Genomic DNA, 114,222 nt, shown 5'->3' with positions numbered 1-114,222 from the left:
CGAGCCGTACCTCGCGGGCACCGCCCGCGCCGCCGAGGCACTGGTCTCCGAGAGCACGGCAGCCGAGCTCGGCGTCGCCGACGGCGACAAGCTCGTCGTCGGCGGCTCAGGAGCCGACACTGTGACGCTGCCCGTGCGCGTCGCGGACCTGCCGGACCGCGTGGTCTGGGTGCCGACGAACTCCGGCGGCTGCTCGGTCACGCGCGACCTGCGCGCGGTGGCCGGCGACATCGTCACCATCGGGAGCGCCTCATGACCCACGTTCTCGCGGCCGATCCCACCCTTGCCGACTTCGGCAAGGACCCGCTGTGGATCACGATCATCAAGGCCGTGATGATCTTCGCCTTCCTGATGCTGGGCATTCTGTTCGGCGTCTGGTTCGAGCGGAAGCTCATCTCCAGGATGCAGAACCGCTACGGCCCCAACCGGGCCGGCAAGTTCGGTCTGCTGCAGTCGGTCGCCGACGGTCTGAAGATGGGCCTGAAGGAGGACCTCTTCCCGCGGACCGTGGACAAGGTGCTCTACCTGCTGGCTCCGGTCATCATGGTGGTGCCGGCGTTCCTGGCCTTCTCGATCGTGCCGTTCGCGCCGATGGTCAACCTGTTCGGCGTGCGCACGCCGCTGCAGCTGGTGGACCTGCCGGTGGCGGTGCTGTTCATGCTGGCCATGGGTGCCGTGTCGGTCTACGGCGTGGTGCTGGCCGGATGGTCGTCGCGCTCGCCGTACGCGCTGCTCGGCGGTCTGCGGTCGGCGGCGCAGGTGGTCTCGTACGAGATCGCCATGGGCCTGTCGTTCGTGGCCATCTTCCTGTTCGCCGGGACGCTGTCCACCTCGGAGATCGTCAAGGCGCAGGAGCAGACCTGGTTCGTGGTGCTGCTCATCCCGTCCTTCCTGGTCTACGTGATCTGCATGTTCGGTGAGGCCGCGCGTATCCCGTTCGACCTGCCGGAGGGCGAGGGCGAGCTGGTCGGTGGTTTCCAGACCGAGTACTCCTCGTCGCTGAAGTTCGCTCTGATCATGATGGGCGAGTACCTGCACACCTTCACCGCCTCCGGCATCGCCGTGACGCTGTTCCTGGGCGGCTGGCGGGCGCCGTTCCCGATCTCGCTGTGGGACGGGGCCAACCAGGGCTACTGGCCGGTGCTGTGGTTCCTGATCAAGTTCGTGCTGACCTTCAGCTTCATCATCTGGGTCCGCGCCTCGCTGCCGCGTGTGCGTTACGACCAGCTCATGTCGCTGGGCTGGAAGGTGCTGATCCCGGTCAACCTGGCGTGGATCATGCTGGTGGCCGCCGTGCGCAACGTGGTCGTCAACGACGGCAACAAGACGCTCGGCATCGGGCTCGGCGCGGTCGTGGTGATCGGGGCGCTGGCCATCTGGATGCGGTTCGACACCGTCAACCAGCGGCGCAAGGAAGCCAGAAAGGCCCAGGTCGAGGCCGAGTTCCAGGAACTGTCCGAAGAGCCTACGGCCGGCGGCTTCCCGGTGCCGCCGCTCGATCTGCCGCACTACCACGGGGTGCAGCACAAGGAGATTCCCAGTGGGACTAACTGATTGGCTGAACCCCGTCAAGGGCTTCGGGGTCACCTTCCACACCATGTTCAAGAAGCCCGTCACGGTGAACTACCCGGAGGTGAAGAGGCCGACGGCCCCTCGCTTCCACGGGCGTCACCAGCTCAACCGCTGGCCTGACGGGCTGGAGAAGTGCGTCGGGTGCGAGCTGTGCGCCTGGGCGTGTCCGGCCGACGCGATCTACGTCGAGGGCGCGGACAACACCGAGGAGGAGCGCTTCTCGCCGGGCGAGCGTTACGGGCGCACGTACCAGATCAACTATCTGCGGTGCATCCTGTGCGGCCTGTGCATCGAGGCCTGCCCGACCCGCGCGCTCACCATGACGAACGAGTACGAGCTCGCCGACACCACGCGTGAGAGCCTCATCTACACCAAGGAGATGCTCCTCGCGCCCCTGACCCCGGGCATGGAGCAGCCGCCGCACCCCATGCGGCTCGGTGAGACCGAAGAGGACTACTACCGGCTGGGGCGGACCAATGGGTGAGACCGTCACGTTCTGGGTCCTCGCCGTCGTATCCGTCGGCGCGGCACTCGGCATGGTCTTCAACAGGAAGGCCGTGTACTCCGCGCTGATGCTCGGCACGGTGATGCTCTGCCTCGCGGTCCTGTACGCCGTGCAGGACGCGCCCTTCCTGGCCGCGGTGCAGATCATCGTCTACACCGGCGCGATCATGATGCTGTTCCTGTTCGTGCTCATGCTGGTGGGCGTCGACTCCTCCGACTCCCTCGTCGAGACACTGAAGGGCCAGCGCTTCTGGGCGGCCATCGCGTCCCTCGGCTTCGTGGTCCTGATCGTCCTGGCCATCGGCAACGCGATGTTCGCCGACCAGGCCGGGCTGGCGCAGGCCACGGCGCAGGGCGGCTACATCCGCTCGATCGCGCTGCTGCTGTTCACCAAGTACGTGTTCGCGTTCGAGATCACCTCGGCGCTGCTGATCACGGCGGCGCTGGGCGCGATGGTGCTGGCGCACCGCGAGAAGCTCACCGACAAGCCCACGCAGAAGGACCTGGCCCGCGCCCGGTTCCTCGGCGACCGCCCGTCGCCGCTGCCGGGCCCCGGCACCTACGCCAGGAGCAACGCCATCGACATGCCGGCGCTGCTCCCCGACGGGACGGCCGCCGAGTCCTCGGTCAACCGCTACATCGCGCGCTACGACGTCGAGCACGGCCACCTGCCCGAGGACCCGAGGCTCGCCGAGGCCATCCAGCACACGGCCGAGGAGGACGCCGAGGAGCGGGGCATCGAGCCGCACGGCGTCGAGCAGAACAATGAGGTGACCAAGTGACGACGCACTACCTCGTACTGTCCGGCCTGCTCTTCGGCATCGGCGCCCTGGGTGTGCTGATCAGGCGTAACGCGATCGTGGTGTTCATGTGCGTGGAGCTCATGCTCAACGCCTGCAACCTCGCGTTCGTCACCTTCTCCAGGCAGGTCGGCAACCTGGAAGGCCAGATCATCGCGTTCTTCGTGATGGTGGTGGCCGCGGCCGAGGTCGTGGTCGGCCTGGCCATCATCGTGACGATCTTCCGAACCCGCAGGTCCGCGTCGGTCGACGACGCCAACCTGCTGAAGTACTAAGAGGTGACTGGTGGAATCTCATGTTGCTGAGATCGTCCAGCACACCGGCGGGGTGATCGGCAACGCCTGGCTGATGATCGCTTTCCCCTTGGTGGGGGCGTTCATCCTGCTGGTGTTCGGCCGGTTCACGAACCGCTGGGGCCATCTGCTGGGCGTGGCCATGTCCCTCGCCTCGTTCGTCGTGGCGGTGCTGGCGTTCTTCCAACTCATCGGGTTCGGGGAAGAGGAGCGTCGGCGGGCCGTCGAGCTTTATGACTTCATCCCCGGTCTGGTGAAGATGGGGCTGCTGATCGACCCGCTGTCGATCAGCTTCGCGCTGCTGATCACGGGTGTGGGCTCGCTGATCCACATCTACTCGATCGGCTACATGGCCCATGACGAGCACCGGCGCAGGTTCTTCTCCTACCTGAACCTGTTCGTGGCCGCGATGCTCCTGCTGGTGCTGGCCGACAACTACGTCGGCCTGTTCATCGGCTGGGAGGGCGTCGGTCTGGCCTCGTACCTGCTGATCGGGTTCTGGCAGTTCAAGCCGTCGGCGGCGGTCGCGGCGAAGAAGGCGTTCATCGTCAACCGCGTCGGTGACTTCGGCCTGCTGGTCGGCATGTTCGTCATCTGGACGACGTTCGGCACACTCGCCTTCAAGGACCTCGCGGCCAAGACGACCGGCGTCGAGAACGGCACCACGCTGGCCATCGGCCTGCTGCTGCTCCTCGGCGCGTGCGGCAAGTCCGCGCAGCTCCCGCTGCAGTCCTGGCTCCTCGACGCCATGGAGGGCCCGACCCCCGTGTCGGCCCTGATCCACGCCGCGACCATGGTGACCGCCGGCGTCTACCTGGTGGTCCGCTCCGGGGCGTTCTTCTTCCACCCCGGTTCGGGCGCCGCGCTCGCGGTCTCCATCGTCGGCGCGGCCACGCTGCTCGCCGGTGCGATCATCGGTTGCGCCAAGGACGACATCAAGAAGGGCCTGGCCGGTTCGACGATGTCGCAGATCGGCTACATGATGCTCGGCGCCGGCCTCGGCCCCGCCGGGTACGCGTTCGCGATCGGCCACCTGATCACGCACGGCTTCTTCAAGGCCGACATGTTCCTCGGCGCCGGTTCGGTCATGCACGGCATGAACGATGAAGTGAACATGCGGAAGTACGGCGGGCTGCGCAAGGTCATGCCGGTCACCTTCGTCACGTTCTTCATCGGCTACCTGGCGATCATCGGCTTCCCGCTGCTGTCCGGTTACTTCACCAAGGACGGCATCATCGAGACGGCCGTCGAGCACAACCAGGTCCTGGGCTGGCTGGCCGTGCTGGGCGCGGGCATCACCGGCTTCTACATGTCGCGGATGGTCTTCATGACCTTCTTCGGCGAGAAGCGCTGGGCCGAGGACGCCCACCCGCACGAGTCGCCGGCCGTCATGACCTGGCCGCTGATCATCCTGTCGATCGGCTCGATCTTCCTGGGTGGCTACCTCATCCTGAGCAACCGGCTCATGGACTTCCTCGCCCCGGCAGTCGGGGCGCCGGAGGAGAAGCCGGTGTTCCACTTCGCCAGCACGCCCGGTCTCGCCACGCTCGCGCTCGTCGCGGTCGGCGCGGCCTTCGCCTGGATGAAGTACGGCCGGGCCGAGGTGCCGGTCGTGCAGCCGCGCGGCTCGTTCCTCACCACGTTCGCCCGGCGCGACCTGTACGGTGACGCGCTCAACGAGTCGCTCTTCATGCGCCCCGGCCAGTGGCTGACCCGGATCGCGGTGTTCTTCGACAACCGCGGCATCGACGGTCTCGTCAACGGCCTGGCCGCGGGCATCGGCGGCAGCTCCGGGCGCCTGCGGAGACTCCAGACGGGCTTCGCCAGAACGTACGCGCTGTCCATCTTCATCGGTGCCGCCCTGCTGACCGGCGCCCTGCTCCTCGTTGGGAACATCTGATGTCACCCTGGCTTCCGATACTCATGGCGGTGCCCGTGGTGGGCGCCATCGTGGTGGCCCTGCTTCCCAAGGGCAGTGACAAGCTGGCCAAGCAGGTAACGCTGCTGGTCTCGCTGCTGACGCTGGTGCTCACGGGCGTCATGGCCGCCGGGTACAAGCCGTCGGGCCCTCGGTTCCAGTTCGCGGCCGAGTACAACTGGATCCCGAGCTTCGGTGTGAAGTTCGGGGTCGGCGTCGACGGCGTCGCGCTCGTGCTGATCGCCCTGTCGGTGGTGCTGGTGCCGCTCGTGGTGCTGGCCTCCTGGCACGACGCCGACGGCGTCAAGACCGCCGACGGCACGCTCATCACGCCCAAGCGATCGGTGAAGACCTACTTCTCGCTGCTGCTCGTGCTCGAGACGATGATGATCGGCGTCTTCGCGGCGACCGACATCTTCCTCTTCTACGTCTTCTTCGAAGCCATGCTGATCCCGATGTACTTCATGATCGGGTCGTACGGCGGCGCCCAGCGGTCCTACGCGGCCGTCAAGTTCCTGCTGTACTCGCTGTTCGGCGGCCTGCTCATGCTGGTCGCGGTCATCGGGCTGTACTTCGTGGCCGGCAAGTCCACGTTCATGTTCCCCGAGCTGATCGGGGCCATCAAGGACCCGGCCATGCAGAAGTGGCTGTTCGGCGGCTTCTTCATCGCCTTCGCGATCAAGGCCCCGCTCTGGCCGGTGCACACCTGGCTGCCCGACGCGGCCGCGCAGGCTCCCGCCGGTGCCGCCGTGCTGCTGGTGGGCGTGCTGGACAAGGTCGGCACGTTCGGGATGCTCCGCTTCTGCCTGGAGCTGTTCCCCGACGCGTCCAAGGCGTTCACGATGCCGATCGTCGTCCTGGCGGTCATCAGCATCATCTACGGCGCCATCGTGGCCATCGGGCAGACCGACATGAAGCGGCTCATCGCGTACACGTCGATCTCGCACTTCGGCTTCATCGTGCTCGGCGTGTTCGCCATGTCGTCCGTGGCCCAGTCCGGCGCCACCCTCTACATGGTCAACCACGGCTTCGCCACCGGCGCGCTGTTCCTGGCCGCGGGCTTCCTCATCGCCAGGCGCGGCTCGCCGTTCATCGGGGACTACGGAGGCGTCCAGAAGGTCGCACCGCTGCTCGCCGGCTTCTTCCTGGTCGCCAGTCTGGCCGGTCTCTCGCTGCCCGGACTCTCGTCGTTCGTCAGCGAGTTCATGGTCATGATCGGCACGTACTCCAGCCAGGCCCACGGCTCGGGTGCTCTGACGGTGGCCGCGGTGGTCTCCGCGGTGGCCGTGATCCTCGCCGCCGTCTACATCCTGTGGATGGTCCAGCGCACCCTGAACGGGCCCACCGCCGAGCCGGTCAAGGCGTTCAAGGACCTGAACGCCCGCGAGGTCTGGGTCCTGGCTCCGCTGGTCGCACTGATCATCGGGTTCGGCTTCTTCCCCAAGCCGCTGCTCGACGTGATCAACCCGTCGGTGCAGCAGACGCTGACCAACGTGCACGTGCCGACCTCCACCATCGCTGAGAAGGGGACAGGTCAGTGAACTCCATCCCAGCGCCGACGATCGAGTACGGCACGCTGGCGCCGCTGCTGGTGGTCTTCGGCGCGGCCATCATCGGCGTGCTGGTCGAGGCGTTCGCGCCGCGATACCTGCGTAAGTCGATCCACGTACCGCTCACCCTGCTGAGCCTGTTCGGCGCGTTCGCGCTGGTGCTCGTGCAGGTCCTGCGCGGCAACGTGCCGACCGCGCCGGTCGCCATGGGCGCGGTCGCGGTGGACGGGCCCGCGCTGTTCATCTGGGGCGTCATCCTCGTCCTGTCGTTCGTGTGCGTGCTGCTGATCAACGACGAGGGCCACTTCGTCGCCTCGGCCGCGGCCGTGCCCGGCAGCGCCGACGAGGAGGAGGCCGAGGCAGAGGGCAGCGGGCACACCGAGGTGTACCCGCTGGTGCTGTTCGCCGTCGGCGGCATGCTGCTCTTCCCGGCCGCCCACGACCTGCTGACGATGTTCGTCGGCCTCGAGGTCATGTCGCTGCCGCTCTACCTGCTGTGCGGCCTGGCCCGCCGGCGCCGCCTGCTGTCGCAGGAGGCGTCCATGAAGTACTTCCTGCTGGGCGCGTTCTCCTCGGCCTTCTTCCTGTACGGCACCGCGATGGTGTACGGCTTCGCGGGCACCGTCTCGCTGCCCGGCATCAACGCGGCCATGGCCAAGAGCGCCTCGCTCGACCCGATCCTGATGCTCGGGCTGGCGCTGCTCGGCGTGGGCCTGCTGTTCAAGATCGGCGCAGCGCCGTTCCAGGCCTGGAAGCCGGACGTCTACCAGGGCGCTCCGACCCCGATCACCGCTCTGATGGCCTCCGGCACGCTGGTCGCGGCCGTGGGCGCCGTGCTGCGGGTGTTCTGGGTGGGTCTGGGCAACCTCGACTGGAACTGGCGGCCGATCATCTGGGGCGTCGCCGCGCTCACGATGATCGTCGGCTCGATCCTGGCGATCACACAGACCGAGATCAAGCGGATGCTGGCGTACTCGTCGATCGCGCACGCGGGCTTCCTGCTCGTCGGCGTGATGGCCACGTACGGCTCCGCGGACCAGAACGTCGTGTCCCTGAAGGCGATCCTGTTCTACCTCGCGGTCTACGGCGTCACCACGGTGGGCGCGTTCGCGGTGGTCACGCTCGTACGTGACCCGGGCGGCGAGGCCGGGCACCTGTCACGCTGGGCCGGGCTCGGCAAGCGCGCGCCGCTGCTGGCCGGGGTCTTCGCCTTCTTCCTGCTGGCCTTCGCGGGCATCCCGATGACGAGCGGCTTCTTCGGCAAGTACGCCGTCTTCGCGGCCGCCCTGAACAGCGGGACGCAGCCCGGCGACTCGATGGGCGGCTGGATGGCCGGCCTGGTCGTGGTGGGTGTGGTGGCCTCGGCCATCGCCGCGTTCTTCTACGTCCGCGTCATCGTGTTGATGTTCTTCAGCGAGCCGGCGGCCGACGGACCGGCGATCGCGGTGCCCAGTATGGGGACCGTGGCCGTCATCGCCGTCTCCCTGCTGGTTACCGTAGGGGTGGGGCTCTACCCGGAGTCCGTGCTCGGTGTTGCCAACGACGCTGCTCGCAGCCTGTTCATCAGATAAGGGGTTTTGTATGTCTGCGCCTCCCGTGGTTGACCTTCCCATCGAGGACGAGCGGTTGGCGCAGGACCTGGCCACCGGAATGGCCGCGGTCGAGAAACTCCTGCGCTCGTCGGTGGAGAGCGAGGACGCCTTCGTCACGGAGGCGTCCAAGCACCTCATCGAGGCCGGCGGCAAGCGGTTCCGCACGCTGCTGCTGCTGCTCGCCGCGCAGTTCGGCGACCCGTCCGCGCCGGGTGTCGTGCCCGGCGCGGTGGTGATCGAGCTGACCCATCTGGGCTCGCTCTACCACGACGACGTCATGGACGAGGCCCCGGTACGCCGGGGCTCTCCGTCCGCCAACGCCCGGTGGGACAACACCGTGGCGATCCTCACCGGCGACTTCCTGTTCGCCCAGGCGTCCGACCTCCTCGCGGATCTCGGCCCCGAGTTGATCCGCATTCAGGCGCAGACGTTCTCCCGCCTCGTGCAGGGGCAGATCCGCGAGACCGTGGGCCCGCGTGACGGCGAAGACCCGATCGCCCACCACCTGGGCGTGCTGACCGACAAGACCGGCTCCCTGATCGCCGCCTCCGGCCGCTTCGGCGCGCTGCTGTCCGGCGCCCCCGCCGATGTCGAGGAGCGGCTCAGCCGGGCGTGCGAGGCCATCGGCGTGGCCTGGCAGCTCGGCGACGACCTGCTGGACGTGGCCTCCACCGGCGTGCAGTCGGGCAAGACGCCGGGGACCGACCTGCGGGAGGGCGTCAAGACCCTGCCGGTCCTGTACGCGCTGGCGTCGGACGAGTCCTCCCGGCTGGGCGAGCTGCTGTCGGGGCCGGTGGCGGAAGAGGACGTGGACGAGGCGTTGACCTTGCTCCGCGCCCACCCCGCGATGGGGCAGGCGCGGGCGGAGCTGGAATCGTGGGTGGACCGGGCTCGTACCGACATCTCCGGCCTTCCCGACATCCCCGCCAGGTCCGCATTTTTGGCGCTATGTGACTACGTGGTCGAGCGTTCTGGCTGACAGCCGGACGCGCCGGGCGGCCCGGGCCGTTCGGATGCTGTCGTACGTGAAGATCGCCAAGGCCAGCCAGACGATCGAGAACCCGATCCACCGGCTGGACGGCATCGTCTCCTTGGCGATCAGCACGCCGCAGGCGAACTGCAGGACCGGCGCGATGTACTGCAGGAGCCCCATGGTGCTGAGCGGCACCCGGATGGCCGCCGCCCCGAACCAGATCAGCGGCACAGCGGTGGCCACCCCGCCTCCGAACAGCAGCAGAGCGTGCCCGAGTCCGTGCCCGGCGAACGTTCCCTGCCCGCCCGTCTGCAGGAAGAGGATGTAGCCGAGCGCGGGAAGGAACAGCACCAGGGCCTCGATGGCGAGACCCTCGGTGGCCGCCACGTTGGCCCGCTTCTTGACCAGCCCGTACACGCCGAAGCTGACGGCCAGCGTGAGCGCGATCCACGGCGGCCGCCCGTAGTCGACCGTCAGCACCACCACCGCGAGCGCCCCGAACCCGACGGCCGCCCACTGCAGCGGCCGCATCCGCTCCCGCAGCAGCACCACGCCGAACAGCACGTTGACGAGCGGGTTGATGAAGTAGCCTAGAGCGCTCTCGACGACGTGCCCGCTGTTGACCGAGTAGATGTAGACGCCCCAGTTCACGGTGACGAGCGCGGCGGCCAGCGCGAGGAGTCCCAGCTTCGCGGGCTGTCTGACGAGGGGGCGGATCCAGGACCAGTGCCGGCGGACGGCCAGCACGGCGGCGACCACGACGAGCGACCACACCATGCGGTGCGCCAGGATCTCGACGGCGCCGGACGGCTTGAGGAGCGGCCAGTAGAGGGGGAACAGGCCCCACAAGGTGTAGGCGGCGATCCCGAACAAGACACCGCGCCGAAGATCAGGCATGAAGCCCATTTTCGGCCATTACCACCTTTAAACACAAATTTTGTCCGCTATGCGGGATTGTGTAGCCGCTCTAAAGCGTTGGGGGCTATGTACTCTGGGACGAGACCTAGTGGAGGTAGTGCCATGGGCTGGCTTTTCGGCGGCAACAAGACATCGATGGTCCGACCCGAGGACGCCCTCCCGGGCCGCCAGGACCCGATGCCGATCCCCTCCCGCCACGCGGTCCTCGACGCCCCGCTCACCCCGCCCCCGGGCCGGGAGGTCGCCGACTTCGGCCTCGGCTGCTTCTGGGGCGCCGAGCGCAAGTTCTGGCAGACGCCCGGGGTCGTCACGACGGCGGTGGGCTACCAGGGCGGCTACACGCCCAACCCGACGTACGAGGAGGTCTGCAGCGGCCTCACGGGCCATGCTGAGGTCGTCCGGGTGGCGTTCGACCCGGCTCAGGTGTCGTACGAGGAGCTCCTGAGGGTCTTCTGGGAGGCCCACGACCCGACGCAGGGCATGCGCCAGGGCAACGACGTGGGGACGCAGTACCGTTCGGCCATCTATTACCACTCGCCGGAGCAGCAGAAGGCGGCGGAGGCGTCTCGGGACGCGTACCAGGGGGTGCTGAAGGCGGCCGGCTACGGTGAGATCACCACGGAGGTCGCCGCGGCGGGCCCGTTCTACTATGCCGAGGACTATCACCAGCAGTACCTCCACCGCAACAAAAACGGCTACTGCGGAATCGGCGGGACGGGCGTCGTCTGTCCGGTGGGCCTGACCTCCGGCGAGGCGTAGACCTGCGGAGATAGCTAGTTCCTGGCCTATGGTCGCCCGGTCCGTCCGGCGTCGATCATGGGCCAGAGCCGTCTTCGGCGACAACCTTCCTTACAGGTTCAAGCCGCCCGCCTGCGGCGGTCGACGGCGCGTCCGGGCGCCAGCTGGCCGCGCTGCAGCTCTTCGGCCGGTCGCGGCCAGCACGCCCACGCGCCCAACCACCGCAATAGACAGCCTGAATCGGCGCGCTCATCACGGAGTACAGCTCAGAGACCGACGTACAGTCCGCAGCCTCCGATCGTCAGATCATGCCTCTGGCAGGGAATCTCTGGCCCCGAGCTGATCATCTCGATGGGGTCCAGCTCGTGGGGTTGTTGAGATGGAACCTGATTACCTTGCACACCGTCGACCCAGGCGAGCCCAGCAGACCAGTTCCTCCGCATCAAGCCCGGCTGTGACCGCAGGCCAACACATGACCGAGGAACGGTGACGGTGGAGGTGCACACGAAGCCGGGCTTGACACTCCGGAGCCGGCCCGCTGCCGCTCCGCGGTTGGTCGACGGCGTACGAGGTGATCAGATCAGGTTACCGCTGGAGTGGCGATACCCAGCCCACTGATATCAAATAATTTGGGATGAGCATAAAACTCATTATGTAGCGTATCCTCAAAGGGTCCTTGCTGTAATCATCGCCGTATTCAGCAAGTCCCCGAGGTAAGTGCCACTTCAATGCGCTTACAATCACTGATATGAGCTGGATACCCTTATTTAGCACTGCACTCGGTGCCGTGATTGGCATTGCTGCGACGCTGCTCGCCGACTGGACTCGAGCGAATCGCAACCAGCGGGAGGAAAGCCGAACTGTCAGGCGACAGCTATATGGCGACTACCTTGCCGCACTTTCACTAACGCGCCACCATCTTAGGGTTGCAGCCCGGAATGCTGGCTCGCCCATCGAAGACAAGGCCCGTCTAGCTCTCGAAGCCTTTGAGGCGGGAGGAGCATACCAGGCACGGTATCAAGTGGCACTTGTTGCTCCAGGCCATGTCACCGATGCCTCTACAGCCGCATTCAATGCTCTACGAAGCCTGCGCGACCTTATAGAAGGCGGGGGAGGGGCAAACAGCGACCCTGCCTTTCGTGAAGCGCAACAGCAGTGGGCTGCTCGATTTGCTGCGCTACGAAATTGCATGCGCGTAGACCTCGGTCTCGATCAGGGTGAGAAGCAACCCTAGTCGCATCACTGCACATACTGGCAATGGTTCTGGACGATCACGGACGTTGGCGGATGACGCCGAACAGCGAGGTCACCTTGAGCAGGCTTACCCGCCTCACCTGAACGGCATGAGTGATTTTGTTCTCACTCGCAATGAGGTGTTCGGCTGAGGCCATGACGATCGCTGACTTCGGCACGCGCCATACGGGCCAGGGCGATCGGCTCAGGGAACTGCCGCGGCCCTCCTTCGTCGGGCCTTGCCACCGGGTTTCTCTGGTCGAGGTGACAGCAGGGCTGCCAGCAACGTCCCCACACATCGACGCATCCAAGCGACCTTCCACACGCGTCTGACCGGGGTTGCGATCAGCCGAGCATGGCGATCGGTTCGCCTGAAAAGCGGAAGTTCGGATTGCCGCAACGCATCCGTCGCCGGGGATAGAGAGCCTCGCCCCTGGTTAGCTTGCCATCGAGTTACCTGCTACCGATGCCCGTGACTTCTGCTGCCTGATCTCAGCGTGTAGATTCCCGGCCAGTTCCTCCAATGTCTCTCCGCAACGCACGTTGGAGAGACCGCTGTTCTTGGGCATGAAGTTGATTCGCATGGCGACCCAGCCTCCGGACATGTCGGTGATCTGCCAGCCGGGGAATCTGTTGAGCACTTGCTGCACGGTCAGGGGCACGGCTGTGCTCCGGCGATCAGTGACGAGAGCGGATGCGACATGCGCAGTTGCGTGTAGCGAAGGGCGACGCGGTGGGCGGCGCGGGCCGGCTGAGTGAAGGGGTGGCCTGCGTAGATCGGTCGGTGTCTGCGTGGGTTCCAGCCGGTGCGCCACCAGTACGTGCCGTCCGCACACCAAACGATCAGCCCGACCCAGACCGACACCATGGGCGTGCCGTAGTCGTGATGGACGTCGGCAGTGATTCCCTCGTCCGCAAGGGCGGCGGCCAGTTGTTGTGCGGCGGCCAAAGGGTGAGGCGGTAGTTCGTTCATGTACTGAGCGTTGCCGTCATGAAACCGCAGGTGAACGGCCTAGTGCTGCTGGTGGTACGGGTATTCCCGTCACGAATATCGGTTCGGCCGAGGTCAGCGGCTTAACCTAGCGTTGTGACCCAGATACCGCCGCAGTTCTGGTCCGGGCCAGTCGTGGCCGCCGCTCTCGCCGAGTGCGATCTACCAACCATCCTCGAAGAGGTGCGGCGGGCGCACGGTTGGACGCAGGGCCAGCTCGCTGAGGCGGTCGGCTACTCCCAGAGTTGGGTGTCCAAGGTGTTGCGTGGTCGTCAGCCGCTCACTGTGGACCAGGTCCGGGAGATATCCATCCAGATCGGGGTGCCGCTTCATTTGCTCCGATTCGGAACCCGAGGGGATGACGATCCGACGAAGCGCAGAGATTTCGGCAAGGCGCTGGCGTTGACCGCGCTGGCGGGGGTGGCCCTGCCCAAGCGGCCCGATGTGGACGAGACGACGGCCGCCACGCTGACCAGCATCACGGGCGCCCAGCGTCGGTTGGAGGCGGTCACGCCTGCGCGCGAACTCGCCAGGCCGGCTGTGGCGCAGGTCGATCTTGCGAGCCGCGTTCTCGGCCGCGCGTCGCGGTCTCCGCATGCTGACGAGATCCGGGCCGGTCTGAGCGAGGCGGCGGGCTTCGCGGCCTGGGTGCATGCCGACATGCAGGACACCGGTTCGGCGCGTTTCTACTACCGGCGCGCCATCGACAGCGCGCGACGGGCCAACCATGCGCTGCTGGCGGCGTACATGATCGGTAGTCTGGCCGCGTTCGAGATCGACGCCGACGATCCGCTGATTGGACTGAATCTCCTGGTGCGGGCGCGGTGGGAGATCGGTGAGCGGCCACCGGCCATCGCTCGTGCGTGGCTGTCGAGTCTCGAAGCGCTCGGCCATGCGACCGCGCGAGACGAGGCGGCAGCGCTTCAGGCGTTGGGCGCGGCTGAGGAGGCGGTACGGGCTGGTGAACGGGCCGCCGCGCCGCCTTGGCCATGGGTGTTCCCGTTCGATCACGCCAAGCTGGCGGGGTATCGGGCTCTGGTGATGGTACGGCTCAAGCGGCCGGTTGAAGCCGTTGCCGCGTTCAATGAGTCGCTTTCGTCGGCCCAGCCCGGCGCGAAGCAGCGGGGTGTGCTCATGACGGAGGTGGCGACGGCTGAGGCCATGTCGGGGCGCTATGACGAGGCGCTGTATCTGGCTTCCAACGCGCTTACGGTGGCGACGACGTATGGCTCCGAGCGTGTCCTGCACCGGGTCAAGAACTTCCGACGATCGTATGCCGGGCCGTCGTCCGGCGCTTTGCGCTCGTTCGACGAGCGTCTTCACGCCACTCTGATCTAGGGGAATCATGGTTCGCATCGCTGTGTCCGGCCACCGGGGCTTGCCGGAGGAGACCGCCGTACTGATCGACGGGGCGGTACGCCAGGCGCTCGCGGAGTACGGTCCTGAAGTCGCCGGGTTGTCCTGCCTGGCGGACGGGGCTGATCAGATCTTCGCTCGCGCGGTACTCGACCTCGGCGGCGTGCTGGAAGCCGTGATCCCTGCCAAGGAGTATCGGGATGGGTTGCCGGGCGAGTGCCAGGCTGCGTACGACGAGTTGCTGGGCCGGGCGGTCCGGACTCACAGGCTGGACTTTGTGGAGTCCACCGCGGAGTCGCACATGGCGGCCAGTGCGCGGATGCTGGACGACGTCGAGGTGTTGTTCGCCGTCTGGGACGGGCAGCCGGCCCGAGGTTATGGCGGGACTGCTGACGTGGTGGCCGAGGCGCAGCGGCTGGAGGTGCCCGTGCGGGTGATCTGGCCTGATGGGGCCCGGCGAGATTAGGAGCCTCTAGACCTAGAGGTGATCTCTCTAGGTCTAGAGGCGCGGGCCCTACCGGTCCTCGTCTGCTTGCTGTCGTGCGATCTTGCGAGCGGTGGCGATCCGTTGGCGTGCTACCTCAGCCCAAAAGCCTCTCCGTGGCGGTGGCCGCTTCCGGCATAGCGCCATTCGCCTACCGTCACGGTCTTCTCCGGATCGGGAGGCGCAGTGCCCATGATCAGCCGGGCTTGCTCGGCACGGAAGCCGGCGCGGGCCTGTCGAATGTCCCCGAGTCTGATCGAGTAGTGGCGGGACTTGGTGGAGAAGTGTCCCCGGTAGCCGAGCATGTGCGCCCACCGCCGCAGGAGCAGGGTTCGGTAGGGCTGGAGCTCGGCGAGACTGAAACAGGTGTAGATCATGCGGCGGGCGTGCTCGGTGACCTCCAACCTGGCGATCTCCCCGGCATGTCGAATCGGACGGTCAACGGTGCCTGCAGACTCGGCTCCCTTGGTGGCGTACTTGGCCACGTACGCGGCGACTCGCTGATCGCTCAACCCGCCCAGCTCGGCCGAGACGTAGACCGGCCGTATGTCGAGCTGATCGCCCCACCGGACGGGCGAGGGCGGTCCGTCCTCTATTCGGACCGCGACCTGATCGGCGGTCCGGCGTATGGCCCGGTCGAGCAGGTCGATAGTGATGTGGTCCGGAGGGTGGTCGGCGGGTCCGTCCGGTCCGTCGAGTCTGACGACGGCATGGAAGTGGACCATGCCGCGCGCTTGGTGCTCGGCGACCTTGGCGTACGAGAGGCGGACCGTCCGGCGTAGCTTCATTCGGGTGATGCCGAGCAGGCGGGCCAGGACGCTCGGCATCGTCTTGGCGAACTCCCGCCAGAGGACGCCCGCGTGAGCGTTCCACAGGACGGCTCCGATGTAGTCGTAGCAGTCCACGCACAGGGGCTGTCCGACCTGGACGTCATCGCGCTCATGACGCAAACCGCAACCCTTCGACCGGCCATGCTCGCAGACGGGACGGTTCGGGCGCGGACGACATGGGAGTGTCCGGCCGGACTGCTCGCGGTGGGCGTGGACGACTCCGAAGGAGGGGGCGGTGAAGGTGACGAACGCCCGGGGATGCTGGCTGACCTCCTCCGGAACGCCCTTGCCGCCGCGTAGGCCAGTGATGATCAGGTGGTACGTGTCGTCCTTGTAGACCGCCGAGCAGGCCGGGCATCTGGACGCGCGCCGGTTGCCGCATGCTGTGAGTAGGAAGCCGGTTGGCTCGTCGGCGGTCCGGTACATGTCGAGGACTTCGCCCGTCCGGCTGTCCAGCGTGTACCTCTCGCCGTGCAGCCGGACCGGTTGGGCGCAGCCGCCCGTGGCGTGGACCATCTGTTGCCAGCGGGCGAAGTCGGGCATGGCCGCTCGCTGCATCACGGCCAGCATCTCGGGTGACAGGTGAGGAACCTCGCTCATGCGGCGTCCTTCCCGGAGGAGCCGTCGGGCGGTGTCAACGACGGCCGAATTCTGACCCCCTGACGACGGTTGAATCTTGACCCCCTGGTCTTGTCGTTGGTTACTGCTCGTGCTCAGAGCGGACCGGTGGGACCCGGCCCAGGTCGCGGTTCTTCAGCCGGTAGCTGTCTCCCTTCAGTGAGATGACTTCGGCGTGGTGGACGAGACGGTCGATCATGGCGGCGGCGACCACGTCGTCGCCGAACACCTCGCCCCAGCGGCCGAAGGGCTTGTTGGACGTGACGATCAGCGAGGCGCGTTCGTAGCGGCTGGAGACCAGCTGGAAGAACAAGTTGGCAGCCTCGGACTCGAACGGGATGTAGCCCACCTCGTCGACGATCAGGACCGGGATGCGGGCCAGCTTGATCAACTCGTCCTGCAAGCGGCCGGCGGCGTGCGCGTCTGCCAGACGGGCCACCCACTCTGCAGCGGTGGCGAAAGCGACCCGATGGCCGGCTTGGCAGGCGCGGATGCCCAGGCCGATCGACAGGTGCGTTTTGCCGGTGCCGGGCGGGCCGAGGAAGACTACGTTGTCTTTGGCGGTGACGAAGTCCAGCGTGCTCAGATGCGCGATGGCCTCGCGTTTGAGAGAGCGCTGGTGGTCGTAGTCGAAATCCTCCAGGGCCTTGCGGGCCGGGAAGCGCGCGGCGCGGATGCGGGCCTCGCCGCCGTGGGAGTCGCGGGCGGCCACTTCACGTTGCAGGCAGGCGGCCAGGAACTCCTCATGACTCCAGGACTCGGCGCGGGCCCGTTCGGCTAGCCGCTCGATGGCCGCTGCCAGTGAAGGTGCCTTCAGCACGCGGGTCAGGTAGGCCAGCTCGGCGCCGATGTTGCGGCCGCTGGCTGCCGCCGTTGACGCGGTGGCGGCGCTGGTTCGTGCGGCCATCACGCCACCGTCTCGATGCCGAGCAGGGCGTCGTAGTCGCTGAGCTGGCGTTGTTCCACCTCGGTGTCGATCGGCGTGGCCACGGCCTGCAGCCGGGCCGCGCGCAGCGTCGCCGCGGCCCTGGCGTGAGCGGGGTCGGTGAGCGTCTGGTGGACATCCCAGCAGCGCTCGTGCCGGGCCACCACCTGCCCCGCGCAGGTCACCGTGACCTGCTCCAGGTCGGCGACGACCTCGACCAGGCGGCCGATCGCCGACGGGTGGACGGAGTAGTCGTTGGAGGCGACGCGCACGTAGTGATCGCGCGCCAGCCGGGTCGCGCTGCGCCAGCCCACGGTCGGCGGCACGGGCGGCAACGCGACCATCGCTGCCCGATCCGCGCTGATCCGGTCCGCCGGGCGGCAGTCCAGGCGCCGGTGATGGCGCTGGTTAGCCCGCTGCAGCCAACCCTCCAGCTGGGTGTTGAAGTCGTGCGGGCCGGTGAAGGCCCGGCCCGGCAGGAACGAGGTTTCCAGATAGCCGTTGGCTCGCTCCACCAGGCCTTTGGCCTCCGGATCGGCTGGCCGGCACTGCAGGATGCGGGCGCCGAGAGTGCCGCGGAAGGCTTCGGCGTCCTGGGTGAGCTGCGGGCGTCCGCCCTTCCATGCCCCGATGGCGCCCTCGTTGTCCCACACCAGCGTCTTGGGGGTGGCTCCGAGCAGGGACAGCAACGTCCACATCCCGGCGAACAGGTCCCCGGCCGCCCGGGAGGGGATCATCCGGGCCAGCAGCCAGCGCGAGTAGCCGCAGACCAGGACCAACACCGGCAGACTCATCCCTCGGTCGGGGCCAACCGGGATACGTGCCGGCGGGAACCAGAGATCGCATTGGGCTAGCTCGCCCGGCTGGTAGCTGGTGCGCGAGGCAGGATCGAGCGGCCGGTACTCCGGCCGGATCTGCCGGATGCGGTCCTTGAGCACGGTCATCGATCGCTGCCAGCCGATCCGCTCGGCGATCACTGTCGCGGGCATGTCCGGCCACTGCCGCAGCAGCGCCCGGATCTGCGGTTCTACCGCGTCCACGATCGACTTCTTACCCGGCCGTTGATACTTCGGCGGCTCCTCGGCCGCCAGCGCCCGCCGCACCGTGTTCCTGGCGATGCCCAGATGCCGCGCGATCGCTTTGATGGGCATGCCCTCGGCCCGGTGCAACCGGCGGATCTCCGCCCAGTCCTCCACCTTGATCACCCTCCAGAGTGAACTGCAAGGGGGGTCAGATTTCGGCCGTCGCCTGGGGGTCAGTATTCACGCGTCGTCGACAGGGCGGGGTTTGGCGGGCGACGCATACGCCGAGCACGGTGGCGATGCGCTGCCACTTCTCTTCTGACCAGCGAGGGGATCGTGCGGCTTGCTGCTTGCCCCACTCCTGGGCAGACAGCTCGTTCGGTTGGTTCAGGTGGCCTCCTCAGCTCGTGGGCGGGAGCCACCGCCGTACCTGACGAGCACGGCCAGATACCGGCGCCTAGGCAGCCCGAAGACAGCCTTTGGCGGTGGTACCAGCAGCGAGAGAACAGGAATGGAGTGCGGCGAGAAGGTGAATGGCGCGCTCGGTGTTGACACCTACCGTCGGGCCGGGAAGTCCGACGGGTCATTAGTGGTCGTGGATGTGCTTTCCCGGAATCGTCTATGCGCCTTGAGGTGATTCGCCGAGATGTTCGCTGCGGTCGTGCTGTAGAGGGACGGTGGCTCTTGGTGTGAGTACGTTGTACCACTCTGAGAACGCGTTTACGCAGGTCGGAGTTCCTATGGCGACGGGAGTGCAGACGTCCGGCACGTACCGTGGGCGTCCGGTTGTGTCCGTAGAAGTCCGGCTGTCGCCGATAGTTCGGAGGTAAAGTAAGAAGGCTGTCGCCCTTGGGTAAGGGAGACAGCCTTCTGGGGACGTCCTGGGCGTCCTGTGCTCAGCCTTCTCGCCAGATCGGCTCAAGCAGATCCGGGTTGAACTTCCTGCGCCCCTTGCCAGAGGGATAGATGATCACTGCCAGGAGGGCCTCGCGGATGTAGGACCGCTTGATGGTGAGGGGCAGCCCGCCGTCCTCCTCTGCCAGGTACCAGCGCCGTCGGATCTCGGTGATGTCGGTGTCGGAGCGGGCTTGGCGGCGTTGGGCGGCAGCGGTGAAGTTCTGCGCCTCGGTACGGAGGCGGGCGATCCGCTTCTCCAAGTCCGGGGCCACCGAGAAGAACAGTTCGTTGGTGATGTTCCCTGCGGTCCACTGGACCCGAAGCTCCTCCAGGCGGGACTTCGCATCCTCGTACTCCGCCTTTCCAGACCATTCGACGGGATCAGCGGAGGCGGCGAGTTGGACTTCTTCCAGCTTGGCGAGGACCGCCTCCGAGATGTAGAGATCGACCATGTCACCGCGCCGGCCGACGCCGCCACAGCCGCCGGCTGTCTTGGTCGGGCAGAGGTAGATGTGCTGAATGCAGTCCTTGCTGTGGGTGACGCGGAGGGACGCGTTGCAGAGGGAGCCGTCGGGCTTGGAACGGCCGCAGCGCAGGAAGCCTGTGAGGAGGTAGTTCGGCTCGCGGAAGTCCGGCGTGAGGATGTGGCCGACTCGCCCGTCTCGGTAGATGAAATGGCCCTTTCGGGCGTCGAAGATGTTCTTAACCGCCATCCACTGCTCAGGCGAGACGATCGGCTCCCACTGCCCGACCACGGGATTTCCTGTCGAGTCGCGGACGAGTTCGCCGTTGATCTCCCGCCAGCCGCAGACCCGAGGGTTCTGTACCGTCAGCTTGAGCGAACTGGGCAGCCATTCATTGCCGAGCGAGGTCTTTACACCCTCCTGGCGCCACTGGTTGGTGATGGAGTACAGCGAGCGTCCAGCGATCAGGTCGAGGATCGCCTGCCGTACGAGCGGTGCTTCTTGGGGGTCGAGGGCGAGCCGGTCGGGCTTCCAGCCGAACGGGCGTGTGCCGCCGACGGGTAGACCCTGCTCAGCGCGCATACGGTGCGAGCGGCGCATGCGGCGCTGCATCTTGCGGACCTCCATCTTGGAGATCACGGCGCCGAAGAGCCCCATGCTCTCTGTGTCCTCGCTGTAGAGATCCTTCGTGCCGCGAGCATCGGCGAACACGCGGCCGTCCTGGTAAGTGATTGCTTCGACGAAGCGCTCGTAGTCGCCGGGACGCCGAGCGAGCCGGTCTTCGGCGACGATGACGACGCCTTGCACCGCCGTACCGTTCGGCAGTTCGCCCGCCCGCAGAGCCCGTAGCATTGCCTCGAAGTCGTCGCGTACGACGTCGGCTTTCGCCGCTGATTTGTCGTTGTCCGTGTACTCATGGACGACCGTCCACCCCTGCCGCGCTGCCGTCTCCCGGTTGAGCCTGTGCTGGTCCTGCACACCGTGCTCGTCTCGCCTGATGTCGGCGGATATGCGAGCGTAGGAGACGACTGGGACATTGGTCATGTAACTCTCCTCGCATGAATTGTTGCGGAGAGTTAAGTTCTACCACCAGCAATATCTTTTTAAAGTGCCGAACGGATATTGCGGGATCGGCGGCACCGGTGTCACCTGTCCGGTGGGCATCGCACCCGCCGGCGAGTGAGCAAAGCGGACTTCGCCGGGTTCCATGCTGCGGAACGCCTGGGCCTGCCTTCCCTGATGACCTGCGCGGCATGGAAACCTACGATCAGCCGGTCGCTTGCCTGGATTCTTCGTGGCCGTCGGCTGCGCTGCCGGATTGACGTCAACCGATGAGGCGTCTGCGCCAGTCGATCTGCGTGACGGTGATGGCCTGGTCCGGATCGCCGTTCCATTCGGCGGGGAGGCCGGCCAGTTCGAGCGCGGCCACGACCTCACGGCCGATGGTCGATGTGGTGGCCGGCGAGCCGTCGAAGCCGCCGTACAGGAGCGTCAGGCCATGTCCGGCTGCGGCGGCGTCCGTGCACTGGCTGTGGAAGAAGACGTAACCTCGGGCGTCCGGTGAGCCCGCGCCGCCGATCTCCGTTCGGCCGCACGAACCGCAGCAGGTGAAGTTCTCTTTCGCCGTGATGCCGGCGGCCGCCAAGGCTGTGAAGGCGCGGGTGAGTCGATCGGGGTCGGTTTCGCCCTCCCAGGCAGCCTGCTCCTGGACGCGCTCCAGCCATAGCCGGTCGGCTAGTTCGCGGGCCTGTTCAGGGGAGACAGGCCGGCGATCGCCTGACACCAGGTACTCCTCCGCGACCTCGGCCAGTTCCGCTCTGGTCGCATATCCGCCGGTGGCCACCTCGCGGATGCGCGCCTCGAGGCTCGCACGATCGTCCTCTTCCAGGTCGAGCGGCGGAGTCGGTTCGGGCGTACCCAGGTCCAACGGGGTCCAGGCAAGCACGGATCGCCAGCTGTCCTCTTGGCGTGCCCACGCGGTCATGGCTGCGATCACCGGCTCGGGCCTGTCGAGGATGAGCTGGAAGTGCCGGTCGGCCCCGCCTTCACGATGCTCGAGCGTATAGTCGCCTCCGTCGTGCCACACCTGCATGAAGACGTCTGGCAGGTCGGGGATCCGCTGAAGGATCAGGAACCTGTAGTTCCGCGGCCCCAGCCCACCGACCAGTCCGGCGATGTCCTCCTCGCCCGCACGCACGAACCGGCGACCGTCCTCGGTCACCATAGTGATCGCCAGCATGCCGCCCATCCTGGCACCACCCTCCGAAGTCGTCATCCAATGAGGACCGCCGGGCTGGGCTGATCTTCGTATTTGGCCAACCTGACCTCCCAATTCCGCCGCCTGGACGGCAGGACGGCAGCGGGACGCTACATGCCGTCATTCGAGCGCGTCTGGGCGGCTGGATCGTGGGCAGGAGCGGAGATCTGAAAGGCAGCTCACCGCCCCGGGATCGCGGTTCTGTGCAGAAAGATGTACAGTTTATGCATGACTGTTCTGCACGACGCGACTGAGCTGAGCGTCACGGAGGCGGCCCAGCGAGGGGTTGCCCGCCTGGTGGCTGATGCGGAGCAGGGGACTGATCTGGTCGTTACCCGTCGGCATCAGCCAGTGGCGGCTGTGGTAAGCATTCGCCGACTCAATGAGTTGGAGGAAGCGGCGGCTGATCTGCGTGATCTGGCGCTTGTGCTCGCTCGGTCGGTCACGGACACGGGGGAGCGGGTCTCGCTCGATGAGGTGCTTGCCGCCTTCGGCCATACTCGCGAGTCACTGGCCGCCATCCCGGACGACGAGTGAGCCGTGTCCGACGTCGTCTTCACGGCGCCGGCGGTCGACGACCTCCGACGCATCGGCCCGGACGCGGCGCCCAAGGTACTCAAAAAGATTCTTCTCCTGCTGGACAACCCTGAGGCGGGTTACCCGCTCGGCGGTGAACTGACCGGTTTCCGGAAGCTGGTGGTCGGCCGCAACACCTGGCGTGTCGTTTACCGCATCACCGAGGACAAGTCGGTGGAGATCTGCGAGGTCTGGGCTGTCGGTGAGCGGGCCGACGCGGAAGTGTACGTGGAGGCGACGGCGAGGGTTCGTGAGGCGGGTGCTGACCGTCCCGAGATCATCCAGCTTGGCCAGGTGATCGAGCGTCTTGGCGCGCTGGCCGATCATATTCGGGTGGAGAAAGCACCCCCTAGAGAACCGGTTCCGGATTGGCTCGCTGACCGGTTGATACACACGGTGGGGATGGCCCGCGAGGACGTTGCTGCTCTTGACCTCCAAGAGGCCGTCGACTTGTGGGCTGAGTACCGGTCCAAGCCCCGTTAGGTTGCTGCCCATCTATTGCCCGAGGCGAAGTGCTACCACCAGCAGTACCTTTTTAAGGTGCCGAACGGGTATTGCGGGATCGGCGGCACGGGCGTGGCCTGCCCCGTCGGCCTGACGACCGGCGAGGACGAACGGCGAGGACGAACGGTCGTCGCAGGGACGACCTAGAGAAGCCCGCGGTCTCTGGCCCAGCCCGGAAGCTCAGGTCCTGTGCAGGGAAGGCGCATCCCGGAGGCTCGTAGAGCGTCCACGTGGTTGCAAATCTCGACCAGAGTCATTTTGCCGAGCCCCTGCAGTCGGGTCAGCAGCCATATGGTGCCGTGGATCTTGAGTCCATTCGCCCGGCCCACCTTCGTCGCGTCTCGGTCATCCGTGAGTGCAACCAAGCCATGTACCTGAGCCGCGGCGAAGACACTGGCTTCTCCCTTGTCGTAATCGTCGCTGGTGCCGAGCAGCTGGCTCCATGTGTCGAAGGCGATGAGCTCTTCGACCGAATCCTGCGGTTGGACTCGCAACCACTCAAGTTCCGTGAGGCGCTGCAGCGAGGGACACTCATCGGAGTATTTGCCCAGCTCGTCGACAACTACAAGAGTCGTGGACATCTCCGTGACACTTGCTCCTAGAACGTCGAGCCGGTCGGCCTTGGCAAAGTGAAGGAGCACCATGGTGTCAGTCACGAGCGGAGGCAAAGGGCCGATTGGCTTCGATTCGGTCACGGGCGCTCTTCCGTCTCAGCTATCGGAGGCAGATCCGTCTCGCTCTTGAGCTGTCCGTGCATAAGCTCCAGAGCTCGGTGACTGGTGATCCGACCGTTCTTGTACGCCGTCATCACCGCGTGGGCGAAGTTTGGAGATACGCGGATCTCGTCCAAATCCGGCTGAGGTGTCCAGCCCAGTGAATCCCTGAACTCCGCGAAGGTCGGTGGACAGGTCCGCAGGTCCTTCTCTTCGTTCTGGCTGATTGCATCGGCGACTCTTGCCTGCCGCAGCGCGAGACTCCAGGACGTCCGGTACTCCGCCGCGAGACGAACCAACTCCGCTCTGGTGAGGGCAGTCGATGGCGCAGTACGCCGGATCGCCTCAACTGGCAGGAGAAGCTCAGCGGCGAAGGTGTCTATCACGGCTTCACGAGCTTCGCGGGAGGTGCCTACTCCCAGGTCGGTGGAGTATTCATCGCCCAGAATCAGGTGGCCGAGTTCATGGGCGGCAGTGGTTCGCCGCCGTCCGGGATCACCGCTGATGGAGACGACGGCGGCAGCCACGTCACCGTCTATAGCCGAAGCACCTTCTCCAGAAAGATCGGTCACCAGGACGAACTGGCCACACCGTTCACACAGGCCGGCGAGCGATTCGATGGGGGCGAGCCCCAAATCCAGTTCGGCTCTCAGCCACCGGGCCGCATCTGCAGCCGCCGCTGGCCCATCGACCTTGCCGTTGTATCGCTTGATGGGGATGAGTTTTAGCGCCTCGAGAGAAACCAGGAGTCGGATCTCCCGAATCCAGGCCGCGAGAGCCACATCCATGCGATAGGAAGCCTGTGCGGCAGGCGACGCCGTGTCCTCGGCCAGAGGCGGGCGGTGGGACATAACGGCTGGAGGCGCGTTGAGGAAATGGCCCATTGGAAGATCGAGTGCTCGGGCCAGTCGTACGAGTTCCAGAGCGTCGAGACGCCTTGTGCCCGCCTCGATCTTACTGACCATGGTTCTGTCGAGGCCGGTCAGCTCGGCCAGCTGCTCCTGGGAGAGCCGCATGGCCAGCCGTGACTCGCGGACTCGCGCGCCGATGTCGGTCCAATCGAGCGTGCTCATGGTGCGATAATCGCACACTCGTCGGCGAGGTGGCCACTGGCACACACCTTGAGTGCGACTTCTTTACCTAAGGCTGTCGCCAAGTTGTGCCATAGCCACTCATGTCACGTCTTGCCTATTGGTGCGCGAGGTGAACTGCTACCACCAGCAATACCTTTTTAAAGTGCCGAACGGGTACTGCGGAATCGGCGGCACCGGGGTGGCCTGTCCGGTCGGGTTGACGTCTGGTGAGGCCTGACAAGCTCTTCTGGGCACTAAGCCTTGGCCGCGGGGGTGAGCACCTCCACGCCGCTCGCCTTAAGGGCAGCCCGCAGGTCGGGTGGCGGTGTGGTGTCGGTGATCAGGTAGTCGGCAGCGCCTAGTTCCGACACTTGGGCGAACAGTCGGCGGCCGAATTTGGACGAGTCGGCGAGGATCGCCACGCGGGCCGCACGGGAGATCATCTCCTGCATCATCGCGGCCTCGGCGAGGTTGCTCGTCGTGTAGCCGGCGTCGGCGGCGACCGCGCCGACGCCGATCAGCGCCAGATCGCAGCTGATGTCCAGCTCGGCGCCGGTGTTGGCGCGGAAGCTGACCGGGCCGATCGTGGCGAGGGTGAGCGCGCGCACCGCGCCGCCGAAGACGTAGATGTCGCGGATGGCCGTAGGCGGGAGCGCGCTCGGCACCAGCAGATTGTTCGTCGCCACCGTGAGGTCGCGGTGCTGGCCCAGACTGCGGGCGAGCGCAAGAGTGGTCGTCCCGCCGTTGATCATGATGGTCGAGCCGTCCTCGACCAGTGTCGCGGCCAGTGCCCCGATCTTCTCCTTCTCCTGCTCCTGCACGGCAAGCCGCTGGTCGACGGCGCGGTCGGTGCGGGAGACCGTGGACAGGCTGACAGCGCCGCCGTATGTACGCACGAGGATGCCCTCGGCGGCCAGCTGATCGAGATCGCGTCGCACGGTGTCGATGGAGACGCCGAAGCGCTCGGCGAGCTCGCCCACCGTGACTTGGCCGGTGTCGGCCACGTACGCGGCCAGCTGAGCCTTGCGCCCTGCGGGTAGGTGGCGCTGCCGCTCGTCCCTGTCAACGCTCACTGATTCCCCCTTGTCAGTGCGGCAGTATGCCACAAGTCAGCGCCTACTGAGCATATTGCCGCATAGATCTGCTGAGAGCTGCAAGCGTGGGCAGGGTCGACCGAAGGCCGGTAGGGGCGGAGATCTTTACAGATCAGAGGGTGACAATAGCGTGCCGGATCCTGCTTCATGGCACCACATTATGCCGTAGTTCGCAGTTTTTTGCGGTTCTTCTCTTGTAGGTGTTCGTAACACGCTGCTAACGTGACGGCCAACTCGGCAGAGGACGGAAAGATCTCGTTATAGAAGGAGCCCGTCATGGCGGTTGGTGCAACCCGGGTGAAGCGAGTGATAGGGGCGGCGACAGCGGCTGCGACGGTCGCGTTCGTGGCGGCGTGCGGCTCGGGTGCCTCGGGCGACACCGCCGCGGACGGCAGTGTGACGCTGGAGTTCGCCCAGTGGTGGGGGTCCGAGCTCCCTGCCGGGGAGTTCGACAAGATCGTTAACGATTTCACCGCTCAGAACCCGAAGATCAAGATCAAGCTGCTGAGCGCGCCGTACGCGTCGACGAAGCAGCAGCTGATCACCGGCGCCGCGTCGAAGACCCTGCCCGACGTGGTGGGTCTCGACGGCGCCTGGGTCAACGACTTCGCCAAGCAGGGCGCGATCACCGATCTGTCCAAGCTGATGGCCGACGCGAAGTACGACGCCGGCGAGCTCGCCAGTCAGGTGCAGGTCAAGGGCAAGACCTACATGATCCCGGTGGTCAACTTCGTCTACCCGCTCTTCGTCAACAAGGACCTGCTCACCAAGGCCGGCGTCGCCGAGGTGCCCACCACGCGCACCCAGTTCCTCGACGCGGCCAAGAAGATCAGCGCAACCGGCGGTGACGTGAAGGGCTGGGCGCTCCCGCTCGACAGCGCCGTCCCCAACGGCATCCAGAACGACGTCATGTCCTGGCTCTGGGCGTCCGGTGGCAGCATGCTGACCGACGGCAAGCCAAACCTGACCGGCGCGCCGGTCAAGAGCGTGGTCGAGTACGTGAAGAGCCTGAACGACGCGGGCGTCATCGCCCCCGGCTCGCTCACCATGAAAGAGCAGGACAAGGTCGAGAAGTTCACCAACGGCCAGGTCGGCATGATGATCGACTCGCTCGCGCACATCAACCTGATCAAGAAGAACAAGCCGGATCTGAAGTTCGAGGTGGCGGCCCTTCCGGCTGAGGACGGCTACACCGGCAAGCGCGGCATCCCGTACGCGTCGTGGGGTATCGGCATCTCCAACTCCACCGAGCACAAGGCCGAGGCGTTCAAGTTCGTGTCCTACCTGCTCAGCCAGGAGACCAACGCGAAGCTGAGCACGATCGCGAACGGCTTCCCGGGTAACAAGAACGCCAAGCCGGACTTCAGCAACAGTGACCCGCTGTTCAAGACCGCTTTCGACATCTACCAGCAGGGCTACCCCGCCAACGAGTTCGTCGGCCTGCCCAAGTCCGAGGACCTGATGCGCAGCTTCGACGAGCAGCTCCAGCTCGTGCTGACCGGCAAGACCAGTGTCGACGCCGCCCTCGCCAAGTCGCAGGAGTCCTGGTCCTCGGTGATCGGGTAGCCCGCCCGGGCGCCGTGCCGGTCCCCCGGCGCGGCGCGCGATCAAGGAGAAAGCGATGACATCCATGACGGCACCGAAGATGGCGCCGCCCACCGAGGAACGGGTCACACCCGGCCGGACCCGCTCCACCCTGGCCAGGCGCCTGATCCCGTACGGCTATCTGTCCCCCACGGTGCTTTTGATCGTGGTCCTGATGGTGGTCCCCATCGTCATGGTGATCAGCTACTCGTTCCAGGACAACGTGATCGTCCAGGAGAACCCGGTGTTCGCCGGGTTCGCCAACTACACCACGGTGCTCACCGACCCGGACTTCCTGGCGGCGCTGGAGAACACCGCCATCTTCATCTCGGTCAGCACCGTGGCCCACCTGGTCCTCGGCCTGGCCTTCGCGATGATGCTCAACACCCAGTTGCTGGGCGGGGTCGCCAAGGCCGTTTTCCGAATCGTCTACATCCTGCCCTGGCTGTTCACGATCGCGGTGATCGCCGTCATCTGGCGGCTGCTGCTCGACCCGTCCGGTGTGGTCAACTACGTGCTGCACGCGCTGGGTCTCATTCAGGAGGGCGTGAACTGGCTCGGCGACCCGGGCAAGGCGCTCTGGGCGGTCACGTTCGTCAACATCTGGTCCGGCTACCCGTTCTTCATGATCAGCCTGCTCGCCGGGCTGCAGGGCATCCCCAACGACCTGTACGAAGCGGCCGCGATGGACGGGTCGAACTGGTTCCAGCGGTTCATGCACGTGACGCTGCCCCAACTAAGACCGGTGATCGTCAGCATGGGAGTGCTCGACCTGATCTGGACGTCCCAGCAGTTCGCACTGATCTGGATGACGACCGGCGGCGGGCCGCTGAACGCCACCGAGATGCTCAGCACCTACACCTACAAGCAAGCCTTCAGCGAGTACGAGTTCGCGACCGCGTCCGCCGCCGCCGTGATCGTGCTGCTGCTGACGATGATCCTGGCCTTCTTCTACGTACGCCAGCAAAGGGAGCGGTGAGAGAAGCATGGCCACCACCATCAAGACCCGTCGCACCCTCGCCAAGGCCGGCGTCATCACCGGCCTCGTCATCGGCGGGCTGTTCGCCGGCCTGCCGGTCCTGTGGCTGCTGTCCACCTCGTTCAAGAGCAACGGAGAAGTCTTCCAGAATCCGCCGAAGCTCGTCACCAACAGCTTCTCGTTCGACGCCTACGCGGAGATTCTGGGCAACGGTACCCAGCTGCGGTACTTCCTCAACAGCTACATCGTCGCCTTCGCGGTGACCATCCTGACGCTGCTGGTGGCCGTCCTGGCCGGGTTCGCCTTCAGCCGCTTCACGTTCCCGTTCCAGAAGAGCATCAACGCCGTGATCGTCGGTGTCCAGGCCGTGCCGCCGATCACGCTGGTCATTCCGTACTTCGGGCTCGTCGTCGGGCTCGGGCTGTACAACACCTATCCCGGCCTGATCCTCACGCACATGGTGTTCACGCTCCCGTACGCGATCATCATGATCACCGCGTACCTGAACACGCTGCCACGAGAGCTGGACGAGTCCGTCAAGGTCGACGGCGGCACCAGCTGGACCGCGCTGTGGCGGATCCTGGTGCCGATCTCGGTGCCCGGTCTGATCGCGGTCGGCGTGTACACGTTCATGATCTCGTGGAACGAGTACCTGTTCGCGCTCACTCTGACCCGTACCGACGACATGCGCACCGTGCCGATCGGCATCCAACTGCTCATGGGCCAGCACTCGTACGAGTGGAACCAGATGATGGCGATGAGCATCCTCGGGTCCATTCCGGTCCTCCTCCTCTTCCTCCTGTTCCAGCGACGGTTCATCGGTGGGCTCACCGCCGGCGCCGTCAAGGCCTGACACACCCAGCACGCAAAAGGAGAGAACGCACAAAATGCTGACGACCGGCAAGGCGATCCTGGACGTCGCCAACGAACACAGCTTCGCCGTGCCCGCCTTCAACATCAGCGACTGGGCGATGTTCAAGGGGATCGTGGAGATCAGCGAGGAGATGAACGCCCCCCTGATCGTCGGGATCCACCCGGACGAGGTTCGGCACATCGGCCGCGAGATGATCACCGGCATCGTCGAGCGGTCGCACAACTCGAGCGTCCCGATCGCGATCCACTGGGACCACGGCGCCACCTATGAGCAGATCCTGCAGGCGATCCAGTACGGCTTCACCTCCGTGATGATCGACGGGTCGCTGAAGCCGTTCGAGGAGAACATCGCGATCACCAAGAAGGTCACCGACTCCGCGCACGTTCTCGGCGTGTCGGTGGAGGGCGAGCTCGGCACGATCGGCGGGAACGACAGCTACGCCGAGGCGGGCGCCGCCGAGATCATCTACACCGACCCTGATGACGCGGTCACGTTCGTCGAGCAGACCGGCGTGGACAGCCTCGCCGTCGCGATCGGGACGTTCCACGGCCTCTACCCGGCCCACCTCAAGCCAGAGCTGAAGCTCGACCTGCTCAAGGAGATCAAGAGCCGGGTGCAGATCCCCCTGGTGCTGCACGGCGGCTCAGGCAACCCGGACGACGAGATTCGCGAGGCGGCGCGAATCGGTATCAACAAGATCAACATCTCCACCGATATCAAGGTCGCCTACCACGACAAGATGCGCGAGGTGCTGGGCAACGATCGGAAGGTGCGCGAGCCGAACGCCATCCAGCCCGCCTGCATCGAGGCCATGAAGGTGGTCGCCGCCCAGAAGATCGAGCTGTTCGGCGCCGCCGGCAAGGGCTCGCTCTACTGACATGGCAGACGCGTCCCGGATAATCCTGGGCCTCGGCGGTTGCGTCGACTACGAGTTGAAGCTGACCACCAGTGTCCTGGAACAGCTTGTCGCCGAGTACGGCATCGTGGCCGCGGAACTGACGTCGCCGGCCACGGTGACCACTGAGCGGGACCTCGTGGTGTCGATCCTCGGGTACGTTGCCCGGGGCGGAGGCGGCGAACACTTCGTCGCCTCCGCCCCGGCGCTGTCGACCTTCGCGAACCGGTTCCCGCATCGGGAGACTCTGGGCGGCACCTCGGTGCGGGGCGGGATCGTGATGAGCCGGCTCGGCGTGCCGTCCACGCTGCACCTGGTCAGCGTCAACGACACCTTCCGCCGGCTGCTGCCGGCGGACTGCGAGTACATCAACAGCGGTGTCGAGGACACCTTCTACCCACACCTGATCGTCCAGTACGACAAGGGCCTGCGGGTCCGGGCGAGCGACATCGACATCGTCGCGCCGTTCCCGAACCGCCTGATCTACGTCAACGACCCGGCGAACGCTGCCCTGCTGCTCACCGACGATCTCGGCGACCGGTTGGGCAAGGCGGACATCTTTCTGATCTCCGGATTCAACGCCATGCGCGACAAGGCGGAGCTCGACGAAAGGCTCGCCTCCCTGAAAGAGCACATGCGGCACTTGCCGTACGGGGCGGTGGCCTACTTCGAGGACGCGGCATACCACGAGCCCGCCTTCAGCCGCCGGGTCCGGGATGCGCTGCTCGACGAGATCAACGTGTACGGACTGAACGAGGACGAGCTGCAGTCGCACATCGGGCGCCCGGTCGACCTGCTCTCGGCCGAGGATGTCGCAGAGGCGCTCACGGCGGTGCACGCGCTCATCCCGGTGCCGACGCTGGTGCTGCACACGAAGTACTGGGCTGTGGCGCTCGGCGCAGGCGGTTACGCCGACGCCCTCGACACCGGCACGGTCATGGCGGCCACCCGCTACTGCCACGGCGACGAATTCAGCAAGGAGGACATCGAGCGTCTGCGCCGACTGGCCCGGCGGCCCGAGTCCGTCGCCTTCGCGGCGGCGCTGCGCTCGCGCATGGGGGCGACTGTCGATTGTGTCCCCGGCTTCGCACTCGACGTCCAGAACCCCACCACCGTCGGGCTCGGCGACACGTTCGTCGGCGGCTTCCTCGCGGAGCTGGCCCTGAAGGGACACCGATGACGGTCGAGGTGCTGCCTGCCAACCAGCCCGAGACGTTCTATCGCGGCGCCGGCCGGATCGCCGAGTTCCGCAACATGCCGCGGCTGCCCGACCGCCCGGAGGACTGGGTGGGCTCGGTGACCTCCAGGTTCGGGCTCGCCCCATCCGGACTGTCCACCCTGGCCGACGGCCGCGTGCTGGCGGAGGCGATCGCCGCGGACCCGCGCTGGTGGCTCGGCCCGGAACGCGCCGACACCGGCGTGCTGGTGAAGCTGCTCGACGCCGGCCAGCGGCTGCCATTGCATGTGCACCCTGACCGCCGCTTCGCCACCGCGCACCTCGCCTCGCCGTACGGGAAGACCGAGGCATGGGTGATCGTCTCCGCGCGGCCCGGCGCGTACGTCCATCTGGGCTTTGCGCGTGACGTGGAGGCCGCCGAGCTGGCCGGCTGGGTGGACGGGCAGAAGACTGAGGCCATGCTCGCCGCCACCAACAAAATCCCGGTTGCGGCCGGCGACGCGATCCTCTGCCCGGCCGGCCTGCCGCACGCGATCGGCGACGGCATCCTGCTGGTCGAGGTGCAGGAGCCGACCGACTTCTCGGTGCTGCTGGAGTACGAAGGCTTCGGCCTCGCCGGCGGCCACCTCGGCCTCGGCTATGACCTGGCCCTGCAGTGCGTCGACCGCGGCGCCTGGACGCCATCACGCCTCGACGAACTCCGCGGTACTCCGGCGCGACTGCTGCCCGAGGCCGCGGACGAGTTCTTCGCCGTTCGCCGCCTGTATGGCGGCGAACGCCTGGAACGTGGCTTCAGCGTGCTGGTCGTGGTGGCCGGAGAGGGCAGGCTGATCGGCGACAAGGACGACCTGTCGCTCCGGCGGGGAGACACGCTGCTGGTTCCGTACGCCGCCGGCCCGGTCCTGCTGGACGGCCAGGTGGAGGTCATCCGCCTCTCGGCGTCCGCCTGACTGCCACAGCGCGACCCCTATGTGTTGATGTGATCCCGTGCGCCAGCTTGACGGAGAAGGCGGAGGACCACACGGTCTACTGATCTACGCTGTGGTCGCGGCCACTGCCCTGCGCTCGGTGCGGCCGGCCATCGTTTGCGGCCAAGGCATCGAGAAGCGCGGACCGAGATCGGACGAGCGCGGTCTTCCAGGACCGCGCCACGGATCATGGTCGGCTCCTCGGTCTGCAATGTACAGACCGGGCTGAGAGACGTTCAGGGTGATGTTCCCTGTCGCGTCGATGTAGGAGAGGCCCGCGTCCGAGAGCCGCTTACGCACGGGTGGCGACAGATAGCGAGAGACGACAACCCCGCGGCTGCCTGGATGCTCGTCCGCCGCAGCATTCAACTGATGGAGCAGCGTAGCGGTGTCACGTCTCTCCACCACCCGCTTGGCCTCCACGACCAGCACGACCGAGGTTCCGTCCGGTGCTGTCACCTTCCAGAGAGCGTCGAAGCGAGCATCGAGCAGTCTGTGGCTCAGCGGTTGGATGTCCCACCCAGCTGGCAGGCGGTCAGCTAGCACAGTCATTCCGGCTCGCAGAACTTCAGCCTCGTTCTGAGGCTGTGACCTGGCCTCCATTGGTGCTGCCCAGTCCCTCGGTGTTCGGGAAAAAGCCGAACTCCGTTGGAGGCGGAGAGCGGGGATTTCCTGAACAGTCGGACGGAGTCGCTTGCTGCATGCGTCTCGAAGCCTGGTTGTCTGCGGGGGCAAGTTGTTGCCTGGAGATGAGTGCTATCACCAGCAGTACTGGGACGGTGAGTGCGTCGGCCGAGTACAGGCAGAAATGACTGCGGCGCGGACCCGTCGGCATCAGAGTGCCGAACGGGTGCTGCGGCACCGGCGTGGCCTGCCCGGTGGGGCTGACGTCGGGGAGTCGTGACCGGCCCTCGAAGTGCACTGCTGCTCTGTCCCGACACGCCCGGTCACGTGCGGACGGCCGTCGGCCTTTGATCGGTTGCTACAACTGGAGCGGCAGAGCATGCGATGTCTCCTACATGGCGCTTCCGGCCGGTAGACGGAAAGGTGGACAGTGCCGGGAGTCTCTGTGGCCCGGCGTGTGAAGCATCGTTCGTCTGCAGGAAGGCTTGGTCGCGTGTTCCGTCGTGTCGCCATCGTCAACCGTGGTGAGGCCGCTATGCGGCTCATCCACGCCGTACGGGATATCGCCGCGGAGATCGGGACACGGATCGAGACCGTCGCCCTGTACACCGACGTCGACCGCACGGCCACCTTCGTCCGTGAAGCCGATCTGTCCTACGAGCTCGGCCCCGCGTCCGCGCGCCCGTACCTCGATCTGAAGGTGCTGGAGCGCGCGCTGGTGGAGACCGGGGCCGACGCCGCATGGGTCGGCTGGGGCTTCGTCGCGGAGGACCCGGCCTTCGCGGAGTTGTGCGAGAAGGTCGGAGTCACCTTCGTCGGACCGAGTGCGGAAGCCATGCGCAAGCTCGGCGACAAGATCGGCGCGAAGCTGATCGCCGAGGAGGTCGGCGTGCCGGTCGCGCCGTGGAGCCGCGGTGCCGTGGAGACCCTGGACGCAGCTCTGGCGGCGGCGGCCGAGATCGGCTATCCGCTGATGCTGAAGGCGACCGCGGGCGGCGGCGGGCGTGGCATCCGCGTGGTCACGAACGAGGTCGAGCTCGCCGACGCCTACGAGCGCACCAGCCAGGAGGCCGCGCGGGCGTTCGGCAGCGGCATCGTGTTCCTGGAGCGGCTGGTCACCGGTGCCCGGCACGTCGAGGTTCAGGTGATCGCCGATGGTGCGGGCACCGCGTGGGCGCTCGGCGTCCGCGACTGCTCGGTGCAGCGGCGCAACCAGAAGGTCATCGAGGAGTCGGCGTCGCCGGTGCTCAGCCCCGTGCAGGCGGCCGAGCTCAAGGCGTCGGCCGAACGGCTGGCCGTCGCGGTCGGTTACCGCGGCGCGGCGACCGTCGAGTTCCTCTACCACCCCGGCGACAAGCTGTTCGCGTTCCTCGAGGTCAACACGCGCTTGCAGGTCGAGCATCCGATTACCGAGATCACCACCGGGTTCGACCTGGTCAAGGCTCAGCTGCGGGTGGCGTCCGGGGGCAGGCTCGAGGGGGAGCCGCCGGTGGAGCGCGGCCACGCCATCGAAGCCCGGCTGAACGCCGAGGACCCCGACCGCGACTTCGCGCCCGCCCCAGGTCGCATCGCGCGGCTCGACCTGCCCGCCGGGCCGGGCATCCGTGTCGACACCGGCGTCAGCGAGGGCGACACCATCCCCGCCGACTTCGATTCGATGATCGCGAAGATCATCGCCTACGGCCGTAACCGCGATGAGGCACTCGGCAGGCTGCGCCGGGCGATGGCGCAGACCAAGGTGATCATCGAGGGCGGCGCGACGAACAAGAGCTTCGTGCTCGACCTGCTCGACCAGCCCGAGGTGATCGACGCCGTCGCGGACACCGGCTGGATAGACCGCGTGCGCGGCGAGGGCAGGCTCGTCTCGCACCGGCACTCCGCCGTCGCGCTGGCGGTCGCCGCCATCGAGGCGTACGAGGAGGAGGAGCGCGCCGAGCGGCAGCGGCTGCTGTCGACGGCGTTCGGCGGACGCCCGCAGGTGCAGCACGAGAGCGGCCGGCCGCTGGACCTCAAGCTGCGTGGCGTCGCCTACCGGGTGCGCGTCGCGCGGGTCGGCGCGCATCGGTTCCGTGTCGGCGTCGAAGCAGGTGACGCCGTCCGCACCGCCGACGTCGAGCTCGACCGTTTCGACCGGCACACCGGGCAGATCGTGGTCAACGGCGCCCGCTACCGGATCCTCACCGGCACGCACGGGCCGATCCACCTGCTCGAGGTGGACGGCGTGACGCACCGGGTCAGCCGCGACGAGGGCGGCGTCGTCCGCTCGCCCGCACCCGCGCTGGTCGTCGCCACGCCGCTGGAGATCGGCGCCGAGGTCGAGGCGGGTGCGCCGGTGCTGGTGCTGGAGAGCATGAAGATGGAGACGGTGCTGCGGGCGCCGTTCAGGGCGCGGCTGAAGGAATGCGCCGTGTCCGTGGGCAGCCAGGTGGAGACGGGTGCACCGCTGCTGCGGCTCGAGCCGCTCGCCGACGACGGCGCCGAAGCCGAGGGCGTCTCGGCCGCCGGCTCCGTCAAGCTGGACCTGCCCGCCGCGCCCGGGAAGATCCCGGCGCGGGAGCGCGCCACGCGCGGCCAGGAGGACCTGCGCAGCCTGCTGCTGGGCTTCGACGTCGACCCGCACGACGAACGCCGGGTGCTCGACGAATACCTCGCCGCACGCCGGACGGCCACCGAGGACGGCCACCGGCCGCTGGCCGAGGAGCTCCAGCTCGTTGACGTGTTCGCCGACCTCGCCGAGCTGAGCCGCAACCGGCCGGCAGGCGAGGACGGCGGGGGCGCCGGCCACGTGCACAGCGCCCGCGAATACTTCCACACCTACCTGCAGAGCCTCGACGTGGAGCGGGCCGGCCTGCCGGAGGCGTTCCAGGGCAAGCTCGCCAAGGCGCTCGGGCACTACGGCGTCACCGAACTGGAGCGCTCTCCCGAGCTCGAGGCCGGCGTGTTCCGGATCTTCCTCGCTCAGCAACGCGCGTCCGCCAACGCCACGGTCGTCGCGACGTTGCTGCGCGCGTGGCTGCGGGAGCCGCCGCCGGACGAGGCGCTGCGTGAGCCCGCCGGTCTCGCGCTGGAGCGGCTGCTGGCGGCCACCCAGGTCCGCTTCCCCGTGGTCTCCGACCTCGCGCGCGGCGTGGTGTTCGCGTGGTTCGGCCGACCGCTGCTGCGCCGCAACCGCGCCCGCGTCTACGCCGACGTCCGCAAGAACCTGCGCCATCTGGACGCGCACCCGGACGCGCCGGACCGCGCCGAGCGCATCGCCGAGATGGTCCGCACCACCGAGCCGCTGGTGCGGCTGCTCGGCCAGCGGCTGGTCCGCGACGACCTGGACAACGCGGTCATGCTGGAGGTGCTGACCCGGCGGTACTACGGCAACAAGGGTCTCACCGGCGTCCGCACCAGCGAGGTCGCGGGTTGCACGTTCGTGGTCGCCGACCGCGCGGGCTCGTGCGTGGTCTCCTCCGCGGTGAGCTTCGAAGCGCTGGGTGGCGCGCTGCGCGGGCTCGCGGAGCTGGCGAGCGGCGAGGAGGCCATCGACGCCGACATCTATCTCGGCTGGGAGAACCAGCCAGAGGACTCCGACGCGATGGCGGCCGCGCTGCACGAGGTCGTCAGCGCCCACCCGCTGCCGGACCAGGTCCGCAGGCTCACCGCCACCGTCGCGGGCAGGGGCGGCGCGGTGATGCACCACCACTTCACGTTCCGCCCGTCGGCCGACGGGATGACCGAGGAGCGGCTGATCCGCGGCCTGCACCCGTACATCGCGCAGCGGATGCAGATCGAGCGGCTGGGCAAGTTCGACCTCACCCGGCTGCCGTCGTCGGACGAGGAGGTCTACCTCTTCCAGTGCGTGGCGCGGGAGAACCCGTCGGACGACCGCCTCGTCGCGTTCGCGCAGGTCCGCGACCTGACCGAGCTGCGCGAGCACGACGGCAGGCTGGTCGCGCTGCCGACGGTCGAGGACACCATCGCCACCTGCCTCGACTCGATCCGCCGCGCACAGTCGCGGCGGCCGTCGAAGAAACGCTTCAACACCAACCGGATCGTGGTCTACGTCTGGCCGCCGAGCGAGATCACCCGCGCGGAGATGGAGATGATCGCTGGGCGCGTGCGGCCGACGACCGCGGGCGCCGGGCTGGAGGAGATCCTGTTCATCGCGCGGCAGCGCGACCGGAAGACCGGCGAGTTGACCAAGATCGCCGTACGCATCTCCTTCGACGCCACCGGCGGAGCCGAGCTGACCGTCGGCGAGCCGTCGGACGAGCCGGTGGAGCCGGTCGACGACTATCGGCTGAAGGTGCTGCGGGCGAGCAGCCGCAACACGGTGTACCCGTACGAGCTGACCGGCCTGCTGGGCGACTTCGTCGAGCACGACCTCGACGACGACCACCTGTTGGTGCCGGTCGATCGGCCGAAGGGGCGCAACACCGCGGCGATCGTCGCGGGCGTGGTCACCACGCCGACCCGGCGGCACCCGGAGGGCGTCACCAGGGTCGTGCTGCTCGGCGACCCGACGAAGGCCCTCGGCGCGCTGTCCGAGCCGGAGTGCCGCCGCGTGATCGCCGCGCTGGACCTGGCGGAGCGGATGCAGGTGCCGCTGGAGTGGTACGCGCTGTCCGCCGGCGCCCGGATCTCCATGGAGTCGGGCACCGAGAACATGGACTGGGTGGCCGCGGCCCTCAAGCGGATCGTCGAGTTCACCCAGGACGGCGGCGAGATCAACATCGTGGTCGCGGGCATCAACGTCGGCGCGCAGCCGTACTGGAACGCCGAGGCGACGATGCTCATGCACACCAAGGGCATCCTCGTGATGACGCCGGACTCGGCGATGGTGCTCACCGGCAAGCAATCGCTCGACTTCTCCGGTGGCGTCTCGGCCGAGGACAACTTCGGCATCGGCGGCTACGACCGGGTGATGGGCCCGAACGGGCAGGCGCAGTACTGGGCTCCGAACCTGTCCGCCGCCCGGGACGTGCTGATGTCGTACTACGACCACACGTACGTCGCACCCGGCGAGAAGGCGCCGCGGCGGGCGAAGACCACCGACCCCGTCAACCGTGACATCTCCGACTTCCCGCATGCGGTGGCGGACAGCGACTTCGCCACCGTCGGTGAGATCTTCTCCGCCGAGGCCAACCCGGACCGCAAGAAGCCGTTCGACATCCGGACCGTGATGCGGGCGCTCTCCGACCAGGACCATCCGGTGCTGGAACGCTGGGCGGGCATGGCCGACGCGGAGACCACGGTGGTGCAGGACGTGCATCTCGGCGGCATGCCGGTGTGCCTGCTCGGCATCGAGTCACGGTCGGTGCCGCGACGCGGCTTCCCGCCCACCGATGGCCCGGATGCCTACACTGCGGGCACGCTGTTCCCGCGGTCGTCGAAGAAGGCCGCGCGGGCGATCAACGCGGCCAGCGGCAACCGGCCGCTGGTGGTGCTCGCGAACCTGTCGGGCTTCGACGGCTCGCCGGAGTCGATGCGGAAGCTGCAACTGGAGTACGGTGCCGAGATCGGCCGCGCGATCGTGAACTTCCGCGGACCCATCGTGTTCTGCGTGATCTCGCGGTACCACGGCGGAGCGTTTGTGGTGTTCTCGAAGGCGCTGAACCCGAACATGACCGTGCTCGCGTTGGAAGGGTCGTTCGCCTCGGTGCTCGGCGGCGCCCCCGCCGCCGCGGTGGTGTTCTCCGGCGACGTCGACGCCCGCACCGCGGCGGACCCGCGCGTGCGGGACCTGGAGGCCCGCATCGCGGCCGCCTCCGGCACCGACCGCGCCGCGTTGACCGCGGAGCTCGACGAGCTCCGCTCGTCGGTGCGCGTGGAGAAGCTCGGCGAGGTGGCCGCGAAGTTCGACCGCGTGCACAACATCCAGCGCGCGGTCGAGGTCGGATCCGTCGACGCCGTCATCCGCGCCGCGGAACTGCGTCCACGGATCATCGAGGCGATCGAGTCCCGCCTGCGCTGACCCAGCTTCAGCGCTGTGGCGGTTACGTCAGCCCCGGGCCTGCCAGGTGCACAGGCAGGCCCGGTTGCCTTCGGGGTCGGCGAGCACCCAGAAGCTCGGCGCCCCCGCGTCGCTGACCAGCGTGCCGCCGGCGGCGAGCGCCGCGTCTATGCGTGGCTGGACCTGCGCAGGATCCACCCATATGTCGAGATGCCAGCGCTGGCGGGGTTCCTCGCTGCCGGACGTCTGGAACCACACGGTCGGCAGAACGCCGGCTGGGTCGCGGACCTCGTCGCCGAAGTCGGGGCCTGACAGATACTCCGTCGCCAGCACCGCGGCCCAGAACGGCGGAACCGACTCTCCGGCCGGGGTGTCAAGGGCGAGCTCCAGCCGGGAGACGTTCGAGGACTCCAGCTGCGCCCCGGCCTCGGCGGCGATGGAGGAGACGGCGCGGGCCAGCCGGACATCGCGGTCTGTGACCGCGCGCTCGTCGTGGCTGGTCAATCGGACGTCCACGTGGGTGTAGCGCAGGTCGAGGTCGGGATGATGGTTCATCTCCTCGGCCGCCGCGCCGATGGCGTTGACGACTGAGAGCCCGGTCGCGAAGTCCTTGGTCAGGATGCGGGTCTGCAGGCCGCCGAGCAGGTAGGCCCACCCGTCCAGCCCTTCGTCTGCGATCTGCTGTCCGGTCAGCTTGCTCATGAGGCATCCTTGCATGCCGGGGCCCGACGGCACCTCTGACTAGGACAGGAGGGAGTCGTAGGCGGTCGAGTGCTGTTGCCCGGACATGAAGGACAGGAACTGTCTGACGAAAGCGCTGCGTGAGTAGCTGCCGGCGCTGCCGGTCAGGTCGCGGTGGAACGCCGTGCGGAACAGCCGCTGGTATTCCTGTGCGTCGATCGTCTGGTCGTCGTCGGTGTCGGTGACGTCGAACAGCACGTCGGCGATCTTGACCAGTCCGGAGCCGGGCAGGGAAGCGGCTGAGGCGGCGTATTCCTGTCGGGTGACGCGTCCGTCGCCGTCGGCGTCGAGACTGGTCTGCAGATCGCGCCACCAGGCGGCGTAGGCGTTGTAGAGCCGCTCCTCGTCCTTCTCGTCCAGGTCGAGGCGAGTGGCGAGCTCTCGTGCCATGGCCGCCAGGTCAGGCCAGGCGAGGTGGCCGTCGCCGGTCTGGTCCAGGACCTCGGCGAAGAACCGGTCGGCTGAGCGGGTGGCTTGGCCGGCCTTGTCGGGGGCCGGGGTCATGAGTCTGAGCAGGGCCGCGGCCTGGCCCGCCTTGCGGCGTACGGTCACCCATGGTCCGGCGCCACTGGCGTGGTCGGGGTCCAGCAGGCTCATGATCGAGCTGACGTGCACCCAGCTGTCCGGAAGCAGGCGGGTGGCGAGTCCGGCGGTCAGGTAGGCCCCGTGCATGAGCGCCCGCGCGCCTGGGAGGTCGGGCAGGGCGACGCGCCGGCAGAAGGATTCGGGCAGCGACGCGATGGTGATCGCGGCGGCCACCGGGCCTGCCACGGCTCGGCCCGCGGCCCACACCGCGGGATGGTCGCGCAGCAAGGGCGGCGCGGGCACGTTGGCGAAGAGCCGGTAGAGGATGACCCGTACCGCCTCGGTGCTCTCCAGGTGATGGTCGATCATGTCGTCGTAGTAGGGCCAGAACTCCTGCAACGTCGCGGGGAGCTGGTCGCCGTCGCCCTCGATCAGGGTCAGGAACGCACGGTACTCGGCGTAGAGCTGTTCCAGTGCGCACCTGTCGAGCGACTCCCCGCTCAGCCGATACATCGTCACCGTCGATTCGAACAGGGTCGCCACCACCCAGGCGCGTGCTCCGGCGTCCATCGCGTCGTAGCGGCGGCCTTGCGGGTCGGTGCCCGAGATGCGGGCGTGCAGGCGGTTGAGGCGGGCAGCCTCCCGGTCGCGAACGTGATGGTCCGAGCTGAGGATGCGCTGCGTGCTCACCAACGTGTTGCGCAGACGCCGCCACGGATGGGTCACGAATGTCGAGTTCTCGATCAGCGCCGTGCCGATCTGTGGGTGCGCGGCTTCCAGCACCGTGGCGCGGGTCACCGCGAGGCCCCACCGCGGGTCGTTGACGAGGCGGCGCAGCATCGAGTCCGGCCCGAAGACGTCGACGGTCTGCTCTGCGGTGGTCCGGGTCATCGAGGTTCCTCTCCCGTAGTGGCGATCGACCGGCGGACGTCGCCGAATCGGCGCTGGCGCGACCGGTAGACCTCAAGGCACTCCCAGAGGTGGGTCGCGCGGAAGTCGGGCCAGAGCACCTGTGGGAAGACCCATTCGGCGTAGGCCACCTGCCAGAGCATGAAGTTGGAGATTCGCTGCTCTCCGGAAGTGCGGATGACCAGGTCCACATCCGGAGTGTCGGAGTAGGGGAGGTGCCGGGCGAAGGTGGCCTCGGTGACCTGCTCGGCCGGCACGGCGGCGTGGATGAGCGATCGGGCGGCCTCCACGATGTCGCGGCGTCCCCCGTGATCGAAGGCGACCGTCAGCGTCATCTGCCTGTTGTCGCTGGTCAGCGTCATCAGGTCGGTGATGTCCTGGACCAGGGGAGTCGGGATCCGTGGATCGGACATGCCGAGGAACCTGCACCGGACGCCGCGCGCGTGCAGCGCTGGTGCGTGCTTGCGGATGGTCCGCCGTACGAGCCTCATCAGGATGTCGACCTCGCCCGTCGGCCTGCGCCAGTTTTCGGTGGAGAAGGCGTACAGGCTCAACCACTTGATGCCGGCCGAGCGTGCCGCCTCGATGACGTCGATCACGGCGGCCTCCGCCGCCTCGTGGCCGGCGGTGCGCGGCAGCGATCGCTGCGCGGCCCACCGGCCGTTTCCATCCATCACGCAAGCCACGTGCCTCGGCAACCCGCTGATGATTTCCATAGCTGTATGTGACTGTATCATTACTGAACGTGTTGCGCTCGCCGGGGACCCGTCATCGCCCTCAGGTGATCGCCGGCTCCCGGCTCTCCTGCTGCGCCGGCGCCGGCCGTTCGTGGAACCCGCCGTCCGGGGACCGCATGATGATCCCGGTCTCCACTCCGTGCTCGGCCACGTGGCGATCCGTCTGCTGGAGTGCGAGGCAGATCCACCGGGTGACGACGAAGGCGATGACGGGGCCGATGACCACGGCGAACCTGAAGAAGATCGTCACAGCATTGACGTTCAGGTGGAACTGGTGGGCGATCTGGTCGTTGGCCGCGGCTGCCCACAGCAGGCCGTAGAACGTGACGCCGGCGACGGCGATGGCTGTCTTCACCGGCGTCTCATGCGGCCGATCGAGCAGGTCATGTGCGGGCGTCTCGCGTGCCATGCGTCTCGTGGTCTTCGGCCGGCCCAGTGCGTCGCGGCGGCTGCGTCGCGAGAGGAGGAAGCGCTCGGCCATCGGGTAGGCGGCCAGGGCGGTGAAGAAGACCCCGGGTACCACCAGTGTGGGGACGAGGGCCGCGAGGTTGAGCGTGTGGTCCCCGATGGGGAGCTCCCATCCGGGCATGATCCGCAGGGCGCCGTCGAGGAAGCCCATGTACCAGTCGGGAACCGAGCCCGCCGAGATCTGCGTCGGCTTGGCAGGGCCGTACAGCCAGATAGGGGCGATCTGGAAACCGAACCCGAGAATGATCAGCATGCCGGTCGTTGCGAGCGCCATCGTCGGGCGTGCGCTCCGCTGCGCCGGGAGGGAGGTGATGAACCGGGAGTGGCCGTGCCGCCGCACCAGCAGTTCGCGGGCGATCAGCATCGCGGCCATGACGATCGGGATCAGCAGGTGCGCTCCGTACATGACCGGAATGACCCTGTCGCCGGGAAAGTCCGGGCCGAACAGCAGCGACATCACCCAGGTTCCCACCACGGGGATGGACTGCACGACCGACATGATCAGCCACAGGCTCCCACCCGACAGCATGTCGTCAGGCAGGGCGTTGCCGGTCTCGCCCGCGGCCATGCCCAGCGCCAGCAGCGTCACCCAGATCAGCCACTGTCCGGTGCGCGGGCGGCGGAACGCGCCGGTGAGGAACATGCGCAGCAACTGCAGGACGACGGCCGCCACGAAGACGAGCGCCGCCCAGTGGTGGACCTGGCGGATGAGCAGGCCGCCGCGTACCTCCAGGCTCAGGTGCATGGTCGAGTCGAAGGCTCTGCTGACAAAGAGTCCGCGCAGAGGGCCGTACGAGCCGTCATAGGCCACCTGGGACATGCTGGGGTCGTAGAACACCATCAGCACCGCCCCGGTCGCTGCCAGGACCACGAACGACCAGACGGCGATTTCCGCGAACATGAATGACCAGTGGGAGAACTGAAACGAGCGGCGTCTGGCCGGCAACGAACGCATTTGGGCCCCCTAACCTTGCCTACTCCTATGACGGAATGGGGCCGGGGGCTGTGACAGCGATGAGGGGCCGGTGACGGTGATCCGTGTCACCACCACCGGAACCTTTGGAGCGCGGTCAGCCCTTGACGGCTCGTAGGACGACGAACTTGGGGTTGCTTGCGGCGACCTCGCAATTGCCGAACAGCCGACGGAGCTTCACGTGGTAGCCGAGGTGGCGGTTGGCGACCACCCAGAGCTCGCCGCCGCGGCGTAGTGCCGCGCGCGAACCGTTGAACATGCGCCAGGCCGTCGAGTCGGTCCTCGCGCGGTGCGTGTGGAACGGCGGGTTGGTCAGGATCAGATCCACCGTCCCCGCCGGTACGCCGGACATGCCGTCGGCCGCCACGAACGTCGCGGTGCCGCTCATGTCGGTGTTCGCTCGGACCGTGGCCTCCGCCGAGGCCAGCGCCTGGTAGGACTCGTCGATGAACGACACCTTGGCCTGGCTGTCGGTCAGTGACGCGGCGAGACCGATCACCCCATTGCCGCAGCCCAGATCCACGACATGCGCACGGCCCCGGAGCCGCGGCAGGTTCTGCAGGAAGAACCGGGTGCCGATGTCGAGCCGGTCGGCGCAGAAGGTGCCGGCGTGGTTGACGACGGTGAGCCCTGAGACCGCTCCTATCCCGGTGGGGAGGGTGTACGTTCGCGGCCACGGGCTGGGGCTACGGGGCATCTGGGAGTCAGGTGAGCAGAAGATGAGCCGTGCCTTCTTCACCGCCCGTGACGTCTTGGTCGGCCCGAGAATGCGTTCGAACAGCTGCAGCGTCGAAGTGTGTATCTCGGTGACCATTCCCGCGCCGACGATCACGGTGCCCGCGTGCACGTGCGGCGCGAGACGGTGCAACTGGTCCTCAAGGAGCGAGAGCGCCTTGGGCACCCGGATCAGCAGCACGTCGATCCGGGGTGGTGGCGGATCCATGGTCGTACAGAGCCGCACGGCGTCCTGGGCGATCTCGTTGCGACTCAGGTTCGCTCGGGTCGCCTGCTGGGTGAGGTAGGAGTCGGTGATCTGCACGGGTCGGTGATCGGCGAGTGCGGTGACCAGGGCGCCCCAGCGGTCGCCCAGCACGACCACGGTGCCCGACAGGCCGATCGGTTCGCCGTCGATTCCCTCGAGATGCCGCAGCAGGTACTCATCGGCGGCGTCCCAGGCGCGTAGCGGGTCGCGGGGGTCCTCGGGGAAGCGGGTGAGCCCGAACTCACCTTTCGACGTCGTCAAACCGTTCATCGTGACTCAGGCTAGCGAGTCGCCGCGATGCGTCGGCACATGCGCTGCTGGTGACCAGCTGGCAGCGGCCTTCTGCCGCCGGCACCGAGGCAGAAGGGGTCGTGCGGCGGCCGCCGTTCACCAGGAGCCATGCTCGGGCGAGGAGCTGTCCGGTCAGAGCCAGTAGCGGGGGTGTCATCAGATAGCCGGCCACGCACAGTCCGTACAGGAGATAGACCTGTTGACCGACGGTCAGCTCCGGCGCATCGATGAACGGGACCCAAAGAGCGCTGAACTCAGGCGTGTAGTAGCACAGCGGCGCCTCGAAGACGAAGAAGTTGGTCGGTTCCAGGCAGACCTTGCGGGCGGGGGCGTCGCCGAAGACGGCTCCGTTCAGGCCGACCCATAGGGAAAGGCCGAGTGCCAGGACTGTGATCGTGTTCGTCAGGATCGACGAGTCCCGCCGGTGCAGGCGGACCGCGAGTGCCAGGCATGCGGGCAAGGAGGCGAACAGCAGGTAGCGGGGCCCGTAGAAGGTGGACCCGCTCCACGACCAGTAGGTGGAGTAGAGCAGGACCAAGCCCACCACGAACGCGATCCACATCTTGTAGAGCGCCGTCAGATCCACGCCCGCGCGGCCGGGGAGTCCGGCGATCCTCCGGCGCACGGGCAGGAACAGGCCGGGCGCGAAGAACAGCAGTCCCTTGCCGAACGAGAACAGCAGCGACAGGAGCCCGAAGAAGATCGGATAACTGAGGCCGGGCCGACCGGAGAACGGCATGATCGTTCTAGGGCCTCTGTCGTCTCCGTATCCGGTCTCGAAGGGGTTGCCTCTGCGGATCCAGGCTTCGAGCAGGACGACCGCCACGGCCGCGACGACAGCCAGGCCCACTCGCAGTCGCCGCGTGGCCAAGATGCGTTCGACGGCCAACAGCGCCATGGCGGGCAGGGTGGCGGGGGCGTTGGCGACACCGAGCACGATTGCCGTCCATCCGCGGCGTTTGGCGACCAGACAGACGGTGCCCATGCCGACCATGACCGCGGTGAACACCTCGCCCCAGTAGAAGAGCAGATGATTGGAGAACATCGAGGCGAAGGTCAGCAGCAGGAGGAAGCGGCGTAGCAGGCGGCGCGACACGTGATCGCGGAGCATCCAGTAGAAGACGAACAACCCGATGGCGAAAACCAGCGCGTTGTACTTCTCGCACCACCATTCGGGCGACTGATACACCAGGCCCAACTGCCAGAGCGGGGTGGAGAACAAGGGGCCGATCAGTGAATACTTCTCCTCGCTCAGGTGTTTCTCGCCCAGCAGCCTCCAGAGGTAGATGAAGCGAGATCCGCCGTCGCCCCAGTACAGCCCGTGGGGCAGCAGGAAGGTGATTCCGGCGAGGCCGCCGACGATCATGCCGATCTCGAGCCGGGCGATCGCACGGGATTCAGGCTTCGCCGAATCGACAGAGTCAACTGTGGTGTTCGACATGCCCGGTCCCCCTGTCACCCCCACCAGCCGGGCCGCACAGGATGCGGTCGCTGGTCATGAATCGAGGATGAATGGCCGATGCCAGCCACTTGCGGCGCGTTGCGCAAAGTGTCGGCCAGCGCTTCGCCTGATCGGTAAATCGTGCGTGGGAGCCCGTTGCAGGGGTGTTTGCCCCGGTGCTGGGGGCTATAGAGTCTGGCCAGAGATCAGCGCGACGCCGCACCGAGGAGGGGGATGTCCAGAACGCCGCTGCCCCTGCCGCAGCCGCCTCCGAAGGCGCCGGAGTTCGGGCGGGACACGCTGATCGCCTGCGAGAGCCTGGTACGGATCTACCAGACCGGATCGGTCGAGGTGCAGGCACTGCAAGGGCTGGACCTGGCCGTGGAGAGCGGCGAGATGGTGGCCGTCGTCGGGGCGTCCGGGTCGGGCAAGTCGACGTTGCTGTCCATCCTCGCCGGCGTCGACGCCCCCACCGCCGGGCGGGCACGCGTCGACCGGTGGAACCTGCTGGCGATGTCCCGCGCCGACCGCGTGCACTACCGGCGGCACACCGTCGGATTCGTACGGCAGCAGACGGCCAGCAACCTCGTTCCGTACCTGACCGCACAGCAGATGATCGACCTGCCGATGACGGCGGCCCGTACGCCGGCCCGCACCCGCCGCGCCCGCGCCGCCGAGCTGCTGGAGACCTTGGGCATCGCCGGCTGCGCCGACCGGCGTCCCGCCCAGTTGTCCGGCGGGCAGCAGATGCGGGTCGCCATCGCGGTGGCCCTCGCCAACCAGCCCCGCGTCCTGCTGGCCGACGAGCCGACCGGCGAGCTCGACACTGCCACCTCCGCCGAGGTCTTCACGACGCTGCGGGAGGTCAACCGGCAGCTCGGTGTCACCGTCGTCATCGTGACCCACGACCCTGCGGTCAGCGGCCAGGTCGAGCGGACCGTGGCGATCCGCGACGGGCGTACCAGCAGCGAGGTGCTGCGCCGCACCGCCACCGGCGCCGACGGCGACACCGAGGTGATCGCCGAGGAGTACGCCGTGATGGACCGCGCCGGGCGGGTCCAGATCCCGCGCGACTACCGGGAGGCGCTGGCGCTGACCAGGCGGGTACGGCTGGCGCTGGAGGCGGACCACGTCACGATCCGCCCCGACCTCGGCGAACGCTCATGAGCGCCGCTCCGCTGCTCACCGTACGCGGCGTCCACCGGCGCTTCGGCACCGGACCTGCCGCCGTCCAGGCGCTGCGGGACGTGTCGTTCGACCTCCCCGCCGGCACCATGACCGCTCTCATCGGACGGTCCGGCTCCGGCAAGACCACTCTGCTCAACGTCATCGGCGGTCTGGACCGCCCGGACTCCGGGACCGTCCTCGTCGACGGTACGGACGTCACGGCTCTCGACGAGGACGGCCTGTCGCGATTACGGCGTGAGAAGGTCTCCTACGTTTTCCAGACATTCGGCCTGATCCCGGTGCTCTCGGCCGCGGAGAACGTCGGCGCCCCCTTGCGGCTGGCCCGCGTGCCGTCGGGGGAGCGTGAGCGCCGCGTCGAGCTGCTGCTGGAGCTGGTGGGCCTGGCCGAGCACGCCGAGCAGCGTCCGGGCGAGCTGTCCGGCGGCCAGCAGCAGCGGGTGGCGATCGCCCGGGCCCTGGCCGCCTCGCCCCGGCTGCTGATCGCCGACGAGCCGACCGGGCAGTTGGACGCCGAGACGGGCCTGTCGGTGATGGGGCTGCTGCGCGGTGTGGTGGAGTCCGAGGGTGTGACGGCGCTGGTGTCCACGCACGACCCGACGATGGTCGCGCTGGCGGACCGGGTGATCCGGATCAACGACGGACGGCTCGACGGGCAGGACGTCTCGTGATCGGCGGGAGTCGCTTGCGGGCAGGACGTCTCGTGATCGGCCGGAGTCGCCTGCGGGCAGAAAGTCTCCTGATCGGCCGGAGTCGCCTGTGCTGAGGCTGCTCGCCCGCCGAGCCCGCGCGCAGTGGCCCCTGCTGACAGCCCTCCTGGCGGTCGCCATGGTCGGCCTCACCCTGTTGGGCACCTGCGCCCTGCTCGTCACCCGCACCGCCGAGCAGGCGCTGGAGAGCGCCGCGTCCCGCGCCACCCCCGACCGGGTCGACGTCACCGCCTACACCGTCACCGTCCGCGCCCAGGACGCGCGATCCGTCGCCGACGACACCCGCCGCGTGCTGACCTCGGCGCTCGCTCCGTTCGCCACGACGACGACCGCACGCGCGTCGTCCGTGCTGCGATCGCTGCCGGCGACGCCCGGCGGTGGACGCGATGGCGGGCTCGATGGCGGGCTCGATGGCGGGCCTGGCGGTGGACGCGATGGCAGGCCTGGCGGCGGGGATGGCGGTGGGTCGCCGCGCCCCGGTGCCCAGCCCGCCGGTGGAGGCGGTGTCCCCGCTGAGACCTACCTGTCGGGTGTGGAGGATCTGCCGGCCCGAGCCCAGCTGACCACCGGGCGCTGGCCGCGGGCCGCCGCCGACGCCGGGCACCCCGCCGGGCCGCGGGCCGACGCCGCGCAGCCCGCCGGGCCGCTGGAGGCCGTCGTGCTCGAGTCCACCGCGCGACAGCTCGGCCTCGCCCCCGGCGCCCGCGTCCGTCTCGGTGCGGAGCTGTTCGGCGACCCCGGCCCGGCGGTGGACGTGACCGTGGTCGGCGTCGTACGCCCGCTGCCGGGCACCGGCTGGGATCGCGACCTCCTCGCCGGCGCCGGCTACGACCTGGCCTACCACGACGGCCGCTCCGTGCAGCCGGTCCACGCCTACGGGCCGTTCATCGTCGATCTCGGTGACCTGCTCGCCGGCGGCTTCACCGTCGACCGGCTGGAGATCACCGCCCATCCCGACCTGTCCGCTCCCGATCGCCGCGACCTCGACACCGTCGCCGAGGCCGTGCTCGGCGCCGACCGCCGGCTGGCGCGTACCCTCGGCAACCGGGTACGGATCGAACGCGTCGCCACCCTGCTGCCCTCGACGCTGCTGGCCGCCCACGACGAGCAGGAGGTCACCGCGGCGGCCGTGCTCGCCGTCGCCGTCCTCGGCATCGTCCTGACCGCGACCGCACTCGCCCTCGCCGGACGGCTGACCGCCGGCGTCCGCGCCGACGAGACCGCCCTGCTGTCCGCGCTGGGTGTCAGCCGCGGTCAGCTCGTCGCCGCCGCCACCGTCGAGGCCGGTGCACTCGCGCTCCTCGCCGCCGCGCTCGCGATACCCGCCTCCTCCGCCCTGCATGCCGGCCTGACCCACCTGCCGCCGATGGCAGGGGCCGGGCTCTCCGTCCAGCCGGGGGTGACCGGCGTCCAGGTGCTCGCCGTCGCCGGCACCGCGCTGGTGCTCGCGGCGGTGCTGGTCGCCCTCTCGGTGCGGTCCGCCCCCGCCGTCAGCGACCGTCGCCACCGGCGCGAACTGCTGGCCCGCTCCGGTGCCGACCTGCTGCTCGTGGTGTTCGCCGCCGTCGGCTGGTGGCAGCTGCGCGACCAGCCCACCGGCTCCGGCTCACCGGCCGACGCCGTACGGGTGCTCGCTCCCGCGCTGCTGCTCACCGCCGGTTCCGCGCTGGCGCTGCGCCCGGTGTGGCCCGCGCTGCGCGGCGCCGACCGGCTGGCGCGCCGTGCCCGCGGGCTGCTGCTCCCGCTGGCGGCGTTCGAGGCCGCCCGCCGGCCGCAGGCGGTCGCCGCGGGGCTGCTCATCGGCCTGGCCTGTGCGGCGGCCACGTTCGGGACCGGCTTCGACGCCACGTGGCAGCGCTCCCAGCACGACCAGGCCGATCTGTCCGTCGGCACCGATCTCGCCCTCACCCTCGCCACCCCGCCGGACGCCGGGCAGGGCGTGGCCGTCGGCGCGGCCACCGGAGGAGCGGTGAGTCCGGCCACCGACCGGGGCATCGCGGTCGGGCAGTGGCTCGGCCGCGCCGGCGACGCACCGCGGCTGGTCGCCGTCGACACCGCCCGCGCCGAGGCGCTGCTGCGCGGCCGGCTGGACGATGGCCACAGCTGGAAGGACGTAGGGGCGGCCCTCGCGCCGCCGGCCCGCGCCACCGGGCTCCCCGTCCCGGCCGGCGCCGCGCTCACCCTGACCGGGACGGCGAGCGGTGCGACCCCGCTCACCGTGACACCCCGGCTGCTGGTGCAGGACGCCACGGGCCTGCGGACGCCCTGCACCGGTGCGCCGGTCCCGCTCGACGGCAAGGCGCACCCGCTGCCGGCCTGCGCGACGGCCGAAGGACTGCGGCTTGTCGCGGTGTCCCTTCCGTTCGCGGTCGACGTGACCGCACCGGGGAACGTCGGCATCGGCTACTCCGACGCCTCGGCGGAACTCCCGGCCGGCGCCGACCGCGTCGCCGTCACGCTCACGGTGCCCGGGGCTCCCGGCCCCGCCGGCGCGGCGCCCGGGTCGTCCTGGACCGCCACCTCCGCGGGGCCCGCTCCCGGGCAGCTCGGCTCTCCGGCGGTCGCCCTCGCCCGCAACGCTGCCGGCATCCAGGTGAGGATGACGACGACCGTCGAGTTCAAGGGTCCACCGGACGCCGCCAGAACCCTGGTCGCCACCGCCTTCCCGGCTCCAGGACCGGTACCCGTCGCCGTCTCCACCCGCTTCGCCGCCGAGGCCGGTGCCCGTCTCGGCGCCCGGCTCGACCTCACCGTCGGCCTCACCGCCGTCCCGGTCAGAGTGACCGAGGTGCTGCCCACCGTCCCGTCCGCCCCTGGTGCGGCGGCCATCCTGGCCGACCTGGACGCCCTCTCCCGCGCGCTCGTCGTCAGCGGCAACCTCGACTTCCCCGTGGACGCCTGGTGGGTCGGTCACCCCACCCGGGCGGACGCCGCCGTCCGGGCCACCGATCTCCACCTCGGCAGCGTCACCACCCGCGCGTCCGAGGCGGCCCGCCTCACCGGCGGACCCCTGCGCGCCGGCCTGCCGGCCGCGCTGCGGCTGCTCGTCCCGGCCGCGGCCCTGCTGCTGTTCGCCGGTGTCGTGCTGCACGTGACCTTCGACCTCCGGAGTCGCGCGCTCGAGGTGGCGCGGCTGCGGGGTCTGGGGATGACCCGGCGCGAGGTCCGTGCCGTGCTGCTCGGCCAGCACGTCGGCATCCTGCTGCCCCTGCTCGCGGCGGGCGCGGCCGTCGGCGCGCTCGCCACCCGCGTCGTCGCGCCCCTGCTCGTACGCTCCGACACCGGCGCCGCGCCGGTACCTGCGGCCCTGCCCGTCTGGCCGTGGGCCGCCGAGTCCGCCCTGCTCGCCGGGCTGCTGGCCGGATGCACGCTCGCGGTGACCGCCGTCGTCATCGTGCAGGCCCGCCGCGTCGACGCCACGCAACTGCGGGTGGCGTCATGAGGGGGCGCACCGCCCTGCGGGCTCCCCGCCGCGTCGACGTCACGTGGCTGCGGGTGGCGTCGTGAGGTGGCTCCGGGCGCTCGGTCGCTGGTGGCCGCCCGCCCTGCACTGGCCCAGCGTCCGCGGGCGCGCCGTCGCCGACGCCGGGCCCCTGCTCCTGGCCGCCGCCGTCGTGGCGGTCGTCACCCTGCTCGCCGGCGCCGTCCCGCCGCTGCTGCGCGCGACCGCCGACGACTCCGTCCGAGAGGCGGTACGCCACGCAGGCGGCGACGGCGACGTCCTGGTCCACGCCCGCATAGAGCTCGACGACGGACCCAACGGCGGACGTGTACGCGCTCCCCGCCTTGCCGAGGACGTCGACGACCTGCGCGACAGGGCCACGGACGAGCTGGGCCCCGGCCTGCGCGCCGCGCTCCGTCCACCCGTCGCTGCGGTCACCAGCCCCGTACTCAAGATCACCGACGGCAGCGTGCTGCGCACCTTCCAGCTCGCCTATCTGGCGAAGGACGCCGGCGGTGGGCCGCAGGTGACCTGGACCGAGGGCGGACCGCCCCGGCCCACCGTTTCGGCGGCGGACAGCCACGTCGAGGTCCCCTACGGCGGGCCGCCCTGGCTGGTGCAGGTCGGTCTGTCGGAGGCGGACGCCGCCGCTCTCCACGTGCGCCCCGGCGCGCGCATCCCGCTGGCGGACGACCGGGGAAACGTGCGAAAGGTCCAGGTCAGCGGCATCTTCCGGGCGACGGACAGCGCCGATCCCGCCTGGCGGCTCGCCCCCTCGCTGCTGCGTCCCGTCTCAGGAGCGGACGGCGTGGGCACGACCCGACTCGGTGGCCTGCTGTCACCCGACTCCCTGCCGGACGCCCGCCTCGCCTTCGATCGGGACGAACTTCAGCGCACCGTCTGGTTCAGCCCCGACCCGGGCGTGCTCACCTGGGACTCCGCCGAGGCGATCTCCGGCAAGGTGGTGGTGCTCAAGGCAGCCTCCGGCTCCTCCGGCGCCCGCGACGGCTCGCTGAAGTGGGAGACGCAGCTCGACGGCGTACTGCGGAACGTACGAGGCCAGGTCGGAGCCGCTTTCGCGCAGGCGTCGGTGCTGCTCGCCGGCGTGCTGGCCGCCGCGGTCCTGGTCCTGCTCCTCGCCGCCGACCTGCTGGTACGCCGCCGCGCCCCGGCGCTGGCCGCCGCCCGGCAACGGGGGGCGTCCCTGCCTGACCTCGGTGCCGAGTTGCTGCTCGAGTCCGCCGTGGTCGCGCTGGTGGCCGCCGCGGCCGGGCTCGCGCTCGCCCGTACGGTGGCCCCGGGCGCGTCCTGGGGGTGGGCGGTGCCCGTGGTCCTCGCCGCTGCCGCCGCCGGCCCGGCATTCGGTACGCTCGCCGCCGCCCGTGCCACCCGTGACCGGCGTGTCCCGGCGAACCGGTCCGCCCGCCGCTGGGCCAGGCACACCGTCCAGCTGCGCCGCGCCGCCCTTGAGGCCGCCGTCGTCATCGCCGCGGTCGCCGCCTTCGTCGCGCTGCACCAGCGCGGGATACTCCCGGCCGACTCCTCCGGTGATGCGGCAGGGACGGGACTCGGGCTGGACGGTGGCGGTGCGCTGCCCGCGAGCGCGCCCGCCCTCGGGGTTCTCGCCGGCACGCTTCTCCTGCTGCGGCTGCTGCCCGCGGGCACGGGCCTCGCACTCAAGCAGGCACTGCGTTCGCGCCGCCCGCTGGCGGTCTTCGGCGCAGCGAGGGCTGCCGCGACGTCCGCGCGCGTGCTGCCGCTGCTGGTCATGGTGACCTCCGCCGCGCTGGCGTCGTTCGCGTTCACCCTCGACGCCACCGCCGGCCAGGGCCTGGCGGACGGCGCGTGGCGTACCGTCGGCGCCGATGCCCGCCTCGACGTCATCCCCGCCGCCACGGCCTCCACGCCCGAGCTCGCCCGGCGCATCGCCGCCGCGCCGGGAGTCCGGCAGGCCGTCGCCGGGCAGGTGACCGACAGCGCGCGCGTCGTCGCCGACTCGCTGATCGTCGCCCCACGCCTGGTGATCGTGGACGTCTCCGCGTTCCGGCGGCTGCTGGGCTCCACTCCGCTGCCGGACGCGCCGGATCTCGCCCGGCTCGGGGCGACCGGCCACGGCAACGTCCCTGCGCTGGTGCGTTCGAGCGACGGCGGCCTGCGGCCGGGCATGCGGCTGCAACTGCTCCGGGACGGTGGCGCGCCGTCCATCCGGCTCACCGCCGTCGGTACGGCGCCCGCCGTCGGCGACGGCGACGTCGTCGTCCTCGTGGACGCCGCGGCCCTCGCCGCCGCGGGCATGCCTTCCGCCCCGAACACGATATGGGCGACCGGCCCCGGAGCGGCGCGGGCGGCCACCGCGAGCGGCGCGAGCTCCGACGCGGCGCATGCCGTGCTGCGCGAGGACGTCCTGCGTGCCCGCCGCGCGGCGCCGCTGACCTCAGGGCTGCTCTGGCTGGCGTGGGCCTCGGCCGCGACCCTGCTGGCCCTGGGACTGCTGGGCCTCGCTCTCGGCTCGGCGGCGAGCGCACCGGAACGGTGGCAGACCCTGACCCGGCTGCGCACCCTCGGCCTGCGGCCCCGGGACGCCCGTTGGGTCGCCGCGGGGGAGTTGCTGCCGCCGGTGATGGTCGCCGCCGTGGCCGGCCCGCTGCTCGGGGTGGCGCTCGCCCGCCTGATGCTCGACTCGCTCGCGCTGCGGCTGCTCACCGGGCAGGCCGGCGACCCGGCCCTGGTGCTGCCGTGGTGGCGGCTCGGCCTGGTGACCGTCGCCTTGCTGGCGGCGGTCGCCGTCGTGGTGCCCATCGAGTCGGCGCTGCGGCGCGGCCGGCGGCTGAGCGAGGTGCTCCGTGTGGGCGACGGATAGGATCCGTGATCAATTTGTCGTGTTTACTTGGCTGTCATCCGCATCTTTCATTATGAGAGTCGCGTCCAACCAGCCTGCAGCGGCAGGTGGACAGCGAGCGGCGGAGCAGCGGAGGTATGCATGGACGTACGCCTGGACCATCTCGTCTGCTGGGTCTCGGACCAGCTCGGCTCTTTGCGCTTCTACGAGCAGGTGATCGGTCTGCCCGGGGTGCGGGCCGAGGAGTTTCGCGAAGGTGAGGCAGCCTTCCCGAGCGTGCGGGTCTCGCCCGAAACCATCCTCGACCTGATGACGTACGACGCCTCCAGGGGCGTGGAAGAGGGCACCGGGGTCAAGGGGAGCGCCGGGCATCCGGTCAACCATCTCTGCCTGGCCGTCGGCAAGGAGGACTTCGACGCGCTCAAGGTCAGGCTGAAGCAGCACGGGGTCGAGATCTCCGGCTCCGGGACCAACTCGTTCGGCGCGCAGGGCATCGCGCCGGAGACGATCTACTTCCCCGATCCCGACGGCAACGTCCTGGAGGTTCGCTACTACGAGTGACGGCGAAGGCGGGCCCGCGCGGCGCGGCGCACCAGCGGGCCCATGTCGTCCAGCGCCGTCGCCAGCGTGGCCAGGCTCTCGAGGGCGTCGAACGCCTGGTTCGCCCCTTGCGGGTCCACGCCCTCGTAGAGCTCCAGGCCGACGAACGCGGCGGCCGTGGCCTTGGCCAGCCCGGCCACGTCCACGAACTCGGCCAGCGGTGACTTCGCCAGCACCCTGGCCAGCGCCTGCTCGACCTCCTGGATCCACAGGTTGAGGCCGGTGGCGGTGGCCGGGGCGAGCTTCGGGTCGGTCTGGCTGCCCGCGAGGAGCTGGGCGAGCGCCGCCACGCTCCCTTCCGCCCGTTCCTCGGCGTGCAGGGAGCGGCCGAGGTCGAGGAGCTCGCGGACGGTGGCCACGGCGGCGAAGCGGGCGCGGTAGAGAGCGATGCGCTGGTGCGCGGCGTGCTCGCAGGCGGCGGCCAGGAGCTGGTCGACGCTGCCGAAGTGGTAGAAGACCAGAGCCTGGTTCACCCCCGCCTCGGTCGCGATCGTACGGGCGGAGACGCCCGCTATGCCGTTCTTGCGCAGCGTCGCGAGCGCGGCTTCGAGCAGCTTGGTACGTGTGTCGGCCACCAGGTTTCCTTACGCGTCAGCAGCGGGCGTCCTCTCGCCTCGGCCTCACGCTAGCGGGAACGCCGTGCTCCGCGACGTCCACGTACTCGACGGTAAAGCTGCCCCAGTAACCGAAGATCCGGCCCAGCCACGGGTTGGACACGGTCACCGCGATCCTGAACCGCTCCGTCTCCTCGTCGAAGTGCTCGCTGACCACCGCCGTGCCCGTGGCGGCCGGCGGGATGGTGAGGGCGAGCGGGCCTTCGAGGAAACGCTGGCGGCCGGAGCGGATGACCAGCCCGCCCCGATCGTCGACGGAGAGGCCGAGCGGGGTGGCGAGGTGCTGGTGGGTGCCTAAATAGTCGACGATCCGGGCACTGGCGTCGTCGTAGATCATGGTGGCGTCGAAGCGGCCGCGGGGGAACGTGCGGACGAACGTGACGGTCTCGCGGCCGTACGAGTCCAGATACGGGTAATTCTCAATCTGGAAGGGGATGTCCGGTCCGACATCCGGGACGAGGACGTTCCTGCGGCTGCCGAGGGCCAGGAAGGGACGGATGTGGCGGCCGGCGTTCCACACGCGGGTCATGACGCCCCTGCCTACGCAGGCTTCGCCGCTGTCGAGCCCGACGCTGAACCGGCGCTGGAGCTGGGGGTGGAGGCGGGCGAACTCGCGGCCGAGCGCGCGCTGGAAGATCGAGGACATGGTGCTCCCATCGGTCGTCTGTCTCGTTCGGGTGGGCGGTGCAGGCAGCGGCGGGCCGCCGGGGTGCCCGGCAGCGGAGGCAGCGCCAGGGCGGCGGCGAGTACGGCGGTCGCGGGCAGGGGCGGCAGAAGAGCGGCCGCGAGAAGCGCCGAGGCCGCTCTCGCGCCGGCCTCGGCCAGGGCCTGGCGCAGCGAACGCTCCGGCGTCCTGCCGGTCTCCAGCCACAGGCGCAACCGGTCGAACGACCACGCGGTGGCCCACCACATCGCCCAGCCGGGCAGGACGCGCGGGCGGTAGTCGTACGAGGTGAGGAACCGGACGCCGTCCGCCACCGGCAGGTAGCGCCAGTAGCCGGACCCCGCGCGGATGGGTGAGAGCGGGTGGCGCGAGCCGAACCGCAGCGCGGACGTCCGGCCTCCCCCGGGCCCGTGCCGGTTGCCCGTGCTGACCCCCACACCGCTGATGCCCAGCGTGGCGTAGCGGAACGCCTGCCTGCCGTCACGTGGGGTGAGGTACTCGATCCGGCCGAACCGCAGGTCCCAGCGCTGGTGCCGGGACGGGTCCTGGGTGGCCTGCCATACGTCCTCCAGGTCCGCCCTGATCCGGGTCTCGATGTAGAGCTGCCGTCGGCGCATCCGCGTCCCGCCCCTCGGTCTTGAGCGACTGCTCAAATATAAGCAGATTTGAGCGACTGCTCAACTGGTGGCCGGGAAGTGTCGGTCGGCTCTGGTACACAGGCGGGCATGGGCGTGAGCGTGGATGAGTTCCTCGAGATGCTGGATCGGCTGCCCGAGGTCAAGGTGGGCCATGGGGGCGAGTGGGTCGGCCTCAAGGTGCGCGGCAAGGGCTTCGGCTACCTGTGGGAGGCCACCGAGACCGTCGGGCTCAAGGCCACGCTCCAGGAGCAGATCGCACTGGTGGCCGAGCGGCCCGAGGTGTTCGAGGTGCAGTTCACGGCCGGGCAGTTCGGCTGGGTGGTGGTGCACCTCGACAGGATCGACCCCGAGGAGCTGTTCGAGTTGGTGGCCGAGGCGTGGTGCCTGACCGCCCCCAAGCGGCTGGTGGCCGAGTTCGAGGCGGCCCATCAGATCGGCCCGCAGGCCTTATAGCCGCATGTCAGGGTAATCTCCGACAATGTGGACGTTCGGTTGCGGGAGTGGCGCGAGGACGATGCGCCGGCAGTGCTGCGGGCCTTTCAGGCGCCGGATCTCCGCGCGCAGGCGCCCTTCCCCGTGATCACCCTTCAGGACGCCATGGGGTGGATCGCCGGGTGGGCCGGTGTCGGACACGCGTTCGCCGTCACGGTCGACGGGTCGGTCGCCGGGAACGTCGCGGTGTCCCGGATCGACGATCACGACAACGGCTGGGTGTCCTACTGGGTCGTGCCCGAGGTCAGAGGGCGGGGCATCGCCGTGGCTGCCACCAAGGAGCTGGTGCGGTGGGCGTTCGGCGAGCGCGGGCTCTACCGGCTGGAGCTCGGGCACCATACGAACAATCCGGCGTCGTGCCGGGTGGCCACGAAGGCGGGGTTCCGGCCGGAGGGCATCGAGCGCGGGAAGCTCCGTCACGAGGGCCTCCGGTACGACGTCGAACGGCATGCCCGCCTGGCCACGGACCCCGTCACGCACAGCTGACCCGGATGTGCGGTAGGTGGCCACCTGCCCATCCGGTGATCTACCCTTTTTCGGTGGACAGCGAGAGCCTGGCCGCGGCCGGCCTCCTCGAGACCCTGAGCAGGGCGTCGGAGATGCTCGCCGGGTTACATCATCCCTTCGTCAGAGCCGAGACCTTCTCCTATTTCCTCCCGCCCGCCGGCGCCCGCGTCGGCGCCGACCTCACGCTGCCCGACGGCCGCGTCGTCCGCTTCGAGGTCTCCATCAGCGCCTCCGGCGGCGCCTTCCACGTCGAGGGAGCGATCACCGCGGAGGCCGAGCACCTGCTCGAACTGCCGCGCAAGAGCGTCCCCGGCATCCATGACGGCCTGGCCGTGCTCGACGACTATGCGGCGGAGGTGACTGCCCCGGCCGGACGGCTGATCGACCAGCTGCTGGACGAAATTGTCTAATTGTCAGACAATGAGGGCCATGAGAAATGGACCCCTCGCAGTCGTCGCTGCCTCCGTGCTCTGGGGCACGGCCGGGACGGCGGGGCTGCTCGTCTCCGCCGACTCCGTCGCCCTGGCCGCCGCGCGGCTGGTCATCGGGGGTGCGGCGCTCGTTCTGCTGGCCGGCAAGGGCGTCACGAAGGCGATCAGACCGGGCGTCCTGCTGGCCGCCGTCGCGGTGGCCGCCTACCAGCTCTGCTTCTTCGCGGCCGTCAGCCGCACGGGGGTCGCCATCGGGACCGTGGTGGCGATCGGCAGCGGTCCCGTCTTCACGGGCCTGCTCTCCTGGGTGCTCCACGGCCGCCGGCCCAGCGGGCGCTGGAGCGCGGCGACCGCGGCGGCGATCTGCGGATGCGCGGCGCTGATCGTCGGAGGGGGCGCCGAGTCGGGTGGGCAGATGGTCTCCGGCCTGCTGTTCGCGCTGCTCGGCGGCGTGCTCTACGCCTTCTACGCGGTGATGGCGGCGCACGCGATCGGCCAGGGCGCCGGTTCCGGCGCGGTGATGGGGGTGATGTTCGGCGGGGCGGCCCTGATCATGCTGCCCGTGCTGCTGGTGAGCGGGGTCGGCTGGCTGGGGGAGCCGCGCGGGCTGCTCGCCGTGCTCTACCTGGGACTCGGCACGACCGCTCTGTCCTACTTCCTGTACGGGCGCGGCCTGCGGACCACTCCGGTCGCCACGGCCGCCACGCTGGCGCTCGCCGAGCCGGCCGTCGCGGCGCTGCTCGGCCTGGTGGTGCTCGGAGAGCGGCTGGCCCCGGTCTCGATCGCGGGGCTGGTCCTGCTGGCGCTCAGCCTCGTGGCGGTCGCCGTACCCGAGAAGGCGGCAGGGCAGACCGTACCGGAAAGGGAGCTAGAGTCGCTGCCGTGACGTTGCCGCTCAGACCCGTCTCCACCGTCGGCGCGCTCGCCGAGGCGCTGCGCAGCAGGGTGCTCTCCGGTGAGATCCCGCCCGGCACCTCGCTGCCCGAGCAGGAGATCGCCGCGTCGTACGGCGTCGCCAGGCCGACCGTGCGGGAGGCGCTGGCGAGCCTCGTCCACGAAGGGCTGCTCAGGCGCGAGCGCAACCGCAGCGCCTATGTCCCCGAGGTGACGCTTTCGGACCTCGACGATCTCATGTACGTACGCCGCCCGCTCGAAGACCTGATGGCGCGGGCCGTGGCCGGACGACGGGTGCCGGAGGCCGATTCGGCCCTGCACCGGATGGCCGCGCTGCCCGCCGACGCGCCGTGGTCGGAGAGCGTGGCCGAGCACATGGCCCTGCACCAGGCGCTGATCGAGGCCGTGGGGAGCCCGCGGCTGGAGCGCCTCTACGGCGTCCTCGCGGCCGAGACACGGCTCGGGCTGGTGCGGTTGCGTGCGGTCTACACCGACAGGGACGTGCTGGTACGCGAGCACCGCGAGCTGCTCGACGCGATCGCCGGCGGGCCGGAGGACGCGGCCAGGGCGGCGGCGGCGGCGCACCTCAGCCACTCCTGGGGCGGTGCCTGAAAGGCGGGAGCGCGCTCCAAGCGCACCATTGTGCGCGAACCCTTGCGGGACGGCCCCGGAACTCGCAAGAATCGCGCCCATGCACGGCAATCCGATGCCGGACTCCTACGTGTATGTCACGGAAGAGGGCGTCACTCGTCACTACGCGGACGGTAGCGTCGAGGCTCTCGCATGGGAGGACGTGGTGGAGGTCCGTGTCGTCACCGAATCCGGGGAAGACGTTCTCTATATCCTGCTCGACCGCGACGGCGAGGGCTGCGTCGTTCCGCGCTCGGCCACGGACGCCACATTCCTGGCACGCCTGCGTTACCTGCCGGATTTCGACCTCGAACGGCTGACCCTGGCCGCCGACTCCACGCAGGACGGGGTTGTGGTCGTCTGGCGCAGTCCGGACCCGCCGTCCGCATTGCCGGATCTGGAGTACGACTAGCGGGTTGATAGGGCAGCAACCTGGCGAAATGAAGCCGTAAACCGCACGTTTTCCCAGCCAGACCGCTGCACTTATGGATCGTTCCGTCAAGCCCCAAGACCACCCTACATTCGTCCGGTTGTGGACATTTGACGTTATTCCCCCTGATGGAATCGATCTTTACTCTTTAGTGGGGGCCGCCGCCCTTGATTGTGCGTGGGACTTGTCAACCCATGTGGTTCAAGGAACGTCAAGTTATCGCGGTGCACAGAGTTGTCAGGGTGGTGCTATGAGGGTGGGGACTGAGGAGTCCGCTGTCGTGCTCCTCGGGGCCGTGCCGCGCCGCGCGTCCAGCATCTGGACGCGCGCGTACTTACGGCTCCTGTTAGGCGGGGACACGGTGTGCGCTCTGCTGGCATGCGTCTGCGTGCTCGGCGTCCGGCTGATGGCCGGCGTGTTCATCCCGCTGGTCGAGTTCATGCTCGGATTCGGGCTGGTCGTCGCGTGGCCTGTCGCGCTCATGATGGGCGGGGCGTATCGCCAGCGCGCCAACGGCGAGGGAACGGAGGAGTTCAAGGCCGTCTTCAACGGCGGCGTCGGCCTGATGGCCACGGTCGCCATCATGGCCTATGCCACGCAGACCGTCATCGCGCGTAGTTTCGTGATGGCGATGCTGCCGCTGGCGCTGCTGGCCACGCTCTACTACCGCTACCAGATGCGTAGACGTCTCCACCGGAAGAGAGCGGTGGGCGACTACATGCGCCAGGTGATCGCGGTGGGGCATCGGGAGTCGATTCTCGACCTGGTGATGCAGTTCAGGCGCCAGCCGTACCACGGGATGCAGGTGGTGGGAGCCTGCCTGCCCGAGAGCGCGATGGACGTCGATCTGGACGGCATTCCCGTGCTCGGCTCCTTCGGCGACGTGGCCGAGGTGGTCGAGCGCGAACAGGCCGACGCCGTGGCCGTGCTGGCCTGTCCGGAGCTCGACGGGGCCGCGCTGCGGCGCCTGGCCTGGAGCCTGGAGACCGCGCGTACCGATCTCTTCGTCGCCCCGGCGCTCATGGACGTGGCCGGGCCGCGCATCAGCATCAGGCCGGTCGCGGGGATGCCGCTCCTGCACGTGGAGCACCCCGAGTTCGACGGCACGAAGCAGGTCGTGAAGACCGTGTTCGACCGCCTGGTCGCGATGATGGCGCTGCTGGCCCTGGCGCTGCCACTGCTGGCCATCGCCCTGGTGATCCGCCTCACCAGCCACGGGCCCGCGCTGTTCCACCAGACCAGGGTCGGCAAAGGCGGCAAAGACTTCCGTGTCGTGAAATTTCGTACGATGGTGGCTGATGCGGAGCAGCTCAAGGACGCCCTCCTCGATGCGAACGAGTTCGACGGGGTGCTCTTCAAGATTAGGAACGATCCAAGGATCACTCGGGTAGGCGCTTTCCTGCGGAAATACTCGCTCGACGAGCTCCCCCAGCTGCTCAACGTCCTACGCGGCGAGATGTCCCTCGTCGGCCCGCGCCCACCACTGCCGGAGGAGGTGGGCAAGTACGGCGCCGACGTCCGCCGCCGCCTGGTGGTCAAGCCGGGCATGACCGGCCTCTGGCAGGTCAGCGGCCGTTCCAACCTGACGTGGGAGGAGTCCGTACGCCTCGACCTGCGGTACGTGGAGAACTGGTCGCTCATCCTCGACCTGCAGATCCTCTGGAAGACCTGGTCCGTCGTCACCCGTGGAGAAGGGGCTTACTAGCGGTGAAAGCACTCGTGCTCGCCGGGGGGGTCGGGCACACGGCTCCGACCCATCACGCACACCTCGGCCAAGCAGTTGGTGCCGGTCGCGAACAAACCGGTCCTGTTCTACGGGCTGGAGGCGATCGCGGCGGCGGGGATCAGGGAGCTCGGCCTGGTGGTCGGGGACACCCAGCCGGAGATCGAGGCGGCCGTGGGCGACGGCTCCGCGTTCGGGCTGCAGGTCACGTACCTGCGGCAGGAGGCGCCGCTCGGGCTCGCGCACGGCGTGCTGATCGCCCGGGAGTTCCTCGGCGACGAGGACTTCGTCATGTACCTGGGCGACAACTTCATCGTGGGCGGCATCAACGGCCTGGTGGACAGGTTCCACAGGGAGCGCCCCGCCGCGCAGATCATGCTCACCAAGGTCGGCGACCCGCGCCAGTTCGGCGTGGCCGAGCTCGACGCCCAGGGCCGCGTGGTCGGGCTGGAGGAGAAGCCCGCGCGGCCCAAGAGCGACCTGGCGCTGGTAGGGGTCTACCTGTTCGGTCCGGCCATCCACGCCGCCGTGGCGGAGCTCAAGCCGTCCTGGCGGGGCGAGCTGGAGATCACCGACGCCATCCAGTGGCTGATCGAGGAGGGCCTGCGTGTCGAGTCCTCGGTCATCTCCGGCTACTGGAAGGACACCGGGAACGTCACCGACATGCTGGAGGTCAACCGGCTGGTCCTGGAGTCGGTCGAGCCCCGGGTGGACGGCCAGGTGGACGCGGCCAGCGAACTGGTGGGCCGCGTCGTCGTCGAGCGGGGCGCGGTGGTCGAGCGCTCCAGGATCGTGGGGCCGGCCATCATCGGCGCGGACGCGCGGATCCGCGACAGCTACGTCGGCCCCTTCACCTCCATCGGAGCCCGCTGCGCGGTCGCCGACAGCGAGATCGAGTACTCGATCGTGCTGCCCAGGGCCTCGATCAGCGGCGTCCGGCGCATCGAGTCGTCGCTGATCGGCCACGACGTCGAGGTCACCCCGGCGCCCAACACCCCCAGAGCCCACCGTCTCGTGCTGGGCGATCACAGCAAGGTGCAGATCAGTTCATGATGCGAATATTGGTGACTGGGGGCGCGGGCTTCATCGGCTCCCACTTCGTCCGGAGCCTGCACGACGGGCACGTGACAGTGCTGGACAAGCTCACGTACGCCGGCAACCGCGCCAACCTCGACGGCGTGCGGCACGAGTTCGTGCACGGGGACATCTGCGACGCCGAACTGCTCAAGAGCGTCGTCCCCGGCCACGACCTCGTGGTCAACTTCGCGGCCGAGTCGCACGTGGACCGGTCGATCGAGGGCGCGGCCGAGTTCATGCGCACGAACGTGCTGGGCGTCCAGACCCTCCTCCAGGCGTGCCTGGAGGCAGGGGTGCCGAAGGTGGTCCAGGTGTCGACCGACGAGGTGTACGGGTCGATCGACAGCGGCTCGTGGGACGAGGCCGCGCCGCTGCAACCGCGCTCGCCGTACGCGGCGTCGAAGGCGGGCGGCGACCTGATCGCCCGCGCGTACGCGATCACGCACGGGCTGAACGTCTCGATCACCAGATGCGGCAACAACTACGGCCCGCGGCAGTACCCCGAGAAGGTCATCCCGCTCTTCGTCACCAACCTGCTGCGCGGCAGGAAGGTCCCGCTGTACGGCGACGGCGGCAACATCCGGGACTGGATCCACGTCGAGGACCACTGCGCGGGCATCCGCCGGGTCGCGGAGAAGGGCGAGCCGGGCGAGGTCTACCACATCGCGGGTACGGCCGAGCTGACCAACAAGGAGCTCACCGCGCGCCTGCTGGAAGCCTGCGGCCGGGACTGGGACATGGTCGAGCAGGTCGAGGACCGCAAGGGCCACGACCGCAGGTACTCGCTGGACGACTCCAAGCTGAGGGCGCTCGGCTACCGGCCCGAGATCGCGTTCGAGCAGGGGCTCAAGGACACCGTCCGCTGGTACGCGGAGCACCGCGACTGGTGGATCTCGTGATCGGGTGGTCACGCCGGGAGGCGGCATGAGATGGCTCATCACGGGGGCCGGCGGCATGCTCGCCGCCGACGTCCTCCAAAGGACGGCGCTGACCGGCGAGCCGGTGCTCGCGCTCGGCCGCAGCGAGCTGGACCTGCGCGACAGGCGCGCGGTACGCGACTTCGTGTCCGCGTACCGCCCCAGAGTCGTGATCAACTGCGCCGCCTGGACGGCGGTGGACGACGCCGAGACCCATGAGGCCGAGGCGCTGGCCGTCAACGGGCACGCGGTGCGCTGGCTGGCCGAGGCCTGTGACGTGGCCGGCGCGCGGCTGCTGCACGTCTCCACCGACTATGTCTTCGACGGGGCCGCGCGGGTGCCGTACCGGGAGGACGCGCCGACCGGGCCGGTCAGCGCGTACGGGCGGACCAAGCTCGCGGGGGAGCGCGCGGCGCTGGAGCACGGGCACTACGTGGTGCGCACCGCCTGGATGTACGGGGCGAGCGGGACGAACTTCGTGCGGACCATGATCCGGCTGGCCGGGGAGCGTCCCGCGATCGACGTGGTGGACGACCAGCGCGGCCAGCCCACGTGGACCGCCGACCTGGCCGACTACCTCGTCCGGCTGGCGCAGTCGGACCTGCAGCCGGGCGTTTACCACGGCACCAGCGCGGGCGAGACCACGTGGTGCGGGTTCGCCAAAGAGATCTTCACGCTGCTCGGCTCCGACCCTGAACGCGTGCGGCCCGTGCCCAGCACCGCCTACCCCCGCCCGGCCCGGCGGCCGGCCAACAGCGTGCTCGCCCACACCCGCTGGGAGCCGATCCGGCACTGGAGAGCGGCCCTGCACGCCGCGTGGCCGGTTATGAGGGGGCCGATCATGGCGGGGGAAAGGGTGGGGGCGGGGCCTCAATGCAGCGTGGCGTAGAACTCCATGCACGTCCCATAGTCCGGCAGCAGCCCGGCCGCCCGAGCCTGCTCGAGCGACGGGGCCTTGGCGTCCTTCTCCGACAGGACGGGCTCCAGGCCGGACGGCCAGTCGATGCCGATGGCCGGGTCGAGCGGGTGAACCCCGTGCTCACGACCCGGGCTGTACGGCTGCGAGCACAGGTACACGACCGTGGCCTCCTCGCTCAGTGCCATGAACGCGTGACCGAGACCTTCGGCGATCAGCACGGCGCCTCTGGTCTCGTCGTCCAGCGTCACCGCCTCCCACTGGCCGAACGTGGGCGAGCCCACCCGGACGTCCACGATCACATCCATGATGCTCCCGGACAGACACATCACATATTTCGCCTGGCTGGGCGGGACCTCCGCGAAATGTACGCCCCGGAGCACCCCCGCCCTGGAAACGGAGCAGTTGACCTGGGCCACATCCAGCCGGTGCGGCAGATCCGCCGCCCTGAACGCCTCGAGGAAACTGCCACGAGGGTCGGCATGAACGCGCGGCGTGTAAAGCCACGCGCCGTCGATCGAGAGGCGATCCATGATCGCAGCATGCCAGACCTTGTCCGCCATTCAAGCCGACCGAGAGGGAAAGCTTCATGATGACCGCCGTCTTCTTCAACAGCGGCGTGGACGACGAAACGCGCCGCGAAATGCTGTTCAAGGGCGAGGTCTTCGTCTATTCGGCCGCACCGGCCACCACCGAGCTGGTCGGCTTCGCGAGGGAGCTGGTCCACGACGCGTTCGGCGGCCTGGACCCGGAGACCGCGCAGCATGAGATGCCGGTCGAGGAGTTCGCGAAATTACTCGCCGAGCTCAAACCGCGGTTCATACACCATCCCCGGTGCAAGGAACTGCTGCCGGCGGTCATCGAGGAGCGCGGCTGCGACCTCGGGCAGACCTATTTCGACCTGCCGAGGCTGCGTACGTCGACCTCGAACGACTATCTGGTCTCCGGCATCTCCTACGCCTTCCACCCGCATCGCGACTGCTGGTACTCGGCGCCGTTCAGCCAGGTCAACTGGTGGATCCCGGTGTTCGGGGTGACCCCCGAGAACGTCATGGCCTTCCACCCGCGCTATTTCGACCAGCCGGTGCGCAACGGCAGCGCGGGCTACGACTACGCCGAATGGAACAGGACGAGCCGGCACAGCGCCGCGGCCCACGTACGCAGCGACACCCGCGTCCAGCCGCGCCCCGAGGAGTCGATCGAGCTGGAGCCGCAGGTCAGGGTGGTGCCGGAGGCCGGTGGGACTTTGATGTTCTCCGGCGCGCAGCTCCACTCCACCGTCCCGAACACCTCGGGCAGGACCAGGTTCAGCATCGATTTCAGGACCGTCCACATCGCCGACGTGCGCGCGCACCGCGGGGCCCCGAACGTGGACGCCGAATGCACCGGCACCACGCTGCGGGACTTCGTGCGCTGTAACGATCTCGCCCCGATACCCGAAGATCTCGCGCTGGAGTACGAGGCCAAGGCCCTGGCTGGAGTGAGCTGAATGACCATCTGCCGACTGTGCGGCGCCGAGGGGCTCGCCGGGGTCGTGGACCTCGGGGCGACCCCGCCCTGCGAGCTGTTCCTGACCGCGGAGCAGCTCGACGCGCCGGAGCCCACCTACCCGCTGCATCTGCGGGTCTGCACGAGCTGCTGGCTGGCCCAGCTGCCGCCGCTGATCACGCCGGAGGAGACGTTCACCGAGTACGCCTACTTCTCCTCCTACTCGACCTCCTGGGTGGAGCACGCGCGGAGGTTCGTGGACGGCGCGGAACTGCGCCCCGACTCGTTCGTGGTCGAGGTGGCCAGCAACGACGGCTACCTGCTCCAGCACGTCGTGGAGCGGGGTGTGCGCTGCCTGGGCATCGAGCCGTCCGCGAACGTCGGCAGGGCCGCCGTCGACAAGGGTGTGCCGACGCTCACGGAGTTCCTGTCGCCGGAGGTCGGCCGGCGGGTACGGGCCGAGCACGGACCCGCGGACCTGGTCGTGGCGAACAACGTGTACGCGCACATCCCGGACGTCGTCGGCTTCACGAAGGGCCTGCGGGCGCTGGTGGCCGACGACGGCCGGGTCTCCATCGAGGTGCAGCACCTGCTGACGCTGATGGAGCTGAACCAGTTCGACACCATCTACCACGAGCACTTCCAGTACTACACGGTGGCCTCGGCGCAGCGGGCGCTCGCGAGCGGCGGGCTGCACCTGGTGGACGTCGAGCTGCTGCCGACGCACGGCGGGTCGATCAGGCTGTGGGCGCAGCCCGCCGAGGCGCCCGTCTCACCCCGGGTCGTCGAGGTGCTGGCCCGCGAGAAGGCGGCCGGGCTGCATGAGCTCGCGGGTTACGAGGACTTCGCGAAGCGGGTGGCCAAGGTGCGGCGGGACCTGCTCAGGTTCCTCATCGACGCCGCCGACGCCGGCAAGACCGTGGTCGGGTACGGCGCCCCGGGCAAGGGGAACACGCTGCTCAACCACTGCGGGATCCGGCCCGACCTGCTGGCGTACACGGTGGACCGCAATCCGTACAAGCATGGCAGGTTCACTCCGGGGTCGCGGATCCCGATCCACGCCCCGGAGCGGATCGCCGAGGACCGGCCCGACTACGTGCTGGTGCTGCCGTGGAACCTGCGTGACGAGCTGGTCGAGCAGCTCTCCTACGTACGCGAGTGGGGCGGCCGGCTGGTCTTCCCGATACCGGGTCTGGAGGTCGTCGGATGAAGGTCGTCCTCTTCTGCGGCGGGCGCGGCACCAGGATGCGCAGCGACCTGGCCGGCGGTGACATGCCCAAGCCGATGCAGATGGTCGGCCCGCGCCCGCTGGTCTGGCACGTCATGCGGTACTACGCGCACTTCGGGCACAAGGAGTTCATCCTGTGCCTCGGGTACGGCGCGCAGCACATCAAAGACTTCTTCCTGAAATATCAGGAGACGGGGTCGAACGACTTCATCCTGCGGAACGGGCAGATCGAGCTGTTATCCACGGACATTTCCGACTGGTCGGTGTCGTTGATCGACACCGGGCTCGACTCCCCGATCGGCGAGCGGCTGCGCCGGGTCAGGCCGTACCTGGACGGCGACGAGATGTTCCTGGCCAACTACGCGGACGTGCTGACCGACGCGCCGCTGCCCGAGATCATCGGTCGCTTCGCCGCCTCCGACGCGGGCGCCTCGATGATGGTGGTCCCGCCGACCAACACCTTCCACGTCATCGACGTCAGCGAGGGCGGGCTGGTCGGCGGCATCACCCCGGTCAGCGAGATGCCGCTCTGGGTCAACGGCGGCTTCTTCGTGCTGCGCCAGGATGTCTTCGACCACATCCCGGAGAACGGCGACCTGGTCGCGGACGGCTGCGCGGAGCTGGCCAAGCGGGGACGGCTCCTGGCCTACCCGCACCGCGGCTACTGGCGGCCGAGCGACACCGTCAACCAGCGCCTCGAGCTGGATCGTTCCTGGGCGCGGGGCGAGCGGCCCTGGGCGCTGTGGGAAGCATGATCGGCCTGCGGCCCGCGCGGCGGGACGAGGTCGTCGCGCTCGGCGCCCACTGCGACGACATCGCGATCGGCGCCGGCGCGAGCCTGTACACGATCTGCCGGTCCCGCCCGGGGACGCGCGTGCACGCGCTCGTGCTGTCCGGGGGCGGGAGCGCGCGCGAGGAGGAGGAGCGGGCGGCGCTCGCGGCCTTCTGCCCCGGCGCGGACCTGCGCCTCACCGTGCTCAAGCTGCCCGACGGGCGGCTGCCCGCGCACTGGGACGAGGCCAAGAACGCCCTGGAGGACCTGAGGGCGCAGGCCGACCCTGACCTGATCCTCGCCCCATGGACGGGCGACGCGCACCAGGACCACCGGGGCCTGGCCCAGCTCGTGCCGACGGTCTGGCGCGACCATCTGACGCTCGGCTACGAGATCGTCAAGTGGGACGGCGATCTCGGCCGCCCCTCGGTCTACCAGCCGCTGGACGACGAGGTGGCCGAGACGAAGGTCCGGCTGCTGCAGGAGCACTACCCGTCGCAGCGGCACCGCCCCTGGTACGACAGGGAGGCCTTTCTCGGGCTCGCCCGCATCCGCGGCATCGAGTGCGGCGCCAGGTACGCCGAGGCCTTCCATGTGAACAAGCTGACCATCGATCTGGCTGGAGGCTGATCTTGCGGATTCTTCTGACCGGGCACCAGGGATACCTGGGGAGCGTGATGGCCCCCGTGCTGTCCGCCGCGGGGCACGAGGTGATCGGCCTCGACTCCGGCCTGTTCGCCGACTGCGTGCTCGGGCCCGGGGTCGACGACCCGCCCGGCTACACGGTCGATCTGCGGGACGTCTCCGCCGAGATGCTCGAAGGCGTCGACGCCGTGGCGCACCTGGCCGCGCTGTCGAACGACCCGCTCGGCTCGCTGGCGCCCGAGCTGACCTACGACATCAACCACCACGCGTCGGTACGGCTGGCGCGGCTGGCCAAGGACGCCGGGGTGCGCAGGTTCGTCTACGCCTCCACCTGCTCGGTCTACGGCGCCTCCGGGGGCGACGAGCTGGTGAACGAGGACGCGCCGCTGCGGCCCGTGACGCCGTACGCGGAGTCGAAGGTCAGGGTGGAGGACGACCTCGTCAAGCTGGCCGACGCGGACTTCTCGCCGGTGTTCATGCGCAACGCGACGGCGTTCGGGTTCTCCCCGCGCCTGCGGGCCGACATCGTGCTGAACAACCTGGTGGGCCACGCCGTCCTCTCCGGCGAGGTGCTCGTCCTGTCCGACGGCACCCCGTGGCGGCCCCTGGTGCACGCCGAGGACATCGCAGAGGCGTTCCTGCGGGCGATCGAGGCGCCGCGCGACGCCGTGCACGCCACGGCGTTCAACGTGGGCTCGGAGACCAACAACGTGACCGTGGCGGAGATCGCCGGCGAGGTGGTCGACGCCGTGCCCGGGGCCGTACTGAAGATCACCGGGGAGGCCGGCAACGATCCGCGCTCCTACCGGGTGGACTTCGCCCGGATCCGGGCGGCGCTGCCCGGCTACAGCGCCAGGTGGACGGTCAGGGCGGGCGCGGAGGAGCTGGTGGCGGCGTACCGGACGTACGGGCTGACCAGGCACGACTTCGACCGGCGCTTCACCCGGCTGACGCGGCTGGCCGACCGGCAGGCGGCCAGGAGCATCGACGCGGAGCTCCGCCCGTGAACGGTGACCAGATGCACGCGCTCGTCGAGCGGCTGTACCCGATCTGCCGGAGCATCACCGGCGACGGAGTGCGGCGCACGCTGGAGATCGTCGGCGAGCACCTGCCGCTGACGGTCACCGAGGTGCCGACGGGGACCGAGGTGCTCGACTGGAACGTGCCGAAGGAGTGGAACATCCGCGACGCCTACGTCAAGGACCTCTCCGGGCGGCGGGTGATCGACTTCCAGGAGTCGAACCTGCACGTCGTGGGCTACAGCGTGCCGGTGTCGGGGACGTACACGCTGGAGGAGCTGCGGCCGCGCCTGCACACGCTGCCCGACCAGCCCGACCTGGTCCCCTACCGGACCAGCTACTACGTCGAGACCTGGGGGTTCTGCCTCAGTCAGAACGCGCTCGACGCGCTCGGCGAGGGGCCGTACGAGGTGCTGATCGACTCGACGCTCGAGGACGGCTCGCTGACCGTCGCCGAGCATGTCGTGCCCGGGCGGCTCCCCGACGAGGTGGTGATCTCCTGTCACGTGTGCCACCCGTCGCTGGCCAACGACAACCTCGCGGGCGTCGCGGTGGCCGTGGCGCTGGCGCTCAAGCTGAAGGAGCCGCGGTACACGTACCGGTTCCTGTTCATGCCGGGGACGATCGGGGCGATCACCTGGCTGGCACGCAACCGGGAGCGCGTCCACCTGATCGCGGCCGGGCTGACGCTGGCGTGCGCGGGCGATCCCGGGTCGCTGACGTACAAGCGGAGCAGGCGCGGCGACGCCGAGATCGACCAGGCCGTCGAGCAGGTCCTCGAAGACCGGCCGCACCGGGTGCTGGACTTCTCCCCGTACGGGTACGACGAGCGGCAGTTCTGCTCGCCCGGGTTCAACCTGCCGTTCGGCGGCCTGACCAGGACGCCGTACGCCGGATACCCGGAATATCACACCTCAGGGGACAATCCGGGGTTCGTCACGCCGGAGGCCATGGAGGACACGCTCGACGTCCTCACGCAGGTGGTCGGGGTGCTGGAGGGCAACCGCACCTACGTCAACCTCAGCCCGTACGGCGAGCCGCAACTGGGCAGGCGCGGGCTCTACGGATCTCTTGGCGGAAGGAGTGACACGAAACAGGCGCAGATGGCGATGTTATGGGTGTTGAACCTGTCCGACGGGGAGCACAGCCTGCTTGACATCGCCCGACGATCCGAGTTGCCGTTCGCCGCCGTGGAGAGGGCGGCCCACGCTCTGCTGGATGCCGGACTGGTGAGGGAGAAGGCGTGATGGATCTCAGGGTCGGAGACGTCGTCGAGGTACGCGGGGAAGCCGAGATCCTGGCCACGCTCGACGATCGGGGCGAGCTCGACGGGTTACCGTTCATGCCGGAGATGCTCCGCTTCTGCGGCAAGCAGATGACCGTGCACAAGGTGGCGCACAAGCTCTGCGACACCCAGACCCGTACAGGGCTCCGCAAGATGGACCGTGCCGTCCATCTGACCGGCGCGCGTTGCGACGGGTCCGCGCACGGCGGCTGCCAGACGGCCTGTTCCATGTACTGGAAGGAAGCCTGGCTCAAGAAGGTCGCGGCGGACGCGGCGCCCAGCGCGGGTGACGCCCGGCTGCTGCCGCTGCTGGAGATCAACACGCGCAGGCCGCCCGGCGACGACGGCGGGGAACGGTACTCCTGCCAGGCCACCGAGCTGCTGCGGGCCGCGCCGACCTGCCTGCCGGTCAGGAGCATGGGGCAGTACGTCGACGACGTGCGCAGCGGCAACGTGGGCGCGCTGCGCACTCTGCATGCTCTGCTCATCGGGATCTTCAACCGGGCGCAGGAGGTCAGCAAGCGGGTCCTGCCTCCGTGGTTGCGCCTGAAGGAGGGCAGGCGCTGGGGTTTCCTCAAGCCGGCGCTGCGCGGCAAGACTCCGTCCACGCTGCTCGACCTGCAGCCCGGAGAGCTCGTACGCGTGCGCTCGAAGGCCGACATCCTGGCCACGCTCAACGAGCACATGCTCAACCGCGGCCTCGGGTTCGAAGAGGAGATGGCCGCCTACTGCGGCACGGTCACGCGCGTCCATGCGCGGATCGACCGCTGCATCGACGAGCGCACCGGCGAGATGCTCACGATGAAGACTCCCTGCGTCACGTTGGAGGACGTGGTCTGCAAGGGTCTGCACAGCCTCAACTGCCCGCGCGAATTCGTGCCCTTCTGGCGCGAGATCTGGCTCGAACGCATCACGACGTAACAGAGAAAAAGGAACGTATGGAAGAGACACAGCGCGTCGACGAGATCGGGGCACAAGCGGGTCGTGGGCTGCGCTGGAGCGTGCTCGGGAATCTGATCACCCGGGCGGGCTCGTTCGCCATGGGACTGGTCCTCGCCCGGGTGCTGGCGCCCGACGACTTCGGCATTTACGCGGTGGCGCTGGCGGCGACGCAGATCGTCATGCACATCAAGGACGTGGGCATCCAGGCGGCGACCATCCACTGGCGGGGCCGCCTGGAGGACATGGCGCCCACGGCGACCGTGCTCAGCTTCGCCGTCACCACCAGCGTGTACGGCGGGTTCTGGCTGTTCGCCCCGGTCTTCGCGAGGATGTCCGGCAACGAGGAGGCCACCGGCGTGGTGCGGCTCCTCACCTCGATCATCCTCATCGAGGCCTTCACCGCCGTGCGCAGCGCGGCACTCCTGCGCAGGTTCCAGCAGGACAAGCTGACCCTGGCCATCATGATCGGCTTCGTGGCGAACGCGGCGGTGGCGATCACGCTCGCGCTCACCGGCGCGGGCGCGTACTCCTTCGCCTGGGGGCAGGTCGCCGCCTCCCTGGTCACGGGGGTGCTGATCTTCTTCTGGGGATGGCTGCCGATCAGGGTGGAGCTCAACCGCGAGATCGCCGGCAAGCTGCTGAAGTTCGGCATCCCGTCGGCCCTCGGGTTCGGGCTCGAGGCCATCCTGGTGAACTCCGACTATGTCATCGTCGGCGACGTGCTCGGCGCCCAGCAGCTCGGCTACTACCTGCTGGCGTTCAACGTGTCGAGCTGGGTGCCAGGGATCATCGGCACCGCGCTGCGCTACGTGTCCTTACCCAGCTTCTCCCGCCTGTCCGAGGATCCCGCCGCGCTGTCGGAGGGGGTGCGCAGGTCGGTCCCCGTGATGGTGGCGTTCGTGCTGCCGCCCGCGCTGGTGATGGCCATCCTGGCGCACCCGCTCATCACCTTCCTGTACGGCGAGCGGTGGGACTTCTCGGCGGGCGTGCTGCGCTGGCTGGCGGTGCTGATGGTGGTCAGGATGCTCATCTCGTTCCTGGCCGTGGACATCCTGACCGGGCTCGGCGCCACCAAGACCACCGTCCTGCTGAACCTCTGCTGGGCCGTCGTCCTGCTGCCGTCCCTGGTGGCCGGGGCGCACATCGGCGGCATCCGCGGCGCCGCCATCGCGCACGCGCTGGTCGCGGTGCTCGTCGCGGTGCCCTTGGCGCTGGTCATCCTGCGCCGGGTGGGGGTACGGCTCGCGCCCGTGCTGCCTTCCCTGGTCCGCCCGGCCGTGGCCGCGGCCGTCGCCGGGGCCGTGATGCTCGCCATGGAACGGTTGACCGGCGCCGGCCCCGCGCTCGTGCAGCTCGTCGTCGCCGGTGGGGCGGGAGTACTGGTATTCGTCATGATCGCGGTGCCCGGAGCGGTGCTGAAGAAGCTCGTCAGAAGGAGTGCTTGATGGCATTCGCCGACACGATGGTCTCCGTGGGGCTGCCCACGTACAACGGTGCCGACCGCGTCGAGAAGGTGATCACTTCGGTCCTGGCCCAGGACCACCCGAACATCGAGCTCGTCATCTGCGACAACGCCTCCACCGACCGCACCGAGGAGATCTGCCGCGACTGGGCCGCGACCGACAGCCGGGTGGTCTACCACCGGCAGCCGACCAACATCGGGCAGATCCCCAACTTCACCGACGCCATCCGGCGGGCGCGGGGCGAGTTCTACCGGTGGGTCGGCGACGACAACTGGCTGTCGCCCACGTACGTCTCCCGTTGCCTGGAGGTCTTCGCCGCCGACGAGCGGCTGCTGCTGGTCAGCACCCAGCAGGCCTACACGGGCCCGGACGGCTCCACGCGGACGGCCCCGTACACCGGGACCGGCTACCTTTCCGACGACCCCGTGGACCGCTTCGCCGAGGCCCTGAGGATGCTCAACGAGGACCCGTTCGCCATGGACCCCCTCTACGCCCTGATGCGGCGCGAGCGGATCATGCGGGTCAACCGGGGCCCGATCATGCTGCGCGAAGACGAGATCTTCGCCGCGCGGATGGCGCTGGCAGGGCCGTGGGGCCACGTTCCGGAGATCCTGGCGGGGCGCGACTGGGAGGTGCAGCACCTGGCCGACATCGCTCGCAAGATCGGCGCGCCGGCCTGGCAGGTCCGCGTCTCCACGCTGTTGCAGTGCAGGGAGTTGCTGCGGGCGCTCGACGAGGTCGAGCTGACCGCCGCGCAGCGCAGGAGAGGACGCGCCGTCGTGGCCTCGATGTACGTGCGCAGGCATGGTGTGACCGCTGTGCGACGGGGGCGGAAGCTCGCGAGAATGGCCGCGCTCCGGTCAAATCGATAATGATGTAACGAATAGCCCGAAACTGGCGAGTACGGATTGATCGGGGGATCAGAGAGGGAGTCCGTACATGCTGACCACCGTCTATTCCAACAGCAACGTAGACGACGAGACGCGCCGGGGGCTGATCTTCCAGGGTCAGGTCTTCGTCTACTCGGCGTCGCCCGCGACCAGAGAGCTGATCGCCTTCGCCCAAGAGATGATCGCGGAGGCGTTCGGCCCGCTCAACCCACAGACCGCGCAGTTCGACATGCTCGTCGAGGACTACACGCGGCTGCTCGCCGAGCTCAAGCCGAAGTTCATCCACCATCCTCGGTGCCAGGAGCTCCTGCCCGCGGTGTTCGAGGACTTCGGCTACGACCTCGCGAACACCTATTACGACGTGCCGCGACTGCGGACCTCCACGTCGGACAACTACCTCACATCGGGCATCTCGTACGCCTACCACCCGCACCGCGACTGCTGGTACTCCGCGCCTTTCAGCCAGGTCAACTGGTGGATTCCGGTGTACGAGGTGGTGCGGGAGAACGTGATGGCCTTCCACCCCCGCTACTTCGACCTTCCGGTGCGCAACGGCAGCGCCCGCTACGACTATGCGGTCTGGAACAGCGTGGACCGGCCCAACGCTCCCAAGCACATCTACAGCGACACCCGGCAGCAGCCCAGGCCGGAGGAGCCGATCGAGCTCGAGCCACAGGTCCGGATCGTTCCAGAACCCGGCGGCGTCATCATGTTCTCCGGCGCCCAGTTGCACTCCACGGTTCCGAACACCTCGGGCCGCACCCGGTTCAGCATCGACTTCAGAACGGTCCACATCGACGACGTACGGACCCGCAGGGGCGCTCCCAACGTGGACGCGGCCTGCCTCGGCACGACCCTGCGGGACTTCAGGCGGGCCACCGACCTCGAGCCCATCCCGGAGGAGCTGGCCCTGGCCTACGAGAGCGAGGCCCTGAGCCTGGCCCACCAGGACGGTTAGGCGCCCCGCGCCCGCGACAACCGGTCCCGCACCGCCGCGCGCAGTGCGGGACCGCTGCGATAGCGCTGGAACGGCAGCTCGAACACCGCCGCGAACGCCCTGGCGAACAGCAGCGACACCGGCACGGCGATCGCCAGCAGCCCCCAGAACCTCCCCACGCCGGGCTCCAGGCGCGGGGCGACGAGGAAGTGGTTCACCGCGACCACGATCGGCGCGTGGACCAGGTAGAGGCTGTAGGAGAACGAGCCGAGCGAACGGACCGGCCGGGTGTCGAGCAGCCGCACCAGCGGTCGCGGTCGCCCGCCCGCGACGGCCGCGAGCAGCAGCCCGGCGGCGGGCGCCAACGCGAGGTCGATCCAGAAGAAGTTGGCCACCGTCCAGGTGGAGCCCTGGACGGCGATCATGACGATCACCGGTGCGACGGCCATGGCCGCCAGCCAGTGCAGGGGCCACCTGACCGGCGCGCGGACCACTCCGGCCGCCACCACCCCCACCGCGAACAGCACCGCGAACTGCGGGGTCAGCCGCATCAGCGTGGCCACCACGGGCAGGTGGGCGGCCAGCACGCCTACTGCCACGACCACGACGGTGACCGCCGCCGCCATCGCCGCCGGGCCCAGCCGGCGCACGGCCAGCAGCAGGAGCGGGAAGACGAAGTAGAGCTGCGCCTCGATGGCGATCGACCAGAACGCACCGTTCGGGCTGGGCGAGCCGAACACGTCCTGCAGCAGCAGCCCGTACACGACCACGGTCTTGCCGGTGGGCAAGGGCTGGCCGGGCTGCGGGACCAGCAGCCACGCGACCGCGAGACTGAACAGCAGTGCCGCCCAGTACGGCGGGAGGATGCGCCAGGCGCGGCGGCGGGCGAAGCGGCGAAGGCCGTTGAGCCGCCAGTCCGACCGGGCGGGGGAGACCGCCAGGGAGAAGCCCGACAGGGCGATGAAGACGACGACCGCGAAGTGGCCGTACAGCAGCCAGCCCGCCCATCCGGGACCCGTGTCGGCGGGAAACCCGGGGAAGGACAGCAACCAGCAGTGATGCAGGACCACGAAGAGCGCGGCCAGGCCGCGGATCCCGTCGAGCCCGCCCAGCCGGGCGCCGGTCGCCGCGCCTGTCGTGGAGACCGTCGTCCGCACCGAGTCCATTGCCCACCCCCGTACCGGCCTGCTCTCGGCCACCGGGGGTATATCGGGACAGGCCGGGCTCATGTAACAGGTCCTGTAACGGGCGGCGCGATAAGGGCGATGTCCTGATTGGAACGGTTTTTTCGGGGGATGGCGACGCCCTGTTGCTGTGAGTATCGGGCTGGGGATTTATGGAATTCTGGAAGGCCATTCTGGGCCTTGCCCGTCAGAAGTTCATCGGCATCCCGGTGGCCGTTCTGACCGTGGCGTTGGCATGTGCCGGATATTTCGCGTTACCTGAGCGCTATGTGGCCAGCGTCTCCATGGTCCTGGTCGCGCCGTCAGGTGGCGGCTCGATCGATCGGACCAAGCCGCTGGCACAGACGAACCCGCTGCTGCAGTTCTCCGACGACCTGCGGACCACCGCCAGCATCCTGATCCTGGCGATGAACACGCCCGACGTGTTCAAGTCCGTCGGCGTCACCGAGGACGGGCCCACCCAGCTCACCATCGACGACGGGCGCAGCAACCCGACCCTGCTGGGCGTCGGCACCACGGGCCCCTTCGTCTACGTCCAGGTGGAGGGCGACTCGCCGGGCACGGCCACCAAGGTGCTGGGCGCGGCCCAGGAGCGGCTCAAGAAGGAGCTGGAGAACCGGCAGAACGAGCTGAAGGCGCACCCCATCACGTTCGTGCAGCTCGATGACGTCGTACGGCTCGGTCCTGAGCCGGACATGTCGGCCAAGCTGCAGGGGGCGGTCGGTGGCGCGCTGCTCGGCCCGGTGATCGGCTTCGGCGCGGCGTATGCGGTCGTACGGCGGAAGCTGACCCTTTCCGCGCGGTTGCAGGGGCTGGCGAAGGCGGCGCCGGAGCCCGCGGAGCCGCAAATCGCCTCCACGCCGACTGCCACGCCGGTCTCCGCGTCGGCGGAGCCGCAGCCGGAGGAGAAGCCCGCACCCCAGGAAGATCCCGATCACGTACCCGAGGACGTCAAGGCCACGCAGAACTTCCGGGTGGCGAGCCCGTCCAACGGCACGGGACCGGGCCTGGGCGGCCTGGACGAGACGGGTCCCATCGACGTGGTGCGGGCCAATCACAACTGACCCGCACGCGCGCCCGCCGCTATCCGCGCCGCGACACCAGGTCCGCGAGCGCGGGCGGCACCCACCGCTTGGCCGTCTGACGGAAGCTGCTCTTCCACTCCTCGCCCGGCCGCTGCTTGAACTTGGTGTCGTGCTCGTCGAGCGTTTCGTCGGCCGGGCGGCCGTTGGTGTAGTAGTACAGCGCCATCGACCGGCGGGCGCGGTCGTCGGGACAGGTCAGCGGCTCCGGGTGGCCGTGGTTGGCGTCGTCCGTGGTGGCGAAGAGCACGAACCGGTTGAACACCGGCAGGATCTTGTGCTCGCACCGGGTCATGTCCTTGTTCCAGAGCTGCAGGTGGCCCCCGTACGACTCCTCCCAGTCCTTGTTGAGATAGAGCAGGCCGTTCAGCCGGCGGTCGAGGTTGAGCCTGCGGTGGCGGTTGAAGTCGACGTGCACTTTGAGATATCCGCCCGGCTTGATCTGGTGCAGCCCCCCGCCGTCGTAGTGTGGATCGGACACGAGATGCTCGATGCCGCTGAGCCGCTCCAGGAAGTCGACGAAGACCTGGCCGTTGAACTCGGCCAGCAGGTGCCGGGTCGCCGGGCCCATCCGCTCGGTGTCGGCCAGCGCGAGCTTGATCTCCTTGGCGTTGTCGAAGCGCTGCCACTCGGCGTCCCGCGGCTCCGGGAACTCCGCGAGCACCGGCTCCAGGACTTCGGAGGGCAGGAAGTCGTCGATCACCACGTGCCTGAAGGGGCTGGCCTTGGTGAAGCTCTCCCGGAGGCTGTCCGCGAGCGGAAGGAGCTCGTCGCGGTTGAAGGTGAAGCTCTGCGTCTGCTGCATAGGTGCCGTCCCGACCCTCGAAGTGACCGCAAATACCCCGAGACGGACATCGGGACATGCCGTTATCTCGTTACAAATTTCCTGGTAACGCCGGATACCCGAATGTCCGATGACCCAGGCGAGGCCCGTAATCCCGGCTCAGGAAGGAAACGTCTTGGACTTCTGGGGGACAGTCCTGGTCGTGATCCGGCGATGGTACGTCACCGTGCCCGCGTTCCTGCTGGCCCTGGGCGTGTCGTTCGCCGTATACAGAACGATCCCGACCATCTACCAGTCGAACGCGGTGCTCGTGCTCACCGTGCCGGTCTCGGGCGGGAGCGTTCCATCGAATCCCGACTACCCGAACCCGCGGACCAACCCGCTGCTCAACTACAACGGCGCGCTCAACGTCTCCGCCTCGATCCTGCTGCAGGCGCTCAGCGCGCCGGAGACGGCGGCCAGGCTCGGGGCGCCGCCGGGCGGCCAGACGACGTACATCGTCCACAACGGCAGCCCAAACCCTGAGTTGCTGGCCAACGGCCCCTTCGTGATCATCGACGTCAAGAGCCCCTCGGCGGAGACGGCCCACGCGCTCGCCGTCAAGCTGGTCCAGCAGGCCAAGATCGAGCTGGCCGCGCGCCAGAAGCTGGTCCAGGCGCCGCCGAGCACGTACATCCAGCTGACGGAGATGGTGCCGCCGACCTCTCCGCAGGAGCAGCGTGGCGGGAAGAGCCGCTCGGCCGCGGCGGTCCTGGTGCTCGGCCTGTTCGCCGGCCTCACCGCCGGATTCGCCGCGGAGAGCGTCGCGACGGGGCTGCGCCGCAGGCGGCAGGGTGAGCCGGCGCCGGAAGAGCCGGCCGCCTCCGCCCCGCGGGACGAGCCGCTGGCGCTGCGCTCATGAGCGCCCCCGCCGTCACCGCGAGGCCCGTGCTGGCCAGGCCGTATCCCGCCGACGGCGCGACGGTCGGCGTCGTGTTCGTGGCGATCCTGATGATCGTCCCGGCGCGGCTGGTCTTCCGCGGACTGTCGTTCGCGATCACGCCGGCCGAGGCCGTGGGCCTGTTCGCCCTGGTGTGGTGGCTCTGCTCGCACTTCACCGACACGCTGGGCGCGGCCAAGGGCCGGACGCTGGTCCGCAGCGCGGTGTTCGTCTATGTCGCCTCGCTGGTGGCCACGTACGCCTATGCGACGGCCGGCAACCTGCCCAGGGACGAGCTCGAGCTTGCCGACCACATGCTCGTGACCGCGATGGCGATGATCGGTGTCGTGCTGCTCATCGTGGACGGGGTGCGCGGCAGGGCCAGGCTCGACGTCATCCTGAGGGCCGTCGCCGTGATGGGGGCGGTCCTCGGCGTGATCGGGGCGGTGCAGTTCCTGTTCAAGTTCGACCCCACCAGGTACATGGTCCTGCCCGGTCTGCGGTTCACCCAGGAGGAGCTGTTCATCCTGGAGCGAAACGGGCTGAGCAGGGTGGCTGCGACCACCGGGCATCCCATCGAGTTCGCGGTCATGTGCGCGATGATCCTTCCGATCGCCCTGCACCTCGCCTTCCGCGCCCGCGAGCAGGGCAGGCCGTCCCTGCGCTGGTGGGCCTGCGCGGGCCTGATCGCGGCCGGGATGGTCTTCTCGGTATCGCGCTCGGCCTTCGTCGGTCTGGCGGGCGCCACTGTGGTGCTGCTGATCGGCTGGCCGCGGACGCGGCGCCTGCTCGCGCTCGGAGCGATGCTGCTGTTCCTGGGGGCGGTCAAGGTGGTGGTGCCCGGCGTGCTCGGGGCCATCATCGACCTGTTCACCAACCTGTCCAACGACTCCAGCCTGCGCTGGAGGACCATGGACTACGCCGCCGCCGCCGAAGAGATCGGCAGGCACCCCTGGCTGGGCCGTGGCCTCGGCACCTGGTACGCCCCCAAATACCTGGTCTTCGACAACCAGTACATCCTCACGACGGTGGAGACCGGGATCATCGGGGTGCTCGCCTTCGCCGGCCTCTTCGCCGCCGGGATCTGGTCCGCGCTGCACGCCAGGCACCTGCTCTCCGACCCCGCCGACCGCGATCTCGGGCTGACGCTGGCGGCCTGCCTGGTGGTGCCGCTCATCGGCGCGGCCACTTTCGACCTGCGCTCGTACGCCGTGATCACCGGGCTGTCGTTCCTGCTGGTGGGCTCGGCGGGCGCGTTGATGCGGCACGCCAGGTTCACCCGAGCAGCCGCGCCTGTGCCTCCTTCCACGACCCGGCGGAGAGATCCCGAGAGCTGATCGACGTCACCGGCAGCGGCCAGGCGATGGCGAGGTCCGGGTCGTCAAAACGCACGGAGATGTCCTCGGACGGGTCGTGCTCCCGGTCGATCCGGTAGCAGGTGTCGGCCTGCTCGGTGAGCGCCTGGAAGCCGTGGAGCAGGCCCGCGGGCACGTACAGGCAGGCGAACGTCTCGTCGTCGAGCACCACGCTCATGCTCCGGCCGTACGTCGGCGAGCCCGGCCGGGCGTCCACCAGCACGTCGTGGATCGCGCCGCGGGCGCACCTGACCAGCTTGGCCTCGCCCTGCCCGGTACGTCCGTGCAGCGCCCTGATCGTGCCCAGGCGCGAGCGGGACTGACTGTCCTGGATGAACGCGGCCGGATCGAGCCCGTGCTCCTTCGCCACCGCCGCGTCGAACGTCCGGGTGAACAGTCCCCGGTCGTCGTGGTGCGGGGTCGGGACGAAGAGAAGAACGCCCTCCAGGGCGCCTCGCTCCACTCTCATGCCCACATACTCCTAGCTGCGCCGTACTTCCTGCCAGACCCATGCGTAACGGAAATCTCGGAAATGCCGATGACCTCACGGAAGGGTCGGGATGTGGCTCGGCCAGAAGAAGGAGCGGGGACATTCCGGCGGAGCCTTTCGGGAACATCAGACCTCCCGCGCGAGTACGCGTGGGAGCGATCCACGTCATGAGCATCACCGAGGCCGGGGTCGCCGACCACGTCTCCCGGGCCTGGGCCGATGGCCGGGGCGGCGCGATCCTCACCGCGAACGTGGACATCGTCAGAGCCGCCACCCGCGACCCCGCGCTGGCCGACCTCGTCGGCCGGTCCGAGCTGGTCGTCGCCGACGGCATGCCGGTGGTGTGGGCGGGCCGCCTGGCCGGGACTGCGATCCCGGAACGGGTGGCCGGCTCCTCGCTCGTCCACTCGCTGTCCGAGCGCGCCGCGCGGGACGGCCGGTCCGTCTACCTGCTGGGCGGCAGCAGCGGCGTGCCGGAGGCTGCCGCGGCGGCGCTTTTGGAACGTTACCCGTCGTTGCGGATCGCGGGAGCGCACTCTCCGCCGTACGGCTTCGACGCCGACCCGGCGGCCCGACGCGACGTCACCGAGCTCGTCCGCGCGGCCCGCCCCGACCTCGTACTGGTCGGCCTCGGGTTCCCCAAGCAGGAACGGACCATCCTCGACCTGCGCGCGGAGCTGCCCGATGCCTGGTTCCTGGGCTGCGGCGCGGGCATCCCGATGGCCGCGGGGCAGTTCCGCCGCGCCCCCGGGTTCCTCCAGCGCAGCGGCGGCGAATGGCTGCACCGGCTCGTACTGGAACCGCGTCGTCTGGCCCGCCGCTACCTGGTCGACGACCTGCCCTTCGCCGTGCGCCTGCTGACCGGCGCGCTCCGCGTCCGCCTCCTGGGAAGGTGAGCATGCTGGCGATAGTGATCGTCACGTACTTCAGTGAGCAGGTCGTCGGCGACTGCCTGCGCTCGCTGCCCGCCGCCGGCGCGGAGGACGCCCGGGTGATCGTGGTGGACAACGGGTCGGCCGACGCCACGCTCGACCGGGCACGCGAGGCGATGCCCGCCGTCGAGGTGGTCCCCATGGGCCGCAACGCGGGATTCGCCGCCGGAGTGAACGCGGGCATCGCCGCCGCGCCCGGCTGCGACGTGCTGGTGCTGAACCCGGACATCCGGCTCGCCCCCGGCTCGATCCCGGCTCTGCGCGAGGCGCTGGACGTGCCGGGAACCGGGATCGCGGCTCCGAGACTCACCGCCGAGGACGGCAGCCTGCACGTCTCTCTGCGCAGGCGGCCCACCGTGCTGAGGGCGCTGGGCGAGGCGCTGCTCGGCGGCTACCGGGCGGGGCGCGTCCCGGCGCTGGGGGAGCTGGTCGTGGCGGCGGAGGCGTACGAGCGGCCGGGAACCGCCGACTGGGCGACCGGCGCGGCCTGGCTGGCCTCCCGCGCCTGCCTGGACGAGCTGGGTCCGCTCGACGAGCGCTACTTCCTGTACTCGGAGGAGACCGAGTACATGCTCCGGGCCGGAGACCGCGGCTTCGCCGTCCGCTACGAGCCCCGGGCGCACGCCGTGCACCTGGGCGGCGAGCAGTCGACGTCCAGCTTCCTGTGGGCGCTGGCGACGGCCAACCGGGTCAGGCTGCACCGCGAGCGGCACGGACGGCTCGCGGCGCTGGTCATGCGCGGGGCGGCCCTGCTCAACGAGGCGTCGCGCGCCCTCGCGAGGGGCCGTACGGGTGGGCGCAAGCACAGAGCCGCGTTACGCGCCCTGATCCGCATGCCCGAATGGCCCCCTGGTCCCGAGAAGCCCGCGCTGCCCGGTTACGTCTGCTTCTCCGCCCAGGACTGGTGGTACCACAACCAGGCGCACTCCGACTTCCAGCTCATGCGCTCGATCGCCGCGCACCGCAAGGTGCTCGTGGTCAACAGCATCGGCATGCGCATGCCGACACCGGGCACGTCCACCCAGGTCACCCGGCGCATCCTGCGCAAGCTCCGCAGCGTGGCCAAGTTCGTCCGCCGGCCGCTGCCCGGCTTCCACGTCATGTCGCCGCTGCCGCTGCCGTTCTACGGCTCGCCCCTGATGCGCCGCGTCAACGCGCTGCTGGTCCGGGCCCAGGTCCGGGCGGTGTGCCGGGTGCTCGGGCTGCGCCGGCCGGTGTTCGTGGTGACCCTGCCCACGGCCTGGGACGTGGTACGGCCGATGGCCCGGCGCTCGCTCGTCTACAACCGCTCCGACCGGCATTCGGCCTTTCCCGAGGCCGACACCACCACCATCGAGGAGATGGAGCGGGAGCTGCTCGCTCGCGCCGACCGCGTCGTCTACGTCAGCAGGGCACTGATGGACGAGGAACGGCCGATCACCGGAGAGCGCGCGCACTTCCTCGACCACGGTGTGGACATCGACCACTTCACCAGGACCTCGGACCTGCCCGCCGACCTGGCCGCCGTCCCGGGGCCGCGCGTGGGTTTCTTCGGCGCGATCGACGAGTTCGTGGTCGACGTCGACCTGCTCGAACGCGTCGCGGCCGAGCTGCCGCAGGCGTCGCTGGTGCTCATCGGGGACGCCACCGTGCAGATGGACCGGCTGACCAAGTATCCCAACGTCCACTGGTTCGGCTTTCTGCCGTACGAGCGGATCCCGGCGTACGCCTCCGGCTTCGACGTGGCGATCATGCCGTGGCAGGACAATGCCTGGATCCGCCACGCGAACCCCATCAAGCTCAAGGAATACCTGGCTCTGGGCCTGCCCGTCGTCAGCACCGACTTCCCGGAGCTGGCCCACTACCGCGACAGGGTCGCAATCGCCGCCACCCCCGAACGGTTCGTCGAGACCATCAAGATCGCGTTAGCCGAGGGCGGCCCCAAGCCCGCCGCCGAGCTGCGGGAGTCCGTGCTGGACATGTCCTGGTCGTCGCGAGCGCGCGAGCTCATGGAGCTGGCGGAGGGCGAACACTGATGCGGGCGACCCTGGGCGTTCTGGTGCTCGCCGTCGTGGGGATCCTGGTGTGGGCGGTCATGGGCATCTCCCAGGGCGTGACCCGCGACCCGCGGCCCTCGCCCGGCGCCGGCTCCAGCCCGCCGGCCGCCCAGCTCCCGCGCGTCCCCTGGGAAGGCGGCCCCGCCTACTATGACCGTTTCCCGGCCACCAAGGCAGCCGGATGGACGAATCCCGCGTTCTTCCCCGTGGGCGTCTGGTACGAGTCGGTCACCAGCCAGGACGACGTGAACAAGGACCGCGAGGCCGGCATCAACACCTACGTCGAGCTGACCGAGAGCAGCGACATGGCGCTGATCAGGAAGAACGGCATGTTCGCCATCCCCGGCAAGCCGCTGAACGGCTACGGCCAGGAGACCGTGGCCTGGCTGATCACCGACGAGGCCGACATGTGGGCCGGCGCCGGCGGCGACGGCTGGACGGGCAACTTCCCCGGCCAGGGAGCCCTGTGCATCCCGGACGACCCGCACAAGGAACGCTGCGGCTATACCGTCATGAAGACGCTCAAGGACCGGCTGCCCAAGGACGGCCGGCCGCACTACGCCAACTACGGCAAAGGCGTCATGATCTGGCAGAACGACCGGCAGGCCGGCAGGTTCGTCAACGACTACACCGACCTCGTCTCACTGGACGTCTACTGGTACACCAGCTACTACGCCTGCCTGGACGCCCAGAACTCCTTGCGGATGCCCGCGGACTCGTGCCGGCGGGCGGCGAACTACGGCATGCTCATCGACCGGCAGCGCCGGCTGGACGCCATGGACGGCAGACGCCAGCCCATCTACGCCTTCGTCGAGGCGGGACAGCCCGCCGCCGAGGACAAGCGCCGGATCGAGCCCGCCGAGGTCAAGGGCGCCGTCATGAACTCACTGATCCACGAGGCCAGGGGGATCGTCTACTTCAACCACAGCTTCGGCGGTCCCTGCCAGAGCCAGCACGTCCTGCGCGACGCCTGCGGCGCGCACACCAGGCCCGCGGTCATCGAGGTGAACAAGCAGATCAAGGAGCTCGCCCCGGTGCTCAACACGCAGTCGCTCCAGTACGACTTCGGGCGAGGCGTGGACACGATGCTCAAGGCGTACGACGGCTCCTACTACCTGTTCGCGATGCCGTCGCGGTCGGGGAAGCCGGGGGCGTACACGTTCACGCTGCCTCGAGGACTGGCGCCCGGCCAGGTGGAGGTCCTCTTCGAGAACCGCAGCGTCCCCGTGGACGGGTCGGGGCGGTTCACCGACACCTTCGAGGCCGAGAGCTCCTACCACGTCTACAAGATCCGCGCCTGATCCGCGTACCACGCGTATGTGCGGCGCATGCCGTCCTCCAGCTCGATCCGTGGCCGCCAGCCGGTCAGCTCCAGCGCCGGCCCCGGGTCGGCTGCCTGCGGCACGTCCAGCGGCCGGTCGGGGACGTCCCCGAAGGGCGGGCTGTCCTCCACCGCGCCGATCCGGTAGAGCAACTCGACCACCTGGCGTACGGAGGCCGTCCTCCCGGTCCCGACGTCGAACGCCTGCCCGACCGCGCGCTCGCTCAGCCCGGCCAGCGCGAACGCCTCGACCACGTCATCGACGTAGACCCAGTCCACGAGCTTGGACCCGCTGGTCAGCCGCGGCTGCTCGCCGCTGATCAGGGCCAGCGTCACGTACGGCACCAGCTTGCCGATGTCGCGCTGGCCCGGCCCGTACACCATGGTCGGGCGCACGATCGTGTAGGGCACGTTCCAGAGCCGGTGGTACAGCTCGGCGTACCCGGTCGCCGCCGCCTTGGCCATCGCGTACGGCGACGGCGGCGGCGAATGCCCGTTGCCCGGCCGCGGCTCCTCGCTCGACCCCGCCAGGACCACCCGGCACCCGGACCCGGCCGCGGCCGTCAGCACGTTGACCGTGGTCCTGAGGTTGCCCTCCAGCGTCGGCCCCACGACGGACACGTCCCTGGCCCCGTTCACCTCACTGGCCAGGTGGAAGACCACCTCGGGGCGGACCGCGGCGAACAGCCCGTCCACGGCCCGCGGATCACGCAGGTCGTGACCGCTCCCGGTGCGGCTCACCCCGTGCACGTCGGCGCCCAGCTCGGTCAGCCGCCTGACCAGGTGCGCGCCGATGAACCCCGAGGCCCCCGTCACCAGGGCCCGCCTGCCATGCCACTCCACGTATGCCCCCTTTTGCTCGGCGGGCATGCGAAATGGGGCCCGCACGGACGGGCCCCATCAAATCGCGAATATCAGGCTATGCGCCAGGTGTCGCCACCCATGAGCAGATCGCTCAGGTCGCCGGGCCCCTTCTGGGCGACGGCCTCCTCGAGCTGCTCGGCCATCAGCACGTCGTACGCCGGCCGGTCCACCTGACGGAAGATCCCGATCGGCACGTGCTCGAACGCCGGCTCGTCCAGCCTGCTGAGCGCGAAGGCCACCGACGGGTCGGGGTTGTGCGCGTCGTGCACGAGGATCTGGTCCTCGCTCACGCCGTCGCGCGCCACGACCTCGATGCCGCCGTTCGCGGCGCGCACCACGGCCTTGGAGGAGCTCACGATCGGCTGATCGTGCTCCAGGCGCAGCGTGATGTCGTCGCGGACGTCGGGGTCCTTGAGCTGCTCGAACGCGTTGTCGTTGAAGATGTTGCAGTTCTGGTAGATCTCCACCAGCGACGTGCCGCGGTGCGCGGTGGCCTCGCGCAGCACCGACTGCAGGTGCTTGCGGTCGGAGTCGATGGTGCGGGCCACGAACGACGCCTCGGCGCCGATGGCCAGCGAGATCGGGTTGAACGGCTTGTCCAGCGACCCCATCGGCGTCGACTTGGTGATCTTGCCGACCTCGGAGGTGGGCGAGTACTGGCCCTTGGTCAGACCGTAGATCCTGTTGTTGAACAGCAGGATGTTCAGGTTGACGTTGCGGCGCAGCGCGTGGATCAGGTGGTTGCCGCCGATCGACAGCGCGTCGCCGTCACCGGTGATCACCCACACGCTCAGGTCGGGCCGGGAGGCGGCCAGCCCCGTCGCGATCGCGGGCGCGCGGCCGTGGATCGAGTGGAACCCGTACGTGTTGAGGTAGTACGGGAACCGGGACGAGCAGCCGATCCCCGAGACGAACACGATGTTCTCGCGCTTGAGCCCCAGCTCCGGCAGGAAGCTCTGCACCGCGGCCAGGATCGCGTAGTCACCGCAACCCGGGCACCAGCGGACCTCCTGGTCGGACTTGAAGTCCTTGAGGCTCTGCTTGGCGTCGGTCTTGGGGATGAGCGACAGGCCCTTCCCGTTCAGCAGCTCAGTCACTCTCGATCACGTCCTGGATGACTCCGGCCAGCTCCTCCGCCTTGAACGGGAGCCCGCGCACACGGTTGTAGCTGATCACGTCGACGAGGTAGCGGGCGCGCAGCAGCAGGGCCAGCTGACCGAGGTTGATCTCGGGCAGCAGCACCTTGTCGTAGCGCTTGAGCACCTCGCCGGTGTTGGCGGGCAGCGGGTTGAGGTGGCGCAGGTGGGCCTGCGCGACCTTGCCGCCGCTCTTCCTGATCCGCCGGACGGCCGCGGCGATCGGCCCGTACGTCGAGCCCCACCCGATGACCAGCACCTTCGCGTCGCCGTCCGGGTCGTCGACCTCCAGCGGAGGAACGTCGATGCCGGCGATCTTGGCGGCTCGCGTGCGGACCATCAGGTCGTGGTTGTTCGGGTCGTAGGAGATGTTGCCCGTGCCGTCGGCCTTCTCGATGCCGCCGATGCGGTGCTCGAGGCCGGCCGTGCCCGGGATGGCCCAGGGACGGGCCAGTGTCTCGGTATCGCGCTTGTACGGCAGGAACTCGCCGTCGGCGCCGTTCGGCTCCTTCGTGAATTCCTGCGAGATGTCCGGCAGCTCGGAGACTTCGGGCAGACGCCAGGGCTCCGAGCCGTTGGCCAGGTAGCCGTCCGAGAGCAGCATGACCGGAGTGCGGTACTTGACGGCGATCCGGGCCGCCTCGATGGCCGCGTCGAAGCAGTCGCTCGGCGACATCGGCGCCACGATCGGCACCGGCGACTCGCCGTTGCGCCCGAACATGGCCATCAGCAGGTCGGTCTGCTCGGTCTTGGTCGGCATGCCGGTGCTCGGCCCCGCGCGCTGCACGTCCACGATGATCAGCGGCAGCTCGGTGGTGACCGCCAGGCCGACGGTCTCGGCCTTCAGCGCCACGCCGGGGCCCGAGGTGGTGGTCACGCCGAGCGCTCCGCCGAACGCGGCGCCGAGCGCCGCCCCGACGCCGGCGATCTCGTCCTCCGCCTGGAAGGTGCGGATGCCGAACCGCTTGTGCTTGCTCAGCTCGTGCAGGATGTCGCTGGCCGGGGTGATCGGGTAGGAGCCCAGGAACAGCGGCAGCTTGGACTGCACGCTGGCGGCGATCAGGCCGTACGCCAGGGCCTGGTTGCCGGAGATGTTGCGATAGACGCCAGGCGAGAGCTTGGCGGGCTTGACCTCGTACGAGACGGAGAAGGACTCGGTGGTCTCGCCGTAGTTCCACCCCGCCTGGAAGGCCGCGATGTTGGCCTTGGCGATGTCGGGCTTCTTCGCGAACTTCTGCTCGAGGAACGTGATGGTGTGCTCGGTCGGCCGGTGGTAGAGCCAGCTGAGCAGGCCGAGGGCGAACATGTTCTTCGAGCGCTCGGCGTCCTTCTTGGACAGCTCGAAGCCCTCGAGGGCCTTGACGGTGAGGGAGGTCAGCGGCACCGCGTGCACGTGCCACTCGCTGAGCGACTCGTCCTCCAGCGGGTTGACCTCGTAGCCGACCTTCTGCAGGTTGCGCTTGGTGAACTCGTCGGTGTTCGCGATGATGTCCGCGCCCCTGGGCAGGTCGCCCAGGTTGGCCTTGAGCGCGGCCGGGTTCATGGCCACGAGCACGTTCGGCGCGTCGCCGGGCGTGAGGATGTCGTGGTCGGCGAAGTGCAGCTGGAAGCTCGACACGCCGGGCAGAGTGCCTGCGGGCGCGCGGATCTCAGCGGGGAAGTTGGGGAGCGTCGACAGGTCGTTGCCGAACTCCGCCGTGCCTGCCGTGAAGCGGTCGCCGGTGAGCTGCATACCGTCGCCGGAGTCTCCGGCGAATCTGATGATCACGCGGTCGAGCTGCTGCACCTGCTTAGTCACAGCTCAGTCCTCCTCGACGCGCCGGAGCGCGGTTGCCTTGGGCGCGGCGTTCTCTGTTTCCATGCTAAATCCTCGGAAGGTCACGCGTTTGTGTCCCGCAAAGAGCGGGTAAACGCGGTAGACGCGGTCTGAGTCAGGGTGAGGCGGGAGAACGACGACACAGCCCGGACGCGAGCCTGCAGAGGTCGACATGCAGGCGGGCGTAGAGGGCGGTTCGGGTCACGAACGCCAACTATACGTCCCCCCCACACGTGTCTTACGTCAGGGCTGCTTACCCGGCAGCTCGTTTCCCGACCCGTACAAGCGTCCGGCCTGCATCCCCGCAGGGCCGTACAGCTCAGGAACGGTGACGAAGCGGTAACCCTTTTCGCGCAACCTTTCGATGATGTCCGGAACGGCGTCAACCGATTCCCGATGGATGTCGTGCATGAGAATGATCGCACCTGGATGCGCCTGACGCACGGCACGGTCGCCAATGTCACGGGGTTTCTCTTCGGTCTGATCGCTGGTGTCGACGTCCCAGGTGACCAGCGCGACCCCCTCGCGGGCGGCGACGTCGCGCAGCTCCTGGCTCACAGCCCCGTACGGCGGCCGCAGGAGCGTCGGCTTCTGCCCGATGGCGGCCTCGACCACGGCCTCGGTACGCCCCACGGAGTCGGCGATCTTGATCATCGGCTGTTTCGACAGGTCCGTGTGCGCCCAGCTGTGGTTGCCGATCAGGTGTCCTTCGGCGCTCATCCTTCTGAGCAGTGCGGGCTGGGCGGCGGCGTTGATGCCGACCGTGAAGAACGTGGCCCTCGCGTGGTTTTTCTGCAGCAGGTCGAGCAGCCTGGCGGTCTGAGGTCCCGGCCCGTCGTCGAACGTCAGCGCCACGCACTTGGTCTTGGCGCAGTCCACGGTCCCCGCCTGGTTGCTGACGGCCTTCGGGATGCCCGTGGGCGCCGGGGCGACCGCATACGGCGCGTCGAGCTTCACGCTGTCCTGGGCCCGCACTTTCACGCTGTCCTGAGCCCGTCGCCCGAACGCGGACAGCAGCGGCCGTGCCTGCCGCTCGGGAACCGCCACGGCGAGCCGCCCCAGCGAGCACGGCCCGATCTGGCAGTCGTCGAACTCGACCACCAGGTCCCCGGCCTGGTTGAACGCCAGCGACTCGAACTGGTCGCCGCTCGCCCTCACCTCGTCCCGCACGACCTGGGACCCGCGGGTCCCTAGCTGCTGCCGTACCAGCTCCGCGAGGCGATTCAGGGCGCCCTTGCCCTGGAGCAGTCCGGTGGAGTCCACGGCCCTGCCCTCGACCGGGTCGAACCAGTACGTACGGGTGGAGTTGCCCCAGCTCGCGCCCAGGAACACGCTGGTGCGCAGCCGTACCGCGATCGCCTGGGGGGGACTCGGCGACCAGCTGCCACTCCACGTTCAGCTCGGGCCGCGGGTAGGCGTGGGGGTCCTTGGTCTGCCCGCGGAACTCGCGCCACTGCTGCTCGACCTGGGCGCGCAGGGCCTCGTTGAGCGCGGGGGCGTTCCGCAGCTCGGGGTAGCTGATGTGCACGTATCGGCCGCTGGTGGAGTGGCCTTCGGTCAGCGTCCTGGTGGACAGGCCGACGATCGACGTGGGGTCGACAAAGTCGATCATCGTCGGCTCTGCCGGGACCATGACGCTGCTCTCGGGGGAGGCGGCCAGCCCGCAGCCGGTGGCCGAGAGGGCCAGCAGGGCGATTCCGGAGGAGAATCGCTTCTTGTGCATGTTTGTCAGAGTATGTGGTTGATCTTCCGCTTTACCTCGTCTTGACATGATCGCTCCCGAGGCTTTGGCTGCGCTGGGTAACGAGGTCGAGACGGCTTCCATGGCATTGACCGCTTACGGCCCCATTTCCACCCACAGCTTCTGGCTCAGGGCATGCCCCGGGAACCCCAGCCCCGCGCTCTCATATCGGGTAGGGGTTTGCGGATGGGGTGTCGGGTTACCATCTCGGCATGGACGGCTATTTCGGGTCATACGTGCTCGTTGCCGCACTGCTCGCCATCGGCGTCGCCATCGTGGCCGGAGCCCTGATGGCCAACCGCCTCCTGCGCCCCACCCGTCCCACCCCGGAGAAGCTGACCACGTACGAGTGCGGGGTCGACCCGGTCGGCGAGGGCTGGGCGCAGTCGCAGGTCCGCTACTACGTTTTCACGTACCTTTACGTGGTGTTCGCGGTGGACGCCGTCTTCCTGTTCCCCTGGGCCACGGTCTTCGACGCCCCGGGCTACGGGCTGACGACGCTCGTGGAGATGTTCGTCTTCCTGGGCTTCATCGCCCTCGGCATCCTGTACGCCTGGCGCAAGCGCGTGCTCACCTGGACCTAGCGCGCTTTTCTTTGCTTGACCTGCGATTCGCGCAAGAATGGACAGTATGGCAGCGACGGATCTCCCGATGCCCACGGTGGGCCCAGTCTCCAGGTTGGCGCCCAAGCCGATGCGCTTCGTGCTCAACTGGGGCAGGCGCTATTCGCTGTGGGTGTTCAACTTCGGGCTGGCCTGCTGCGCCATCGAGTTCATCGCGACCTCGACGAGCAGGCACGACTTCATCCGGTTCGGCGTGATCCCGTTCGCGAACGGGCCGCGCCAGGCCGACCTGATGATCGTCTCGGGCACGGTCACCGACAAGATGGCCCCGGCGGTGAAGCGGCTCTACGAGCAGATGCCCGACCCGAAGTACGTCATCTCGTTCGGCGCCTGCTCCAACACCGGCGGTCCCTACTGGGACTCCTACTGCGTGACCAATGGCGTTGACCAGATCATCCCGGTCGACGTCTATGTGCCGGGCTGCCCGCCCCGTCCCGAGGCTCTTCTCTACGGCATCATGAAGCTCCAGGAGAAGATCGCCGGAGAGAAGCTCAGCGACCGCTACGTGTGGTCCCGCTCCCACGCGGAGGACGCGTGACCATTCCCGGCGGGCTCGCGGAGCGGTTCAGGGGTTCTGGCGGCGTCGAGATCTCGGAGTCCTACGGCGACATCACGGTCGACGTGGCCCCCGCCGACTGGATCGAGCTGCTGACCTACGTCCGTGACGACCTCGGCTACGCCTTCTTCGACTGGCTGACCGGTGTCGACGACCCTCCGGACGCCTTCGTCGTCGTGGCCCACGTCTACAACCCGGCCGCCGGGGAACGCCTGCTGCTCCGCACGCGCGTCCCTCGCGAGAACCCCCACCTCCCCAGCGCGGTGGGCGTCTACCGGGGCGCGAACTGGCACGAGCGCGAGACGTACGAGATGTTCGGCGTGATCTTCGACGGCCACCCCAACCTCGTGCCGCTCCTCCTGCCCGACGGCTTCGAGGGCCACCCGCTCCGCAAGGACTTCATCCTGGCCGCCCGCGTGGCCAAGCCGTGGCCCGGCGCCAAGGAGCCCGGCGAGTCAGGACACGGCGCCCCGAGCCGCCGCAAGACGCTTCCACCAGGAGTCCCACCCGACTGGGGGCCGCCCGATGCTTGACGTGGTGCTGAGCTTCGCCGTCATCCTCATCGTCTTTCTCGTGCTGCCGCTGATCGTCGGGCAGACCGAGCACAAGGTCATGGCGCACATGCAGTCGCGGCTGGGTCCCATGTACGCGGGGCGCTTCCACGGATGGGCGCAGCTCATCGCCGACGGGGTCAAGTTCGCCCAGAAGGAGGACGTCATCCCGGCCGCGGCCGACCGCCGCATCTTCATGATCGCACCCGGCGTGGCCCTCGTCCCTTACCTGGTCGTGCTGATCGCCATCCCCATCGACCGCGGCCGCGTCGCCGTAGACCTCGACCTGGGCCTCTTCTTCGTCCTCGCCGTCATGGGCGTCGGCGTCCTCGGCTCGATCATGGCCGGCTGGGCTTCGGCCAACAAGTATTCGGTGCTCGGCGGCATGCGTGCGGCCGCGCAGCTCATGTCGTACGAGCTGCCGCTCGTGCTGGCCGCCTCCTCTGTCGCGATGGCGGCGGGCACGCTGTCGATCCCCGCCATCGTCGAGGCGTGGCAGTGGTGGTGGCTGCCGTGGCAGGCCGTCGGCGGCGTCGTGTTCTTCCTGGCCGGGCTGGCTGAGCTGCGCCGCCCTCCGTTCGACATGCCGATCGCCGAGTCCGAGATCATCATGGGCCCGATGACCGAGTACACGGGCATGCGCTTCGCGCTGTTCATGCTCTCCGAGTACGTCGGGATCGTGGTCCTGTCGTTCCTGACCACCGTCCTGTTCCTGGGTGGCTGGCACGGCCCGTTCCTCCCGGGCTGGCTGTGGACCCTGGTCAAGGTCTTCCTGCTGTCGTTCGTCGTGATCTGGCTGCGCGTCACCTACCCCCGGCTCCGCGAGGATCAGCTCCAGAAACTCGCCTGGGCTGTCCTGGTGCCTCTTGCCCTGGCGCAATTGGCGCTCACGGGCGTCATCAAGGTCCTCATCTAGCACCTTTCTTCGCGCGCGGAAACTTTACTTTTTCCTTATTCGTCATACCTGGGCAGGGGGCCTCTGGGGGGATGACCAGTGAACCAACTCGTTCCGTTAGCCGGCGCGACAGAAGACAGCCGTTGCCCGCAAACTGTTCTGACGTCGGACGGCGGCACTTTGACCGCCATCGACAGCGCCTCGGACATATCCGTACGCGTGACACCTGCCAGCCTTTACCGCTATGACAGCCTGGACGGAGCCGAGAAGGTCCAAGGCGTGGCGGCCCTGGACGCGGACGGTCTCGTCCTGCTCGACCTGCCGGCTGAGTGGTATGAGCCCGACCTGGTGGAGTTCGCCCGCAAGGCCGGCATCCCGCTGGTGGACGCCCGTTCCCGCTCCTCGGCTCGCGTACGCGCTGTCCTGGCGGGCCGCGCTCCCGGCTGGAAACGCCTCCGCGGTCTTCCGCCTCCCTCGCCGGCCAAATGGCGAAAGCCGGTGGCCATTTGCGGGGGAGTCATCGGCATGGGGCTGATGGTTTATCTGGCGTCCCTGGGGATGTGGGGTGCCTGGCGCGCCATCTCCTCAATAGGCCGGTTTCTGCTGGACGTTCTCGAAGTCAAATGGCTGATGGTCGTCTTCAGCCCCGCGCTGCTGGTCCTCCGGCCTGTCTTCGCCAAGGTCCGCCGTTGGCAGGCGAGAAGGGGCGCGATCCTGCTTTCGGCAGACGGCTCGGCCGTCAAAGGCAACTTCTCCGACAAACTTGAGATATTCCGCGGCCTTGGACTCGTCGCCACCTTGCGCATCGGCGCGTCTCCGGGCGAAGCCTTCGGTCTGCACCTCTACCGGTACGAGGACCTGACCGGCCTGTTCATCCTCGACCGGCCCTGTCGTCCCGTGTACCACCTGCCGGGGCGCTGGGCTCCGGGAGATGTGCACCTGTTCGCGGAGCGTCACAATCTCTTTCTGGCTGTGCATGGTGTGTCGCGCGAGGAGTACCTCAACCTCACGAAGGCCGCCAGCGACGCCATGCCCTGACACATGTGGGTCAGCCGGCCGCCACCCCCGCCAGTCGGCCACGTCGGCCACCCGGGGCGCCATGCCCCTCGCGTCGGCCGCCCCCCGCCATTCGGTCACGCTCGGTCACGCCATTCGGTCACGCCATCTCGGGGCCGCTCAATGCACGATCGCCAGCATCACATCAGAAGCCGAAGGCCGATCGTCCGGACGCTTGTTCAGGCACGTCCCCACAATCCCCCGCAGCGCAGGCGGCAACGGCGACAAGTCCGGATGGAAGGTGAGCACCCGGTTGAACACGGCAGGAACGGTGTCCTCCCCGAACGCCGGCCGCCCCGTGGCCGCGAACATGATCGTCACGGCCCAGCTGAACACGTCGGAAGCCGGACCCACGGCCTCCCCGGTCAGCTGCTCGGGCGACATGTACGGCGGCGTCCCGACCATCTTCCCCGACGTCATCATCGTCACCTGATCGAGCGCCCTGGCGATCCCGAAGTCGATCACCCGCGGCCCGTCGTTCCCGATCAGCACGTTGCTCGGCTTGAAATCGCGATGCACGATCCCCGCCTTGTGGATGGCCGCCAGCGCCCCGGCTGTGGATAACGCCAGCCGGGTCAGACTGTCCTCGTCGCGCGGCCCGTGCTTCTTGACGAGCTGCTCCAGCGAGGGGCCCTCCACGTATTCGCTGACGATGTAGGCATGCTGCCCGGAGATGTTCACGTCGAGCACGCGGGCTGTGGAAAACGTGGCCACCCGCCGGGCCACGTCCACTTCTCTCGCGAACCTGGCCCGCGCCGTCTCGTCGACGAGATCGTGCAGCACCTTCACCGCCACCCGCGCCCCGTTGGGCGCCGCAGCCAGGTAGACCGCCCCCTGCCCACCGCGCCCGAGCGACCGGAGCACCCGATAGTGCCCTATCCACTCAGGCTCCCCGGGCCGCCGCTGCTGGGATCCCTGCTCCCCGGAATGCCGCCGGTAGGGGTCAGGCCGCCCAGGCTGCCGCGTATGGGACGTGGGATGCGCAGGATGCTGCTGGTAGGACTCGAACTCCCGATGACGCTGCTGGTAGCTGGGCGATGTGGTCCGCTGGTGCAGATCCATGTGCGGCTGATGCGCCGGTCCCTGCTGATGGGCCGGCCCCTGCCGATGCGTCGGCCCCTGAGGAGACGCCCAACGCCGTGCCTTCACCATGGCCGGCACCAGGACCCCCGAGTGAACCACCCCGCCGATCCAGCTGAACAGCAGCCCGAGCGAGACCAGCAGGGACAGCGGCTGAGGAATGTCCTCGTAGGTGTCGTACGCCAGCGCCGCGATCACGAACGATCCGATGCCGACCAGATAAGCGGAGGCCGCGAAGACCTGCCAGATGCTCCGCAGCCAGAACGCGGCGAACCCGATGGTGAACGGGGTCGCCAGCCCGCACGTGAACAGGGGTAGGCAGGCCCACACGACGGCGGCCGCCCACGCCCCGGCCCCGGGACGGACCTGATGGCTCTGCTGCATGGCCGAGAGACTATCGCCCCGCTGCGGTTCATACCGGGCATGCATGCAGCTTGTGGATAACCTCCCGCTAATCTGTGGATGGCTGTGGAAAAACTGGGGACAACACCCCCGCTCGTTCACCTGCGAGGCGAGTTGGGTCATGATGTTGAACATGGCGCGGATACCGGGAGTCGGACTGGCAAAGGGACTGTCCATCACCCTTCGCCACATGCTGCGCAAATCGGTGACCCAGCAGTACCCCGAGGTGCAACCCGCCCTCCCGCCCCGCAGCCGCGGCGTCATCGCCCTGGTCGAGGAAAATTGCACCTCTTGCATGCTCTGTGCCCGAGAGTGCCCCGACTGGTGCATTTACATCGATTCCCACAAGGAGACGATCCCGGCCCCCGAAGGCGGCCGCCCCCGCCAGCGCAACGTCCTCGACCGCTTCGCCATCGACTTCTCGCTGTGCATGTACTGCGGCATCTGCATCGAGGTGTGCCCCTTCGACGCCCTGTTCTGGTCCCCGGAGTTCGAGTACGCGGAAGGCGACATCCGCAACCTCATCCACGAGAAGGACAAGCTGGCCGCCTGGACCCAGACGGTCCCTCCACCTCCGGCCCACGACCCAGGCGCCGAACCCCCGAAGGAACTCACCGCCGCCCCCCGCCGCCCGGCGACCGCCCGTACACCGGCAGCAGCCAGACCCGCATCGGGTACGGCAGACCGCCCCTCAGAAAAGCCGACTCAGGGGCCAAGGACGCCGCGGCCCGCAGGCACGACTGAAGAGCCCACGACAGGAACACCGGGCACGCACCCTCGGGAAGGCGCCGAGCCCAAGGCCCCGGGCACGGGACCCACATCAGGCGCTGAAGGCACGCGTTCCACGCCTGGCGCTGAAGGCCTGCAGCCCATGGCGGGCACTGCGGAGACCGAGCGCAAGCCCGGGCACCCCATGCAGCCCGGACCTACCAGTCCCGGACCCGCGCAGCCTGGACCGACACAGGCCGGCCCCACACAGGCCGAGTCCGGTGCCCAGGATGCCGGCGCGGCAGCGAATGCCTCTGAATCAGGTCCCGCCGCTCCTTCACGCCCTCAGGGCGGCCACGGGCGCCCCCGCCGGCCAATGCAGAACGTACGGGGCATCCGCCCTCCGGGCGCCCTCCCGTCCAGCCCTCAGGACGAGACCGCCACCTCCGCCGCCGAGGACCGGCGGCTCGGCCGCCCCGCCACGCCAGGCGAGCCGACCGCCGACGCCCCCGCAGAGGCTGAGCGGAACACTGACGACCTTACGGACACGGGGCCGACCGCCGACGCGCCCGCAGAGTCCGGCCCTTCCCCCGAGCAGCCGCCCCAGGACTCGGATTCATCCACAGGCCTGCCGTCCCCGGAAAAGTTGTCCACAGCTCCGGGCGTACCGCAACCGAAGCCCGAGCCGGACGAGCAAACTTCTGCCGCGAGCCCCCGCCGACGCAGGATGGCCGATCCACGGTCCATCCGGCCACCCGGGCGGCTCGGCCCTGACGAGACAAGGGAGTCCGAGGAGGATTCGTGATCGAAGCGGTGCCCTCCTACCTGTCACCCACCGGGCAAGAGATCGTCTTCTTGCTGCTGGGCGCGGTAGCGGTTGGATCGGCGCTGCTTGTCGTCACGACCAAACAACTCGTCCACGCCGCCCTCTGGCTCGTGGTCTGCTTCGGCGCCCTGGCAGGCGGCTATCTCGTCCTGACCGCCGAGTTCGTGGCCTGGGTCCAGGTGCTGATCTACGTAGGCGCGGTGGTCGTGCTGCTGCTGTTCGGCATCATGCTCACCCGCGCCCCCATAGGCAGGTCCACGGATCTCGACAGCGGCAACCGCCTCGTCTCAGCTCTGGTGGCGGTGGCGACGGCAGCCATCCTCGTCGCAGTCGTGATCGACGGTTTCCGTACGGCGTACACACCGCTACGCCCCGGCTCAGGCGCCGCCAAGGAGCTGGGCGCCAGCGTGTTCGCCACCTGGGTCCTGCCGTTCGAGGCGTTGTCGGTGCTCCTGCTCGCGGCCCTGATCGGCGCCATCGTCCTGTCCCGCACCGACATCCCCGGAGCCCCACCACCTGACCGGCCCGGCGACAACTCGCCAGATGCCCACACGGGAGCGAGCCCACCGCCCTCCGACACAAGGCAAGGCCCGATTCCCGGCCGAACCAGCGACACCACGGCCTCGGTCCAGCCCCAAGAACCGTCGGCACCCGAACACCCGCAGACCCGGGCGACCTCCGCCGAGACCCGGAAAGGCTCCGCGCCTGCTCCCCGCACCCCTGACAACGCGGTGTCCGACCCGACCGGGGGCAATCCGCCGCCCGATCAGATCGGGGGTCTTTAGTGCACATCGTCTACCCGGCGGTCGTCTCCGCGCTCCTCTTCTCTGTCGGCGTCTACGGGGTGCTCGCGCGGCGTAACACGATCCTCGTGCTGATGTCGGTCGAGCTGATGCTCAACGCCGTCAACCTCAACCTGGTCGCGTTCGACGTGTGGCTGGGCGACCGTCTGCACAGCGGCCAGGTCCTCACTCTCTTCGTGATCGTCATAGCGGCCGCCGAAGTGGGGCTGGGCCTTGCGATCGTGCTGGCGCTCTACCGCAACCGCCGCACCGTCGACATCGACCACCTCCGCGACCTGGCCGAGCCTCCCGACGGACCATCGAACGCGCCGACACCCCTGAACACGTCCGCCGACCACCTCACGTCATCCCTCGACGCACCCGCCGACGAGCCCTCAAGCAGGCCGGCCCTCGCGGACCCGCCCCCCGAGACACCCTCGTCCTCTCCGACGACACCGGTACGCAGCCACGCCGGAGCCCCAGAACGTACGCCGGAGCAAGCCGGAGCGCTCACCGACGCGGACGAACCGGTGGAGCACCGTCCGCGCACCACCGACGAGGACGGCAACGCATCAGAGCGGGCGGAGAGCGAGGGCAGTCGCGGCAGCGAGCACCCCATCAAGCGAGGTGGCAGGCCATGACGACGTTCCCGCTCATCGCCGTCCTCCTGCCGTTCCTGGCCGCAGCCGCGGGCCTGCTGCTCTCCCGCTGGCCGCACCGGCGCCCCGACGGCCCCACCCGCGAAGTCGAGGCGGCCAGGGCGGCGGTGGGCGAGCGGGCCAACACCAGGGCGGCCTGGATCGCCGTCCTCCCGACGGCCGTCTCGGCGGTCCTGGCCGCCTGGCTCGCCTGGGGCCCCGGCTTCGCCTTCCTCCACGGCGTCACCACGTCCCCACCCACAGGCCGGACGTACGGCACGATCGTCACCGGCGGCATCCCGATCACGCTCACCATCCAGGCCGACAACCTGTCGAGCATCCTCGGCGTCCTGGTGACCGTCGTCGCTCTGGCCGTACAGGTCTACTCGGTCGGCTACCTCAGGGACGACCCGCGCTACCCCTCTTACAGCGCGTTCATCAGCCTGTTCACCAGCGCCATGCTCCTGGTCGTCTACGCCGGCGACCTCCTGGTCCTCTACGTGGGCTGGGAGATCATGGGCCTCTGCTCCTACCTCCTCATCGGCCACTGGTGGGAAGACCGGAGCAATTCGCGGGCGGCGGTCAAGGCGTTCCTCGTCACCCGCCTGGGCGACGTCGGCTTCCTCTTCGGCATCTTCGTGCTCGGCCTGGCAGCGGGCAGCTTCCGCATCGGCGACGTGCTGGCGAAGGTGCCGGAGATGTCCACGGCCACGCTGGTGACGGCCACGATACTCCTCCTGGCCGGGGTGGCGGGCAAGAGCGCGCAGGTCCCGCTGCACACCTGGCTCCCCGACGCCATGGCGGGCCCGACGCCGATCAGCGCCTTGATCCATGCCGCCACCATGGTCGCCGCCGGGATCTTCATCGTGGCCAGGCTGTTCCCGGCGTTCCTCGCCGCCCGGCCGACGCTCGACGTGCTCGCCGTCGTCGCGGCGCTCGGCATGCTGGGCGCCGCCCTTGCCGCGCTGGCCCAGGACGACCTGAAACGCGTGCTCGCCTACTCCACGATCAGCCAGCTCGCGTACATGGCGGGCGGGTTGGCCGCGGGTTCCGACAGGGCGGCCATCTTCCACCTGCTGACTCACGGGGCGTTCAAGGCTCTGCTGTTCCTCTGCGCGGGCGCGGTGATCCACCACGTGGGCTCCAACCTGATGACCCAGATGGGTGGCCTGCGCCGCGAACTTCCGGTGACATTCGTGACGATGACGATAGGTTTCGCCGCGTTGATGGGCATCCCTCCGGCCAGCGGCTTCTTCAGCAAGGACGGCATCCTGCTGGCCATGGACGGCGCCCTGTCCCACGGAAGCCTGACGGACGCGGCCGCCCTTCTCCTGTACGGGTGCGCGCTCGCGACCGTGGCCGTAACCGGCGCGTACGCCGCCAGGGCCTGGCTGCGCACGTTCTTCGGCGAGGCTCGGGTCGTGGCGCTCCCGGAGCCGGAGCCCGGGACGGCCCACGTCGTGGACGTCACCGAGGCCCCCCGCACGATGCTCGTGCCCGTCATCGTCCTCGCCGTCCCGGCCCTGCTGCTGGGCTTCGCCGGCGAGTTGCACCTGGACCTCGGCGTGGCGGCCGTCAGCGTCGTGCTGGCCGTGCTCGGCGCCGGGATCGTGTACGCGTTCTGGCGCGCCGATCCCATCGCCGACCCTGCCCGCCTGCTGGGGCCGCTGCGGGTGCCGTGCGAGCGGGCGTTCTACGTGGACGGCCTCTACGCCACGCTGTTCGTACGCCCGATCCTGGCGCTGTCCAGGCTCGTGGTCAGAACGGACGACGTGGTCGTGGACGGGGCGGTGCGCGGGTCCGGCAGGTCGGCGCGCGGATTGTCCGGCGTGCTGCGACTTGCCCAGAACGGCAACGTCCAGCTCTACGTGAGCGGCGTGCTGGCCGGTGTCCTGCTGATCGCGGTGGGGGCGGTGGTGTTCACATGATGGGCTGGCTTCCCGTCGCGCTGCTGGCCGTGCCGCTGCTCGGCGCGCTCGTACTTCTCCTCGTGCCGCACACGCTCCGCCCGCTGCTGCACACGTACGGGCTGGCCCTGTCGGGCATCACTCTGGCGCTCGCCGTTCTGCTGGCGGCGACGTTCGACCACGGTCGGGGCGCGCGGCTCCAGTCCCAGGTGGACCTGCCGTGGATCCCAGGTCTGGACCTGCGCTTCCACCTCGGCGTCGACGGGATCTCGCTGCCGCTGATCGTGCTGACCGCCCTGCTGACGTTCCTGTGCTTCGTCTACCTGTGCTGGGGCGGCGCGCGGCAGGGGTTCGTGGGGGCGAGGCCGAGGGCGCTGGTGTTCACGCTGCTCGTGCTCGAAGTAGGCATGATCGGTACGTTCCTCGCCCTCGACCTGCTGCTCTTCTTCGTGTTCTTCGAGATCGTCCTCGTCCCGATGTACTTCCTGATCGGCATCTGGGGCGGCGAGGGGCGCAGGGCGGCGTCGATCAAGTTCATCCTGTACACGCTGCTCGGCTCGGTCGTGATGCTCCTCGGCCTGCTGCTCGTATGGACCAGGACCGGCACACTCGACATCGAGGCGCTGAGTGCGGCCCACGGCGCCGGCATGCCCCGATCCGTGCAGATCCTGGCGTTCGTGGCGATCGGCATCGGCCTGGCGGTGAAAACGCCCATGTGGCCGCTGCACACGTGGCTGCCCGACGCCCACACCGAGGCTCCCACCACGGGCTCGGTGCTGCTCGCCGGCGTGCTGCTGAAGATGGGCACGTACGGTTTCGCCAGGATCGCCATCCCCATCCTCCCCGAGGGGGCGATGGTGGTGGCGCCGTGGCTCGGGGCGTTCGCCGTGGTCGGCATCGTGTACGGCGCCCTCGCCTGCCTCGCGCAGCGCGACCTCAAACGCATGATCGCCTACTCGTCGGTAGGTCACATGGGCTTCGTCCTGCTCGGGTTCGCCACGCTGACCCCCGTGGGCATCAACGGCGCCCTCTTCGCCAACGTCGCCCACGGCCTGATCACCGGTCTGCTCTTCTTCCTGGCCGGGGCGATCAAGGACCGGTACCACACCGCCGACATGCCCTCGCTGGGCGGCGGCATGCTGGCGACACTGCCCCGGCTCGGGTCGGTGCTCACGTTCGCGTCGATCGCCTCGCTGGGGCTGCCGGGACTGGCCGGGTTCTGGGGCGAGATGCTGGCCCTGTTCGGGGCGTTCCAGCCGGCGAACGGGCTGCCGCGCGCGCTGTTCCTGACGTACATGGTGATCGGGGGACTGGGGGCGGTCCTGACGGCCGCGTACTTCGTCGTCATGCTGTCCCGCGTCACCCACGGCCGCCCCCAGGAAGCCACCGGGGCGCCCGCCGATGCGCGGACATCCGGCGGAGACGCGGACGCCCTGCCGGAAGAGGAGCCGGAAGAGGGGCTGTGGGAGGAGCCGTGGGAGGGCGTCACTCCCGATGAACGCCCCGTCGTACCGCTCGGCGCGCCGGAGAAACGCTCGGCGACGGCCACCTTGAAGCTAAGCCCGGCGCCCCTGCCCTCCGACGAACCAACCAGCACAGAACCGCCGACCGGCGCGCGGCGGATGGTGGATGACATCAGAAGCTACGAGCTGCTGGCATGGACGCCGCTGGTGGTCCTGATCCTGCTCTTCGGGCTCTGGCCCGGACTGCTCCTGTCGCTCACCACGCCGGCCGTCCAGACCCTGCTGGGAGCCGCCTCATGATCCAGCAGATCGACTTTTTCGTGATCGCGCCTCCGATGGCGCTCGCCCTGGTGGCCGGGCTGGTGCTGTTGCTGGACGCGTTCCTCCCGGCTCGCCCCCGCACGAAGACCGTGCTGGGCCTGGTCACGCTGGCCGGCGTGCTGGTCGCCCTGGGCCTCGTCGTCACCCAGGCGGTCAGGGGCGGGCCGCCGCAGTCGACCTTCTGCGTCCCGTCCGGCCTCGCCGTGGACGCCGGGCTGTGCTCCTTCGTGGCGGACCGGTTCACGCTGGTGTTCGCGGGCATGGTGCTGGTCGCGGCCGTGGTGATCGTACTGATGTCGATGACCGAGCTGGCGGCCGGCGGCATCCCGGTCGGGGAGTGGTACTTCCTTCTCCTCTGCACCCTCGTAGGCGCGGTGACGCTGCCCGCGTCCCGTGATCTGATCATGCTCGTGGTGGCGCTCGAGCTCGTCTCGCTGCCGGTCTTCGCCCTCACCGCGATGAAGCGGTACGACGGCCGCTCCTCCGAGGCCGCCGTGAAGCTCTTCGTCGTGTCGGTCGTGTCGACGGCCGTCATGCTGTTCGGCGTGTCGCTCCTGTACGGCATCGCGGGCACGGTCTACCTGTCCCGCCTGGCGGCCGTGTTCAGCGGCCAGGCTCCGGCGCCCGGCATCGCAGCGGGTACGGCGCTGGCGGCCGGCCAGGACCTGCCTGCCGTCGGCACGGTCGGCGTCGTTCTCGTGGTGGCGGGGTTCGCTTTCAAGATCGCCGCGGTGCCGTTCCACTCCTGGGCGGCCGACGTCTACCAGGGCGCTCCCGTCCCCGTGGCCGCGCTGCTCTCGGTGATCTCCAAGGCGGCCGGATTCGCCGGGCTGATCCTCGTACTGGTCACCGGACTGTCCGGGCAGGCCGCCACCTGGGCGCCCATCGTGGGGATCATCGCCGCGCTGACCATGACCGCGGGCAACCTGCTCGCCATGCGACAACGCTCCGCCGTACGCCTGCTGGCCTGGTCCTCCGTCGCGCAGTCCGGCTACATCCTGGCGCCCCTCGCAACGGCGGCAGCGGCCACGGCACAAGGCACCCCGGCAACCGCCGCACTCCACGCCCCGACTGCCGCCACCGCCGCACTCCACGCTTCGGCCGCCGCCACCGGACCCCCCACCGGCTCGCTCCACGCCCCGGCTCTCACTACCGCGATGGATTCGGCCGTACCCCCAGACACCGTGGCCATGGGGGCGATCGGCGCCTCCATGGCATACCTGGTCATCTACGCCGCCATGAACCTCGGCGCGTTCGCGGTGGTCATGCTCGTCTCCAGGACCGCCACCCGCAACGAGCTCGACGACTACCGCGGCCTGGCTTTCCGGAGTCCGGCCGCAGGGCTGGCGCTGGCGTTCTGTCTGGTCTGCCTCGCAGGCCTCCCGCCGGGCCTGGCCGGGCTCTTCGCCAAGGTGTTCGTCTTCCGCGAGATCGTCGAAGGCGGCTCTGGCTGGCTGGCGCTGATCATGGCCGTCAACACCGTGATCGGCCTGTACTACTACGCCGTCTGGGCGGCCCGGCTCGTCACCCCTGCGGGCGGAACAGCACACAACCGGCACCGCCCGCCCCCGGCGACATGGCTGGCCATCGGCCTTGCCCTGGTGGCGGCCGTCCTGTTCTCGATCGCCCCGCAACTGGTCCTGAACATGACCTCCTTCTCAGCCTTCGGCTGAGAAGGACCTCCACGTACGGAGAGGCCGTACCCGTACGAGACAAGTCGAGCCCGGCGGGTCGCGCTGTGCCCTCAGCCGAGCACAGCGCGATACGAACGAGGGACGGTTGGGGAACGATGGACCGGGTCATCGTCGTTGGACCAGGTGAACCCAGACCACGAAGGGGGGAGTCTTGCACCACAACGGTCTGCGCACCGCCGTTCTGCTCGGCGGCCTGTCGGCGCTGATTGTCGCGGCAGGCGCGTGGTTGGGCGGCGGCACCGGTGTGCGGATCGCGTTCGTGCTCGCGTTGGTGGGCAACGGCTTCGCCTATTTCTTCTCCGACCGCATCGCCCTGTCGGCCATGCGTGCCAGACCGGTCAGCGAGGTCGAGCAGCCCACGCTCTACCGGATCGTCCGAGAGCTCTCCACCCAGGCTCGCCAGCCGATGCCGCGCCTGTACATCTCCCCGACGGTGCAGCCGAACGCCTTCGCGACAGGCAGAAGCCCTCGCCAGGCCGCGGTGTGCGTGACGTACGGTCTGACTCGGCTGCTCGACGAGGCGGAGCTGCGCGGCGTGATCGGGCACGAGCTGTCGCACGTGTACAACCGGGACATCCTCGTCTCCTCCGTGGCCGGAGCCCTGGCCACGATGATCACCTGGCTCAGCTACGTGGCCGTGTTCTTCGGCGGCTCGGACGACGACGAAGGGCCGGGCTTCCTGGGTGCGCTGCTGATGATGGTGCTCGGACCGGTGGCGGCCGGGATGGTGCAGATGGCGATCTCCCGTACGAGGGAGTTCCAGGCCGACGAATCGGGCGCCAGGCTCACAGGTGACCCACTCGCTCTCGCCTCGGCGCTCCGCAAGATCGAGATGGGCGCCCGCAGGCTTCCGCTCCCCGAGAACAGCCGCCTGACCTCGGCCTCCCACATGATGATCGCGAACCCGTTCAGCGGCTCCGGGTTCGGCCGCCTGTTCTCCACACACCCGCCCACGTCCGAGCGGGTCGCCCGCCTCGAGCGCATGGCCGGCTACCGCCGCTGACCGACATGCGCCGACTGACGAAGGCGGAGCGGAGGCTCTGGAACGCGTTCCCCACCGGCGAAACCGTCGATCTGGGCCTGTTCACGATCGGAACCAGCCGCGCGGCCGGAACGAACGCGCCCACGGACGGTCACACCTGGGGCCGCGAACGTTCGATCAGGGCCGAGGTGATCGCCCAGCTGCTGCTCGGCGCCCACGACGCGGGCACCGGCTCCGTCCCGGCGGTTCGCTTACGCGGCGCGAGGATCATCGGCCAGCTCGCGATCGTCGGCGGCACGATCCCGCACCAACTCATCCTGAGCGGCTGCCATCTGGACGAACCCATCCGTTTCACCGACTCCACCACCCGCACCGTACGCCTGACCGACTGCCATCTCCCAGGGCTCAGCGCCGGCGGCATGCGGGTGGCCGGGCACCTCAGCCTGTCCGGCTCGAACATCACCGGCACCGTCCGCCTGAACCGGGCCCAGTTCGAGAGCGGCCTCTGGCTCGGTGGCACCAAAGTGGTGGCCGACGACGACGAAGGCTGGGCGCTCTACGCGAACGCCGCCGTCGTGGACTCCGGCACCTACCTCCGCAACGCCGACTTCACCGGAGGAATCGGCCTGGTCGGCGCCCGCCTCAACGGCGGACTCTTCCTGCAAGGCGCGACTCTCCGCAATCCCGGCAAGGAGGCACTCGCCGCCGACAGCATGGTGGTCGAGGACGTCATGCGCTGCACCGACGGATTCGAGGCATCAGGCTGCGTACGGTTACGCGGCGCCCGAATCAACGGCACGCTCTCGCTCAGCGGAACCATACGCAGTCCGGACACCCGCTACGCCCTCCACGCGAGTCACATGGAAGTTCGCGAGCTCTACCTCAAGCCCGCAGAGCCCATCGAAGGCGTGGTCACCCTCGCACACACCACGCTCGGCACGCTGCACGACGACCCAGCCACCTGGCCCGAGAAGCTACGCCTCAACGGCCTGACCTATCAGCGTCTGCGCGGTTCGGGCGTGGCCCGACGAATCGACTGGGTAAGCCGCGATCCGGAGGGGTTCAGGCCGCAGCCGTACGAGCAACTGGCCTCCTGGTACCTCGGCGACGGCAACGACGCGCTCGCCCGCCGCGCCCAACTCGCCAAGCTCCGCGCCAGGCGGCAGACGCAGGGCCTCAGGGTCCGGGTATGGGGCGCGCTGCTCGACGTAGCGGTGGGGTACGGCTACCGTCCCTGGCTCGCGGGCATGTGGTTCACGCTGCTGCTGACACTCGGAACCATCGTCTTCAGCCTCAACCCTCCCAAGGCGCTCAAACCCTCCGAGAGCCCCGATTTCAACGCCTTCGCCTACACCTTTGACCTTCTGCTCCCGATCCCGGCATTCGGCCAACGAGAGCTGTTCGACCCGGGTGGGTGGACGCAGTGGCTCGCGTACGGACTGGTCGTTTCAGGCTGGATCCTGGCAACGGCCCTCATAGCAGGCGCTACACGGATCCTCCGCCCTCAGTGACCGGGGAGGCGGCGGTGACCTTACGCATGATGGCCACAAGATCTTCGGGAAAGAAGACCTCGCCGGTGCTCTCGAGCTCCTCCGCACTCCACCACCGGTAGGCCGTCGTCGTGTCCTTCTCGATCTGCTCCATGTGGTCGAACGACACGACCGCGTCGTCACCCACGCGGATCGCGAAGAACGTCTGATCCTGCGTGATGGCGTACTGGGCCCAGCAGAACTCGATCACGCTGCTGCCGTACGGGCCGCTGAACTCGTCCGCGTTCGCCCGGATCCCGACCTCCTCGAACAGCTCACGCGCCGCCGCCTCCTGCAGCGTCTCGCCGTCCTCCGCGGCCCCACCGATCGTGAACCAGAACGGCTGATCCGGCTTCTCCGGATCAAAGCCATGAAGCAAGAGAACTCGATCTTGGCCGTCAATAGGCAGGGCACGCGCCGTAAAGCGACGCAGGGGGATCTTCGTCACGATTACCGAGCTTACGGTCGAGACGGTCGCGAGCCTACGGCCGAGACCCGGCACGCCTTACAGCGGCCAGACGAGACGGCCTACAGCCGAGACTCGGACGGACCTACGGCCGAGAGGCGGAACGGGCCTATGGCCGAGAGGCGGGACGGGCCTATGGCCGAGAGGCGGCACGCCGAGGCACCGGAGAACAACGTCGCCCGCGTAAAAATCGCGGACAACGCACCCAACCATGCACCCCGGACGTGCCCCGCGCCCGACTCCGGCTCCATGCCGATCAGCGGTAGTTCACAAACTGGAGGGCGATGTCCAGATCCTTGCCCTTCAGCAGCGAAATGACCTCTTGGAGATCGTCCTTCTTCTTTGAGCTGACCCGAAGCTCCTCGCCCTGAATCTGCGCCTTGATCCCCTTCGGCCCTTCGTCGCGGATCAGCTTGGAGATCTTCTTGGCGTTCTCCTGGTCGATGCCCTCCTTCAGGCTGACCATCATGCGGTATTCCTTGCCCGACAGCTTGGGCTCGCCCGCGTCCAGGATCTTCAGCGACAGACCCCTCTTGACCACCTTCTCCTTGAACACGTCGAGCGCGGCACCCGCCCGCTCCTCACTGTTCGCCTTGATCTCGATGTTGTCCTGCCCAGACCAACTGATCGCGGCCCCGGTCCCCTTGAAGTCGAAGCGGTGCCCGATCTCCTTCACCGTCTGGTTCAGGGCGTTGTCGACCTCTTGGCGGTCGATCTTGCTGACGATGTCGAAAGATGAATCGGCCAAAACACCCATCCTCTCAGCTGCGAAAGCACTACCCGGATCCTGCTTCGCCGCCGTACGCGAAACGCGAAGGACCCAGCGCACGAGCCTAGCCAGCATCGGCCCGCCGCGCAGGACGCCGCCCCCTTGTGCGGCGGACCATCCACCTTTGCCCCCTCCCGCACCCGCACCGTTTCGGCACAACACGTACCGGGCATCCGGCTGGGGACAAACTGGTGTCACGTGCACCTCTGAAGTCCGCTATTCTTCTGTGTGTCGCCGCGAGAGCGGATGACAAGGCAGGTTGCCCGAGTGGCCAAAGGGAGCGGTCTGTAAAACCGTCGGCTCAGCCTACGCAAGTTCGAACCTTGCACCTGCCACCAGCAGTAAGTGCAGCTCAGAGGCCCTTCGGGGCCTCTTCTGCGTTTCAGGGGTCATGCAGCCAGACGCCGCCGTGAGCGGCCTGTTGTCGCAGGTCCCGGAATATGTCCGGAATGGATCTTGGAGCGTTTCCCCTGGTCGGAGGCCATGATCCGGAGGATTCGCGGATTGCGCCGGGCGTGGGAACGTATTGGGAACGGCGAAGGGCCCCGGTGGCGTTCCGGGACCCTTCTGGGTGGTGCTGGGTGATCACGCGGGGAGGGCGTCCTCAATCCGCTTGTTGGCGATCTCCTGTTGGCCGTCAAGCGGCGGCGCGGCGCGCCGCCGTACCCCCGGCCCTCCGCCCGCCCGCCGTCCGGGCGTGCGGCCTAATGAGAGCTACCGGGTCGGCTTCGAGCTGGGGCAGACTCGGTGACAGTAGCCGTCGGCAGGTGAGCACTCGTGCGGCCGGGACCTTTCGGGAGTTCTACCCCCAGATCGTGCCCCTGTCGGTGGTCGGGAGGGTTGATCGCTGATGGGATGTCGTGCCAGGCAGTCGGTCTTGAGCACTAGATCATTAGGTTGGGACAGTCCTCCCGCGAGCTGCTGAACCAGGTTGCCGTCCATGGGTAGGAGGAACTGAGGTGCTGTTCGTCGGGGATGACTGGGCTGAGGAGCACCATGATGTCGAGTTGCAAGACGAGACGGGGCGACGGCTGGGCAAGGCGCGGTTGGAGGAAGGCGTTGCCGGGATCGCGAAACTGCATGAGTTGATCGGCCGGCATGTGGCTGAGGGCGTAGAGGCGGATCAGGTGGTGATCGGCATTGAAACCGATCGAGGTCCGTGGGTGCAGGCGTTGATCGCGGCGGGCTACCGGGTGTATGCGGTGAATCCGTTGTCGGTGGCACGTTACCGCGAGCGGCACAGCGTATCGGGGGCCAAGAGTGATGCCGCGGACGCGCGCACACTGGCCGACATGGTGCGAACCGATCGGCACCAGCATCGCGTGATCGCCGGTGATACTCCTCAGGGGGAGGCGATCAAGGTGGTGGCCCGGGCGCATAAGACGCTGGTCTGGGAGCGCACCCGCCACGTGCAGCGGCTACGCCATGCACTGCGAGAGTACTTTCCCGCAGCTCTGGCCGCCTTCGATGATCTGTCCAGGGCAGACACCCTGGAACTGCTGGTTACGGCACCAGATCCGGCTTCGGCGGCCGAACTGACCTTTGAGCAGATCAGCGCGGCACTCAGGCGAGCCCGGCGGCGTAACGTGGCCGACAAGGCAGCGGCGATACAGGTGGCTCTGCAGGCTCGCCATCTGAGCCAGCCTGAGGTCGTCACTGCCGCATACGCCGCCTCGGTGCGCGCCCAAGCAGCGATCCTGGCTACCTTGAACGAGCAGATCAAGACCATGGAAGACCAGGTCGAGGCACATTTTGGCCGGCACCCGGACGCTGAGATCTACCTCAGCCAACCTGGGCTGGGACACCTACTCGGTGCCCGGGTGTTGGGTGAGTTCGGCGACGACCCCGACCGGTACGACAACGCCAAATCCCGCAGGAACTATGCCGGGACCAGCCCGATCACCAGGGCCTCCGGCAAGAAGAAGGTCGTGCTGGCACGATTCGTGCACAACGACAGGCTCATCGATGCCCTGGGGGCTCAGGCATTCGCCGCGCTGAGCGCCTCACCAGGTGCCCGCGCCTACTATGACGAGCTGCGAACACGCGACGTAGGTCATCACGCAGCTCTGCGCCAACTCGCCAACCGGCTCGTGGGGATCCTCCACGGATGCCTGAAAACACGCACCAAATACGACGAAGCAACCGCCTGGTCGCATCGCACGGAAGGCGAGCCCCGGCAGAGATCGGAAAAGACATCCAAGATCGCGGCTTGACATCTAAGCGCATGGGATGTCTGGGGGCCGGTCCCGGACGGCGGCGGGACACCGGGCCGGGCACCGCACGTGGGCCCCGCCGTACCAACCGAACGCGCCGACCGGGGTTGCCACGCCGCCGCACAGATGCAGCCCTAACGATCGCCGCGACGCGCCGACACTCCTCGAAGAAGGTGCGATCGATCGTCGGCATGACGGACACTCGTCCATCGGTTGGAAGACGAAGCAGAGGTGTCGCATCTCTTTATGGCCGGCGCTTCACTCCAGTGCAGATAGCAGGAGCGCCTTGTACTGGAAGACAAGGTCGCGGTCAGCTGTGGCCCAGGCGATAGCGGCTTGGGCGTGGCGGCGACGGGTAGGGGTGAGCTTGGGATTGCTGAGGTTCACTGCCTCTGCGCCAGCGATGTTGGTCTGTCGACGCACTATCGCATCCAGGAGATGTTCGGGGTCGACGTCGCCGTAACCGTCGCGTAGCTCACGGAGATGCTCGGCCTGTTGAATGATTGGCACTCGGCCTTGGGATTGGATGCACCAGGTCCACGCCATGTATCCCAGATCGTCGAGCCGGTCGCCGGGGCGACACGACGACCAGTCGATGAAAGCCACGGGCAGGCCCTTTTGAAAGATGGTGTTGAACGGGCCGGGATCGCCATGGATGACGCACTCGGCGGCGGCTGCCAGGGTGTGTCCCGCGGTTGCCTCGTGCAGGTCACGGAGCATCCGGCCCCCGAGGGCATATGCGCCGGCTGCTCGCTGCGTGGGATGGTCGGTGGTGTTGCCCGGGATGAAACTCAGTATGTCCCTGCCGTGTTCGTCAATCCCGAGGTAATGCGGCGCATGCGGGTAGCCGACGGACTCCAGGTAGGTCAGCACCCGGGAGGCGAATGCAGCACCCCCATCGCGAGCGCGGCGCACCGTGTTGCCAACTCGCACGACCTCCAACGCATTGTTTCCGCCGGCTAGGCGCTCTTCGTCCACAATAACCATGATGGGAGATGCTGCTTCGGCGCGCCGGACGGGCCTCGCCGCTGTCACGCTGCCGTACAGATACCGCCCTTACGATCGCCACGGCGTGGTTGGCCGTCGTAGATTGCTGGGGGCGATCGACGATCCGTGCTTCGTTCCTCAGCACGGCTCACCGAGCGACGTGGTTGCGGTCTGCTTCCAAGCTGAGACATGGACCAGCCGGGCGGGACTCGCATCTTCCATGATCCGGAGCATGCGCGGAATGATCTCTGAGACCAGCCATCCGCCATACGGCTGCACCGCAGGTCAGGCGCAGTAGGAAACTGAAATGGGCGACGCCCTGTAAAACCGTCGGCTCAGCCTACGCAAGTTCGAACCTTGCACCTGCCACACGCAGTAAGCGCAGCTCAGAGGCCCTACGGGGCCTCTTCTGCGTTTCAAGGGTGTGCAGCCGGATGCCGCCGTGAGCGGCCGTTTGTCGCTGGTCGCGGGATATGCGCGGGATGGATCATGAGGCGTTTCCCCAGGTGGACGCCCATGATCCGGGATATGCACGGGATGATGGGGCCCTGTAACGTCGAAAGGCCCCGGGGAAGCCGGAGCCCTTCGAGTGATGCCGTTTGCGATCTCATGCGGTCAGTACGTTTGCTATTCGCTGGTTGACGATCTCCTCCTGGCCGTCGATGCACTTGGCGTAGACGCGCAGCAGGACATCCACCCCGTGGCCGGCACGGGGTGCCACCTCCGGAGCCGGTACAGAACGCCTTGCATGTCCACCTGCTCGCCGAAGCGGAGCACATGGAGGGGCTCAGCGTCCTCGTCCAGGGCATCGAGGACCTCGTCCCAGATGGGCAGGACCTCGCCCGTGCCGGGGTCGAGGTAGCCGGCCTCCTCATCCCAGATGGGCAGGTGGTCCCCGTCGGAGCGCACTTGGTCAGCAGTGGGCCACCACACCTGGTGATAGGTGGCCGCTGCTAGCTGCTTGATCTCCGCCCGCGGGAGGGTCCACGGATGGCCATGTGCAGGTGTGGAGCTAGCCGCTTCTGAGGTTCGACGGACGCGAAGTGTTGCACGTCATAGCCCGCGACTCGGCGCAGGTTCTGCACGAAGCGGTCCACAAGCTTGGAGCCAGCGGAGAGCTTTTGTCACGTCCAGTGGCGCGGTTGGGCGCCAGTCCTCCGTGAGGAAAGCGTACGTCCGGAGAGCGCGCCGGAGGGTCTGGCACCGGGCCTGTCGGGAGCGTCCCTGGTCCGTGGAATCCCAGCCGAGCCGCCTGCGGGCTCTGGCAGCGTGATCGGGGGCGGCGCCAAGGGCGCTGTGCTTTCCGCCGTCCAGACCGGTTTGGCCGCCTTGGTCGTCGCCCTCGTCGCCCTCGTCGGCCGGATGTGAGGGCATGCGCCGACATCCCGCTAGCCCTTCCCTCTGCCCTGGTCCCTGTGCCTTGAGCACCCAAGCTGCTGAGGCTGTTGCCGATCTGGCGGCGACGGGGACAAGGGAAGCAGAATGACCGTCCCGCTACGGGTTGGCGGTTTCGGCCGAGGGTGTGAGCACAGAGGCAGCGGGCGTACGGTTGACGAGGCGGTACAGGGCGATCAGCCCATAGGCGAGGCTAAGAAGCAGACGGCCAGTCTCGTTCACGCCAGGTATCTGCACCAGAACAGAAGCTACGACGGCTGGCAACGCTGACCACGGACCAAGGCGCCCTCCTCGGGCGGGGCGGCACTGCTCATGCCGCCGGCTGTTCGTCGACCGCACGGCATCGGGCCTGAGCGATTTCACGCAGTACTTCAAAGGCCGCCCCGCCGTACCGATTGAGGCCCGTCGACAGCCGCGTCACGCTCCGTGTCTTCGTGGACTTCTCGTCAGTCCAGGCCTTCGGCGCTGACGGCCGAGCGGCGATCACCAGCCTGATCTTCACCGACTGTCATCGGTGTGGTGTTCGCAGCACGCCGAGCAGGAGGGGTGCCGCCGGCCGTCGGGTGGTTGGAGCCCTTTGGCGTTGCTGCAGGATGCGTCGCCGCTGTCCGGGAGTTCGTCTTTGCCGCCGTGAAACCTCCTCATCGGTGACTCTCCGAGAGGGCGGCTCCAGGGACGTGGTGTCTGCCCGCCGGACCGCCCTGCACCCTGGCCGCCGGGTGGTGGCCCCAGGTCGGCTGTTAGCGCTCACATGTCTTTCTTTCCTGTCGCGGTTCCTTCTCTGTCGGATGGCTGTGGTGGCAGGTCGAGCCAATACGAGACGTAGAGGCGACGTCAAGGACGGCACCTCGCGCCCACGGAGGGGCAGCGGACGGGCGTGCGGCTCATCAGGCGTTATCAGGCGTCGCCGCCCGTGACGGCGAGAGCGTCGCTCTGAAACTTTCTTTAGAACTTGACAACTTTCGGCATGGTTTTCCAAACTGTGTCCCCGAGGCGGCTTCCTCCTGCCATGTGGTGGTGCGCGGGGAGGACCGCCGTTGGCGATGCCCAGGTGGTGTGCGTTTCCTGATCGCGAGACGCGGCGTCGATTGCGCGGGGCGACCCCGCGTGTCCGCTTTTCCGTGATTCAGTCTGGAGCACTCAGCCATGGACTCCAAAGCCATAATTCCGCCGCGGCCTCTCAGGAGTCCGCGGGTTCTGATCGCCGCTGCCGTCGGCGTACTCGGGGTGGTCACCGCGGTGACGGTACCGACCACGCCGGCTGGTGCGGCGGCGAGTACGCTCGGCGCGGCCGCCGCACAGAGCGGGCGGTACTTCGGCGCCGCCATCAGCGCGGGCCG

At 68.7% G+C, this 114,222-nt stretch carries 102 protein-coding genes, 1 tRNA gene and 3 pseudogenes (2 of these 106 only partly in view); 71 read left to right on the top strand and 35 right to left on the bottom strand.

Translation table 11 applies throughout. From position 1 onward, the window contains the following. The 9 genes from ABD830_RS38320 to ABD830_RS38280 form a co-directional block, all read left to right on the top strand. Positions 1 to 256, top strand: the 3' portion of a protein-coding gene (locus ABD830_RS38320; RefSeq protein WP_344998573.1) for an NADH-quinone oxidoreductase subunit G. The gene continues 2,132 nt to the left of window position 1, outside the view; the window shows 256 of its 2,388 coding nt (coding positions 2,133-2,388); its start codon lies beyond the left edge, outside the window; the stop codon is at positions 254 to 256. Next, positions 253 to 1,554: an NADH-quinone oxidoreductase subunit NuoH gene (gene nuoH, locus ABD830_RS38315; protein WP_344998571.1), complete on the top strand. Its 1,302-nt coding sequence runs from the start codon at positions 253 to 255 to the stop codon at positions 1,552 to 1,554. Before ABD830_RS38320 ends, nuoH (ABD830_RS38315) begins: the two co-directional genes overlap by 4 nt. After that, positions 1,541 to 2,056, top strand: coding sequence for an NADH-quinone oxidoreductase subunit NuoI (nuoI, locus tag ABD830_RS38310; protein ID WP_344998569.1), 516 nt, complete (start codon positions 1,541 to 1,543; stop codon positions 2,054 to 2,056). Before nuoH (ABD830_RS38315) ends, nuoI begins: the two co-directional genes overlap by 14 nt. Next, entirely contained in the window at positions 2,049 to 2,858 is an 810-nt protein-coding gene (locus tag ABD830_RS38305) for an NADH-quinone oxidoreductase subunit J (RefSeq protein ID WP_344998567.1), read from the top strand. The genes nuoI and ABD830_RS38305 overlap by 8 nt, the downstream gene beginning before the upstream one ends. Beyond that, entirely contained in the window at positions 2,855 to 3,151 is a 297-nt protein-coding gene (nuoK, locus tag ABD830_RS38300; RefSeq protein ID WP_344998565.1) for an NADH-quinone oxidoreductase subunit NuoK, read from the top strand. The genes ABD830_RS38305 and nuoK (ABD830_RS38300) overlap by 4 nt, the downstream gene beginning before the upstream one ends. A gap of 73 nt (positions 3,152 to 3,224) precedes the next feature. Then, positions 3,225 to 5,069 (top strand): NADH-quinone oxidoreductase subunit L, encoded by a 1,845-nt coding sequence (gene nuoL / locus ABD830_RS38295; RefSeq protein WP_345002218.1) that lies wholly within the window; start codon positions 3,225 to 3,227, stop codon positions 5,067 to 5,069. Beyond that, a complete protein-coding gene (locus ABD830_RS38290; RefSeq protein ID WP_344998563.1) occupies positions 5,069 to 6,628 on the top strand; it encodes an NADH-quinone oxidoreductase subunit M in 1,560 nt (519 codons plus the stop codon). The genes nuoL and ABD830_RS38290 overlap by 1 nt, the downstream gene beginning before the upstream one ends. Further along, positions 6,625 to 8,208 (top strand): NADH-quinone oxidoreductase subunit NuoN, encoded by a 1,584-nt coding sequence (nuoN, locus tag ABD830_RS38285; protein ID WP_344998561.1) that lies wholly within the window; start codon positions 6,625 to 6,627, stop codon positions 8,206 to 8,208. The genes ABD830_RS38290 and nuoN overlap by 4 nt, the downstream gene beginning before the upstream one ends. 10 nt (positions 8,209 to 8,218) lie before the next feature. Next, positions 8,219 to 9,208 (top strand): polyprenyl synthetase family protein, encoded by a 990-nt coding sequence (locus ABD830_RS38280; RefSeq protein ID WP_344998559.1) that lies wholly within the window; start codon positions 8,219 to 8,221, stop codon positions 9,206 to 9,208. On the opposite strand, the gene rarD is transcribed toward ABD830_RS38280, so the two are convergent. Next, positions 9,176 to 10,099, bottom strand: coding sequence for an EamA family transporter RarD (gene rarD, locus ABD830_RS38275; RefSeq protein WP_344998556.1), 924 nt, complete (start codon positions 10,097 to 10,099; stop codon positions 9,176 to 9,178). The two genes, ABD830_RS38280 and rarD, sit on opposite strands and share 33 nt — an antisense overlap. 123 nt (positions 10,100 to 10,222) lie before the next feature. Here rarD and msrA point away from each other — a divergent pair, with 123 nt between their 5' ends. Together msrA and ABD830_RS38265 are read left to right on the top strand one after the other, a co-directional pair. Then, positions 10,223 to 10,879 (top strand): peptide-methionine (S)-S-oxide reductase MsrA, encoded by a 657-nt coding sequence (gene msrA / locus ABD830_RS38270; RefSeq protein WP_344998554.1) that lies wholly within the window; start codon positions 10,223 to 10,225, stop codon positions 10,877 to 10,879. 727 nt (positions 10,880 to 11,606) lie between these two features. Beyond that, positions 11,607 to 12,092, top strand: coding sequence for a hypothetical protein (locus tag ABD830_RS38265; RefSeq protein WP_344998552.1), 486 nt, complete (start codon positions 11,607 to 11,609; stop codon positions 12,090 to 12,092). 651 nt (positions 12,093 to 12,743) lie between these two features. Here ABD830_RS38265 and ABD830_RS38260 read toward each other — a convergent pair. Beyond that, positions 12,744 to 13,064 (bottom strand): hypothetical protein, encoded by a 321-nt coding sequence (locus ABD830_RS38260; RefSeq protein ID WP_344998550.1) that lies wholly within the window; start codon positions 13,062 to 13,064, stop codon positions 12,744 to 12,746. A 114-nt stretch (positions 13,065 to 13,178) separates the two neighbouring features. Here ABD830_RS38260 and ABD830_RS38255 point away from each other — a divergent pair, with 114 nt between their 5' ends. Together ABD830_RS38255 and ABD830_RS38250 are read left to right on the top strand one after the other, a co-directional pair. After that, positions 13,179 to 14,420 (top strand): helix-turn-helix domain-containing protein, encoded by a 1,242-nt coding sequence (locus ABD830_RS38255; protein WP_344998548.1) that lies wholly within the window; start codon positions 13,179 to 13,181, stop codon positions 14,418 to 14,420. A gap of 7 nt (positions 14,421 to 14,427) precedes the next feature. Next, positions 14,428 to 14,904: a hypothetical protein gene (locus tag ABD830_RS38250; RefSeq protein WP_344998546.1), complete on the top strand. Its 477-nt coding sequence runs from the start codon at positions 14,428 to 14,430 to the stop codon at positions 14,902 to 14,904. A gap of 110 nt (positions 14,905 to 15,014) precedes the next feature. On the opposite strand, the gene ABD830_RS38245 is transcribed toward ABD830_RS38250, so the two are convergent. The 4 genes from ABD830_RS38245 to ABD830_RS38230 all read right to left on the bottom strand — a co-directional run bounded on the left by ABD830_RS38245 (position 15,015) and on the right by ABD830_RS38230 (position 20,722). Then, positions 15,015 to 16,352: a replication initiator gene (locus ABD830_RS38245; RefSeq protein ID WP_344998543.1), complete on the bottom strand. Its 1,338-nt coding sequence runs from the start codon at positions 16,350 to 16,352 to the stop codon at positions 15,015 to 15,017. Between the two features lie 100 nt (positions 16,353 to 16,452). Further along, a complete protein-coding gene (gene istB / locus ABD830_RS38240; protein ID WP_344998541.1) occupies positions 16,453 to 17,277 on the bottom strand; it encodes an IS21-like element helper ATPase IstB in 825 nt (274 codons plus the stop codon). Beyond that, the gene (gene istA, locus ABD830_RS38235) at positions 17,277 to 18,500 is read right to left on the bottom strand and encodes an IS21 family transposase (protein ID WP_344998539.1); all 1,224 of its coding nucleotides are present in this window, start codon (positions 18,498 to 18,500) and stop codon (positions 17,277 to 17,279) included. Before istA ends, istB begins: the two co-directional genes overlap by 1 nt. A 713-nt stretch (positions 18,501 to 19,213) precedes the next feature. Then, positions 19,214 to 20,722, bottom strand: a complete 1,509-nt coding sequence (locus ABD830_RS38230) for a recombinase family protein (RefSeq protein ID WP_344998537.1) — start codon at positions 20,720 to 20,722, stop codon at positions 19,214 to 19,216. A gap of 40 nt (positions 20,723 to 20,762) precedes the next feature. Here ABD830_RS38230 and ABD830_RS38225 point away from each other — a divergent pair. Then, a pseudogene (locus ABD830_RS38225) lies at positions 20,763 to 20,861 on the top strand (peptide-methionine (S)-S-oxide reductase MsrA); the annotation flags it as partial. Between the two features lie 141 nt (positions 20,862 to 21,002). Here ABD830_RS38225 and ABD830_RS38220 read toward each other — a convergent pair. Beyond that, a complete protein-coding gene (locus ABD830_RS38220; protein WP_344998535.1) occupies positions 21,003 to 21,917 on the bottom strand; it encodes a DUF6891 domain-containing protein in 915 nt (304 codons plus the stop codon). Between the two features lie 246 nt (positions 21,918 to 22,163). Here ABD830_RS38220 and ABD830_RS38215 point away from each other — a divergent pair, with 246 nt between their 5' ends. Continuing rightward, positions 22,164 to 22,472, top strand: coding sequence for a type II toxin-antitoxin system prevent-host-death family antitoxin (locus tag ABD830_RS38215; protein WP_344998533.1), 309 nt, complete (start codon positions 22,164 to 22,166; stop codon positions 22,470 to 22,472). Between the two features lie 3 nt (positions 22,473 to 22,475). Continuing rightward, the gene (locus tag ABD830_RS38210; protein WP_344998531.1) at positions 22,476 to 22,994 is read left to right on the top strand and encodes a type II toxin-antitoxin system RelE family toxin; all 519 of its coding nucleotides are present in this window, start codon (positions 22,476 to 22,478) and stop codon (positions 22,992 to 22,994) included. Between the two features lie 164 nt (positions 22,995 to 23,158). Here the strand turns inward: ABD830_RS38210 and ABD830_RS38205 are convergent, their stop codons facing one another. The 3 genes from ABD830_RS38205 to ABD830_RS38190 all read right to left on the bottom strand — a co-directional run bounded on the left by ABD830_RS38205 (position 23,159) and on the right by ABD830_RS38190 (position 25,874). Next, positions 23,159 to 23,671 (bottom strand): PIN domain-containing protein, encoded by a 513-nt coding sequence (locus ABD830_RS38205; RefSeq protein ID WP_344998529.1) that lies wholly within the window; start codon positions 23,669 to 23,671, stop codon positions 23,159 to 23,161. A gap of 35 nt (positions 23,672 to 23,706) precedes the next feature. Then, positions 23,707 to 24,801, bottom strand: a complete 1,095-nt coding sequence (locus ABD830_RS38200; protein ID WP_344998527.1) for a helix-turn-helix domain-containing protein — start codon at positions 24,799 to 24,801, stop codon at positions 23,707 to 23,709. 254 nt (positions 24,802 to 25,055) lie between these two features. Beyond that, positions 25,056 to 25,874: a DeoR/GlpR family DNA-binding transcription regulator gene (locus ABD830_RS38190; protein ID WP_344998525.1), complete on the bottom strand. Its 819-nt coding sequence runs from the start codon at positions 25,872 to 25,874 to the stop codon at positions 25,056 to 25,058. Between the two features lie 297 nt (positions 25,875 to 26,171). Between ABD830_RS38190 and ABD830_RS38185 the strand changes: the two genes are divergently transcribed. The 6 genes from ABD830_RS38185 to ABD830_RS38160 are packed head-to-tail and all read left to right on the top strand — an operon-like array spanning position 26,172 to position 32,354. Beyond that, entirely contained in the window at positions 26,172 to 27,461 is a 1,290-nt protein-coding gene (locus tag ABD830_RS38185; protein ID WP_344998523.1) for an ABC transporter substrate-binding protein, read from the top strand. A 55-nt stretch (positions 27,462 to 27,516) separates the two neighbouring features. Next, positions 27,517 to 28,458 carry a carbohydrate ABC transporter permease gene (locus ABD830_RS38180; RefSeq protein ID WP_344998521.1) on the top strand — a complete coding sequence of 314 codons (942 nt, stop codon included), beginning with the start codon at positions 27,517 to 27,519 and terminating at the stop codon, positions 28,456 to 28,458. 7 nt (positions 28,459 to 28,465) lie between these two features. Beyond that, the gene (locus ABD830_RS38175; RefSeq protein ID WP_344998518.1) at positions 28,466 to 29,311 is read left to right on the top strand and encodes a carbohydrate ABC transporter permease; all 846 of its coding nucleotides are present in this window, start codon (positions 28,466 to 28,468) and stop codon (positions 29,309 to 29,311) included. 34 nt (positions 29,312 to 29,345) lie between these two features. Next, complete coding sequence (locus ABD830_RS38170) at positions 29,346 to 30,209, top strand: ketose-bisphosphate aldolase (protein WP_344998516.1); 864 nt, start codon at positions 29,346 to 29,348, stop codon at positions 30,207 to 30,209. A 1-nt stretch (position 30,210) separates the two neighbouring features. After that, on the top strand, positions 30,211 to 31,407 hold the full coding sequence (locus ABD830_RS38165) for an ADP-dependent glucokinase/phosphofructokinase (RefSeq protein WP_344998513.1): 1,197 nt from the start codon (positions 30,211 to 30,213) through the stop codon (positions 31,405 to 31,407). Beyond that, positions 31,404 to 32,354: a class I mannose-6-phosphate isomerase gene (locus ABD830_RS38160; protein WP_344998510.1), complete on the top strand. Its 951-nt coding sequence runs from the start codon at positions 31,404 to 31,406 to the stop codon at positions 32,352 to 32,354. The genes ABD830_RS38165 and ABD830_RS38160 overlap by 4 nt, the downstream gene beginning before the upstream one ends. Positions 32,355 to 32,438: 84 nt before the next feature. Here the strand turns inward: ABD830_RS38160 and ABD830_RS38155 are convergent, their stop codons facing one another. Continuing rightward, positions 32,439 to 32,804, bottom strand: a complete 366-nt coding sequence (locus tag ABD830_RS38155; RefSeq protein ID WP_344998508.1) for a hypothetical protein — start codon at positions 32,802 to 32,804, stop codon at positions 32,439 to 32,441. A 685-nt stretch (positions 32,805 to 33,489) separates the two neighbouring features. On the opposite strand from ABD830_RS38155, the gene ABD830_RS38150 reads away from it, so the two are divergent. After that, entirely contained in the window at positions 33,490 to 38,955 is a 5,466-nt protein-coding gene (locus ABD830_RS38150) for an ATP-binding protein (RefSeq protein ID WP_344998506.1), read from the top strand. Positions 38,956 to 38,982: 27 nt separating this feature from the next. Here ABD830_RS38150 and ABD830_RS38145 read toward each other — a convergent pair whose 3' ends face one another. The 6 genes from ABD830_RS38145 to ABD830_RS38120 form a co-directional block, all read right to left on the bottom strand. Further along, positions 38,983 to 39,636, bottom strand: coding sequence for a 4a-hydroxytetrahydrobiopterin dehydratase (locus ABD830_RS38145; protein WP_344998503.1), 654 nt, complete (start codon positions 39,634 to 39,636; stop codon positions 38,983 to 38,985). Positions 39,637 to 39,675: 39 nt separating this feature from the next. Beyond that, a complete protein-coding gene (locus ABD830_RS38140) occupies positions 39,676 to 41,091 on the bottom strand; it encodes an oxygenase MpaB family protein (protein ID WP_344998501.1) in 1,416 nt (471 codons plus the stop codon). Then, positions 41,088 to 41,825 carry a polyprenyl diphosphate synthase gene (gene uppS / locus ABD830_RS38135; protein ID WP_344998499.1) on the bottom strand — a complete coding sequence of 246 codons (738 nt, stop codon included), beginning with the start codon at positions 41,823 to 41,825 and terminating at the stop codon, positions 41,088 to 41,090. Before uppS ends, ABD830_RS38140 begins: the two co-directional genes overlap by 4 nt. A gap of 61 nt (positions 41,826 to 41,886) precedes the next feature. Further along, on the bottom strand, positions 41,887 to 43,215 hold the full coding sequence (locus ABD830_RS38130; protein ID WP_344998497.1) for a cytochrome b: 1,329 nt from the start codon (positions 43,213 to 43,215) through the stop codon (positions 41,887 to 41,889). A gap of 169 nt (positions 43,216 to 43,384) precedes the next feature. Continuing rightward, positions 43,385 to 44,539 carry a methyltransferase gene (locus ABD830_RS38125; RefSeq protein ID WP_344998494.1) on the bottom strand — a complete coding sequence of 385 codons (1,155 nt, stop codon included), beginning with the start codon at positions 44,537 to 44,539 and terminating at the stop codon, positions 43,385 to 43,387. Beyond that, positions 44,511 to 46,001 (bottom strand): hypothetical protein, encoded by a 1,491-nt coding sequence (locus tag ABD830_RS38120; protein WP_344998492.1) that lies wholly within the window; start codon positions 45,999 to 46,001, stop codon positions 44,511 to 44,513. The genes ABD830_RS38125 and ABD830_RS38120 overlap by 29 nt, the downstream gene beginning before the upstream one ends. A gap of 234 nt (positions 46,002 to 46,235) precedes the next feature. On the opposite strand from ABD830_RS38120, the gene ABD830_RS38115 reads away from it, so the two are divergent. From ABD830_RS38115 to ABD830_RS38095, 5 genes are all read left to right on the top strand, one after another. Then, positions 46,236 to 47,168 (top strand): ABC transporter ATP-binding protein, encoded by a 933-nt coding sequence (locus ABD830_RS38115; RefSeq protein ID WP_344998490.1) that lies wholly within the window; start codon positions 46,236 to 46,238, stop codon positions 47,166 to 47,168. Beyond that, the gene (locus ABD830_RS38110) at positions 47,165 to 47,857 is read left to right on the top strand and encodes an ABC transporter ATP-binding protein (protein WP_344998488.1); all 693 of its coding nucleotides are present in this window, start codon (positions 47,165 to 47,167) and stop codon (positions 47,855 to 47,857) included. The genes ABD830_RS38115 and ABD830_RS38110 overlap by 4 nt, the downstream gene beginning before the upstream one ends. A gap of 88 nt (positions 47,858 to 47,945) precedes the next feature. After that, positions 47,946 to 51,338, top strand: coding sequence for an FtsX-like permease family protein (locus ABD830_RS38105; protein WP_344998486.1), 3,393 nt, complete (start codon positions 47,946 to 47,948; stop codon positions 51,336 to 51,338). Positions 51,339 to 51,399: 61 nt separating this feature from the next. Continuing rightward, a complete protein-coding gene (locus tag ABD830_RS38100) occupies positions 51,400 to 54,198 on the top strand; it encodes an FtsX-like permease family protein (protein ID WP_344998484.1) in 2,799 nt (932 codons plus the stop codon). Between the two features lie 120 nt (positions 54,199 to 54,318). Next, the gene (locus tag ABD830_RS38095) at positions 54,319 to 54,738 is read left to right on the top strand and encodes a VOC family protein (RefSeq protein ID WP_344998482.1); all 420 of its coding nucleotides are present in this window, start codon (positions 54,319 to 54,321) and stop codon (positions 54,736 to 54,738) included. Here the strand turns inward: ABD830_RS38095 and ABD830_RS38090 are convergent. Genes ABD830_RS38090 through ABD830_RS38080 form a run of 3 tightly spaced genes read right to left on the bottom strand, consistent with a single transcriptional unit; the run spans position 54,729 to position 56,672 of the window. After that, a complete protein-coding gene (locus ABD830_RS38090) occupies positions 54,729 to 55,352 on the bottom strand; it encodes a TetR/AcrR family transcriptional regulator (protein ID WP_344998480.1) in 624 nt (207 codons plus the stop codon). The two genes, ABD830_RS38095 and ABD830_RS38090, sit on opposite strands and share 10 nt — an antisense overlap. Before the next feature lie 16 nt (positions 55,353 to 55,368). Next, positions 55,369 to 56,037, bottom strand: coding sequence for a DUF4166 domain-containing protein (locus ABD830_RS38085; RefSeq protein WP_344998478.1), 669 nt, complete (start codon positions 56,035 to 56,037; stop codon positions 55,369 to 55,371). Continuing rightward, positions 55,932 to 56,672 (bottom strand): SRPBCC family protein, encoded by a 741-nt coding sequence (locus tag ABD830_RS38080; protein ID WP_344998476.1) that lies wholly within the window; start codon positions 56,670 to 56,672, stop codon positions 55,932 to 55,934. The genes ABD830_RS38085 and ABD830_RS38080 overlap by 106 nt, the downstream gene beginning before the upstream one ends. Positions 56,673 to 56,810: 138 nt before the next feature. Between ABD830_RS38080 and ABD830_RS38075 the strand changes: the two genes are divergently transcribed. From ABD830_RS38075 to rfbD, 10 genes are all read left to right on the top strand, one after another. Continuing rightward, on the top strand, positions 56,811 to 57,146 hold the full coding sequence (locus tag ABD830_RS38075) for an MmcQ/YjbR family DNA-binding protein (protein ID WP_378521003.1): 336 nt from the start codon (positions 56,811 to 56,813) through the stop codon (positions 57,144 to 57,146). Positions 57,147 to 57,173: 27 nt separating this feature from the next. After that, a complete protein-coding gene (locus tag ABD830_RS38070; RefSeq protein ID WP_344998472.1) occupies positions 57,174 to 57,671 on the top strand; it encodes a GNAT family N-acetyltransferase in 498 nt (165 codons plus the stop codon). 53 nt (positions 57,672 to 57,724) lie between these two features. Beyond that, positions 57,725 to 58,102: a hypothetical protein gene (locus tag ABD830_RS38065; RefSeq protein WP_344998470.1), complete on the top strand. Its 378-nt coding sequence runs from the start codon at positions 57,725 to 57,727 to the stop codon at positions 58,100 to 58,102. A 19-nt stretch (positions 58,103 to 58,121) separates the two neighbouring features. Then, positions 58,122 to 59,009, top strand: a complete 888-nt coding sequence (locus ABD830_RS38060) for a DMT family transporter (RefSeq protein WP_344998468.1) — start codon at positions 58,122 to 58,124, stop codon at positions 59,007 to 59,009. Then, on the top strand, positions 59,006 to 59,629 hold the full coding sequence (locus tag ABD830_RS38055) for a GntR family transcriptional regulator (RefSeq protein WP_344998466.1): 624 nt from the start codon (positions 59,006 to 59,008) through the stop codon (positions 59,627 to 59,629). Before ABD830_RS38060 ends, ABD830_RS38055 begins: the two co-directional genes overlap by 4 nt. Before the next feature lie 79 nt (positions 59,630 to 59,708). Further along, positions 59,709 to 60,059: a hypothetical protein gene (locus ABD830_RS38050; protein WP_344998464.1), complete on the top strand. Its 351-nt coding sequence runs from the start codon at positions 59,709 to 59,711 to the stop codon at positions 60,057 to 60,059. A 268-nt stretch (positions 60,060 to 60,327) separates the two neighbouring features. Beyond that, complete coding sequence (locus tag ABD830_RS38045) at positions 60,328 to 61,782, top strand: sugar transferase (RefSeq protein ID WP_344998462.1); 1,455 nt, start codon at positions 60,328 to 60,330, stop codon at positions 61,780 to 61,782. A 78-nt stretch (positions 61,783 to 61,860) separates the two neighbouring features. After that, positions 61,861 to 62,853 (top strand): glucose-1-phosphate thymidylyltransferase, encoded by a 993-nt coding sequence (locus ABD830_RS38040; RefSeq protein ID WP_344998460.1) that lies wholly within the window; start codon positions 61,861 to 61,863, stop codon positions 62,851 to 62,853. Beyond that, positions 62,853 to 63,776: a dTDP-glucose 4,6-dehydratase gene (rfbB, locus tag ABD830_RS38035; RefSeq protein ID WP_345002217.1), complete on the top strand. Its 924-nt coding sequence runs from the start codon at positions 62,853 to 62,855 to the stop codon at positions 63,774 to 63,776. Before ABD830_RS38040 ends, rfbB begins: the two co-directional genes overlap by 1 nt. Positions 63,777 to 63,801: 25 nt before the next feature. Then, a complete protein-coding gene (rfbD, locus tag ABD830_RS38030; protein ID WP_344998458.1) occupies positions 63,802 to 64,683 on the top strand; it encodes a dTDP-4-dehydrorhamnose reductase in 882 nt (293 codons plus the stop codon). On the opposite strand, the gene ABD830_RS38025 is transcribed toward rfbD, so the two are convergent. Further along, entirely contained in the window at positions 64,665 to 65,243 is a 579-nt protein-coding gene (locus ABD830_RS38025; protein ID WP_344998456.1) for a dTDP-4-dehydrorhamnose 3,5-epimerase family protein, read from the bottom strand. The genes rfbD and ABD830_RS38025 overlap by 19 nt on opposite strands. 56 nt (positions 65,244 to 65,299) lie before the next feature. On the opposite strand from ABD830_RS38025, the gene ABD830_RS38020 reads away from it, so the two are divergent. From ABD830_RS38020 to ABD830_RS37975, 10 genes are all read left to right on the top strand, one after another. Beyond that, positions 65,300 to 66,199: a phytanoyl-CoA dioxygenase family protein gene (locus ABD830_RS38020; RefSeq protein WP_344998454.1), complete on the top strand. Its 900-nt coding sequence runs from the start codon at positions 65,300 to 65,302 to the stop codon at positions 66,197 to 66,199. After that, a complete protein-coding gene (locus ABD830_RS38015) occupies positions 66,200 to 67,408 on the top strand; it encodes a methyltransferase domain-containing protein (RefSeq protein ID WP_344998452.1) in 1,209 nt (402 codons plus the stop codon). Further along, on the top strand, positions 67,405 to 68,181 hold the full coding sequence (locus ABD830_RS38010; RefSeq protein WP_344998450.1) for a glycosyltransferase family protein: 777 nt from the start codon (positions 67,405 to 67,407) through the stop codon (positions 68,179 to 68,181). The genes ABD830_RS38015 and ABD830_RS38010 overlap by 4 nt, the downstream gene beginning before the upstream one ends. Continuing rightward, positions 68,178 to 68,828, top strand: coding sequence for a PIG-L deacetylase family protein (locus tag ABD830_RS38005; RefSeq protein WP_345002216.1), 651 nt, complete (start codon positions 68,178 to 68,180; stop codon positions 68,826 to 68,828). The genes ABD830_RS38010 and ABD830_RS38005 overlap by 4 nt, the downstream gene beginning before the upstream one ends. A 2-nt stretch (positions 68,829 to 68,830) precedes the next feature. Then, positions 68,831 to 69,850 carry an NAD-dependent epimerase/dehydratase family protein gene (locus tag ABD830_RS38000; RefSeq protein ID WP_344998448.1) on the top strand — a complete coding sequence of 340 codons (1,020 nt, stop codon included), beginning with the start codon at positions 68,831 to 68,833 and terminating at the stop codon, positions 69,848 to 69,850. Beyond that, a complete protein-coding gene (locus tag ABD830_RS37995; protein WP_344998446.1) occupies positions 69,847 to 71,109 on the top strand; it encodes a DUF4910 domain-containing protein in 1,263 nt (420 codons plus the stop codon). Before ABD830_RS38000 ends, ABD830_RS37995 begins: the two co-directional genes overlap by 4 nt. After that, complete coding sequence (locus ABD830_RS37990) at positions 71,109 to 72,068, top strand: hypothetical protein (protein ID WP_345002215.1); 960 nt, start codon at positions 71,109 to 71,111, stop codon at positions 72,066 to 72,068. The genes ABD830_RS37995 and ABD830_RS37990 overlap by 1 nt, the downstream gene beginning before the upstream one ends. Before the next feature lie 17 nt (positions 72,069 to 72,085). Continuing rightward, positions 72,086 to 73,534: a lipopolysaccharide biosynthesis protein gene (locus ABD830_RS37985; RefSeq protein WP_344998444.1), complete on the top strand. Its 1,449-nt coding sequence runs from the start codon at positions 72,086 to 72,088 to the stop codon at positions 73,532 to 73,534. Next, entirely contained in the window at positions 73,534 to 74,424 is an 891-nt protein-coding gene (locus ABD830_RS37980) for a glycosyltransferase family 2 protein (RefSeq protein WP_344998442.1), read from the top strand. Before ABD830_RS37985 ends, ABD830_RS37980 begins: the two co-directional genes overlap by 1 nt. A 67-nt stretch (positions 74,425 to 74,491) precedes the next feature. Next, positions 74,492 to 75,400 carry a phytanoyl-CoA dioxygenase family protein gene (locus ABD830_RS37975; RefSeq protein ID WP_344998440.1) on the top strand — a complete coding sequence of 303 codons (909 nt, stop codon included), beginning with the start codon at positions 74,492 to 74,494 and terminating at the stop codon, positions 75,398 to 75,400. Here ABD830_RS37975 and ABD830_RS37970 read toward each other — a convergent pair. Further along, positions 75,397 to 76,545, bottom strand: a complete 1,149-nt coding sequence (locus tag ABD830_RS37970) for an acyltransferase family protein (RefSeq protein ID WP_344998438.1) — start codon at positions 76,543 to 76,545, stop codon at positions 75,397 to 75,399. The genes ABD830_RS37975 and ABD830_RS37970 overlap by 4 nt on opposite strands. 170 nt (positions 76,546 to 76,715) lie before the next feature. On the opposite strand from ABD830_RS37970, the gene ABD830_RS37965 reads away from it, so the two are divergent. After that, complete coding sequence (locus ABD830_RS37965) at positions 76,716 to 77,627, top strand: GumC domain-containing protein (RefSeq protein ID WP_344998436.1); 912 nt, start codon at positions 76,716 to 76,718, stop codon at positions 77,625 to 77,627. A gap of 19 nt (positions 77,628 to 77,646) precedes the next feature. Here the strand turns inward: ABD830_RS37965 and ABD830_RS37960 are convergent, their stop codons facing one another. Further along, complete coding sequence (locus tag ABD830_RS37960) at positions 77,647 to 78,450, bottom strand: 2OG-Fe(II) oxygenase (protein WP_344998434.1); 804 nt, start codon at positions 78,448 to 78,450, stop codon at positions 77,647 to 77,649. A 181-nt stretch (positions 78,451 to 78,631) separates the two neighbouring features. On the opposite strand from ABD830_RS37960, the gene ABD830_RS37955 reads away from it, so the two are divergent. After that, entirely contained in the window at positions 78,632 to 79,330 is a 699-nt protein-coding gene (locus tag ABD830_RS37955) for a hypothetical protein (RefSeq protein ID WP_344998433.1), read from the top strand. Then, complete coding sequence (locus ABD830_RS37950; RefSeq protein WP_344998431.1) at positions 79,327 to 80,685, top strand: O-antigen ligase family protein; 1,359 nt, start codon at positions 79,327 to 79,329, stop codon at positions 80,683 to 80,685. Before ABD830_RS37955 ends, ABD830_RS37950 begins: the two co-directional genes overlap by 4 nt. On the opposite strand, the gene ABD830_RS37945 is transcribed toward ABD830_RS37950, so the two are convergent. Continuing rightward, positions 80,624 to 81,172, bottom strand: coding sequence for a dTDP-4-dehydrorhamnose 3,5-epimerase family protein (locus tag ABD830_RS37945; protein WP_344998429.1), 549 nt, complete (start codon positions 81,170 to 81,172; stop codon positions 80,624 to 80,626). The two genes, ABD830_RS37950 and ABD830_RS37945, sit on opposite strands and share 62 nt — an antisense overlap. Before the next feature lie 188 nt (positions 81,173 to 81,360). Between ABD830_RS37945 and ABD830_RS37940 the strand changes: the two genes are divergently transcribed. From ABD830_RS37940 to ABD830_RS37930, 3 genes are read left to right on the top strand one after another with little or no spacing between them, the layout of a single operon-like run. Beyond that, complete coding sequence (locus tag ABD830_RS37940) at positions 81,361 to 82,089, top strand: WecB/TagA/CpsF family glycosyltransferase (RefSeq protein WP_344998427.1); 729 nt, start codon at positions 81,361 to 81,363, stop codon at positions 82,087 to 82,089. 2 nt (positions 82,090 to 82,091) lie between these two features. Beyond that, positions 82,092 to 84,140 (top strand): glycosyltransferase, encoded by a 2,049-nt coding sequence (locus ABD830_RS37935; protein ID WP_344998425.1) that lies wholly within the window; start codon positions 82,092 to 82,094, stop codon positions 84,138 to 84,140. Beyond that, positions 84,140 to 85,462 carry a hypothetical protein gene (locus ABD830_RS37930; RefSeq protein WP_344998423.1) on the top strand — a complete coding sequence of 441 codons (1,323 nt, stop codon included), beginning with the start codon at positions 84,140 to 84,142 and terminating at the stop codon, positions 85,460 to 85,462. Before ABD830_RS37935 ends, ABD830_RS37930 begins: the two co-directional genes overlap by 1 nt. Here the strand turns inward: ABD830_RS37930 and ABD830_RS37925 are convergent. From ABD830_RS37925 to ABD830_RS37910, 5 genes are all read right to left on the bottom strand, one after another. Further along, complete coding sequence (locus tag ABD830_RS37925; RefSeq protein WP_344998421.1) at positions 85,444 to 86,325, bottom strand: NAD-dependent epimerase/dehydratase family protein; 882 nt, start codon at positions 86,323 to 86,325, stop codon at positions 85,444 to 85,446. The two genes, ABD830_RS37930 and ABD830_RS37925, sit on opposite strands and share 19 nt — an antisense overlap. Positions 86,326 to 86,396: 71 nt before the next feature. Then, the gene (locus ABD830_RS37920) at positions 86,397 to 87,443 is read right to left on the bottom strand and encodes a 2-oxoacid:ferredoxin oxidoreductase subunit beta (protein WP_344998419.1); all 1,047 of its coding nucleotides are present in this window, start codon (positions 87,441 to 87,443) and stop codon (positions 86,397 to 86,399) included. Beyond that, positions 87,436 to 89,280 carry a 2-oxoacid:acceptor oxidoreductase subunit alpha gene (locus tag ABD830_RS37915; protein WP_344998417.1) on the bottom strand — a complete coding sequence of 615 codons (1,845 nt, stop codon included), beginning with the start codon at positions 89,278 to 89,280 and terminating at the stop codon, positions 87,436 to 87,438. Before ABD830_RS37915 ends, ABD830_RS37920 begins: the two co-directional genes overlap by 8 nt. Positions 89,281 to 89,413: 133 nt before the next feature. Beyond that, positions 89,414 to 89,503 carry a putative leader peptide gene (locus tag ABD830_RS54435; protein WP_357596931.1) on the bottom strand — a complete coding sequence of 30 codons (90 nt, stop codon included), beginning with the start codon at positions 89,501 to 89,503 and terminating at the stop codon, positions 89,414 to 89,416. Positions 89,504 to 89,541: 38 nt separating this feature from the next. Next, a complete protein-coding gene (locus ABD830_RS37910) occupies positions 89,542 to 90,630 on the bottom strand; it encodes a polysaccharide deacetylase family protein (protein WP_344998415.1) in 1,089 nt (362 codons plus the stop codon). 621 nt (positions 90,631 to 91,251) lie between these two features. On the opposite strand from ABD830_RS37910, the gene ABD830_RS37905 reads away from it, so the two are divergent. The 5 genes from ABD830_RS37905 (at position 91,252) to ABD830_RS37885 (ending at position 94,702) form a co-directional block, all read left to right on the top strand. Further along, positions 91,252 to 91,623 carry an NADH-quinone oxidoreductase subunit A gene (locus ABD830_RS37905; protein ID WP_344998413.1) on the top strand — a complete coding sequence of 124 codons (372 nt, stop codon included), beginning with the start codon at positions 91,252 to 91,254 and terminating at the stop codon, positions 91,621 to 91,623. 46 nt (positions 91,624 to 91,669) lie between these two features. Beyond that, positions 91,670 to 92,200 carry an NADH-quinone oxidoreductase subunit B gene (locus ABD830_RS37900; protein WP_425567235.1) on the top strand — a complete coding sequence of 177 codons (531 nt, stop codon included), beginning with the start codon at positions 91,670 to 91,672 and terminating at the stop codon, positions 92,198 to 92,200. Then, positions 92,197 to 92,751 (top strand): NADH-quinone oxidoreductase subunit C, encoded by a 555-nt coding sequence (locus ABD830_RS37895; RefSeq protein WP_344998411.1) that lies wholly within the window; start codon positions 92,197 to 92,199, stop codon positions 92,749 to 92,751. The genes ABD830_RS37900 and ABD830_RS37895 overlap by 4 nt, the downstream gene beginning before the upstream one ends. Next, positions 92,744 to 93,685, top strand: a complete 942-nt coding sequence (gene nuoH / locus ABD830_RS37890) for an NADH-quinone oxidoreductase subunit NuoH (protein ID WP_344998409.1) — start codon at positions 92,744 to 92,746, stop codon at positions 93,683 to 93,685. The genes ABD830_RS37895 and nuoH (ABD830_RS37890) overlap by 8 nt, the downstream gene beginning before the upstream one ends. A gap of 78 nt (positions 93,686 to 93,763) precedes the next feature. Next, entirely contained in the window at positions 93,764 to 94,702 is a 939-nt protein-coding gene (locus ABD830_RS37885; RefSeq protein WP_344998407.1) for a hypothetical protein, read from the top strand. Positions 94,703 to 94,840: 138 nt separating this feature from the next. Here the strand turns inward: ABD830_RS37885 and ABD830_RS37880 are convergent, their stop codons facing one another. After that, positions 94,841 to 96,184: a serine/threonine-protein kinase gene (locus ABD830_RS37880; RefSeq protein ID WP_344998405.1), complete on the bottom strand. Its 1,344-nt coding sequence runs from the start codon at positions 96,182 to 96,184 to the stop codon at positions 94,841 to 94,843. Here ABD830_RS37880 and ABD830_RS37875 point away from each other — a divergent pair. From ABD830_RS37875 to ABD830_RS37840, 8 genes and pseudogenes are all read left to right on the top strand, one after another. Then, the gene (locus tag ABD830_RS37875; protein ID WP_344998403.1) at positions 96,183 to 97,715 is read left to right on the top strand and encodes a NuoI/complex I 23 kDa subunit family protein; all 1,533 of its coding nucleotides are present in this window, start codon (positions 96,183 to 96,185) and stop codon (positions 97,713 to 97,715) included. The genes ABD830_RS37880 and ABD830_RS37875 overlap by 2 nt on opposite strands. Further along, positions 97,712 to 98,521 (top strand): NADH-quinone oxidoreductase subunit J family protein, encoded by an 810-nt coding sequence (locus ABD830_RS37870; RefSeq protein WP_344998401.1) that lies wholly within the window; start codon positions 97,712 to 97,714, stop codon positions 98,519 to 98,521. Before ABD830_RS37875 ends, ABD830_RS37870 begins: the two co-directional genes overlap by 4 nt. Further along, positions 98,521 to 98,823, top strand: a pseudogene (nuoK, locus tag ABD830_RS37865) (NADH-quinone oxidoreductase subunit NuoK); the annotation flags it as partial. The gene ABD830_RS37870 and the pseudogene nuoK (ABD830_RS37865), both read left to right, overlap by 1 nt. A gap of 332 nt (positions 98,824 to 99,155) precedes the next feature. Then, on the top strand, positions 99,156 to 101,084 hold the full coding sequence (locus ABD830_RS37860; protein ID WP_344998399.1) for an NADH-quinone oxidoreductase subunit 5 family protein: 1,929 nt from the start codon (positions 99,156 to 99,158) through the stop codon (positions 101,082 to 101,084). Next, entirely contained in the window at positions 101,084 to 102,826 is a 1,743-nt protein-coding gene (locus ABD830_RS37855; RefSeq protein WP_345002213.1) for a complex I subunit 4 family protein, read from the top strand. The genes ABD830_RS37860 and ABD830_RS37855 overlap by 1 nt, the downstream gene beginning before the upstream one ends. Beyond that, entirely contained in the window at positions 102,823 to 104,520 is a 1,698-nt protein-coding gene (locus ABD830_RS37850; protein ID WP_344998397.1) for an NADH-quinone oxidoreductase subunit N, read from the top strand. Before ABD830_RS37855 ends, ABD830_RS37850 begins: the two co-directional genes overlap by 4 nt. 172 nt (positions 104,521 to 104,692) lie before the next feature. After that, positions 104,693 to 105,544: a zinc metalloprotease HtpX gene (htpX, locus tag ABD830_RS37845; protein WP_344998395.1), complete on the top strand. Its 852-nt coding sequence runs from the start codon at positions 104,693 to 104,695 to the stop codon at positions 105,542 to 105,544. A gap of 5 nt (positions 105,545 to 105,549) precedes the next feature. Beyond that, a complete protein-coding gene (locus ABD830_RS37840) occupies positions 105,550 to 107,034 on the top strand; it encodes a hypothetical protein (RefSeq protein WP_344998393.1) in 1,485 nt (494 codons plus the stop codon). On the opposite strand, the gene ABD830_RS37835 is transcribed toward ABD830_RS37840, so the two are convergent. Together ABD830_RS37835 and ABD830_RS37830 are read right to left on the bottom strand one after the other, a co-directional pair. Continuing rightward, the gene (locus ABD830_RS37835; RefSeq protein WP_345002212.1) at positions 107,009 to 107,500 is read right to left on the bottom strand and encodes an NUDIX hydrolase; all 492 of its coding nucleotides are present in this window, start codon (positions 107,498 to 107,500) and stop codon (positions 107,009 to 107,011) included. The two genes, ABD830_RS37840 and ABD830_RS37835, sit on opposite strands and share 26 nt — an antisense overlap. A gap of 274 nt (positions 107,501 to 107,774) precedes the next feature. Then, positions 107,775 to 108,275 carry a YajQ family cyclic di-GMP-binding protein gene (locus ABD830_RS37830; protein WP_344998391.1) on the bottom strand — a complete coding sequence of 167 codons (501 nt, stop codon included), beginning with the start codon at positions 108,273 to 108,275 and terminating at the stop codon, positions 107,775 to 107,777. Between the two features lie 265 nt (positions 108,276 to 108,540). On the opposite strand from ABD830_RS37830, the gene ABD830_RS37825 reads away from it, so the two are divergent. After that, positions 108,541 to 108,625, top strand: a tRNA-Tyr gene (locus ABD830_RS37825). Positions 108,626 to 109,246: 621 nt separating this feature from the next. Continuing rightward, positions 109,247 to 110,500 (top strand): IS110 family RNA-guided transposase, encoded by a 1,254-nt coding sequence (locus tag ABD830_RS37820; protein WP_344998072.1) that lies wholly within the window; start codon positions 109,247 to 109,249, stop codon positions 110,498 to 110,500. Between the two features lie 258 nt (positions 110,501 to 110,758). On the opposite strand, the gene ABD830_RS37815 is transcribed toward ABD830_RS37820, so the two are convergent. The 3 genes and pseudogenes from ABD830_RS37815 to ABD830_RS37805 all read right to left on the bottom strand — a co-directional run bounded on the left by ABD830_RS37815 (position 110,759) and on the right by ABD830_RS37805 (position 113,384). Further along, complete coding sequence (locus ABD830_RS37815; protein ID WP_344998389.1) at positions 110,759 to 111,487, bottom strand: aminoglycoside phosphotransferase family protein; 729 nt, start codon at positions 111,485 to 111,487, stop codon at positions 110,759 to 110,761. 735 nt (positions 111,488 to 112,222) lie between these two features. Beyond that, a pseudogene (locus ABD830_RS37810) lies at positions 112,223 to 112,593 on the bottom strand (replication initiator); the annotation flags it as partial. Positions 112,594 to 113,192: 599 nt separating this feature from the next. Next, the gene (locus tag ABD830_RS37805) at positions 113,193 to 113,384 is read right to left on the bottom strand and encodes a hypothetical protein (protein ID WP_344998387.1); all 192 of its coding nucleotides are present in this window, start codon (positions 113,382 to 113,384) and stop codon (positions 113,193 to 113,195) included. On the opposite strand from ABD830_RS37805, the gene ABD830_RS54430 reads away from it, so the two are divergent. Beyond that, complete coding sequence (locus tag ABD830_RS54430; RefSeq protein ID WP_378521049.1) at positions 113,317 to 113,799, top strand: hypothetical protein; 483 nt, start codon at positions 113,317 to 113,319, stop codon at positions 113,797 to 113,799. The genes ABD830_RS37805 and ABD830_RS54430 overlap by 68 nt on opposite strands. A 322-nt stretch (positions 113,800 to 114,121) precedes the next feature. Continuing rightward, a protein-coding gene (locus ABD830_RS37800; RefSeq protein WP_344998386.1) for a glycoside hydrolase family 10 protein crosses the window boundary here: on the top strand, positions 114,122 to 114,222 show its start. It continues 1,219 nt past the right edge of the window; only the first 101 of its 1,320 coding nucleotides appear in the window; it begins with the start codon at positions 114,122 to 114,124; the stop codon falls past the right edge of the window.

The sequence above is a fragment of the Nonomuraea helvata genome, from assembly GCF_039535785.1.
Lineage (GTDB): Bacteria > Actinomycetota > Actinomycetes > Streptosporangiales > Streptosporangiaceae > Nonomuraea > Nonomuraea helvata.
This window is presented reverse-complemented; position numbering and strand designations above follow the sequence as displayed.

Coding starts and splice junctions, on each gene's coding strand:
- ABD830_RS38185 (WP_344998523.1), top strand. CDS start 26,172: ATGGCGGTTGGTGCAACCCGGGTGAAGCGAGTGATAGGGGCGGCGACA.
- ABD830_RS37960 (WP_344998434.1), bottom strand. CDS start 78,450: ATGCAGCAGACGCAGAGCTTCACCTTCAACCGCGACGAGCTCCTTCCG.
- ABD830_RS38130 (WP_344998497.1), bottom strand. CDS start 43,215: ATGTTCGCGGAAATCGCCGTCTGGTCGTTCGTGGTCCTGGCAGCGACC.
- ABD830_RS37965 (WP_344998436.1), top strand. CDS start 76,716: ATGGAATTCTGGAAGGCCATTCTGGGCCTTGCCCGTCAGAAGTTCATC.
- ABD830_RS37875 (WP_344998403.1), top strand. CDS start 96,183: ATGGCCGAGAGACTATCGCCCCGCTGCGGTTCATACCGGGCATGCATG.
- ABD830_RS37815 (WP_344998389.1), bottom strand. CDS start 111,487: ATGGTTATTGTGGACGAAGAGCGCCTAGCCGGCGGAAACAATGCGTTG.
- ABD830_RS38280 (WP_344998559.1), top strand. CDS start 8,219: ATGTCTGCGCCTCCCGTGGTTGACCTTCCCATCGAGGACGAGCGGTTG.
- ABD830_RS37985 (WP_344998444.1), top strand. CDS start 72,086: ATGGAAGAGACACAGCGCGTCGACGAGATCGGGGCACAAGCGGGTCGT.
- ABD830_RS38120 (WP_344998492.1), bottom strand. CDS start 46,001: ATGTCGAACACCACAGTTGACTCTGTCGATTCGGCGAAGCCTGAATCC.
- ABD830_RS37980 (WP_344998442.1), top strand. CDS start 73,534: ATGGCATTCGCCGACACGATGGTCTCCGTGGGGCTGCCCACGTACAAC.
- ABD830_RS37990 (WP_345002215.1), top strand. CDS start 71,109: ATGGATCTCAGGGTCGGAGACGTCGTCGAGGTACGCGGGGAAGCCGAG.
- ABD830_RS37855 (WP_345002213.1), top strand. CDS start 101,084: ATGGGCTGGCTTCCCGTCGCGCTGCTGGCCGTGCCGCTGCTCGGCGCG.
- ABD830_RS37900 (WP_425567235.1), top strand. CDS start 91,670: ATGGCAGCGACGGATCTCCCGATGCCCACGGTGGGCCCAGTCTCCAGG.
- msrA (WP_344998554.1), top strand. CDS start 10,223: ATGGGCTGGCTTTTCGGCGGCAACAAGACATCGATGGTCCGACCCGAG.
- ABD830_RS38005 (WP_345002216.1), top strand. CDS start 68,178: ATGATCGGCCTGCGGCCCGCGCGGCGGGACGAGGTCGTCGCGCTCGGC.
- rfbD (WP_344998458.1), top strand. CDS start 63,802: ATGAGATGGCTCATCACGGGGGCCGGCGGCATGCTCGCCGCCGACGTC.
- nuoL (WP_345002218.1), top strand. CDS start 3,225: ATGATCGCTTTCCCCTTGGTGGGGGCGTTCATCCTGCTGGTGTTCGGC.
- ABD830_RS38265 (WP_344998552.1), top strand. CDS start 11,607: ATGAGCTGGATACCCTTATTTAGCACTGCACTCGGTGCCGTGATTGGC.
- ABD830_RS37970 (WP_344998438.1), bottom strand. CDS start 76,545: ATGGACTCGGTGCGGACGACGGTCTCCACGACAGGCGCGGCGACCGGC.
- ABD830_RS38160 (WP_344998510.1), top strand. CDS start 31,404: ATGACGGTCGAGGTGCTGCCTGCCAACCAGCCCGAGACGTTCTATCGC.
- ABD830_RS38110 (WP_344998488.1), top strand. CDS start 47,165: ATGAGCGCCGCTCCGCTGCTCACCGTACGCGGCGTCCACCGGCGCTTC.
- ABD830_RS37940 (WP_344998427.1), top strand. CDS start 81,361: ATGAGCATCACCGAGGCCGGGGTCGCCGACCACGTCTCCCGGGCCTGG.
- ABD830_RS38050 (WP_344998464.1), top strand. CDS start 59,709: ATGCACGGCAATCCGATGCCGGACTCCTACGTGTATGTCACGGAAGAG.
- ABD830_RS38230 (WP_344998537.1), bottom strand. CDS start 20,722: ATGACCAATGTCCCAGTCGTCTCCTACGCTCGCATATCCGCCGACATC.
- ABD830_RS38025 (WP_344998456.1), bottom strand. CDS start 65,243: ATGGATCGCCTCTCGATCGACGGCGCGTGGCTTTACACGCCGCGCGTT.
- ABD830_RS37830 (WP_344998391.1), bottom strand. CDS start 108,275: ATGGGTGTTTTGGCCGATTCATCTTTCGACATCGTCAGCAAGATCGAC.
- ABD830_RS38085 (WP_344998478.1), bottom strand. CDS start 56,037: ATGTCCTCGATCTTCCAGCGCGCGCTCGGCCGCGAGTTCGCCCGCCTC.
- ABD830_RS38290 (WP_344998563.1), top strand. CDS start 5,069: ATGTCACCCTGGCTTCCGATACTCATGGCGGTGCCCGTGGTGGGCGCC.
- ABD830_RS38145 (WP_344998503.1), bottom strand. CDS start 39,636: ATGAGCAAGCTGACCGGACAGCAGATCGCAGACGAAGGGCTGGACGGG.
- ABD830_RS37935 (WP_344998425.1), top strand. CDS start 82,092: ATGCTGGCGATAGTGATCGTCACGTACTTCAGTGAGCAGGTCGTCGGC.
- ABD830_RS38260 (WP_344998550.1), bottom strand. CDS start 13,064: ATGAACGAACTACCGCCTCACCCTTTGGCCGCCGCACAACAACTGGCC.
- ABD830_RS37950 (WP_344998431.1), top strand. CDS start 79,327: ATGAGCGCCCCCGCCGTCACCGCGAGGCCCGTGCTGGCCAGGCCGTAT.
- ABD830_RS38220 (WP_344998535.1), bottom strand. CDS start 21,917: ATGCTGGCGATCACTATGGTGACCGAGGACGGTCGCCGGTTCGTGCGT.
- ABD830_RS38305 (WP_344998567.1), top strand. CDS start 2,049: ATGGGTGAGACCGTCACGTTCTGGGTCCTCGCCGTCGTATCCGTCGGC.
- nuoH (WP_344998571.1), top strand. CDS start 253: ATGACCCACGTTCTCGCGGCCGATCCCACCCTTGCCGACTTCGGCAAG.
- ABD830_RS38095 (WP_344998482.1), top strand. CDS start 54,319: ATGGACGTACGCCTGGACCATCTCGTCTGCTGGGTCTCGGACCAGCTC.
- ABD830_RS38245 (WP_344998543.1), bottom strand. CDS start 16,352: ATGAGCGAGGTTCCTCACCTGTCACCCGAGATGCTGGCCGTGATGCAG.
- ABD830_RS37975 (WP_344998440.1), top strand. CDS start 74,492: ATGCTGACCACCGTCTATTCCAACAGCAACGTAGACGACGAGACGCGC.
- ABD830_RS38215 (WP_344998533.1), top strand. CDS start 22,164: ATGACTGTTCTGCACGACGCGACTGAGCTGAGCGTCACGGAGGCGGCC.
- ABD830_RS37860 (WP_344998399.1), top strand. CDS start 99,156: ATGACGACGTTCCCGCTCATCGCCGTCCTCCTGCCGTTCCTGGCCGCA.
- ABD830_RS38080 (WP_344998476.1), bottom strand. CDS start 56,672: ATGCGCCGACGGCAGCTCTACATCGAGACCCGGATCAGGGCGGACCTG.
- istB (WP_344998541.1), bottom strand. CDS start 17,277: ATGGCCGCACGAACCAGCGCCGCCACCGCGTCAACGGCGGCAGCCAGC.
- ABD830_RS38010 (WP_344998450.1), top strand. CDS start 67,405: ATGAAGGTCGTCCTCTTCTGCGGCGGGCGCGGCACCAGGATGCGCAGC.
- ABD830_RS38170 (WP_344998516.1), top strand. CDS start 29,346: ATGCTGACGACCGGCAAGGCGATCCTGGACGTCGCCAACGAACACAGC.
- ABD830_RS38200 (WP_344998527.1), bottom strand. CDS start 24,801: ATGAGCACGCTCGATTGGACCGACATCGGCGCGCGAGTCCGCGAGTCA.
- ABD830_RS38045 (WP_344998462.1), top strand. CDS start 60,328: ATGAGGGTGGGGACTGAGGAGTCCGCTGTCGTGCTCCTCGGGGCCGTG.
- ABD830_RS38015 (WP_344998452.1), top strand. CDS start 66,200: ATGACCATCTGCCGACTGTGCGGCGCCGAGGGGCTCGCCGGGGTCGTG.
- ABD830_RS38060 (WP_344998468.1), top strand. CDS start 58,122: ATGAGAAATGGACCCCTCGCAGTCGTCGCTGCCTCCGTGCTCTGGGGC.
- ABD830_RS38125 (WP_344998494.1), bottom strand. CDS start 44,539: ATGAACGGTTTGACGACGTCGAAAGGTGAGTTCGGGCTCACCCGCTTC.
- rarD (WP_344998556.1), bottom strand. CDS start 10,099: ATGCCTGATCTTCGGCGCGGTGTCTTGTTCGGGATCGCCGCCTACACC.
- uppS (WP_344998499.1), bottom strand. CDS start 41,825: ATGGAAATCATCAGCGGGTTGCCGAGGCACGTGGCTTGCGTGATGGAT.
- ABD830_RS37930 (WP_344998423.1), top strand. CDS start 84,140: ATGCGGGCGACCCTGGGCGTTCTGGTGCTCGCCGTCGTGGGGATCCTG.
- ABD830_RS37840 (WP_344998393.1), top strand. CDS start 105,550: ATGCGCCGACTGACGAAGGCGGAGCGGAGGCTCTGGAACGCGTTCCCC.
- ABD830_RS37945 (WP_344998429.1), bottom strand. CDS start 81,172: ATGAGAGTGGAGCGAGGCGCCCTGGAGGGCGTTCTTCTCTTCGTCCCG.
- ABD830_RS38020 (WP_344998454.1), top strand. CDS start 65,300: ATGATGACCGCCGTCTTCTTCAACAGCGGCGTGGACGACGAAACGCGC.
- ABD830_RS38175 (WP_344998518.1), top strand. CDS start 28,466: ATGGCCACCACCATCAAGACCCGTCGCACCCTCGCCAAGGCCGGCGTC.
- ABD830_RS38115 (WP_344998490.1), top strand. CDS start 46,236: ATGTCCAGAACGCCGCTGCCCCTGCCGCAGCCGCCTCCGAAGGCGCCG.
- ABD830_RS37905 (WP_344998413.1), top strand. CDS start 91,252: ATGGACGGCTATTTCGGGTCATACGTGCTCGTTGCCGCACTGCTCGCC.
- rfbB (WP_345002217.1), top strand. CDS start 62,853: ATGCGAATATTGGTGACTGGGGGCGCGGGCTTCATCGGCTCCCACTTC.
- ABD830_RS38075 (WP_378521003.1), top strand. CDS start 56,811: ATGCTGGATCGGCTGCCCGAGGTCAAGGTGGGCCATGGGGGCGAGTGG.
- ABD830_RS37880 (WP_344998405.1), bottom strand. CDS start 96,184: ATGCAGCAGAGCCATCAGGTCCGTCCCGGGGCCGGGGCGTGGGCGGCC.
- ABD830_RS38250 (WP_344998546.1), top strand. CDS start 14,428: ATGGTTCGCATCGCTGTGTCCGGCCACCGGGGCTTGCCGGAGGAGACC.
- ABD830_RS37850 (WP_344998397.1), top strand. CDS start 102,823: ATGATCCAGCAGATCGACTTTTTCGTGATCGCGCCTCCGATGGCGCTC.
- ABD830_RS38140 (WP_344998501.1), bottom strand. CDS start 41,091: ATGACCCGGACCACCGCAGAGCAGACCGTCGACGTCTTCGGGCCGGAC.
- ABD830_RS38180 (WP_344998521.1), top strand. CDS start 27,517: ATGACATCCATGACGGCACCGAAGATGGCGCCGCCCACCGAGGAACGG.
- ABD830_RS38165 (WP_344998513.1), top strand. CDS start 30,211: ATGGCAGACGCGTCCCGGATAATCCTGGGCCTCGGCGGTTGCGTCGAC.
- nuoH (WP_344998409.1), top strand. CDS start 92,744: ATGCTTGACGTGGTGCTGAGCTTCGCCGTCATCCTCATCGTCTTTCTC.